Raw genomic sequence first — 103,406 nt, forward strand, 5'->3', positions numbered from 1 at the left:
CGGAAATCCGGTAGTACTTCCGGTACTCCACGTTGAAGATCTTGTCGGCGTTCTCCCAGACCCTGGGGCTTCTCAGTTGGTAGCGCAGCGCCGTCAACCATGCACAATGCCGCAGCACCAGTTCCCGGCCGGCCGTTGGCGTCGCCGGGAAGTCCCGGCAGATGACGGCCAGGAAACGGCTGCCGTTCAGGATGTCAGTCCAGATCTCTTGCGCCTCCAGTGCCCTGTTGTAGGTCTGCACGTTCTTGAAGCCGACGATGAACGACGTGGCCGTGCCCAGCAGCACGACAACCGGCAGCGGGATCGACAGCCATTTCAGCCCGAGGAACTGATAGAGGAAAATGGGCAGCGCACCGCATACGAGCAAGGCATAGATCTGCCTTCTCGACCAGAACACGAACTCGGACAACGTGTACGACTTTCCCAGGTGCATGGTATGCATCTCGCGGCAGTGTGGCAGCGCGCAGGGCCGGGGTGCGGGCCGCCGGCAAGGAATCCGGAGGCAGCCCGGCGGCCACAGGTGCGCCCGCCGATCTGCTCCCGAGGGACCGGTCAGCTACGCAGGAAGGCCAGCAGATCCTGGTTGAGCTGATCCTTGTGCGTCTCGGTCAGGCCGTGCGGCGCGCCTTTGTAGATCTTCAGGATGGCATGCGGGACCAGCGTCTTCGACGCGCGCCCGCCCACATYGACCGGCACGATCTGGTCGTCGTCGCCGTGCACGATCAGCGTCGGCTTGTCGAACTTCTTCAGGTCCGCGGTAAAGTCCGTTTCCGAGAACGCGCGAACCGAGTCGTAGGTGTTCTTGAAGCCGCCCGTCATGCCCTGCAGCCACCATGATTCGATCATCCCTTGGGATGCCTTTGCGCCGGGACGGTTGAAGCCATAGAAGGGCCCGCTCGCGATGTCCCGGAACAGCTGCGAGCGGTCTGCGATCATCGCCGCGCGGATCCCGTCGAAGGCCTCTATCGGCACGCCGCCCGGGTTGGCGGCGGTCTTGACCATCAGCGGCGGCACCGCCGAGATCAGGCCGATCCTTGCCACGCGAGCGCTGCCGTGGCGGCCGATGTACCGGGCGACCTCGCCGCCCCCCGTCGAGAAGCCGATCGCCGTCACGTTCTTCAGGTTCAAGGTATTGATGACCGTGGCCAGGTCGTCGGCGTAGTGGTCCATGTCGTTGCCGTCCCAGGGCTGGCTGGAACGGCCGTGTCCGCGCCGGTCATGCGCGACCACGCGGAAGCCGTTCGACGCAAGGAAGAATGCCTGGCTTTCCCAGCTGTCCGAGCAAAGCGGCCAGCCATGGCTGAGCGTGACTGCCGGGCCGCTCCTGGGGCCCCATTCTTTATAGTAGATGTCGACGCCGTCTTTGGTGGTGATCCTGTCCGCGGACTGGTTTCCGGCCGCGCCACGAACGGGGGCTGACGTGGGCACGCGGCCGGTGGCGGCCGCTGCGGCGGCCGGAAGGACGGTTGCGATCGTTGCCGCGGCGCCGCCGAGCATCAGGTTTCGCCGGCCTGCGCCGTCGGCAGAGAGGAGAGGTTCACGCTTCATGTTTCATGCTCCGGTGGTGATTGGCATCGCGATCGCTGTCGATTCACCGGGCCCTGGCCGGCCGGCCGGGCGAAGGGAGACTGTGCCGTTGACGGGGTAACGGCGCGAATGGAACGATGTACAGCGAGGTGGCCCGTCGCAAAATGCGTTGCGCGGCAAGGAACGCATCGTACGAGTGCCGCCGTCCCGGCGGTAGATACGCACAGGGGCTCATGCTGTTGTCCGGACGGCACCAATCCGTGAGCGCCGCGCACGGCTGCGTGCTTGCGCCGCCGCTTGTCTTTACGCGAAAGGGATGGCCGCGGAAGACGGCTGGTGCGGGCGGGAGCGCCCCCGACGCCCGCCAGCCGCGGCCGCCCGGACCCGGTCAGCGCGCTAGCCGAGCAGGCGCGGCAGCTCGGCCGCGATGTTTGTGCGGGCCGCCGCGAGCGCCTCGGCCACGGCCGTGTCGCCGAAGACGAGTCCCTGCAGCAGCACGAACTTCACGTCGTGGATGCCGATCGCGGCGAGCGCGTGGCGCAGGTATGGCGTCAGGAAATCCGGCTGCCGTGCGCGCTCGCCGGCAATGTGGCCGCCGGAGCCGACCAGCACGAATGTCGGCCGGTCCCGCAGCAGCCCGACCTTGCCGGCCGGCGTCGCGGCGAATGTGCGGTGGATGCGCAGCACGTAGTCGATCCACAGCTTGAGCGAGGCCGGCACGGTGAAGTTGTGCATCGGCGTGCTGATGACCAGCAGGCTGGTTTCCTCGAGCTCGCGGATCAGCCGCTCGGACCACGCCAACGCCGCGGCGTCCGGCTTGCTGCCCGGTGGCATCGTGATGGCGCTTGCGTAGGCCTTGTCGATCGCCGGCGGCGGCTCTTGCGCGAGGTCGCGCACGATCAGCGGGAAGTCCGTCGCGCGCGGGCCGTGCGACTCGCGCAGGCTGGCAATCAGTTCGCCGGCCAGGCGGTGGGCATGGCTCGCGGCGCCATGCGGGCTGGCATTCACGTGCAGTGCGCGCATCATGCCTCGCTCCCTTGCGACAGCGCTTCGACGAAGTGCATGCCGCGTGCCAGCAGGCCCTGGCGGAAATAGAAGCGCTGCGCGAGTGCCATGTGCAGCCCGGTATCGAGCACGAAATGCGTGCAGTCCCGTGCCACGGCCTGTTGCCGCGCCGCGTCCAGCAGCCGCGCGCCGAGGCCGGAGCGCTGCAGCGATGCGGCCACCACGAGGTCGTCGACGTAGACGAAGYGGCCGTAGATCAGGTTTTCCTGCAGGCGGTAGCCGGCCAGGCCGAGAATCTCGCCGTGCTGGCGCGCGGCCAGCAAGCGGTAGCCCTGGGCGTGCTGCCGCTCGAGCTGGCTGGCGAAGGCTTGCGCGTCCCGCAGGTGCGGCCGCAGCGCCTTCATGACGGGGAAGGCGGCCAGCCAGTCTGGCCGGGATTCGAGATGCTGGATGTCGATGGGTGCGTTCATGCTGGTTCCTTTAAGCGCGTACGGCCAATGTAGCGGGGCCGCGGTACACCTTCCAGAGCCAAGAAACGGCAAAACGACTAGGCCATCCGACTAGGCCATCCGACTAGGCGATCTGCCTGCCGCCGCGGGCGCCGCGGGTGGCGCCGGCATGTCCCAGCAGCCCGGACAGGTCGCGCGCCGCGCGCCTGACCTCGCGCTCGGTGCGCTCGCGCAGCGCGGGATCGCGCTCGAAGCGGATATCGGGGCCGGCCACGCTGATCGCGGCGACGGTGGCGCCGCTGGCATCGAACACCGGCGCCGCGCAGGAATCGATGCCGGGCTCGAACCCGGAGAAGCTCCACGCGCAGCCGCGCTCGCGGTCCGCCGCGAGCACGTCGCCCAGGCGCGCGTAGGTGGCCGGGCTCTGCGGCGTCGCCGTGGCGAGCGGCTCGTCGCCGAGGCAGGCGCGCAGGGCGCCGTCGGACAATCCCGCCACCAGCATGCGGCCCGGCGTGGTGAGGTGCGCGGGCACGCGGCTGCCCACCTGGATATTGCTGACCAGCGACGTCTGCGGCATGTCGCGCAGCAGGTAAAGCACATTGCCGTCGTCCAGCACGCACAGGTAGGCGGACAACTGCAGCGACTCGCTCAGGCTGGCCAGCACGCGCCGCGCGAAGACGGTGAGGTCCTTGCCGGCCAGCACGCGGGCGCCGAGCTTGAGGAAATCGAAGCCGGGCTGGTGGCCGCCCTGCGGCAGCCGCTCCAGCATGCCCTCGTGCTCGAGCGTGTCGAGCAGACGCATGACGGTGACGCGGTTGACGTCGATGCGCCGGCCGACTTCGCTGAGGTTCGCGGTGGAGCCGCCCTCGGCCACGAAGCGCAGCAGCCGCAATGCGCGGATCACGGGGCCGACGAGTTGCGGCTTGTCGTCGTCACCGGTGATCTCGGGGGCCGCCGGCGCGGCGGTCTCGGTCTCGGCCGCGGATGGCGCGGCGCTCTGGGCTGGCTTGGATGTCTTGCGCATGGATCCTGGTGGGCGGGTCGCGGTGCGGCCCCGCCGAATCGCTTCAGCCGAGCGCAACCTGCCACGCATTGTAGTCGTACACCCAGTCGGCGTTGCCGCCTTCCTTGAGCCACGCATTGCTGCGCGAGCCGATCTGCACGCGGCTGGTCCGTGCGTGGCGCGCGGCCTGGTAGCGCGCCAGCGCGGCCGGGACGTCACCGTCCTGCGCATCGGCCAGGCAGCGCGCGAGTACCACGCCATCCTCGATGGCCATGCCCGCGCCCTGTGCCATGAACGGCATCATCGGGTGGCACGCATCGCCCAGCAGCGCGATGTGGCCCGCCGACCATCGCGGCAGCGGGTCGCGCACGTACAGCGCGGAGATCAGCACGTCGTCGCAGGCGTCGAGCAGGGCGCGCGCCTCGGGGTGGAAGCCGGCATACGCCGCGCGCACATCTTCCACGCGGCCCGGCGTGGTCCACGATTCATGGCGCCAGGCGTCCTGCGCCACCGTGGCGAAGATGAAGATCTCGCGTCCGCGGTTGAGCGGGAACGTGACGATCTGCGAGGTCGCTTCCGGGCCCCACCACTTGGTGAAGGCCTGCAGGTTGGGCACCGACAGGCGCTCGGCCGGCACCACCGCGCGGTAGGCCACCACGCCGGTGAACACCGGGTGCTCGGGCCCCAGGATGGCGGCGCGCACGGCCGAGTGGATGCCGTCGGCGCCGATCAGCACGTCCACGTCTTCCTGCGTGCCGTCGGCAAAGCGCAGGGTGGCGCCGGCTTCGCGCGGGATGATCTCGGTGGCCTTCTTGCCCAGCTTCACGCACGCGGACGGCAGCGCGCCTTCGAGCGCGGTCATCAGGTCGCCGCGGTGCATGGTGAGCTGCGGCGCGCCGTAGCGGATCTCGGCCTCGTCGCTCATGGCCAGGCGCGAGGTCTCTTCGCCGGTATCCCACTGGCGGCTGATGCGGTGGGTGGGGCGCGCGGCGGTCTCGCGCAGCGCGTCGCCCACGCCTAGCCCGTCCAGCGCCAGCACGGCGTTCGGCGTGAGGTTGATGTCGGCCCCGACGCGCGCGAAGCGCGCCGCCTGCTCGAACACCACCACGTCCTGGCCAAGCTTGCGCAGCGCAATCGCCGCGGCCAGTCCGCCGATGCCGGCGCCGTTGATGCCAATCTTTCGTGAAGCCATGATGCTCTTTCCTTTTCCGGGGCGTCGCGGGATGCGGTCAGTTGCGCGTGGCGCGCTGTCGCCGTGCGATGTCCTGACCTTGTTTATGTTCAAAAATGAACGTAGCGTTCATAAAAGAATATTAAGGTGCGACGGCGAAGTCAATCCGGGGGTTTACGCGTAGATCGTGGGACAGGCGCGAGCGCGTGCAGCGGCGGGCGCACGTGTGCGCCGCCGCAAGACGAGGCCTGCAGGGAGGGATGCTGCCGCTCAGGAGGCCTGGGCCGACGCCACGGGTGCCGCTTTGAGCGCGCGCCGGCGCGCGCGGGCGGCCAGGCCGTTGCCGAGCGCCCAGCGCAGCGTCGGTGCCAGCATGCGCATGCCCGCCAGCGAGACCGGCAGGCGCAGGGCCGCGGCGCCGTGCAGGCCGAGCTCGCGCTGGGCCCAGCGCGGCAGCAGGGCAATGCCCGCGTCGGCCATGATGCGCACCGCCGGCTTGAGCAGCGGGCTGGCCACGGGCATCGCCATGACCAGCCGCACCACTTCATGTGTGCGCTCGCTTACCACCAGTTCGGGGCGCATGCGCTCCAGGTAGGCCGCGATGGCGGCCGCGCTGCGCGGCACGCCGGTGGCGCCGAGCATCTCGGCAATGCGCGCGGTCTCGTCGTAGTAGCGGTCCTGCTCCGCCAGCGGGAGCGGGCCGACATAGCGCAGGTAGGCCCCGAGGAAGCTCGAGACCTCGGCCACGTGGACCCAGGTGAGCAGCGCGGGGTCGTCGGCGGCGTAGGGGCGGCCGTCCGGCGCCGTGCCCTTGACCTGGGTGTGGATGCGCCTGACGCGGTCGATCAGCGCCAGCGCGTCGGCGCGGTTGCCATACGTGGTGCCCGCGATGAACTGCGCGGTGCGGCCCAGCCGGCCCTGCATGTCGGTGCGGAACGTGGAGTGGTCCCACACGCCGGCCAGCGCCAGCGGGTGCAGCGTCTGCAGCAGCAGGGCGCTGACGCCGCCGGCCAGCATCGCGGGAAAGTCCGCGTGCACGCGCCAGCAGACCGCGTCCGGGCCGAACAGGCCGGGGTCGCCGGGCGGGTTGTCGTAGTCCAGGCTGAGACCGGAGTTGCTGCGCGTGAGGCCGCGCACCTGCGCGCCCGCGCGGGCCCGCAGGCGGTTGAGCAGGCGGCGGGGCAGGGGGCCGGCCTCGGGGATGGTGGGGGGCGTGCCGGGTTGTTGGCCTTGCGAGCCGCTCATGAGTTGCTGTCTGTCCTTGTCGATATGGCCGCCTGCCGGGCCGGGCGCCCGGTCCGCATGCTTCAGTAGTAGTGCAGGTCGGTCGCCTTGCCCCAGAATACACGGTACGCGTACAGCGTGTAACCCAGGATGGTCGGCAGCACCACGGCCGCGCCCGCCAGGATCACGCCCAGCGATTCGGGCGCGCTGGCCGCCTGCCAGACGTCGATCTTGTCCACCACGAGGTAGGGGAAGATGCTGTAGGCCAGGCCGTTGAACGCCATCAGGAAGATCACGGCGGTGCCGGCGAAGGGCACGCAGCACCAGCGATCGTTGCCGCGTTCGAGCCAGGCCGGCATGCGCCGCAGCAGCCGGTCGAGGATCACGAACAGCGCCACCGTCACCAGCGGGATCGGCGCCAGCAGGATGATGTTGGGCAGCGAGAACCATTTGTCGAAGATGCGCTGGCTCACCAGCGGCGTCACCACCGAGATCAGGGTCACGCCGGTGCCGGTCAGCCACAGGCTGCGCCGTGCCCAGTACATGGCGCGCCGCTGCAGGCTGCCGCTGGTCTTCATGATCAGCCAGCCCGCGCCCAGCAAGCAATAGCCCGCCACCAGGCACAGCCCCACCACCACCGCGAAGGCGATATCCAGCCAGCCATGCCGGAAGCCGGTGATGTACAGGCCCAGCATCAGCCCCTGCGAGAAGCTGGCCAGCAGCGAGCCCGCGTAGAACGCGCGGTTCCACCACGGCTTGTGGTGCGCGCGCGCCTTCACGCGAAAATCGAACGCCACGCCGCGGATGATCAGCCCGGCCAGCATCAGCGCCACCGGCAGGTAGAGCTGGGTGAGGATCATGCCGTGCGCGATCGGGAAGGCCGTGAGCAGCAAGCCCACGCCCAGCACCAGCCAGGTCTCGTTGGCATCCCAGAACGGGCCGATCGAGGCGATCATGGTGTCCTTGTCGGCATCGTCGGCACGGCGCAGCAGCACGCCCACGCCAAGGTCGTAGCCGTCCAGGATCACGTAGATCAGCATGGAGACGCCCATCAGGGCCAGGAACACCAGCGGCATCCAGCCGGCGGGTTGGGTCAGGTCGTTCATTCTGCGCTCCGCAGTTCGCCGGGCAGCACGGCGCGAGGGGTTTCGAGCCCGGACGCGTCCAGGTCGGGGCTGCCCGCCTTGCGCGCCAGGTAGAACACCACCGAGATGTACGCCGCGATCAGCGCCGCGTAGAGCGCCAGGTACATCGCCAGCGTGGCGCCGATCATCATGGCCGGCACCTTGGAGGCGGCCTGCGCCGTGGTCAGCACGCCGTACACCAGGTAGGGCTGGCGGCCGATCTCGGTGACGTACCAGCCCGCCACCAGCGCCACCCAGCCCGAGAATGTCATCGCCAGCAGCGCGCGCGCCATCCAGCGCGAGGGCTGCCCGTGGCGGCGCAACTGCCAGGCCGCCGTCCACGACACCGCCAGCATCAGCAGGCCCACGCCCACCATGATGCGGAACGCGAAGAACAAGGGCGCCACCGGCGGGTGCGCGCCCTCGAACGCGTCGATGCCCTTGATCTCGCCGTCGGCGCTGTGGGTCAGGTAGACCGAGGCCAGCTTGGGGATGGCGATCTCGAAATCGTTGCGCTGCGTGGTGGCGTTGGGCAGGCCGAACAGCACCGCGGGCGCGCCCTTCTCCGTCTTCCAGATGCCTTCCATGGCGGCGATCTTGGCCGGCTGGTGGTGCAGCGTATTGAGGCCGTGCAGGTCGCCAGCGACGATCTGCAGCGGGATCAGCACCGCCGCGATGACCACGCCCGTGCGCAGCGACGACAGCACCTCAGGCGCGCGGTCGCCGCGCAGCCAGCGGTAGGCCGAAATGCCTGCCAGCAGGAACGCCACGGTCAGGCCAGAGGCCAGCAGCATGTGCACGAGGCGGTAGGGGAACGACGGGTTGAAGATCACCGCCAGCCAGCTCGTCACGTGCGCGCGGCCGTCGATCATCTCGAAGCCGGCCGGGGTTTGCATCCACGAATTCAGCGCCAGGATCCAGAACGCCGACAGCGTGGTGCCGCCGGCAACCAGCAGCGTGGCGACGGTATGCGTGCGGTTGCTCACGCGGCGCATGCCGAACAGCATGATGCCGAGGAAGGTGGCCTCCAGGAAAAACGCGGTCAGCACCTCGTAGGCCAGCAGGGGGCCGGCCACGTTGCCCACGGTCTCCATATAGCCCGGCCAGTTGGTGCCGAACTGGAAGCTCATGGTGATGCCGCTCACCACGCCCAGCGCGAAGGTCAGCGCGAAGATCTTCACCCAGAAACGGTAGGCCGCCATCCAGCGGTCGTCGCCGGTCTTGTTGAAGCGCAGCTTGAAGAACAGCAGCACCCAGGTCAGCGCGATGCTGATGGTGGGAAACAGGATGTGGAAGGTGATGTTGGCGGCAAACTGTACGCGCGCCAGCACCACCGGGTCGAGCGACGAGAACATGCAATTACTCCTTGCGGGTACGGGCCGGCCTGGCCTTGGGCTTTGCCTCGGGGGCCGGAGTGGCCGTGGTAGCCGGGGTGGCACCGGCGCGCGCCTTGCCGCCGATGGCGCTGCTGAGCTTGTCCTTGACCTCCAGCAGCTTGTTGACCCTGGAGCCCAGCTTCATCAGCTTCTCCAGCGTGGCCACGTCGAGCTTCTGGATATCGCCGAACCAGCTCGTCACCAGCACGATCAGCCCGTACATCTCCTTCATGCGCGCCTGCGCATGGCGGTCGTCGGCCGTGGTCGGCGACTCGAGCTGTACCTCGCGCAGCATCGACAGCGTCGGGTCGATCTCGCGGCGGCGGCGCTCCTCGGCCAGCGTGCGGAAGATGGCCCAGACATCGTCCGGCGCCGAGAAATACTCGCGGCGGTCGCCCGGCTGGTGCGACAGCCGCACCAGGTTCCACGACTCCAGCTCCTTCAGGCCGATGCTGACATTGGAGCGCGAGAACGCCAGCGCCTCGGCGATCTCGTCCGCGTTGAGCGGGCGCGAGGCGGTAAACAGCAGGGCATAGATCTGCCCGACCGTGCGGTTGATGCCCCAGCGGCTGCCCATTTCGCCGAAATGGAGCACGAAGCGCTGGACCAGGGGCGAGAGTTGCATGGCTTGTCTGTTTCGAATTTTTAGAAAGTTGTGAAAGTTTAGTACGAAACAGGGAGGTGGAGACGAGGGATCGGGGAGGGTGCGACAACGGGTCGCTGTTGTCGCTGGCGCTTGTCACGTCCCGAAGCTGGTATTTGCGCCTCCATGAAAGTCGGCAGCGGCCATCCGATGTTGCTGGCAAAGCCTGCAATCAGCGTGATCCCTGCGATGGCACCCGGCGAACGATTGCCGTGCAGCGCGACCAGCGTGGCAGACGCGGCTTCGCAGAGGCTTGCGCCCATGCCGATGCCCGGAGTTACCACCTGCCCGCCATGCTCGCAACGCCAACGGCACTGCTTATTCGACTTCGCCGCTATCGTTGTCGCCCGCCTGGGCTTCGTTCTCGTGGCTCATGGCAGCCGCCGCGAGCGCCGTGGCGGCTGACGGGGCCGCTTCCTTGCGCTCGCTGTACCGGTCGGTCAGGTAGTCGCTGCGATCGCGTATGAGTAGCGTGAACTTGTAGAGTTCCTCCATGACGTCGACCACCCGGTCATAGTAGGAAGATGGCTTCATCCGGCCGTTGTCGTCGAATTCCTGGTATGCCTTGGCGACAGACGACTGATTCGGGATGGTCACCATGCGCATCCAGCGCCCCAGCACGCGCAGCGCGTTGACGGCGTTGAACGACTGCGAGCCGCCGCAGACCTGCATCACGGCCAGCGTACGCCCCTGTGTCGGCCGCAGCCCGCCCAGCTCCAGCGGCAGCCAGTCGATCTGATTCTTGAAGACGGCAGTCAGCGTGCCGTGGCGCTCGGGACTGCACCACACCTGACCCTCCGACCACTCCGAAAGCTCGCGCAGCTCGGCCACCTTGGGGTGATCCGCTGGCACGCTGTCGGCCATCGGCAGGCCGTCCGGGTCGAACACGCGGGTCTGCGCGCCGAAGTGCCGCAGGATCCGTTCGGCTTCCTGCACGAGCATGCGGCTGTACGACGTCTCGCGCAGCGAACCGTAGAGCAAAAGGATGCGCGGCGGGTGGTCGCTGATGCGCGCCGGCTCCAGCTTGCGCAGATCCGGTGTATCGAGCACGGCCGGTACGACATTGGGCAGATCCGGGTTCACTTGACTCTCCGTCCTTGCCCGTCGATCACGACTTCGCCGTCTTCCTTGGTAAAAGGGCCTTGCTGGGGCGAAGGCAGGATGTCGAGCACCGCCTCTGACGGCCGGCACAGGCGCACACCAAGCTCGGTGACGACAAACGGCCGGTTGATCAGGATCGGATGGGCCAGCATGGCATCGAGCAACTGCTCATTGGTCAGCGCCGGATCCGAGAGGCCCAGTTGGGCGTAAGGGGTGCCCTTCTCGCGGATCGCGTCACGCACGGTAAGCCCGGCGTCGCGGATCATCGCCTGCAATGTCTGTCGGTCCGGCGGCGAGCTCAGGTATTCCAGGACGGTTGGTTCAATGCCCGCATTGCGGATCATGGCCAGCGTGTTGCGCGACGTGGCGCAGGCAGGGTTGTGATAGATGGTGACGGACATATTGGTTCCTCAAGGCGATTCGTACCAGCGTTGCGAGCGGTTGACCATGCCCACGACGAACAGCATCACGGGCACCTCGACCAGTACGCCCACGACGGTGGCGAGCGCCGCACCGGACCGGAATCCGAAGAGGCTGATGGCGGTAGCCACGGCCAGCTCGAAGAAGTTGCTCGCGCCGATCAGCGCCGAAGGGCCGGCCACGCAGTGGGCAACACCGAGCTTGCGGTTCAACAGGTAGGTCAGGCCGGAGTTCAGCAGTACCTGGATCAGGATCGGGACGGCCAGCAACAAGATGACCAGCGGCTGGTCCACGATGGCATCGCCCTGGAAGCCGAACAGCATCACGAGCGTCGCGAGCAGTGCGGCAATCGAGTAGGGGCCGAAGGCGCCGGTGACACGCTGGTAGGTGGCTTCGCCGCGCGCCAGCAGCGCCTTGCGGATGACCTGCGCGATCAGCACCGGAATCACGATATAGAGCCCGACCGAAGCGATCAGCGTGTCCCATGGGACGCTGATCGACGACAGGCCCAGCAGCAGGCCAACGACGGGCGCGAACGCCACGACCATGATGGCGTCGTTGAGCGCCACCTGCGAGAGCGTGAAATACGGATCACCCTTGCACAGCTGCGACCAGACGAACACCATGGCCGTGCAGGGCGCGGCGGCCAGCAGGATCAGGCCGGCGATGTAGCTGTCGAGCTGGTCGACCGGTAGCCAGCCCGCAAACAGATGGCGCACGAAGATCCAGCCGAGCAGTGCCATCGAGAACGGCTTGACGAGCCAGTTCACGAAGAGCGTCACGCCGATGCCGCGCCAGTGGCCCGCGACTTGGCCCATGGCGCCAAAATCGATCTTGATCAGCATCGGAATGATCATGACCCAGATCAGCACGCCCACGGGCAGGTTCACCTGGGCGACTTCCATGGCACCGATGGCCTGAAAGACCGCCGGCAGCCATTGGCCGAGCAGGATGCCAGCGACGATACAGAGCGCAACCCAGACGGTCAGGTAGCGCTCGAAGAAGCCGATGGCACTGGCCTGCGTTGCCGCGGCAGTCCGTTGCACTGTGCTCATTGCCCGACTCCGCGGTCTGCTCGCCAATTCAGGACCCCGCGGCAACGGAACAGGAGGGCACCGGCGAACACGGCGCGCCGCCGCAGCAATTCTCGGTGAGGTAGCCAAGCAAGGCATTCATGGTCTCGAAGCGAGCCATGTAGATGATCGACCGGCCTTCCTGCCGGCTTGCCAGCAGGCCCGCCCGGTGCAATTCCTTGAGGTGGAACGACAGCGACGAGGCCGGCGTCTCCATCAATTCAGCAATGCGGCCCGCTGGCAGACCTTCGGGCCCCGCCTGCACGAGCAGGCGGAACACGGCCAGGCGGACGGCGTGAGCGAGCGCGGCTAGCGCTTCCAGGGCGTTATTTGTTTCCATTTTTCGAATATAGTCGAACAATGGAAACCATGCAACCCGCTTAAGCAGCTCGCAGCTCACGGCCCCCCATGCTTCTGCATCTCCAGAGGTCAGGCTGGCTGCATGACTGGCGGCACTGCCAGACCTCTGGATTGCATCGGGTTACTTCTTCAGCTCGATAACCGTTGCCTTGCCGTCCAAGGTGTCGAAGGTTGCCGACACCCTGTCACCTTCCTTCAGGTTCTTCAATGTTCCGGGGTCCTTGACGGGAAATGCCATGGTCATCGCGGACATGCCCAGGTTGGCAATCGGCCCATGCTTGAGCGTGACCTTGCCCGTTGCCGCGTCGATCTTGCGAATCTCGGCCGGGACGGGTTGAGGCGCCTTCGCGGCGCCGGTCGCGGGCTTCATGTCCATGCCATCCATATTCGCGGCAAATGCCGCAGGCACCAGACCGAAAGCGAGCGCGAGCGCAATCGCAACGGCATCGAGGGGCGTCTTCATGTTTCCTCCTTGAGAGTCGGGTGGGTAAGGGCGGGGTATGTGGTCGCCTGGCGACGGCGCATCAGCAGGTACACGGCGGGTACCACGAATAGCGACAGCAGCGGCGCCGTGATCATGCCACCGACCATCGGTGCCGCAATGCGTTGCATGACTTCCGAACCGGTGCCATGCGACCACATGATCGGGATGAGCCCGGCAAGGATGACGGCCACCGTCATGGCCTTGGGGCGCACGCGCTGCACCGCGCCCTCCTGGATGGCGGCAAGCAGTGCAGCGACGTCCGTCTCTCCTCGCTGCTGTCGGTCGTGCCAGGCGTTCTTGAGGTATAGCAGCATGATCACGCCGAACTCGGCCGCCACGCCGGCCAGTGCGATGAAGCCGATCACGCCCGCCACGGACAGGTTGTAGCCGAGCACGTAAAGCAGCCAGAAGCCACCGATCAACGCCAGCGGCAGCGTCCCCATGATCAGCAGCGCCTCGTCGAGGCGGCCGAATACCAGGTAGAGCAGTACGAAGATGATCAGCAGCGTGAATGGCACCACCACCTTGAGCTTCGCACTTGCGCGTTCCAGATACTCGAACTGCCCGGACCAGCTCAGCGAATAGCCGGCCGGCATCGGCACCGCCCTGGCCACTGCGGCTTGCATGTCACGCACGGCCGAGCGCAGGTCGCGCCCGCGGATATCGACGTAGATCCATCCCGACAGCCGGGCATTTTCACTGCGCAGCATCGGCGGCCCCTGCACCACCTGGATGCGCGCCACATCGGACAGGACGATCTGCTGTCCACGATCCGTCACGACCGGAAGGCTGCGCAGTTGCTCGACGGAATCGCGATAGTCGCGTGGATACCGCAGATTGATCGGGAAACGCGCCAACCCGTCCACCACTTCGCCGACGTTGTCGCCACCGATTGCCGAGGACACGATGCTTTGTATGTCGCCGATATTAAGACCATAGCGACCCGAGGCCGCGCGGTCGATATCGATGTCGATGTAGCGTCCCCCGGTCAGCCGCTCCGCCAGTGCGGACGTGACACCGGGGACGGACTTCACGGCTTCCTCGATGCGGGTGGCAAGCCGGTCCATTTCCTTCAGGTCGGTGCCCGCCACCTTGATGCCAACCGGGCTCTTGATACCGGTGGCCAGCATGTCGATGCGGTTGCGGATCGGCGGCACCCAGAGGTTCGACAAGCCCGGCACCTTCACCACGCGATCGAGTTCTTCCACCAGCTTGTCCGGGGTCATGCCGGCACGCCACTGATTGCGCGGCTTGAACTGGATCGTGGTTTCGAACATCTCCAGCGGCGCCGGATCGGTAGCCGAGTCGGCGCGACCAGCCTTGCCATGGACGGTGGCGACTTCCGGAACCGACTTGATCAGGCGGTCTGTCTGCTGCAGCAACTGCGCGGCCTTGCCAGCCGAAAGGCCGGGTAGCGCCGAGGGCATGTAGAGCAGGTCGCCTTCGTCCAGCGGTGGCATGAATTCGCCACCGATCCGCGCGATTGGCCAGGCCGTTGCCGCCAGGGCGATGGCTGCCAGGACGACGGTGGTTCGCGGATAGCGGAGTACCTTCGCCAGGACGGGCTGGTAGGCGCGGATCAGCCAGCGGTTCAGCGGATTGGCGTGCTCGCCGGGGATGCGGCCGCGAATGAGGTAACCCATGAGCACCGGCACCAGCGTGATCGACAGGCCAGCCGCTGCCGCCATCGAGTACGTCTTGGTGAACGCCAGGGGCGAGAACAGCCGACCCTCCTGGGCTTCGAGCGTGAACACCGGCACAAATGACAGCGTGATGATCAGCAGCGAGAAGAACAATGCCGGACCCACCTCCGCAGCGGATTCGCCAATCACGCGCCAGCGCTCTGCCCCGGACATCGGCTGGCCAGGATGGCTGGCATGCCAGTGCTCCAGATGCTTGTGGGCGTTCTCGATCATCACGACGGCCGCATCCACCATCGCGCCAATCGCAATTGCGATGCCGCCCAGCGACATGATGTTGGCATTGACGCCCTGGTACCGCATGACGACGAACGCGGCCAGAATGCCAAGGGGCAGCGACACGATGGCCACCAGGGCGGAGCGCAGGTGAAACAGAAACACCAGGCACACCAGCGCAACGACGATGAATTCTTCGATGAGCTTGTGGGTGAGATTGTCCACTGCACGGTGGATCAGCCCGGAGCGATCGTAGGTGGTGACGATCTCGACGCCGGCAGGCAGGCTTTTCTTGAGCACTTCCAGTCTGGCCTTGACCGCATCGATAGTTTCCAGCGCGTTCTTGCCCGAGCGCATCACAATGACGCCGCCCGTCACCTCGCCCTGGCCGTCGAGCTCGGAGATGCCGCGTCGCGTCTCCGGCCCGAGCTGGATCGTGGCGATATCCCCCAGGCGGACAGGGATGCCCGCGCTGCTGGCCTCGATCGGTACCTGCCTGAAATCGTCGAGCGTCTTCAGGTAGCCCGAGGCCCTGACCATGTACTCGGCCTCCCCAAGCTCCAGTACCGATCCGCCTGCCTCCTGGTTGGCCCCGCGGATCGCGGCGAGCACCTTGGCCTGCGAGAGGTTATAGGCGCGCAGGCGGTCAGGCATCAGCACGATCTGGTACTGCCGGACCATGCCGCCCAGCGACGCTACCTCGGCGACGTTCGGCAAGGATTTCAGCTCGAAGCGCAGGAACCAGTCCTGTAAGGCGCGCAACTGACTCAGGTCGTGGCGGCCAGTCCGGTCGACCAGCGCATACTCATAGATCCAGCCCACGCCGGTTGCGTCGGGCCCCAATGCTGGCTTGGCCGCTGCCGGGAGGCGGGACTGCACCTGGTTCAGGTACTCCAGTACGCGCGAGCGAGCCCAGTACGGGTCGGTCCCGTCCTCGAACAGGACGTAGACAAACGAGTCCCCGAAGAAGGAGTAGCCCCGTACCGTCCTGGCCCCCGGCACCGACAGCATCGTGGTGGTGAGCGGATAGGTAACCTGGTTTTCGACAAGCTGCGGCGCTTGCCCCGGGAACGGTGTGCGGATGATGACTTGTGTGTCGGACAGGTCCGGCAATGCATCGAGCGGCGTGCCGTGGATCGCCCACAGACCCCACGCGGCCAGCATGACTGTGGCCAGCAGCACCAGGAAGCGATTGCGTATCGATGCCAGGATGATGCGCGCAATCATGGCTTGGCTCCTTCGGCGCCAGCCGGCTTTACCGACGATAGCGTGGCCGCGCCGTCCTGTTCCAGGCGGAAACGGAACCGGATACGATCGCCCGGCTTCAATCCCTTGAGCAATGCAGCGTCGCGTGCGGCGAAATCCATGGTCATGGCGCCCCACTGCGCGGCGGGAATCGGGCCATGCGAGATCGTCAGCCCGTCGGCATTGACCGCCTCGATGCGACCGGTGCCTTCGTATTCCTGCACCGCCGCGGCGGGCGGGGATGCACCGGCGGGCGATACCAGCCGCTCCGACGTGCCGCGCAGGCTCGCTTCGGAATCGATCAGGAACTGGCCGGAGGTCACGACCTTCTGACCGGCGCTTAATCCGGAGAGGACTTCGGTCATGCCGTCGGATTCATGACCTGTGCGGATTTCGGTGGCCACATAACCTTGCGGACCTGCATCGACCATGACGATGGTGCGCCGACCCGTACGAATCGCGGCCTCGGATGGAATCTGCAACACGTCCTGCCGGTCGCCGCTGTCGAAACGCACGTTGGCAAACATGCCGGGCGCCAGCCTGTGCTGCCTGTTTGGCAAGACGATGCGGACCTTGATGGTGCGCGTGGCCGGATTGACGTCGGGCAGAATCGCATCGACCTTGCCGGTCACGGGCTCCGGGGCGGCGGCGGCCGACACCGTGACGGCCTGTCCTGGTGCGATGCCACGCGCCTGGGCCTCGGGCACTTCCGCAATCACCCATACCTGGCCGAGATCCGCCAGCCGGAACAGTGTCATGCCCGGGGTCACCGTCATGCCCTCGCGTACCGCGATTTCGGTCACCACGCCATCGAGCGGGCTGGCGATGCCCTGGCCCGTCTGCAGCGTTCCCGACCGGGCGACCGCATCGGCTTGGCCAGGTGTCATGCCGGCTTGCAGCATGCGCGCTTTTGCCGCACCCGCCAGGTCGCCCTGTAGCCCTTGGGGCAGCCGCGCCACGGCCAGGTATTCTTCCTGTGCCGCCACCCAGTCGGGTGCGTAGAGGGTGATCAATGCCTGGCCCTTTCGCACCGGATCGAGTGTGGCCCGCACGCCCACATGCTGCACGAAGCCGGTGGTGCGCGCCTGGATGACCTGGACGCTGCGCTCGTCGATCGCCACATTGCCGGGTGCCTCTAGCACGGAGGCGATACGCGCGGACTTCACCTCTGCCGTGCGGATGCCCAGGTTCTGCGTGACGCGGCCGTCGATGGTGACACCGCTATTGCCGGCACCGTCGCCATCGGCATAGACCGGCACCAGTTGCATATCCATGAAAGGCGATTTGCCCGGCTTGTCGAAGCGCTGCCCCGGCACCATCGGGTCGTGCCAGTAGAGAACCTTCCTTCCAGCTTGTGGTTCGATATCGCCGGCTTTCGCTGTCGCGCCGGTCTCCGGTTTGCCGGGCATGGCAGGCATTCCCTGCGAAACGCCGAAGCGATAGCCCGCATATCCGGCCGCACCGGTCAGAACCAGGCACGCCATGGCGATCTTTAGTCGTGGGCTCATTTGAGATCCTTGGTAGCCGGTTCGGTTTGTGCGGTGGGCAGGGGCGTCAGGAAGGTGAGTTCGGCCCAGAGCCTTGTTGTGCGTCGCTCCAGGGCCAGGCGTTCCAGCGCGGTATCGATGGCGCGGTGATTGGCTTCAGCCACCGCCAGCAGCGAACCCGTGTTGGCGCGGTAGGCCGTCAGCGCGGCATCCGCCTGTGCGTTGGCAAGCGGCAGCGTGGCGTCGTCATAGCGCTTGAGGCGTTCCAGGTTGCGACGCAACTCCGCGAGGCGCGCACCGACTACCGCGTCGGTATCGCGCTGGATGATTTCCGCCTTGGCGCGCGCCTCCGTGGCCTGTGCGAGCCGTGCGGACACTTCACGGTCCTGCCGGTTGGCGCGATCCCACGGCAGCGGGAAGCTCACGTTGATCGACGCCAGGTTGGAGTACGCCGAGCCGCGCTGGCTATACATCAGCTCGACCGCGACGTCGGGCTTGCGCGCTTCGTCCGCCACGCGCACTTCGCTCTCTGCAAGGGTAACGGCGCGCTGGGCCGCGGCAATTTCCGGTACGCCGTCGTAGCGCGTACGGATGAGTTGCCCGATGCGATCCGGTACGGCCAGCGCAGGGCTTTCGCCGAGCGGACGCGCGGCGTCCGCGCCTATCCAGCGCGACAGATTGACGCGGGCGGTGTCGAGCGCCGCCTGGTTCTCGCCTTCACGGTCGAGCAGTTTTTGCACTTCCAGTTGCGCGGACAGCACGTCGGCACGCGTGCCGCGGCCGCTGCGATAGGCCACATTGGCGGCTTCCAGCGCGAGATTCAATGGATGCGCGTGGTGGCCAAGCAGTGCGGCCGCCTGCTCGGCGTACCGGCGGTCGATCCACGCGGCCACGGCGCTGCGCTGGACATTGGTCACGCCGACCATGCGTCGCGCATCGGCGGAAGCGGCTTCTGCCTCGAAGCGCGCGGCGCGCGCCCGTCGCTTGTCAGCGCGCGTGAATTCCTGCAGCACGCTGACCGAACGCGTGGTCATGGAGTCACGACTCAGCGAGAACTTGTCGTGGCCATCGGCAGGCACATCGTTCAGTCCAACCTTGAAGACGGGATCGGGCAACTGGCCTGCAGCAACAGCCTGTTGCACGGCCGCTTCGATGGCACCGTGCGAATCCTCGGCATCGTGCGCATGCGCCGTTGCAAGTGCGGCGGCCTCTTCGATGGATAGAACAGGGGCGGCATGCGGTGGCGCAGCAAGCGACACCGACATGCCGAGGGCGGACGCGCAAAGCAGCGCCCGCCGCAGATAACGCGGGAATGACATAAAGCCTCCGGAAACAACGACCACCACTCCCGAGAGGTCGGGAGCGACAAAGATGTGGCGTAGCTTCGGAGGCTAGGTGCGGAAACAGCAGTGGAGAATGGCGTGCGGCGGTGGCGGCGCACGCGGCTGGGTCTGCGCGCGCACGGCGATCAGCGGCGCGGCATCCAGTACGGGGGGCTCGACGAGGATGCTGACGAGGAGCGGGATATGCGCCGGAATCTGTGGCGCGGAGAGATCGGCGTGCTTTGCATCAGCCTGGCAATGGCTCATGCAAAGCGCTTTCTGGCCATCGTTCTGCGCGGCATCCTGGTCGGCCATGTCCGCGCAAGACACCATGTTCTCCATCGGCGCCTGTCCTGCCGGCTCGCTCAGGCCCATCGTACAGGCGTAAGCGGCCGTTGCCAGCTGGACTGACAGGAACACAAGCAGAAGGAGTCCGGCAATCCACGAATGCCGGCGGACGATATGACGCACGATCTAGGGGTATCTCAAACCAGTGCAAAGCATAACCAGTTTCCAGGCGATTGCAATAGCGGACTCTCAGGCGAACCAGCGGCACTATCGGCCGCCGGCGCCCCCCGCACTTGCGAGATGCGGGTGTGATCAGGCCTGCGATGACACGTCGCTGGCGCGTGCGCCATCGGTGTGCGGATCGCGGTTGAATCCGCAGGCCATTGCCGCCGGCCGGGTCACGCGACTGCGCATTCCCTCTCCCGTGACAGAAACGGAGAAAGCAGCGTTTCCCTGAATTCGACGCAGAACGGCGAAAGATAGGCGTCACCGCGCCAGAACAGCGCGATCCCGGGTTGCCGGAGCAGGCTGGGATCGCCGACCACGCAGAGGTCGCGTCCATCCGCCTGCTGCAACGCGCGCTGCGCCACGACGCCGAGCAGGTCGCTGTTGCGAATCAGCTCGCCAACCGAGCCGCCCGACCCGTTCCACTCCACGGCGACGCGTGGCGGCGGCAGTTTCTGGCGGGCGAGGGCCTCCTGCACGATCTGGTACACGCTGGATGACGGTTGCGGAAGCGCCCAGCGCTCGTCAGCCAGATCAGCCAGCGTCTTCCATGCGCGCAGCCGCGGATGATCGGCACGCGCGACGATCTGCATGGCCAGCGGCTGCAGAGGGGCGTGGAGCAGGCCGTCAGGCACGCCGGGAGGCAATCCTCCGCACGCGAAGTCGACTTCGCCAGACAGCAGCGCCTGCAGTGCGCCTTGCGTCAGGCTCGTGTCGATCGAGAAGCGGGCGAGCGGACGGCTCGCCAGGAACTGCGCGATCACCGGCATCAGGAACGCCGAGACAAGGTGGGGCGTGCCCGCGAGGCGGATATTCCCCGCGCGCGCCGAACGCTGGGCTTCCAGCTCGCCCATGAGATCGTGGCTCGCAAGCACGACCTGTTCGGCACGTGCGAGCAACGACTGCCCTGGCTGCGTGAGCGCCACGCCGCGGGCGGTGCGGTCAAACAGCCGTATCCCGGCTTCCGACTCCAGGCGGGCCAGTGCCTTCGACAGCGCGGATTGCGTCACGCCGGCCTGTGCCGTTGCGCGGTGCAGGCTGCCGTGTCGTGCCACGAGTACGAACGCTCGGAGATCATCTATCCGCATCCAGCTTCCTCCGGACTATGTTGGTTCGGGTTGACCCGGAAGTATTCCGTTTTGGAATCGCCTGGCATATCGGGGGAATCACTGGCACCGGCTGGCTTTCGTAGAGTTGTGTCACCCCGCCGGGCGAGCGAGGGCGGCAGGACGGTGCCGGAATGGCAAAGGGAAGACGAAATGAACGAAAGTCGGATCGCGGTGGCTTCGGAACTGGTCGAGGCATTGGGAAATGGGGTGCGGTGCCATGAGCGCGCGGCGGGGCAGCCGCCGCTCTTCATCGAGCCGTACGGCGACGCATTGCGGGAGAGAACGCGCTTTCGCGCATGGACGCGCAACGCCATGCCCGTGCTCGAGGCGCTCGTCAGCCGCCACGGCGGCATCGTATTGCGGGGCTTTCCGACACCGGATACCGCCGACTTCGCCGACATCATCGACCAGCTTCCCCCGTTCCAGGACGGATACCTCGGCGGACGTGCGCCACGCATGCAGATCGCGGGACGTGTGATGGAAGCGACCCGCCTGGATGCCAGCGTCGGGCTGGGCGTGCATTCGGAGATGGCGTACCGGCGACAGTTTCCAAAGCGGATCGCCTTCTTTTCGCACAGGACGGCGCCGGTGGGCGGCGAGACCGTCGTTGCCGATGCGCGCAATTTCGTGACACAGATGGGCGAGGAGCTGGTCGCGAAGATCGAGTCGCTGGGCGTGCGCTCGGCCCTGACCTACGGACCGAAGACGGATACGGTCGAAGCCTCGTATGTCGACCAGGATCAATACGGCTGGAACCATGCGTTCGGCACCGACAGTGCGGCGGAAGTCGAAGCCCTGTGCGCGGCGCGCAGCCTCGAGCCGCTCTGGCACGACGATGGCTCCCTGACGGTGTTTGCCACGCTTGCCCCTTTTCTTGACCATCCGCAGACCGGGCAGCGTCTGTACCGCTCGGGGCTGCACCGGTCCCACACGGCCACGGAAGTGCTCGATACGGTGATCCGGAAGAACCAGCGCTACCCGACCGGCATGTTTCTCGGTCGCGCGCAACGCCTGGAGACCGCAGAGGTCGACCACATCAATGCCGTATGCGACCGGAACACCCATAGCTGGGCATGGCGCGACGGCGACGTGATGGTCCTGGACAACCTGCAGGTATGGCACGGCCGCAATCCCTACCAGGGCGCGCGGGATGTTCAGGTCGCGCTGCTCGACTGAGCGCGCCGGACCAGCGGCAAACCATTCACGTCCATCCCGCAGGAGACAGGAAACATGCGAGCAGCTTTCGGATTCAGGTGCCTTGCCGGCACGCTTGCGGCACTCGGCCTGATAGGTTGCGCCATCACGGCATCTCAGGCCGCGGAGCCGGCCTATCCCTCGAAGCCGGTCAGGCTCCTGGTGCCCTCGGTGCCCGGCGGGCCCATCGACGCGGTCTCGCGGCTCATTGGCAGCCGTCTGTCGGCGCGGCTTGGCACGAGCTTCTACGTCGAGAACAAGCCGGGCGCCAACGTGCAGGTCGGCGCGAACTACGTCGCCAGGTCCGATCCGGACGGCTACACGTTGCTGGCCACCTCGCCCGCGCACATCTCCAACCCGTTGCTCTACAGCAAGCTTCCCTACGACACGGGCCGCGACCTGACGGGCGTGGCCATGATGGCGCGCGTGCCGCTCCTGCTCGTGGTGAATGCCGACTTGCCGATCCACTCTGTCGCGGATCTGGTGGCCTGGGGCAGGGCTCATCCGGACCGGATTCGCTATGGCAGCTCGGGCTCCGGTTCGACGGCGAACCTCGCCGGCGAGTTGATCTCGATGAATACGGGAATCCGGCTCGAGCACATCCCGTACAAGGGCTCCGCGGCCGCGCTGCCGGACCTGATGGCGGGGAGGTTCGAAGTCATGATCGACACCCTCCAGCTCTTCGCCCCGCACATACGCGCCGGCAAGGTGCGCGCCATCGCCTTCACCGGCACGAAGCGTGTCCCGGCACTGCCTGACGTACCGACCTTCGCGGAGAGCGGCTATCCAGACGTGGTGGCGAATTCCTGGCTCGCCATCGTCGCCCCCGGCAAGACGCCGCCCGGCGTGGTGGAGAAGCTGGGCCATACCGTCACCGATATCCTCGCCGAGCCCGAGGTGCGCAGGCAGATCGCCGAGTTCGGCATGGAGTCCGACGTCATGACCCCGGCGCAACTCAATCGCTACTTCGTCTCGGAGAGCGAGCGCTGGGGCAGGGTCATCAAGGCAGGCAACGTCCGCGTCGAATAGACCTTACAGAGAACATGAACCCTCCTTTCACCATTGCGCGCGAAGCCGTACGAGCCACCGTCAGCGACGCCGAATGGCGGGCCCGCCAGGAACTGGCCGCCTGCTACCGTCTCGTCGACCGCTACGGGATGACTGACCTGATCTACAACCACATCACGCTGCGGATTCCCGGCACCGAGCACCTTCTCATCAATGCCTATGGGTATCTCTACAGCGAGGTCTGCGCGTCGAACCTCGTCAAGATCGACCTCGACGGCAATGTCCTGCTGAACCCGCTGAACGAGCATGACTACCAGGTCAACCGCGCCGGCATGGTGATCCACACCGCCATCCACCGCGCGAGGCCTGACGTGCACTGCGTCATTCATACCCATACCCGCGCCGGCATGGCGCTGTCCGCGCTGCCGTGCGGATTGCTGCCGATGACCCAGACGGCGCTGCGCTTCCACGGCAGGACTGCCTACCACGACTTCGACAGCCCCGTCGTCGAACTCGCGCAGCAGGCGCCGCTGGTCAGCTCGCTCGGCGATCACGACGTAGTGGTGTTGCGCAACCACGGCCTGCTGGCGGTCGGCCCGAGCGCGGCCGAGGCGTTCAGCCGCATCTACTGGCTCGAGATGGCCTGCCGCACGCAGGTCGACGCCATGGCCGCCAGCGCGGAGGTCGTCCTGCCGTCGCAGCAGGCGATCGACGACACCGTCCGGGCGATGGATGCCCGCGCCGGCACCTTCGGCAAGCGCGAATGGCCGGCGTTGCTGCGACTGCTCGACCGGATCGATGCCGGCTACAGGCATTGAGTCGATATCCCGAGGACCTCGAGGAACAGGAAGGAGAGACCCGATGATCGTATATGGCAGCAGGGCTGCGGCAGCGTACAAATGAACCGCTTGAACGGACAAGGAGAAGATATGCCGACGCAGCAAAAGAATGTGGTCGATATGGCCAACGAAGGTGGTGTGTTGTGGTTGACCATGAACAGGCCGGAAGCCCTGAATGCACTCTCGGGCTCGCTGGTCAGCGCGTTGCAGGAGAGATTCGCCGCCGCGGCGCGTGATCCCGAGGTAGGCGTGATTGTCCTGACGGGGGCCGGGCGAGCGTTCTGCGCGGGCGCCGACCTCAAGGAGGCGGAAAGCCGCGGCGCCGGTACCGAGGCAAGCGCTGCCTTCCTGCGCACCATTTCCGGCCTGACGGATGCCATGGAACTCTGTCCCAAGCCGATCATCGCCGCCGTGAACGGTGTGACGGTGGCGGGCGGCCTGGAACTGATGCTCGCCTGCGACTTTGTCGTGGCCGCGGCATCGGCAAGGCTCGGCGACGGCCATTCGAACTACGGCCTGTTTCCCGGCGCGGGTGCCACCGTCCGGCTGCCGAGGATGGTCGGTGTTGCCATGGCGAAGTACCTGATGTTCTCGGGAGAGCTTATCCCTGCCCGCGACGCGCAGGCCATCGGCCTGGTGCAGGCCGTGGCCGAGGATGAGGCGTTCCGCTCCACGGTGGCCGCCCTGGCGCAGCGCCTGGCGGCGAAGAGCCCGCTGCTGCTGGGGCGGATGAAAGAGGCGATCAGCGATGCGCCGACGCAGCCCCACGGTGCGGCCATGCGTCGGGAACGGGACCTGAGCCAGTTGTATTCCGCCTCCTTCGACCGCGCCGAAGGCCTTGCCGCATTCCGCGAAAAGCGCGCACCGCGCTTCCAGGGGCGTTGATTCCCGGCGCTTCCAATCTCACCGGAGCCATAGATGAAACAGGCATGTGCAATTGTCGGGGTCGGCATGACGCCGTTCGGCAAGTTTCCCGATCTCACGGTCCGGCACCTTGCCGAGCAGGCCGCGAGGGCGGCCCTCGGCGATGCCGGAATGCAGCCGGATGACGTGGACGAGGTGTATTTCTCGAATGCGGTCGGGGGCATGATCACCGGGCAGGAAATGATTCGCGGGCAGGCGGCGCTTCGCTTTCTCGGACTGCGGGGGCAGGCGATCTTCAATGTCGAGAATGCCTGCGCATCGGGAAGCACGGCATTCCATCTGGCCTGGAGGGCGGTGTGCAGCGGCAGGGTACAGGCCGCGCTGGTGGTGGGCGCCGAACGCATGACGCATCCGGACAAGCGGGTTTCGCTGGCGGCGCTGGCCACGGCTGTCGATCTCGACGAGAAGCAGCCGGAACACGTCGGCGCGGGAAGCGGGTCCATCTTCATGGATATCTACGCCGCCCGAACCCGCAAGTACATGGCGCAGACCGGCGCCACGCGCGCGGACCTGGCGGGGATCGTGGTCAAGAGCCGCAGGGCCGCCTCGTTGAATCCGAATGCCCAGTTTCGGGCGGAGACGACAGTCCCGGACGTGCTGGCGAGCCGGGTCATCAGCGATCCGCTGACGCTGCAGATGTGCTCGTCGATCGGCGACGGCGCAGCCGCCATCGTCGTCTGCTCTCCCGAACGCGCCGCGCGCCTTTCCGCGCGGCGCCCGGTGTGGGTGGGTGGATCGGTCATCGTCTCCGGAACGCCTGAGGGCAGCGGGAAGCCTGCCGCCGTCCGCGCCACATTCCAGGCGTACGAGGAAGCCGGCGTCGATCCGCGCGACATTCACGTAGCCGAGCTGCACGATGCCTCGGCACCCGCGGAACTGATGTACTACGAGTCGCTAGGACTCTGTGGCCCGGGCGAGGGCCCCGCGCTATTGCGAAGCGGCCAGACGGGAATCAATGGCCGGATATCCGTCAATCCAAGCGGCGGCCTGCTGAGCAAGGGGCATCCCATCGGCGCGACGGGCGTGGCCCAGCTCGTCGAACTGACACAACAGTTGCGGGGCCAGGCGGGGCCACGGCAACGCGACGACGCCAAGGTCGCGCTGGCCGAAAACAACGGCGGCCAGGTTGGTCATGACGCGGCGGTCGCGGCGGCAACGATCCTGCATGTTTGACGGTTCTGCGGAGACTGGAGGCGAGCATGGAAATATTCGGCAATGAGCATTCGGCGGGACGGCGCGCATTCGGCAAGCACGTGCTCGGGCTGGCGGCGATGGGTCTGTGTGCAGGGATCCGTCCGGCGCTTGCCGCGCTCGACCCCGGGCGGCCGGTGTCCATCATCGTGCCGACCGCGCCCGGCGCCACCACCGACATCATGGCTCGCGCTTTCGCGCGGCACCTGACCCGGGCGCGAGGACAGGCCGCCGTGGTGGAGAACAAGACGGGCGCGACCGGCGCGATCGGTGCGCAGTTCGTCGCGCGGGCAGCGCCGGACGGGCATACGCTGCTGATCGGACCGAGCAGCACCATGGTGGTCAACCCGCTCGTCCAGAGCGTGCAGTACAGCACGTTGAACGACTTCCGCATCGTCGGACTGCTGGCGAAGGCCGAGACCCTGATCGTCGCCAACCCCGCAAAGGGATTCCGCAATCTTCAGGACGTGATCCGGTACGCGAAGCAGAATCCCGGAAAGCTGACCTACGGCTCGAGCGGCACCGGCAGCGTCCTCCACATGGCCATGGAGTATCTCCAGCTCTCGGCGGGGATCGAGATGATGCACGTTCCCTACAAGGGGACGGTCCAGGCCGAGGTGGCATTGCTCTCGAACGAGATCGACGTGCTGCTGACCAACACGTCGTCGGTGGAAGTGCATATCCGGGCGGGCAAGCTCGTGCCGCTGGCCATCACCAGTTCCACGGCCGGGAGCGAGCTGCGCGGCGTACCGAGGGCATCCGGGGCGGTGCCGGGCTACTCGGTCGATACCTGGCTGGGAGTCTATGTCCCCGCCCGCGCCGGTGATGACACGGTAGCCACGCTCAACGCCGCCCTGAACGGCTTCCTGGCCGATCCGGCAAGCGCGGGCAGCATGAAGAACTACGGGTTGACAGGGGCGCCGGGAACGCCGGCCGAGGCGCTCCAGTACCAGCGCGCGGAGCTGGGGAAATGGTCGCAGGTCGTGGCCGCCGCCAGGGCTGCCGGCCGCGTGTAGCGCTTGCTCGCGCCGGCGCTGCGCATCCTCCACGGAAAAGCCGGCTACCAGGTGGAGGTGGCGGCCTGCGAGGCTGCACGGATGCCCGGACGCCGGGTCTTCAGGAAATTGACAAGGAGTACATCAGATGAGTGAGCCGGGAATGCGCGACGAAGCCAGCGGCCAGCGACGGGGACCGCTTGCCAGCCTCAAGGTGCTGGACCTGGGGACGATGATTGCCGGACCCGTGGCCGGGACCCTGCTGGCCGACTTCGGTGCGGAAGTCGTGAAAGTCGAACAACCGGGTACCGGCGATCCATTGCGGAAGATCGGTCCCTTTGTCGATAACGAAAGCCTGTACTGGAATGTCGAGGGACGGAACAAGAAGTCGGTCACGCTCGATCTGCGCAAGCCGGAAGGCCAGGCACTGGCCCGCCAGCTGGCGACAAAGGTCGACGTGGTGGTAGAGAATTTCCGTCCCGGAACGCTTGCCGCGTGGGGACTTGACTACGAGGCCTTGTCCGCGCTCAATCCAGGGCTCGTCATGCTGAGCGTGTCCGGCTTCGGGCAGACCGGTCCCTACGCGAAGCGCGCTGCCTTCGATCGCATCGCGCTGGCGTTCAGCGGCGTCCTGCATATTTCCGGGTTCCCGGATCGTCCTCCCGTGAGACCGGGGGTGACGATGGCGGACTACCAGGCCGCGCTATTCGGTGCGTACGCAGTGATGATGGCGCTCTATCATCGCGACGCAAACGGCGGGGCGGGGCAGCACATCGACCTCGGGCTCTATGAATCCGTCTTCCGCTTTACCGATACCCTGGCCCCGGCCTATGACCGGCTCGGCGAGGTCCGGCAACGGCAGGGCAATCTTGCGGCGGCAGCGGCGCCGGGGGACATCTTCGAGACCTGCGATGGCCGTTATCTCGTGCTCACCATGTCCAACGACGCCATGTTCCGGCGCCTGTGCGGCGCGATGGGTACGCCGGCGCTGGCCGACGATCCCCGGTACGCCACCCATCGCCAGCGATGGGAGCATGTCGTCGAGTTGAATGCCATCGTCGGCCGATGGATCAAGGGGCTTGCGGTACCTGAGGTCGAGACCGCCTTGCACGACGCCGGGCTTGCGTACACGCTGACATACTCCATCGAGGACATTTTCTCGGATCGCCACTATCTGGAGCGAGGCAGCATTGAAAGCGTCGAGAATCCCCGCATCGGGACCGTCCGGATGCCTGGCGTGGGCCCACGGCTGTCAGCCACGCCCGCGGGGCCGATCCGTTCAGCGCCAACCCTGGCAGAGCACAACGAAGAAGTCTTCGGGGGATGGCTTGGCTTGAGCGACGCCGTGCAGCGGCAACTTCGGGAGGCGGCCGTCATATGAGGTTCCGCCGATCCCAATACAGGAGACACCCATGACACAGCGATCCCGCATTCGCCTGCTGGCCCTCGCGCTGGCCGCAACGTTGCCCGGCGTTCCAGGCCCGATTTCCGGCATCGGCGCAGCCCATGCCGAGACATGGCCTGCACGCCCGATACGTTTCCTGGTGCCGCTCGGCCCGGGCAGCAGCGCCGACTCCAGCGCGCGGCTGCTCGCCAGGCTTGCGGCGGAGGAACTGGGACAGCCCGTCGTGGTGGAAAACAAGCCGGGCGCGGATTCGCTGGTAGCGGTGCAGGCACTCCTGTCCGCACCGGCGGACGGGTACAGCATGCTGATGATCTCGCCGAGCTCGATGATCATCAACCCGCTGATCAACGCCTCCACGTCCTATGATCCGCAACTCGATCTCCGCCCGGTGGCCGGCATGATGCGACTCGGGGCCCTGCTGGTGACCGGCGGTGCGTCCCGCTTTCATACCCTCGCCGATGTGCTGGCCGAGGCAAGGCGGGCGCCAGGCTCGGTCAGCCTGGGCAGCTACACCGCCTACTATCGGCTCGGGGCGCTGCGCATGCAGCAGATGGCAAGCGTGACGTTCAACCAGGTCTCCTACAAGACCGCCACGCCGCTGCAGACCGACCTGGCCGGCGGCACGGTGGATGTCGCGCTGATCGATGTCGGCGGAGCGATGCCGCTGATCGCCTCCGGCAAGCTGCGCCCCCTGGCGGTGGCCGGCAAGGAACGGCACCGGTTGCTGCCATCCGTGCCGACGATCGCAGAGAGCGGACCGAAGCAGTACGAGATGGCGGGCTGGATCGGCATCGGCATTGCCGGGAAGACCCCCGAGCCTGTCGCGCAGTCAATCGAGACCGCCTTGATCAAGGCGATGAAGCGGCCGGAGTTCGTCAGGTACCTGACGGAAAACGTGGGCGCCGAGACGTTTGCGGTGTCGGGCAAGGAAATCCGGGCACTGGTTGAGTCCGAGACCGCCCACTATCGGCCGCTTGCCGGGCAGTTGCAGGCGGCGCAGCGTTGAGCGGACGGCCCGGCCTCCAGCGTATCCGGGGGCCGGAAGCGGCCGCCGATGGTCTGGCGTTTTTCGCTCAGGGCCAGTCTGGAAATTCCGTGGCCCCGTTGTTCGTCCTGCAACACCGGCGACTGGATCTTCCCGTGCGACAATCCGGGTAGCTGCTGCGCATCGCACCGCGCCCGGGGGCTTGTACCGCAGCGCGACACCCCGGGCCGCCAAAATTCATACATCATGAACCGACCAGCAGCGCTCTCATGCCCCGACTGGGTGAGGTGCGCCGAGCCGATGGAAGGCGTCGAGCGCATCGAAGCGTGGTTTCACGGCAAGGCGTATGCCATGCACCGTCACGACACCTATGCCATTGGCCGCACGCTCGCCGGCGTCCAGAGTTTCAACTATCGGCGCAGCCAGCGAAACAGCCTGCCGGGCAACACGATGGTGCTGCACCCCGACGAGATTCACGATGGCCAGGCGGGCACCGACGAAGGGTTCCGGTACAGGATGATCTACGTTGAACCCGCGCTCTTTCAGGATGTGCTCGGTGGACGCGCGCTGCCGTTCCTCGAAGGCGGCGTGACGACCGATCCGCGTCTTGCAGCGGCAACCGCGACGTTGCTGCAGCACGTCGGCCATACGCTCGAATCGCTCGAACAGAGCGATGCGCTCGCCGAACTGGCGTATGCCCTTGCCGCCGTTACTGGCACGTCCACGCGACGCCCGAAAGGCGACTTCCTCTCGGCGCGGCGCGCACGCGACTATTTGCACGCGAACTGCGCCCGCGTCGTCACGCTCGTCGAACTGGAAGCTGCGACGGGCCGCGATCGCTGGAGCCTGTCGCACGACTTTCGCACGTTCTACGGCACGAGCCCGTACCGCTATCTGACGATGCGGCGCCTCGATGCGGTGCGCCGCATGCTGCTCGCCGGCACCTCGCTCGCCCACGCCGCCGCGGCCGCGGGTTTTGCTGACCAGAGCCACATGACGCGCCACTTCTCGAAAGCATTCGGGCTGACGCCGGGGCGCTGGCTCCAGGCCGCGGGCAGCGTCCACCGCACCTGAAAACAGCCACGATCGTTCAATACGGACGCAAGGAGCATGCGTATCCTCGGCGCATTGACCTTTGAACGGAGAGAACGATGGACCAATCCTCGAACCACACCACCGCGCCGGCCGAACGCGGCCAGTGCCAGGCCATCGACCTGGCCGGCAAGATCGCGCAGATCAACGGTCACTGGCAACCGCGCGTCGTCGCTGAAATGAACGACTATCAGTTCAAGGTCGTGAAGGTCGAAGGCGAGTTCCAGTGGCATCGGCACAACGATACGGATGAAGCGTTCATCGTGCTCGAGGGCGAGCTGCGCATCGATGTCCGCGCGGGCCCTTTGGGCGACAGTTCTATCGTGCTGCGCGCCGGCCAGATGGCGGTGGTGCCCAAGGGCGTCGAGCACAAGCCCTGTGCAGACGCAGAAGTGAAGCTGCTGCTGATCGAGCCGCGAGGTGTGGTGAACACAGGCGACGGTGCGACGGGCGAGCGTACTGTCGAGAACGACCAGTGGATCTGATGCGGCCCCGGCATATAACGTTTGCGGATGCTTCTATAAGCCGGTCGGCAATAGCTTCCCCAGCGCGTCCTGGATCGTCTTGATGATGTAGGTCTGGCGCTGACGCTGCATGCGTGCCAGCGGCGCGGCTACGCTGATGGCGGCCAACGGCACGCCGCCCGTGGCGGGAATGGCAATGCCCACCCCGAGGGTGTCAGTGGCTACATGGTTACCGACGACAGACCAGCCTCGCTCGCGCGTGGCTTTCAGCAATAGCTGCATGCGTTCGGGCGTCATCCCGCCGTAGCTGCCCAAGGTCGCGGCGTTGGCGGCAATCATTGCGGCGGCTTCGTGTTCAGGTAACGAAGCCAGCAGCGCAAGTCCGGCGGCGCCGACCCCCAAAGGCTGGCGGCGGCCAACCTGCACGATCAGCACCTGGACGGGGAACGTGCCGATCTGGCGGGCGATGCAGTGTGACTGAGCGCCATCGCGCACCACCGCGAATGCAGAGTCTTCGGTAATTTCGCTGATGTGCCGCAGCACGGGTTGTAGCCGCGTCGCGAGTTCGTTGACGGGCGCGCCGCCGGAGACGTCCTGGATGCGCGGCCCGGGCACATACCAGTACCTGTCCCGCTTGGCCACGTAGCCCGCGGCGATCAGCGTGCTCAAGAGCCGATAGACCGTAGCCCGTTCCAGCATGCAAAGCCGCATGATCTCCATTACCCGTACGCCGCCCCGGGCGTGTTGCCGCACGCAGTCAAGCACGTCCAGGCCACGCTGCAACGAGCGGTTGCCATCGTCGATGTGCGTTGTCGTCACATTTTAGCCATTTGTTGGTTTGTCCGGCAGGCGGACATTGTAGCCTTCCCAGCGATCGTGATAAGCGGAAAACTTCATCCCAGCCGAGCCCGCACCGGTCACCTGGCGTAGCGGAGACAGACGGCACATAACCAGACTGGAGACAAGCATGACCTTGGCAATGTTGCGCCTGCGGTGGACACAGACCTCATGTGCCCTGATGCTGGCGTTGGCGCTTGGCCCGACGCTGGCCACCGCGCAGGACACCGCGGCAGGTACCTATCCAAGCCGCCCCGTCACCATCATCGTGCCGTTTGCTGCCGGCGGCGGCACGGACATCGTGGCCCGCATGCTTGGCAATGAACTGGGCAAGCGCTGGAAGACCAGCGTCGTGGTGGAAAACAAGCCAGGCGCCAGCGGCCAGATCGGCAATGCACTGGCGGCCCGTGCCAAGCCTGACGGCTACACGCTCCTGCTCTCCACCACCGCGCTGATCCAGGAGCCCGGCCTCTACAAGAAGCTGCCGTACACGGCGGTAAAGGACTTCACTCCGGTAGCCCAGGTGGCCACCTCCACCAACTTCCTCGTGGTTCCCGCATCGTCACCGGCCAACACGCTCAAGGAATTCATCGCCTATGCCAGGGGCCATCAGGGGCGCCTCAGCTACGGCTCGAACGGCAATGGCGGCTCCTCGCACCTGCACGGCTCGCTGTTCAATTCTGCCAACAGGCTCGAGATGGTCCACGTGCCGTTCGCGGGCTCCGCGCCGCTGCTGACGGCGTTGCTGGGCCAGCAGGTCGACGCCGCCTTCGTCGATATCTCGCCGCTACGCGCGCAGCTGGGCGGCGGCAAGCTGAAGGTGCTGGCCGGCACGGGACCGAAGCGCTCGGTGCTGCTGCCGAATGTGCCGACGATGAGCGAGGAAGGCATCGCGGGTTTCGAGCCCGTGGGCTGGTTTGGCATGTTCGTGCCATCCGGCGTTCCCGCGCCGATCCGCAAGACGATCTCCTACGCCGTGGTCGATGCACTGAAGTCCCCGGAGATCGTCAAGCGAATCGAGGAACTGGGGCTGGCGCCCGCGCAGGTGGCCCCGGACGCGTTTGCGGAACGCATGCGCGAAGACACCCCCAAGTGGGAACAGATGATCAAGGCTGGTAACGTAACGGTGGAATGACATGCAACTCTCTCCTGAACTGACGCACGGCGGCACGATTGCGGACCTCGTGATCGGCGCGATCGAGCGCTTTCCCGAGCGCACGGCGTTTGCCAGCGACGATGCCACGATCAGCTACGCGGCACTGGGCCAGCGCATCAGCCAGATCGCGCAGCACTTCGACAGCCTGGGCCTGAAGCCCGGCGACACCGTGGCGCAACTGGCCGTGAACCGCTTCGAGGTGTTTGCGATCGTCGCCGCGGTCTATCTGCGCGGTTTGCGCTCCGTCATGCTGCACGCCATGGGCAGCGAGGCCGACCACGAGTTCGTCCTTGATGACTGCGGTGCCAGCGTGGTGATCGTCGACGCCTATCACCAGGCGCGCGGCCAGGCGCTGCGCAAGCGCTGCGGCAAGGTGCGGGCATGGATGTCGCTGGGTGCAATTCCGGGTTTCGACGCGCTGGACGACGCGATGCAGGCCTACCAGCCGGCGCCGCTCGTGGCCTTTGGCGACGCGGAACTGGTGGTCCGCGTGGCCTATACCGGAGGAACGACCGGTCGCCCCAAGGGCGTGATGCTGTCCAACCGCGCGCTGGCGACCAATGTGGTGCTGGACCTGTCTGCCAAGGAATGGCCGGCCGACGTCAAGTATCTCTGCGTAGCGCCGATCTCGCATGGCGCCGGATCGCTGGTGGTTCCCACGCTGATGCGCGGTGGCTGCATTACGCTGATGCGGGGCTTCTCGGCCGACGGCCTGATCGACACGATCAACAAATACGGCTGCAACGTGACGTGGCTGGTGCCCACCATGCTGTACGCGCTGCTGGATTGCGCGCGCGTGAAAGAGGTCGACTGGTCGAAGTTCCATTCGCTGATCTACAGCGCGGCGCCCACCTCGCCCTCGCGCATCCGCCAGGCGCTGGATCTTCTGGGTCCCATCCTGATCCAGAGCTACGGGCAGACGGAGTCGCCGAACTCGATCCTGATCCTGGGCAAGCACGATCATCCGCGCCTGAGCGATGCGCAACTGGCTTCGGCCGGACGCCCCTATCCGCTGATGCGCGTCTGCCTGCTCGATGCCGACGGTGCCGAGGTGGCGGCCGGCGAGCGTGGCGAGGTCTGCGTGCGCGGGCCGTTGCTGATGTCGGGCTATCTCAACAATCCGGCGGAAACGGCATCGACGCTCAAGGACGGCTGGCTCCACACTGGCGATATTGCGTACAAGGATGCCGATGGCCTGTACTACATCGTCGACCGCAAGAAGGACATGATCATTTCGGGCGGATTCAACGTGTATCCCAAGGAGATCGAGGACACCATCTGCGCGCATCCGTCGGTGGCCTCGGCGGCCGTGATCGGCATTCCCGACGAAAAATGGGGCGAGATGGTCATGGCCTATGTGCAACTGAAGGACGGCTGCCAGGTGTCGGAGGACGAGATTGCCGCAGCGGTGCGCCAGGCCAAGGGCACCGTGGCGACGCCCAAGCGGGTGGAGATCATCGCTGCGTTGCCGCTCACGCCGCTCGGCAAGATCGACAAGAAGGCGCTGCGGTCCCGCCACTGGACCGCGGGTGCGCGGTCCGTCCATTGATGAGGCCGACCATGAACCAGACCCACGCCTATATCTGCGGCGCCTACGAGCACCCGACGCGGCACGCGCCGGACAAGTCGGTCGCCCAGCTCCACGCCGAATGCGCCAGGGGGGCGCTGGCCGATGCGGGGCTCACGCTGGCCGATGTCGACGGCTACTTCTGCGCGGGCGATGTGCCGGGCGGCACGCCGCTGCTGATGGCCGACTACCTGAACCTGCGGCTGCGCTGGCTCGACGGCACGGAGCTTGGCGGATGCTCCTACATTTCGCTGGTGTCGCACGCGGCGGCGGCCATCGCGGCAGGCAAGTGCTCGGTGGCACTGATCACCATGGCGGGGCGCCCGCGCAGCACCGGACAGTCGGTAGGCGTCAAGCCACGCGCGTTGAGCCCGGACCGCCCCGAAGCCGTCTGGGACAGCCCGAGCCAGTGGACCATCGCCACCATCTACGGCATGGCGGCGCAGCGCCACATGCACGAATTCGGCACCACCGCGGAGCAGATGGCGTGGGTCAAGGTGGCCGCTTCGACCCATGCGCAACACAATCCGCATGCGTTCCTGCCCAAGCTTGTCACGGTCGAAGATGTATTGGCGTCGGGCGTCATTGCCGATCCGCTGCACAAGATGGACTGCTGCGTGGTCACCGACGGTGGCGGGGCGCTGGTGGTAACCAGCGCGGCCGTGGCGCGTTCGCTCAAGCGGCCCTTGGTCAAGGTACTGGGCACCGGCGAAACCGTGCACACCAATCAGGGGGGGATGGTGGACCTGACCGTCACGGGCGCCACGAAGGCGGGCACGGAAGCCTTCGCGCAGGCCGGGCTTGGGCCGAAGGACATCCAGTACGCGTCCATTTATGACAATTTCACCATCATGGTCATCATGCAACTGGAAGACCTCAGCTTTTGCAAGAAGGGGCAGGGTGGCGCGTTCGTGGCCGACGGCAACCTGATTTCCGGCAAGGGCCAACTGCCGTGGAACACCGACGGTGGCGGGCTGTGCAACAACCATCCGCAGAATCGCGGCGGCATGACCAAAGTCGTCGAGGCCGTCAGGCAATTGCGAGGCGAAGCCCATCCGCAGGTGCAGGTGCCGGACTGTTCCATCGCGATGGCATCTGGGCCCGGCCTCGTGCTCGGCGGTGGCCATGCGTACTCCGCGCTGGTTCTGGAAAGGGAGTGAAAAAATGACCCCGACATCGTTTCTGGAAGATCCGTACGTGGCGGCCAACCCCGAGAGCCTGCCATTCTGGCGCGCGGCCGAGGAAGGCGTGCTGCTTGGCAAGTCCTGTAGTGACTGCGGCAAGGTGCACTGGTACCCGCGCGAGATCTGCCCGTTCTGCGGCAGCGACCAGACAGAATGGAAGCCGCTCAGCGGGCGCGGCACGGTCTACGCGTTCTCCACGTTGCGGCGCGCCGCGCAACCCTATACGGTGGCCTACGTGCGATTGGCGGAAGGCCCCACGATGCTGACCAACCTGGTCGAGATCGATGATGCCGACGTGCGGGTCGGCATGCCGGTCCGGGTGGTCTTCCGGCGCACCGAGGAAGGCCGTATTGCGCCGAAGTTCGCCGCGGAGGTGGTTTGATGAATCATCCGCGCTAAGTGAGGATAAGAGACATGGAAACAGCTTTCCCGATGCCGCTGCGCCTTGACGGCCGGCATGTGTTCGTTGCGGGTGGTGGTTCGGCCGGACCGGGCTGGAGCATCGGACGCGCCGCGTCGGTACTGTACGCCCGGCTCGGCGCCAGCGTATCGGTGGCCGACTGCGACGAAGCGTCTGCCCGCGAGACCTTGCGGCTGATCGAGCAAGAGGGCGGCCGCGCGGTTGCCCTTTTTGGTGACGTGACGCTCGAGCAGGAGGTCGGGCGGCTCTTTGCCGAGGCGCGCGATGCATTCGGGCCGGTGGACGTGCTGCACTACAACGTCGGCATCGGCAAGGTAGGTGGCGCCATGGAAACGAGCGCGGCCGACATGGCGCGCATACACGGCGCCAATGTCGGCGGCCTGCTGTTGTGCGCGCAAGCGGTGCTTCCAGGCATGAAGGAGCAGCGGCGCGGTGCCATCGTCGCCATCTCGTCCATCGCGGGCCATCGCTATCTCGGCTATCCCCACCTCGCGTATGGCGTGACGAAAGCCGCCACCGAGCAATACATCCGGCTGGTGGCACATGAATACGCGGCCGACGGCATCCGCGCCAACACGGTGGTGCCCGGGTTGATCGATACCCCGCGGATCGCCAGCACGGTGGCAAAGATGTACGACGCGGAAGACTTCGATCGAGCCAGGCAGGAGCGTGCGCGTCAGGTGCCCGTGGGCCGCATGGGCACCGCGTGGGACGTGGCGCATGCTTGCGCCTTTCTCGTATCGGACGCCGCGGCGTACATCACGGGGACCGAGTTGATGGTCGATGGTGGTATCACCGGAAAATTCATCTGATACATGGCTTCGGCGCGGTGCCTGGCGAGCTTGGGTAGCGTATGCAGTGCACCACGCAAGCGCCCATCACCGCCACGCGAGGCATCTTCCCGGCATGCGTGGGCTTCTACCTCTTTCACTTTCGATCACCTAGAATCGATTGGATCATTCGGCAGGGCGGGCGTCACGCGGAGCATGTACGCGGAACCGGCGCGCACCGCATGAGTGAGTGAAGTAGCGTCCGGGCACTGTAGGCCGGGAGTTGCATGAGCGCCACCTGCCTGAGCTCATGCCAGCAGCGTTGCATCGGCCGGGCTCCATCGCCCCCGCCACAGTGACGCGCTATGGAATTGCGTCGCGCAAGCCGTCGGACGACGGCTACCTTTGTCGCGCACGTCGTAATCACGGTGCTTTGCATGTCATGGAGAGCCGAGATGCCCGATCCTGTTTATCGCGCCGACCGTACCGGCCTGCTGCTGGTCGATCCGTACAACGACTTTCTGTCCGAGGGCGGAAAGGTATTTCCGATGATCAAGGAAATCGCCGCCGAAGTCGGACTGCTGGACAATCTGCGCACGACGGTCGCCGCCGTGCGCAAAGCCAATATCCAGGTGTTCTACGTGCCGCACCGTCGCTGGCAACCCGGCGACTATGACAACTGGGATCATCCCAATCCGACGCAACGCCTTGTCCAGGAGCGCCACACATTCGAGCTGGGAACGTGGGGTGGCGAATGGCATCCCGATTTCATACCTCAGGCGAACGACATCATCATCAAGGAGCACTGGGCCCAAAGTGGATTCGCCAACACCGATCTCGACTTCCAGTTGAAACAGCAGGGTGTCACGCATGTCGTGATCGTCGGCCTGCTGGCGAATACCTGCATTGAATCCACAAGCCGCTTTGCCATGGAACTGGGCTATCACGTCACGCTTGTGCGCGATGCCACCGCGGCATTCAGCAAGGAAATGATGCGCGCGGCGCATGAACTCAATGGCCCCACCTTCGCCCATGCGATTCTGACGACGGCCGAGCTGACCGCTGCCCTGTCTGACGTCGAGCGGAGGCAGTCATGACGCTCACGGGTGGTCTTCTCATTGGTGCAGAGGAAGTCGCCCCAGGTGCGGGCACGATGAAGGCGCTGAATCCGGCAACGAATCTCGAAATCGAGCCGCCGTTCGCATTTGGCGGCATCGCGGAAGTCGACCGGGCGGCAAAGCTGGCCGATGACGCCTTCGACAGCTATAACAACACCAGTCTTGCAGAGCGGGCCGCGTTCCTCGAGCGCATCGCGGATGGCGTCGACGCCATCGCCCAGGCGCTTGCCCAACGGACTTCGCTCGAGACGGGCTTGCCGGTCGCCCAGCTCGAAGGAGAAGCCGCAAAGGCGGCGGCCCAATTCCGCCAGTTCGCGAATGTCGTGCGCCAGGGACGTTTCCGCCAGGCCACGATCGATCCCGCCCAGCCTGAGCGTCAGCCGCGTGCGCGAATGGACCATCGCATGCAGAAGATCGCCCTCGGTCCGGTCGCCATCTTTGGCGCGAGCAACTTTCCGATCTCCTACTCTGTCGCCGGCGGCGATACGGCCTCGGCGCTGGCCGCTGGTTGTCCGGTCATTCTGAAGGCACACAATGCGCACCCGGGCGCGTCCGAAATGCAGGCGCGCGTGATCCGGCAGGCGGTGAAGGATTCCGGGCTGCATGAAGGTGTCTTTTCTCTCGTGCGTGGCGGCGGCAATGAAATCGGCGAGGCGCTCGTCGATCATCCGCTTGTCAAGGGCGTCACCTTCACGGGCTCCGAAGGCGGCGGCATGGCGCTGTTCCGACGCGCGCAGCAGCGCCCTGATCCGATTCCCGTCTTCACCGAAATGACGAGCGTCAATCCGACCTTTGTCTTGCCGGCCGCGCTGGCCTCGCGAGGCGGCGAGATTGGCGATGGATTCGCCGAGCGCATGCTTGTCACTGTCGGACAGGCCTGCCTCAAGCCGGCCATCCTGCTTGCCATTAACGGCCGGGGTTACGAAGAGATGAAGCAGGCAATGCGCGCACGTGTGCAAGCCATGCACGCGCGCACCATGCTTACGCCGGGCATCAACACCGCGTATCGCAGGAACCTCGAGCGGCTGTCCAGCGCCGGGGCCGAACGAATCGCCGCTGGCGGCGATCCGCAAGGCATGTGGGAAGGCCAGTCGATGCTCTTCGAAGTCGACGGCGCGCGTGCCCTTGAAGAACCATCGCTGTCGGCGGAGGTTTTTGGACCTGCCGCGCTGATCATCCGGGTGAAGGACGAAGCGCAGCTCTTCGCAATGGCAAGGCAGTTCGGCGGACAGCTTTCCACCACGATGCAGATCGACCCGGATGACTACGCGATGGCCGGCCGGCTGCTGCCGATTCTGGAGCGCCGGACAGGGCGAATCGTCATCAACGCGTTCTCGCATCCGCAGGAGGTGTCGTACGCGTCGATCCATGGCGGGCCATTTCCCGCAACTTCCGACAGCCGCTTCACCTCTGTCGGCATGAGCGCAATCGAGCGATTCTTGCGCCCGGTCTGTTACCAGGGCTTTCCCGACAAGCTGTTGCCTGAAGCGCTGAAGCACCGGAATCCTTCTGGTATCTGGCGTCTCACCGACGGGGAACCGTCAACGGCCTGATCCGCGCCGGCCATCGCCCCGGACGATGCGCGACCCGCTTGATCGTGCGGGTTGCGCGCTTGCGCATTGCTTCGCGCGCTTGATGCACGCCGACAGGAGCTTGCATGGAACCCGATATCCTTCCCGAACACCCGCCACGCCGCCGCTTCTTCGGCGTGTCGGCGGCCGCGATTGCGGCGACATCGTTCAGCCAGTACGCCCTGGCCGATGCCACCATCGTTGACGTTTCCCGGGCGGCGAGCGGAGACAAGAGCGCTATTCGTCCACTTCGCGTCCGTGTTCCGGAGTCGCAGCTTGTCGAGCTGCGCAGGCGGGTCAAGGCGACCCGGTGGCCGGAGCGTGAGACGGTAACGGACGCATCGCAGGGGGTGCAGCTCGCAACGATGCAGAACCTGGCGCGCTATTGGGCAAGCAGCTACGACTGGCGCCGGATCGAGGCAAAGCTGAATGCGGTTCCGAACTTCGTTACCGAGATCGACGGGCTCGACATTCACTTCATTCACGTTCGATCGAAACAGAAGGACGCTCTCCCGATCATCGTCACGCACGGATGGCCTGGCTCGATCATCGAACAGCTGAAGATCATCGAGCCGCTCACCAATCCGACCGCACATGGCGGCGCGGCGTCCGATGCTTTCGATATCGTGATTCCGTCGCTGCCGGGTTATGGATTCTCGGGCAAGCCGACAACGACCGGCTGGGATCCTGTGCGCACCGCGCGCGCATGGGTGGCGCTGATGAAAAAGCTTGGCTACACACGCTACGTGGCCCAGGGCGGCGATTGGGGAAATGCCGTGACCGAGCAGATGGCGCTGCTAAAGCCGCCCGAACTGCTTGGCATTCACACCAACATGCCTGCCACGGTGCCTGATGACGTCGCCAAGGCGCTCAAGTTCGGTGAGCCCGCCCCGGCCGGCCTTTCGGCCGATGAGAAGCATGCGTATGATCAGCTCGACTACTTCTACAAGCACGGTCTGGGCTACGCCCTCGAGATGGCGAACCGTCCGCAGACCCTCTACGCGATCGAGGATTCACCAGTCGGCCTGGCGGCCTGGATGATCGACCACGACGCAAGCAGCCAGGCGCTGATCTCACGTGTGTTCGATGGCGCGTCGGAAGGCCTGACCCGTGACGATATTCTCGACAACGTGACGTTGTACTGGCTGACAAACACAGGCGTTTCATCGGCGCGTCTGTATTGGGAAAACAAGCTCAACTTCTTCGAGCCGAAGCACCTTGCCATCCCCGTCGCGGTCAGCGTGTTTCCCGACGAGATATATGCGGCCCCGAAGAGCTGGGTGGAAAAGGCTTATCCCAAGCTAATGCATTTCAATCGCTTGCCCAAAGGAGGCCATTTCGCTGCCTGGGAGCAGCCAATGGTGTTCACGGAAGAGATGCGCAGCAGCTTCCGGTCATTGCGCTGAGCACGACGCTCGCACCGGTGCGGACAGCAACGCCGATCTCGTTCAGGGAATCAGCAGCAGCTTGCCTGTCGTGGCGCGACTTTCCATGTCCGCATGGGCTCTTGCAGCATCCTCCAGCCGATATTCACCGCCGATGGGCATCTGCAACTTGCCCTCGATGATCCACTGGAAGAGCCGGGCCGTCCGGGAGCGGAGCAGTTCGGGCGTATGGACGTGATCAAGAAATACGGCGTAGCCGATCTTGATGCTCTTCGGCAGCTTCATGAGGTCGAGGGGCCCCGGCCCGCCAAGGACTGGCCCATACCAGCAGAATGTGCCTGAACTACGGAGCGCATCGAGCGAGCCCTGGAAGGTCGCCGGGCCGGACCCGTCATAGACGACGTCCACGCCTTTGCCACCCGACAGGCGAACCGCTTCTTCGGCGAACTGGCCGGCTGTGTCGACGATGACGTGATCGGCACCTGCCTGCTTGGCGACTGCTGCCTTGCTCTGTGAAGACACGCGACCGATGACGTGGCCCCCCCTGAGCTTGATGATCTGCGTCAACAGAAGGCCGACTCCGCCGGCTGCCGCGTGGACCAGCGCAATGTCGCCAGGTTGCACAGGATAGAAGTCGGTCGCGAAGTGACTCGCGGTAAGGCCCGCCATCATGATCGACGCGGCGGTCCGATCATCGATTGCATCGGGCACCGCCACTACGGAGGTTGCCGGGACGACGGCCATGTCGGTGTAACTRCCCGGGGAATAGACCCAGGCCACACGCTGGCCGACCTGGATATCCTCTACGCCTTCGCCAACCGCCACGACCCGGCCTGCGCCTTCGACACCCAGCGTTTTCGGGTACGGCATCTCAGCCCAGATGTTCCCCTGGCGGACACCAATATCCATGAAATTCACGCCGGCGGCGGCTACCTCGACCAGCACCTGGCCCGCCGCGGCCACGGGATCCGGCATTTCGACACACTTGAGTACCTCGGGACCGCCAGCGCGGTCTATCACTACAGCCTTCATTTGTTGTCCTCTGTCTTGAATGTTCATTTGCAGTCCGGCCTGCCAAGCCTTGGGCTGTCGACCGCTTGAAAAGGGGGGAGCGCTCGCCTGGACCTATCTTCCGGTTAAACTATCTTCCGTTCCAGCTATAAACGTCCATTTTTTTTGTCGAATCGTACAAATTTTCTGCCGGGAGTGGTCGATTGGATCCTTTATCGGAAATCTGCGCGTCGATGCGTGTTCAGAAAGCGCTGTTCACCCGCGTCGAGGCGTCGGCGCCGTGGGGCGTGAGATCGCCGGCCGATGATGGCTTCAAGTTCGCGCTGCTCGTGCGCGGCTCCTGCGTGCTGACGACGCCCGCAAGCGAAGCCCCGGTCACCCTGCGCAGCGGCGATGTGTTCATCGCGCTCGACGGCGGCGCGTATGAGACCTATGACGCCCCCGGCTCGGCGCTGCTTGACTGCGCGGAAGTCCTGGCGAGGCAGATCGACGACAAGATCGTGATCGGCGGTGGCGGCGCCGCGTCGACCTTTATCAGCGGCTGCTTCGAAATTGACGCGCGCGACGCAGCGCCGCTCATGTCCGTACTGCCGTCGCTGCTGTTGCTGAGGGCCGGCGAAGAATCGAACCGCGCAATCGAGGACCTCCTCGGGATGCTTGCGCGCGAAACCGCGCGTCGCGACATGGGATCGGACGCGATGATCGCGCGGATCTTCGAGCTTCTGTTCATCCATGCGGTCCGCGCGTATTGCGAGCAGCAGGCATTGCCCAGGACGGGTTGGCTCGCCGTGACGTCCGATCCTCATCTGAGGCACGCGGCGCGTGCGATCCACAGCGACCTCGCGAATGAGTGGACGCTGGAATCGCTGGCGAAGATCGCCGGGATGTCCCGTTCGGCGTTCGCGGCACGCTTCAAGGAGAAAGCCGGCCAGACTGCGCTCGATTACCTGATCCGATGGCGCATGCACAAGGCCGCGCAACTGATCCGGCGCGGCGAGCTCTCGCTGCATGAGATTGCCAATTGCATCGGCTACCGATCCGAGGCTGCGTTCAACCGCATGTTCAAACGCGAAGTTGGCACGACCCCGGGCCAATTCAAGCGGGAGAGCCGAATCGCCCCCCGCTCGCCGCAACCGTCGTCCACACTGAATCGCCCTGATACGCCCGCCGTCTCCACGAGCGCTTCGAGCGGTTCGAGCGGTTCGAGGCGATTAGACAATCGGCATCACGATTCATAAGATAGGCTAATAGGTCCATCCGGCTTTGCTGGTCTAATCAGCACACCGTCTGGCAGGTACAGTTCGGATCCGCGTGGCAGCCGTGTGGACTGCCGTCTGCGAAGTACCTTTGCCTTGGAGATGGATGATGCAAACACGACAACTTGGGAAGGGCGGACTGGAAGTCTCCGCCATCGGATTCGGCTGCATGGGGCTGAGCTTTGCCTACGGGCCGCCGACGGAACGCGCCGACGCGATCAAGCTGATTCAGTCAGCGTTCGAGCAAGGTGTCACCTATCTTCGATAGCGCGGAAGCATACGGCCCGTTCGTCAACGAAGAGGTGCTCGGTGAAGCCGTGGCGCCGTTTCGCGATGGGGTCGTCATCGCCACAAAGTTCGGCTTCCGTGATGGAAATCCGAGGGCTGGACTCGACAGCCGCCCGGAACGCATTCGCGAGGTCGCAGACGCGGCGCTCAAGCGTCTGAACACCGATCGGATCGATCTGTTCTATCAACACCGGGTGGACCCGCAGGTGCCCATCGAGGACGTCGCCGGCACGGTGAGCCAATTGATCCGCGAAGGAAAGGTCAAGCATTTCGGACTGTCCGAAGCCGGCGCGCAAGCCATCCGCCGCGCTCACGCCGTCCAGCCGGTCGCGGCGCTGCAGAGCGAGTATTCGCTGTGGTGGCGCGAGCCGGAATCGGAAATCCTGCCGACTCTGGAAGAGCTCGGAATCGGCTTTGTCCCCTTCAGTCCACTCGGTAAGGGCTTTCTGACGGGGGCCATCAACGAGCACACGCAGTTCGATGCGAGCGATTTCCGCAATACCGTGCCGCGCTTTGCTCCTGAAGCCCGCAAAGCCAACCGGGCATTCGTCGAAATGCTCGCACCCATTGCATCGCGCAAAGGCGTGACGCCGGCACAAATCGCATTGTCCTGGCTACTGGCGCAACGGCCGTGGATCGTGCCCATCCCGGGCACCACGAAATTGCATCGCATCGAGGAAAACAACGCTGCCGCGAATATTGTGTTGAGCGTCGATGATCTGCGCGATATCGAGGACGCTGTCTCTCGCGTGACGGTCCATGGTGACCGATACTCGGCTCAAGGTCAGAAGATGGTCAACCGATAGGCCACGGCGATGAGCTTGTCGAATGTCACAAGGGACGTGCCATGCGGGAAAACTTCAATGACATTTTCGCCTTTCTCATCGTTGCGCGTGAAGGCAGCTTCACCAAGGCCGCCGCACAACTAGGCGTGTCCCAGTCCGCGCTCAGCCAGACGGTGCGAGCACTGGAGACGCGTCTGGGTGTGCGCCTTCTGACCCGCACCACGCGAAGCGTTACCCCGACTGTGGCCGGCGAGCGATTGCTCAGTCGGATCGGTCCAAGCTTTCAGGACATTGAATCGGAGATTGCAGCGTTGTCCGTCCTGCGGGATAAGCCCGCGGGAACGATCCGGATCTCGGCGCCGTTTCACGCCGCCGAAGCGGTCATCTGGCCCAAGCTCGAGTGCTTTCTGCGTGATCACCCGGATATTCACGTCGAAGTAAACGTTGAGCACCGCCTGATCGATATCGTCGCGGAGCGCTATGACGCGGGGGTTCGTCTGGGCGAGCGTGTGGCGAAAGACATGGTCGCCGTGCGTATCAGCCGGGACAGCCGAATGGCGGTAGTCGGCTCGCCCGGATACTTCGGTGCGCGTCAGCGACCGCTCACGCCAAAGGACCTCGCGCAACACAACTGCATCAATCTGCGCTTTCCCACATACGGCGGCTTGATGCCGTGGGAATTCGAGAAAGATGGGCACGCGCTGTCGGTACAAGTGCAAGGGCAGTGCGTATTCAACTTGAGCCCTATGGTCTTGCGTGCCGCGCTCGCGGGAAATGGACTGGCCTACCTCCCGGAACTGGTCACAGACGAGTACGTCGCCACAGGTCATCTGATTCGTGTTCTGGAGGACTGGAGCCAGGCAATCTCCGGCTATCACCTTTATTACGCGAGCCACCGGTTGACGTCACCGGCCTTCGCCTTGTTCGTGGAGGCGATGCGGGAGACACGAGACGGCGCGACGGCGCCGAGCCCGGAGCGCGACACATAGCGTCCGCTCGAGATCGCCTCGATAGATGTCGCGCGACCCGGCGGTGCCGGTCGACGGCCACGATCGATGCGCGACGGGCAGTACCTGACCCTTCGCAGCCGCCCACGCTTGCTGTCCCTGCGACGGCCTTTTCAGCAAAGCGGACATGGAGCCCGTTCACTGGAGCGGCACAACCCTTCCCCAATCCCCTGGAAGCCCTTCCCGTTGGGTGACGCCTCATTCACGAAACGGGCTGCGGCAGCGGAAACGTCCAGCGACCGTCGAGGATTTCCGCATGAGGGAGATAGAACCGCACCATGTAGTTCCATCCCGGCGTGACGGGAATGCAGTTCGGGGTATCCGGCCTGCAATCGCCCAGGCGCAGCGAAACCGTACCGTCGGCCGCGTGCTTCGCGGTCAGGCTGTTGATGGTGTACGCACCCTCCGCATTGGGCTCGAAGTAGCCCGCCGCGTTGTACACGCTGATCGACCAGAAGCCGTCCACCGGTACGTGAGGCACGTCTATCCTGTACGCCGTCTGGCCGTCATTGTGTTCAGGCTTCACGATAAGATAGAACGCCTCGCGCTCGGGGATGCCACCCCACGCGATCGCGCTGCCCACCAGATGGCGTACCGGATCCACCTTGCCGGGCGGCCCGAACATGCCTCGGGAATCGGGCACCGTCGCCCCGAGTGTGATGAGCGCATGGCGCAGCGTGTCCTGGCTGGCCTGGTCCCATGCAGGGACGTCGAACCGCCCGGGACCGTCGGGCTGGCTGGCGACGATCGCGTCCTGCATGGCGTGCGCGATCCGGCCGTCCTCCGGATCGCGGGGATCTACCATCGTACGCACGCCGACCAGCGCGTAGCGGGTGCCGACGTTTTCCTTCGTCAGCGTGTAGCGGCCCGCGCCAAGGTGCACGGCTGCGACATGGTGGTCCTCGTTGTACACCGACATGGACATGTAGCGCGGTCCGGCGTCCGGCATGGATATGGTGACGGGGCCTGCGTCGAGATCGAACACGGCGCTCGAGTACAGCGTGTCGCGGTTGCCCCGCACGACGGTCTGCGCCTCGACCGGCATGACCTTGCGCGCATGCACGAACTGGCCGAGGGCGCCGCGTTTCACCACCCGCTCGAAGTACCGATCCGATTCGGCGCGCGCGAAGTTGTCGACGGTAACCGGCACCGGCGCCGCCGACTGCGCACAGGCGGGTAGCGCCGCGGCCGCCAAAAGCGTGGAAGCGGCTGCACGGCAAAACATGGTTTTCGTCTTTTCTCCGGATGGGTTTCCGTTGCCTCGGCGGGGCCGCAACGGCTCATTGCCGCCTGACCAGCGGCGCAGGGAAGGTCGCCCCATTCGCTATGTCGGCGTCCGCGCCGTAGTAGCGCAAGGTCAGGTTGTAGCGGCTGCCGGGAGGCGTGGGCAGCCAGTTCGAGCGGGGCGTTCCGGCCGGCAGCTCGGGTGCATAGACGATCGTCAGCGAGCCGTCGGGGTTGTACTGCAGCGCGGACTCCTTGTTGAGCAGATACCTGTCGAGCGGATTGGGAATGACCTTGTAGTCGTGTGCATCGACGGCGGTCACCGACCAGAAGTACCGGGCGTGCTGCGCCGGCAGTTGCCCGGCGGTGAAGGTCTGCGAATAGGTCGCCCCGCCTTCCAGGTCGCGATGGCCGAAGTAGGTCACCTCATCGCTGTTGTTGGCCCAGATGCCTGCCAGGCTGACCGCGGTACGCATCTTGTAGTCGTTGCCGTAGTTACCGGTGACCGCCGCCCGGACCCAGCCATTCCGGGTCGTCCCCAGGTTCCGGACCTGCGACTGAAGCGCCGGCCATGCCTGCCCACGGATCACCCGGTCGAGCCTTGCCCGCGCGTCCGGGCCGGACCTTGCGAGCACTGAGACCGACGCCACTTCGCTACGGATCGTCGACATGCCCGGGTTGATGTCCGGCTCACCATCCAGGATGGCGTCGGCCCAGTCGAACGCTTCCGCGCCCGGCATCGCCTTGTTGGTAAAGACCGGCACCTGGATGGGGGGCCCGATGCGCGGCTCGACCAGGGGAGTCAGCTTGAATCCGCGCTGGAGACGCGCCGCTTCGGCGGCGTCCGCGCCCAGCTCGACTCTCGCCAGGACCCTGAAGGTCTTGCCCGGCAGATCGATGCGCCTGATGCCCGCCGGCAGGCTGACCTTAGCGCCTTTGAGGCAGAGCGCATAGGTGCCGTCGGGCTGGGCCGGATAGGTGCGCTCGTTGATATTGAGAACCGTCTCCCCCCAGCCATTGAGCATCTGCCATGTGTAATAGCGCCCGGCGATCTTCGGAATGTCGAGTTGCACGCAGGATGTCTCGTCGACGGCAACCCACGCTTCGGAATACGCCACGTCCAGGTTCGGATTCGCCCAGGCGACCGCGCCCGGCGCGCGATGGACCACCTGGTTCCAGCGCAGTCCCTCGCGCTCGAAGTCCTGGCGCTCCTGCCGCAATATCAGCAGCCGGCCCAGCAGGTAGAGATAGGCATCGCTGATCTGCTGGTCCGTCGGCACCGTGGCCGGGATCACCAGTGACTGGCCGTGACTGCCATCCTGGACGGGCGGCGCCGTGCAGGCGGCGAGGAGGACAACAGCGGCGCCAACGGCGGCGGCAACGCGCAATTCAGGCATCCGGCGTCTCCATCATTGTGCGCAATAGCCGCCGTCCACCAGCAGGCTCGTTCCCACCACGAACGAGGCATCGTCGCTGGCCAGAAACAACACTGCCTTCGCGACTTCCCCGGCCTGTCCCAGCCGGCCGATCGGATGCGCCGCCACGAGCCGCGCGCGGAGCTCTCCAGTCGCGCGGTCGATGAGCGGCGTCTCCACGAAACCCGGACATACGGCATTGACGCGTATCCCGTGCTTCGCATACGCGACGCCGAGCGAGCGCGTCAGGTTGACCACGCCGCCCTTCGCCGCGTTGTATGACGCGGCGCCGGCCATGCCGACATGCCCAAGCACGGAAGCCATGTTGACGATCGCGCCGCCCGACCCCTGTTTCCTCATCTGCGCAATGGCCAGCTTGTTGCTGAGGAAGACGCTGGTCAGGTTGATGTCCATCATCTGCTGCCATTGCTCGATGCCGACGTCCTCGATCGGCGACGAAGGATGCGCGATGCCCGCATTGGCGACCATGATGTCGAGGCGCCCGAAGCGGGACACCACCTGGTCGATCACCTTGCGCACGTCGTCCTCCCGCGAGACGTCGATCTCGCAATCATGCGCGTCGTACCCGTTCTCGACCAGTTCACGTGCGAGCGTCTTCCCGAGCGCCGAGCGGTCCGCGATGAGCACGCGGGCGCCCTCCGCGGCGAAGAGCCGTACCGTCGCCTCGCCAATGCCGCTGGCGCCGCCCGTGACGATGGCGACCTTGTCCTTGAGTTTCATGCCGATTCTCCGCTATCCGGTAAATGCAGGCGGCTACGCCGCCGTGAAGCCGCCGTCGAGTACCAGCTCGGCGCCGTTCATATACGACGACTCATCCGAGGCGAGGAACAGGACGAGGCTGCTGACGTCGCCGACGGTGCCAAGCCGGCCCATCGGCGACGCGGCGTGGCCGAGCGCCTGCTTGCCGTGTCCCGTGGCGCCCGATGCGTAGTCTGCCATGGCGGTATCCACCAATCCCGGATGGATCGAATTGACCCTTACGCCCCGGGCGGCATACTCCATGGCGGCACCCTTGGTCATGGCGCGCACGGCGCCCTTGCTGGCGCTGTACATCGTTGACCGCGCCGAGCCGACCAGCCCGGCGACGGAAGACGCGTTGATGACCGAGCCCCTGCCGGCGCGGGCCATCAGCGGCATGACGTGCTTCATGCCGAGGAACACGCCAGTGACGTTGATTGACATCAGCCGCTCCCACTCGCCGAGCGTGGTGTCGGCCAGGGGCTTGAGGACGAAGATGCCCGCATTGTTGAAGAGCACGTCCACGGTGCCGAATGCCTCGACAGCGGCGCCCGCCACGTCCGTCCATTGCGACTCACTGCTGACATCGTGACACAGCGCGACGGCGCGGCCGCCGGCTGCCGTGATCGCGGCGGCAACTTCGCCCGCCCCGTCGCGGTCGATGTCGGTGACCACGACGCTCGCGCCTTCCTGTGCGAAGCGAAGCGCCGTCGCGCGTCCGATGCCTGCCGCGGCGCCCGTGATAATCGCTACCTTTCCGTCCAGTCGCATATCAAGCGTTCTCGTCCGTTGTTGTGGGGTTCGCCATGCCATGCAGGCGAACGCCGTTCAGGAACGCGGCACCGAGTGCCGCTGCCGCGTCGTCCAGCGCCTGCCGGCCCTTGTCGAGCGCGCCGGGCATCCAGCAGAAGCCGTGGATGGTCCCGTCATACCGCCTGCATTCGACCGGGGTGCCGGCTGCCGCCAGGCGGTGTGCATAGGCCTCGCCCTCGTCACGCAGCGGATCGAATTCCGCCGTGACCACGAAGGCGGGTGGCAAGCCGCGATGGTCGGCCGCCCGCATGGGCGAGGCATAGGGATGCATCCGGTCCGCGTCGCCCATGTAGTGGTTCCAGAACCAGGTCATGCTCTCGCGCGTGAGCAGGTAGCCGTCCGCGTTGTCCCGGTATGACGCGGTATCCAGCGCGCCATCGGTCACCGGATAGAGCAGCAACTGGAAACAGGGCTGCGGCCCGCCGCGGTCACGCGCCATCAGGGCCACGACTGCCGCGAGGTTGCCCCCCGCGCTGTCGCCACCAACCGCGATGCGCGAGGGATCGGCGTGCTGCTCGCGCGCATTTCCTGCGAGCCAGCGGAACGCGGCATAGGCGTCCTCGGTGGCGGCCGGAAACCGGTGCTCCGGCGCGAGCCGGTAGTCGACCGACACCACCACGCACCCCGCGCGGCTGGCAAAGCGACGGCACGGCACGTCGACCGTGTCGAGATCGCCCACGACCCAGCCGCCACCGTGGAAGTACACCAGCGCCGGAAAAGGACCGTCCCCATGCGGCGTGTAGATGCGAACCCGGATGTCGCCCGCGGGACCGGCGATCATGGCGTCCTCCACGCGCGCGACCGCTTCCGCCTGGCCGGCCAGCGGGCGAAAGTCGAAGGACTGCCGGGCCTGCTCCGGGGTGCACGTGTGCAACGGCGGCCTGCCTGCCGCCGCGATCATGTCAAGGATGTAGCGGGCCTGCTCGTCGAGTGCCATGTTTGTCTGTCTCCGGATGACTTGTCTTGCCGGCTGTCTGGTCCACCGGCTTCTATGGGAAGCGCTCAGGCTTGCTGGAAGTCGTCGTAGCCGTTCGCCGCGACGCGGTCGCAGATCTCCCGATAGACGCTGATGCCTGCCAGGTAGATGGGAAAGCTCATCTTCTTGCCTTCGACGTTCGAGCCGTTGTACCAGGAGTCGCCCTTCGGGAAGAGCGTTGCATCCGCGACTTCATGGCAATGCCGGCTCCAGGCTTCTTCGGCTTGCGGCTTCGCCTCGATGACGGCGATCCGGTTCACTTCCATATGGCGGATGCAGGCATCGATCCACTCGACGTGCTGTTCGATCGACCAGACCATGTTGGACAGCACCGACGGACTTTCCGGCCCGGTGATCATGAACATGTTGGGAAAGCCGGCGGTGGCCAGGCCCAGGTAGGTCCGGATGCGTTCGCCGTTGCTCCACTTGTCGCGCAGGCTGACGCCGTCCTTGCCGCGGATGTCGATCCGGAACAGCGCCCCGGTCATGGCGTCGTAGCCGGTGGCGAAGATGATCGCATCGAGCGGATAGTCTGCGTCGCGGGTGCGCAGGCCGGTGGGGGTGATCTTCACAATGGGGTCGGCCTTGACGTCGACCAGCGTCACGTTGTCGCGATTGTAGGTCTCGAAGTACCCGGTATCCATGACGGGGCGTTTCACGCCATACAGGTACGTCGGCGCGAGCTTTGCGGCGATCTCAGGGTCCTTCACGATCTCGCGGATCTTGCCACGGATGAACTCGCCCACGGTTTCGTTGGCGCGCGGATCGGTGACGAGGTCCTTGTACAGGCCATGCATCCATCCGCCTTCGTTCCACGCCTGCTCGTAGCGATTCCTCCGCTGCGCTTCGGTATCCTCGAATGCGCGGCGATCGCCGCGCGGGCGCGTCGTTGTGCCTCCCCAGGACTTCAGGACCTGTTCCCTGATGGCCGGATAGTTCGCCTTGATCTCCTCGACATACTGACGGTCGTAAGGGCGATTGGCGGCGGGCGTGCTGTATTGCGCCGTGCGCTGGAACACGTAAAGATGCGCCGCCTGGCGGGCGACCTGCGGAATCGCCTGCACGCCGCTCGATCCGGTGCCGATCACGCCGACCCGCCTGCCTTCGAAGCTTACCGGCTCGTGCGGCCATGTTCCCGTGTGATACTGCTCGCCGCCAAAGTTGTCGAGTCCCTCGAAGCGGGGCGTGCTCGACGTCGACAGGCAGCCCACGCCGGAAATGAAGTACTTGGCCATGGCCACGCGGCCATCGTTGGTCTCCACGCGCCATTTGCCGGCCGCTTCGACGTAATGCGCCGAGACGACGCGCGTGTCGAACCGGATGTCGCGGCGCAGGTCGAACCGGTCCGCCACGTGATTCAGGTAGGCGAGGATCTCGGGTTGCTCCGCATAGCGGCTCGTCCAGGTCCACTCCTGGAGCAGTTCCTTCGAGAAGGTGAAGTTGTAATAGACGCTTTCGACATCGCACCGCGCGCCTGGATAGCGGTTCCAGTACCAGACGCCGCCCACGTTGTCGCCGACCTCGTACACGCGGGCCGACAAGCCTGCCTCGCGCAGGCGGTGCAGCATGTACAGGCCGGAAAATCCGGCGCCCACCACGATGGCATCGTAGTTGTCCATTCCTCTGTCTCCTTCATTCTTTTCGACCGGATCCCAACGCGGGTCCTGGCACGCCGTTCAGTTTTTCTATGCTCGCATCCGCGTGTCGGGCCTGTCCAATTCAACTTTTTCCGTCGCATTCCCGCCAGGCATACCTGACAGATCCCGGCCCCGGAGACGCACCGCCACCGTCCGTGGCAGAATCACCCCCCACCGATAGCCGCGCAACACGTGGGAGTGACAGGAATGGATGCTCGTCTGAAACAGGCCGTCGCCGTGGGCAGGTTCGGCTCCTTCTCGAAGGCGGCGGAAGCAGCAAATGTGACCCAGTCGGCGGTCACCAAGAGCGTTGCCGACCTGGAACGGCGTATCGGTTTCCCGATTTTCCTGCGCACCTCGCGGGGCGTGGTGCCGACCAGCGAAGGACGCGCCTTTCTCGAGCAGGCTTCGCGCCTCCTGGCTGATGCCGACGAGTTGTTGAGCGGAACGAGTCGCACCGATCCGTTCAGCGGCAGCCTGCGCATCGGGATTTTCCCGACAACGTTCGAGTGGATGCTTGCCAGGCCGCTCGAAGTCCTGGTGCAGCGTCATCCGCGGCTCCTGCTGGACATCACGTCAGGAACGAAGGAACGTGGCGTGCAACTGCTCGACCAGGGCGATATCGATGTCGCCATCGGTCTCGAATCCACGTTCTCGGACAAGGCGCGCTTCCGGCTCGAGTACATCGCCACCCTTTCCGCCGCGATTTTCGTCAGGCGCGGTCACCCGCTGCTCGGCATCAGCGCGCCAGTCGCGGGGGATGTCGCTCGTTACGACATGGTGCTGCCCAGCCCGATATGGGACTTGTCGCTCTATCCCACGGTCAGCAAGATCTACGGACACGCGGAGCCAAGCCGCGTCCACAGGATCGAGAATTTCTCGCTGCAATGCAAAGTCATCGAGAACACCGACGCCTTCGGCTTTGTCGATCTCGAACTCACGGCGACGGATTACTTCCTGTCACGCTTCGCCGTCGTGGAGGCCATCGAAGCCCCCACCACCGCGCGCATCGTCTGTGCGGTGCGCCAGCAATGGACCCCCAAGGCCGGCGTGAATGCCCTGATTGCGATCCTGCAGCAGGTGCATGCCGACGGCATGCTGAATAGCGATATCCAAAGCCGGCTGTTCGGACATGAATGTGCGGCACTGCCATCGGAAGGAACGACGCGTCGATTGTGATCGGGACGTCGTGTTCTCGTCCCGCGCCTCTGCATAAGGCTTCTACATAAGTCCTCTGCATAAGAATCGGATAAGTTCCGGCCCACCCATGGTTTGTCCTAGCCACCCGCGCTGCCTGTTGCCTGCGCGGCGGCGAATCACGCAGAATGGCCGTCGCTACGAGTTCAGGACGCAGACACATGCAACAGCAATACGACTTCATCGTCATCGGGGCCGGCTCGGCCGGTTGTGCAGTGGCCGCACGCCTGGCTGACAGCAATGCCGGTACCGTGGCCCTGCTGGAAGCTGGCGGGCACGACTTCAGCCCGGCCATCACGATTCCCATCGGCATCGCGTCGACGGTGCCGAAGGCAGGGCCGTACAACTACGGCTATGCCACCGAGCCGCAGCCGGCGCTCGACGGCCGCATCGGCTACCAGCCACGCGGCCGGGGGCTGGGCGGCAGTTCGTCGATCAACGGCATGATCTACATCCGCGGCACGCCGTCGGACTATGAGCGCTGGGCCGCGGCCGGATGCGACGGCTGGGGCTGGAACGACGTGCTGCCGTATTTCAAGCGGTCGGAACGCAACGAACGTCTGGGCGGAAAGGCCGAGGACGCGTGGCACGGCGGACAGGGGCCGCTCGACGTGGTGGATACGCGCTCGACCAACCCGTTCGACCGCCGGTTCCTGCAAGCGGCCCAATGTGCCGGACTGCGCCACAACCACGATTTCAATGGCGCCGACCAGGAAGGGGTGGGCTTCTACCAGCGCACCCAGCGCGATGGCGAGCGATGGAATGCCGCGCGGGCGTACCTGCACCAGGGCAAGCGCGAGTCGATCAATGGCGGCCGTCACAACCTCGACGTGCTGACCGGCTCGCAGGCGCTGCGCATCGTCTTCGAGGGCAAGCGCGCGGTCGGGGTGGTGATCGAGCGCGATGGCCAGCAGCTCACGCTGCATGCGCGGCGCGAAATCATCCTCAGTGGCGGGACGTTCGGCTCGCCCCAGTTGCTGATGGCTTCGGGCGTGGGACCGGCCGCGCACCTGAAGGCGCACGGCATTCCCGTCGTGCACGACGCCCCGGACGTGGGCCGGAACCTGCAGGAACACCCGAACCTGAAATTGCAGCAGCGCGTGGCCAGCACCGACCTGTACGCCTTCAGCGTGCGCGGCGCGATCCGCTTATACGGCGAATGGCGGCGCTACAGGCGCGACCGCTTCGGCATGTTCGCTTCGAACATTGCCGAGACCGGCGGCTTCGTGAAGACTGACCCCTCGCTGGCGGAGCCCGACGTGCAACTGCATTTCTCCACCGCGCTCGGCGACCCCGCGGCTCGCAGCGCGCACGGCTATAGCCTGCACGTCTGCGTGCTGCGGCCGTACAGCCGGGGGCAGGTACTGCTGGCATCCGCCGACGCGCGCTTGGCGCCCCGCATCGACCAGAACCTGCTGGCCGATCCGCGTGACATGGACACCATGCTCGCTGGGCTGGGCATCGTCCGGCGCATCCTTGACCAGCCGCCGCTGGCGCGCCTCGAACCGCAGCCGCACAACTACGGCGGACTACGGTTCGACGGCAGCGATGACGAGGCGGCGCGCGCCTTCATCCGCGCGAAGACCGACGTCATCTTCCATCCGGTCGGCACATGCCGCATGGGCGGCGACAGCGCCTCCGTGGTCGACCCGCAACTGCGCGTGCGCGGGGTGGAAGGCCTTCGCGTGGCGGATGCCTCGATCATGCCGACGCTGATCGGCGGCAACACCAATGCGACCGCCATCATGATCGGGGAGAAGGCGGCGGACCTCGTGTGCGGCATCGAGCGGGCGGGAGCAGGGAGCGTGGAGGCGCCCCGTGCCGCGGCCATCCAGCCGTCCGTCGCCGTGGCGCAAGTCTAGGCGCCAGGCAAGGCGCGTTCGCCGTGTGCTTTCAGCATGGCGCGGAGAGGGGTTCCCCCTCATGTCGGGTGACAGCTTGCGGGGCAGTTCGGTCATATCGCGTCTCGGATCGAAAGACTCAACTGGCCGGGAAACGTTCGATGAGGACCCCTGCGAGCCATGTCGCCGGACAAAAAAAAGCGCCAACCCGTTTTGGGTTGGCGCTTTGTTTGAGGCGTACTACTGGTATCAGAACTGGTTCATCGTGTTGTCTTTACCTGCCGCCTTCAGGGCTGCATCGCCGCTGAAATACTCCTTGTGGTCGTCGCCGATGTCCGAGCCGGACATGTTCTGGTGCTTGACGCAGGCGATGCCCTGACGGATTTCCTTGCGCTGCACGCCGGCCACATAACCCAGCATGCCCTGGTCGCCGAAGTATTCCTTGGCCAGGTTGTCGGTCGACAGTGCGGCGGTGTGGTAGGTCGGCAGCGTGATCAGATGGTGGAAGATACCTGCTTCGCGCGACGCGTCGGCCTGGAAGGTCCGGATCTTTTCGTCGGCGAGCTTCGCCAGTTCGGTCTGGTCGTATTCCACGCTCATCAGCTGGGTGCGCTCGTATGCCGACACATCCTTGCCCGCGGCCTTCATCGCGTCATACACCTGCTGGCGGAAATTCAGGGTCCAGTTGAACGACGGGCTGTTGTTGTACACCAGCTTGGCGTTCGGGATGACCTTGCGAATCTCGCTGACCATGCCGCCGATCTGGGCGATATGCGGCTTTTCGGTCTCGATCCACAGCAGGTCAGCGCCGTTTTGCAGTGCGGTGACGCTATCCAGTACGCAGCGCGCTTCGCCCGTGCCGGCGCGGAACTGGAACAGGTTGCTGGGCAGGCGCTTGGGGCGCAGCAGCTTGCCGTCGCGCTTGATGATGACGTCACCATTGCCCAGTGCGTCGGCCGACAATTCCTCGCAATCGAGGAAGGAATTGTATTGGTCGCCCAGGTCGCCCGGCGTGTTGGTCACGGCGATCTGCTTGGTCAGGCCGGCACCCAGCGAGTCGGTACGGGCCACGATGATGCCGTCGTCCACGCCCAGTTCCAGGAAGGCATAGCGGATGGCGCGGATCTTGGCCAGGAAGTCCTCGTGCGGCACGGTGACCTTGCCATCCTGGTGGCCGCACTGCTTCTCGTCGGACACCTGGTTTTCGATCTGAATGCAGCATGCGCCCGCTTCGATGAACTGCTTGGCCAGCAGGTACGTTGCTTCGGCGTTGCCGAAACCCGCGTCGATGTCCGCGATGATGGGCACGACGTGGGTAACGTGGTTGTCGATCTTTTCCTGGATGGCGGCCTTGGCAGGGCCTTGGGCAGCATCCAGTTCGCGGAACAGGCCGCCCAGTTCACGGGCGTCGGCCTGGCGCAGGAAGGTGTACAGCTCGCGGATCAGCGCGCTGACGGAGGTTTTTTCGTGCATCGACTGGTCCGGCAGCGGGCCGAACTCGGAGCGCAGCGCGGCCACCATCCAGCCGGACAGGTAAAGGTAGCGGCGCTCGGTGCTGTTGAAGTGCTTCTTGATGGAGATCATCTTCTGCTGGCCGATGAAGCCGTGCCAGCAACCCAGCGACTGGGTGTACTTGGCCGGGTCTGCATCGTAGGCGGCCATGTCGGCACGCATGATCTTGGCGGTGTACTTGGCGATGTCCAGGCCCGTCTTGAACTTGTTCTGGGCACGCATGCGGGCGGCATACTCAGGGTTGATGGCATTCCATGCGCTGCCGTTGTTCTCTTTCAAACCGGCGACTGCCTTGATGTCGTCTTGATACTGGGCCATGGGAAATTCCTAAGAAGAAAGCGCGTTTGAAGAAAGGGTTGCGTGTGTTGCTACGGGTGTCGAAGCAATCAGCGTGGAATCATTGTATGGCGCTTCTGGTGCATCGCGGCGAAGTCTTATATAAGACATAAGAGTTGGTTTGTCCTTATTTTTCAATGACTTAGGCTTTGAATTTCGCAATGTGGAACGCGTTTTCGGGGAACGGAACGATGGCGTTGGGGAAGTTCGGAGCAAATTCCGCAATGTGAAACCCGCTTTCAGTTGTCGGAGGTGACGGCAGGCACGGATGTTCGGGCAACGATAGCTGGGGGATTTGTAGACGTCTGTCGAACGAACAGTGTCATGAGCCGGCGCAGGAACGCGTGGCTGTCTTCGTGTCCGCTGCGGTCGTTCGATCACGAGCGAGGATCGTCGCAAACTGGCCGGCCTCGGCCGCCGGATCACCGGCCTTCCCTGAAATCGGCGATAAACCAAGAAAATCGGGCAGCGCATGCTGCCCGTGTCTCCATCGCCCTTCCTGTTATCTGGCGCTCACCGCCACCGCATGTTCAACGGTTTGCTGCTGACGCAGTTCCTCTGTCGTCGTGCCCCTGCCATCCGGTGCCCAGCCCGGGGGCATGGCCAGGTAGCCAATCGCGTTCAGCACGTTGCCCGATTTCATCATGTCCTGGCCCAGGCTGACCCAGTGCTCGAACTGGTTGACGAGCGGATTGTGCGTGGTGGTCGGATGGACCAGGCCGAAGCGGCACGGTTCGTCTTCACGTTCTTCCACATAGGTGCCAAACAGCCGGTCGAAGATGATCAGCACGCCGCCGTAGTTGGCATCGAGGTAGTCCACGTTCGAGGCATGGTGCACGCGGTGTGCCGACGGGGTGTTGAACACGTATTCGAGCCAGCCAAGTTTGGGGATCCAGGTGGTGTGCAGCCAGAATTGGTACAGCAGGTTCAGGCTCAGCGTGGCCAGCACCACTTCCGGACGCACACCCAGGAACACCAGCGGTGCGAAGAAGATGGCGGTGCCCGTGATCTTGCCGGTCCAGCCCAGGCGGTAGGCGGTGCCCAGCGTCAGCTCATTGGGCGAGTGATGCACGGCGTGGGTGGCCCAGAAGAAGCGGATACGGTGCGAGGCGCGGTGGTACCAGTAGTAGCAGAACTCCTGGGCGATGAAGAGCAGCAGCACCGCGAGCACGCCGTTGATCTGGATCGTGAAGATGCGGTGGTCCCAGGCAAACGCGAAGATCGGCGTGGCCAGCGAGAGCGGCAGCAGTGCCGTCAGCTTGCGGCCGGCCATGTCGGCCAGCGACAGGCCCATTTCGTGCCAGGGGTAGTCCTTGCCTCCCTGACGCGCCTTGCGTGCCAGGAAGAAGGCTTCTACCAGTGAGGCGGCCACGACGATGACCGTGGCGAAGAGCGCTATCTTGTGGAGGTTTTCCATGATCGTCCTGTGTGTTGAGCGGTGACGTTGCTGCGTCGGTGAGCCAACTGTAGGAGTCGGTCGGGGAGGGCGCCATGCGGCAATTATGTCGGCCCATGTCATGGGTCGTGGAACCATGGCGGGTGCAGGACAGACGCCAATGTCCATCGCATCCGGCCGTGAATCCGCGCGGCTGTTCGACGCCGCGATCGTGTAACGCCGTGACATGTTTTCCACCGCGAGATTCACAAGTCCCCGACCTATAGTTCGGTCCGTCGCCGCGCCGCACCGGCTGGCTGAAACCGAAACTGAAACTGAAGGACTTGTGATGACCTCGCGCTTCTCTCGAATCTCCCGCTTCCTTGGCACCGTTGCCGGCACCGTGATGCTGTTGGCCAGCGGCCAGGCGTCTGCCTCGACCGTGGTGGTCGCTCCGGCTCCCGTTCATGTCGCCCGGGCGACGGTTGCGGTGACGACCGCGCCGACAGTGGTCGTGAAGCCAGTAGTGGTTATCAAGCCTGCACCGAAGGTGGTGTACGTGGCCGTAGCGCCGCTGCCGGCGGTGGTCGTGAAGGCCAGCCGGCGTACCGTCTACGTCGCTTCTCGTCCCATCTACGTTGTGCGCTGAGACCGCGAGGTCACAGCATTGGCGCCGTGTGAGCGTTCATGTCCGACCTCGCAACCCGCGCCGAAGGCCGTGACATCGGACGAAATAATTCCTGCCTGGCTTACGACGCCGCCGTTTTCCATACTCTGTTCACCGCGCCGCAGCGCATCGACAAACTGAAGGATTCAAGATGCCCACCACTCTCCAAACCACTGCCACCAAGATCAAGCGCCTGGCCATTGCCGCTCTCGCGACGGGCGCAATGCTGACGGCCGGCTACGCCAATGCCGGTGTCACCGACATCAGCCGTCCTGGCCTGCTGCAGACGGTGCAGGCCGATGTCATCTACGTGCATGCGTTTAGCGCCGATGCCGGTCAGGTACGACTTGACGGTGGCTTCATGCAGAAGGTGAAGACGATGGCCACAGGAAGCTCGGCTGCCGGCGAGCAATCGCAGGAGGCTTCCGAGGCACGCGAACAGGTGGCCAACGAGATTGTGCGCACGCTGCGTGGGCAGGGCCTGAACGCTGTGCGCTCGGACGCCCCTGCACCGGCCAATGCCAACGCGCTGATCGTGGAAGGCGACTTCCGCAAGATCGATGAAGGCACTAGCCGTCGTCGACTGCTGGTCGGCCTTGGCGCCGGCAAGAGCGAGGTCGGCGTGCAGGTGCGCATCTCTTACAAGCCGGCCAACGGCGCGCCGGTGCCGCTGCAGAGCTTTGTCGCCAATGCCGACAGTGGTCATATCCCGGGCATTGCCGAGACCGCTGGCGTGGGCGCCATAGCCGGACACGTGGCGGTCGCCGCTGCCGCAGGGACGGGCGTGCATGGCGTGTCCGAAATGAAGCATGACACCATCTACGCCGATGCCACGCGCCTGGGCGATTCAATTGGCAAACAAGTGGCGGCGGCAAGCAATGAGGAGAGGTGGATGGCGGTGCAACCGGCTATCTGATCGCAGACGGGCAGACGGGCCGGCGGCGGATGAATCGGTAGCTCGCCCCGGCCTTGTCCGGGGCGAGCTACTTCTTGGGCCTGATAGCCGGCAAGCGAGACAACCTCGTGCGTCGTGAAAGCAGCTTTGCGGCTCGATCAAGGACTCCGGTCGTCTCTCAAGACGGCTTCTCCCGTGCGCGGATTCGTCAGGGTGACATTCTCGAGCGCCTTGATTCGCCACTTGCCAACCTGTCGCGTCAGCACGGCAAGGATCAGCGTGTCGACAGCGTGCGGGCCCGCCGGATGAGCCGCACCGGCCGTGAGGCGGCTCCAGAAGTGAATGACCGCCGCATCGTCGCCGATGGGGATCACGTCGATCAGTTCGTTATCCAGCGTGGAATCGCTGTAGATAGTTGCGTGGATGGGCGCATGCAGCTTGATAATCGCCTCGACGCCGCGCACGTAGTGCCCGAACCGGTTCACAAATGTCGCATTCTCATGGAACAACGCGCCGAGGGACTGCATGTCGTGGCTGTTCCAAGCAGTCTGAAACGCGTGGGGCACGTCTTCGGGTTGACTCATTTGAATCATGTGGATTCTCGCAAGTGTCTAGGTCGGGACGCCCGACGTCCGCATCGGACGGTTGTTGTCGAGCGGTTGAATCCTCAGCCGAAAGATGCCCGCCATTGGTGAACGGCCGTGCCCGAGCCCATCTCGGACATCATCCAGCGCTTGCGAAACGGTCGCGCAGCCTGGCCCCGGAGCTACCCGCATCTTCCCCGCCGGACAGAAGGGGTGTCCGGATGGCTAGAGATTGACGAGGGGTTCATACTTGATCTGTCGCTTCAGCGCCAAGGGGGAAGAAATGGACCGCCGAGAATTCATCAGAGCCACTTTGGTACTGCTGCCATCGACGGCAAAGGGCGCCGACCAGATCGGCGAGACCCTCGATGGTACTTGGTTGGTTGTGGTCGAAGGAGAGAAAAGAGAGCGACTGCTTCGAATTGTGGACGCCTCTGCAGAGTCAGGGAAGATCCGGGTGGGTGATATCCGGTATGGCTGGATCGATGCTAAGACGCTGTCGCAGGTAACGGACTTTGACGCGCGATTCACCGGCGACAGATTGCAGATTTCATTTGTCACAAATGCCGGCTCTCGAATCGTAGTATCTCTGCGGTCAGGCGAAGAGAGCCTCGAAGGAACATTTGATGGCGCAAACGGAAAGCACGCCGCCATTCGGATGACTCGGCTCTCCACAGAAGAAGTCTCTGCGATAGCGTCCAACGTCGCGCCTAGTGTAGGTGGAGTAGGGCGCTATCCGTCGTCTGGTCCGCTGCATGTGGTGGCAGGGTCACGCATTAGTCTGGTCTACCTTGGAGCAAACAACTGCGTGGCATGCCGTGGCTACAAAGCCGAGTACTTTGGCTCTATGGACATAATGCGGAAGTCGCTGCCGGAATTCCACCAGATCGAGTACGTCGAGATCAGCCTCGGCGGGTTTAACTCTAACGTCCGGAGCAAGGATCTTCCTGAACATCTCGCTTGGGCCGCTGGAGACCGGCCTAACGGGAAACCCATTCTTCGCGCTCGCGGTACTCCGGCATTCTTTGCTGCGGTCGATAAGGAAATCTGGGCGCAAGGCCATGGTGTCGCGGGCCTCGAGAGCATCGTGATCCCACAAATCAGATTGGCGGTCGCGGAAAGATCTCGGCTGGCCCACTAGATTCGGCGCTTTGCATTTCGGCCGACGCGTCCACTGACTGCGCGTAGGGCGGTAGGCAGAAACTGTTTGGTAGCCGATGGCTTTGATGACTGGGCGCGCCGGCCCTTGAAAAGGCATCCGAAATCAGCGCTGTGATGTCGGCTGCCGGACACGCTTCCGCCAGTCCCTGAAGGACGCGTGAGCGGCCGCAACAGGCAGCCGAACTCGTTCAAGTAAGTCCTCGTTGTCTTCACCGAGTAACCGTTCAAACAGAAAATCGGTCACCTTGTGGCCGGATCGGGCCTGTCGGCCCAGCCCAGCCGAGGTCACCCATCACCTCAGCCGAGTGCCCGCTCCTTGAGCCGCTTCCGGTGAGCCGCAACCTTGGCCCGGTTGCCGCAGATCGCCATGCTGCACCATCTGCGGCCATGGCCCCGCGTGTGATCGGCAAACATCAGCGTGCACTGAGGACCCTCGCACGCTTTCACATGCAAGAAGTCTTCTTCACACACGAGTTTCGCGAGTATCTCGGCGATCGGCATCAGCAACGACTCCGGCGAGCGCCACCGTCGAGTCGCACGTAGTCCGAAGGCCGTTGGCGCACCTGGCGCGTTGGCGACGATCTCGGCATACCCTTCGTCCCGCTCAAGCAGGCGGTTTAGAGGTTCGAGTTCACGCAAATCCTCGGCGACCAGCGGTCGTCCCTTCGTACGCTGGACAAATCCCCTGAACCATTCCCGCAGACTTCGCGCCTGTGCCGCGACGCCATCGAGTTCGCCGGGCATCGACTCCGACCGTAGCGCGTCGAGCGTGCTGCGAGGCACCAAACCTGCCTGTTCTAGCCACGCAAGAAGGCCTTCCCCATCACCGATCCAGTCGACTTGCTCACTCGTCGGCGTGGCAACCGAGTTCAGGAAATCGAGGCCCTGCGCATCGGCCACGAATATTGCGGGAAGTCGTCGGTAGTCCATCTCAAGTGACCTGATGTGCAGTGTTGATGGAGGCCATGGTAACCCCTTAAAATCGTCTTGACAAGTTACACAACAAGAAACTAACCTACATGAACACAGCAGAACGGTTACTCGGGTTCGGAGCGTGTGCATTGCAAACGGCTGGAAGATTGAAAGGAGCGAGAAATGCCTCGTGGAGACGTGAAAGCGGCGCTAGGGGATGGCGCCTGGGCGGACGGAGCGAGTTGCAGGAAGGTGATTAGCGGTCTGGCGGAGCGAGGCGTCAATGCAAGGGCGGCATCCGTGCCGGTGATGTCGTCCGGCGAAGACATCGCCGTACTGGACAGAGCGCTGCAACGAATCGAACAACCGGTTGTGCTTGTCGGCGACGCCCAGCCTGGAAAGCGGCGGTCACTTCGCATGTTGGTTGCTGTTTCCAACGCGTGTTAACCACCGGTCACGTCATCAACTCACGAGAGAGAACCTCATGTCCGCTATTGCCTATCGCCACGCCGACGTCGACGGCTTCAATGTGTTTTATCGAGAAGCCGGTCGTGCCGGTGCCCAGAAAGTACTGCTCCTCCACGGCTTTCCAAGCTCGAGCCACATGTTTCGGGATTTGATTCCTCAACTGTCCGACCGCTTCCATCTGGTTGCGCCGGATCTACCTGGGTTTGGTCGTTCGGATATGCCGGCCCATGACACCTTCGCCTACACGTTCGACAACATCGCCGACGTGATCAGCCGCTTTACCGAAGTGATCGGGTTCGATCGCTTTGCCGTCTACGTATTCGACTACGGCGCGCCGACGGGCTTTCGGCTTGCGCTGAACCATCCGGAGCGGATCACCGCGATCATTTCCCAGAACGGCAATGCTTACGAAGAAGGACTCAGCGAAGGCTGGAATCCTATCCGGGCTTATTGGCGAGATCCTTCGCAGGGAAACCGTGAGGCACTGCGGGCCCTGTTGACTCCGGAAACGACACGCTGGCAGTACACACACGGGGTATCTGACACGGCTTCGGTATCGCCGGACGGGTATTCGCTGGATAACTTTTACTTGGGCCGTGCCGGCGCGGACGAGATTCAACTGGACCTGTTTGGCGACTACCAAAGCAATGTCGCGTTGTATCCCGCGTTTCAGCAGTATTTCAGAACGCACAAGCCTCCGTTCCTCGCCGTCTGGGGGAAAAATGATCCATTCTTCCTGCCTGCTGGCGCTACGGCATTCAAGCGTGACATCCCTGGCGCGGTGGTGCGCTTTCTCGATACGGGCCACTTCGCGCTCGAGACGCATGCGACAGAAATCGCCGCGGCCATGCGTGATTTTCTTGTTACCTGAAGTGTGGGTGTGTGTGGTCGATATGTAGCGACCAGACACGCCAATCAAATTGATTGTTCAACCAAAGGAGCAGCAATATGCGTGCAATCGTGATCGAGAAATTCGGCGGTCTGGATGGCCTTGTCTACACAGAGTTGCCTGAACCCGAACCGCTGGCGGGCCACGTGGTAATCGAAATCAAGGCATTTGGCATCAACCACGCAGAGATGCATATGCGGCGTGGCGAATGGGCCGAAGCCGCAAAGGTAAGCGGCATCGAATGCGTCGGGGTGGTGAAGTCGTGCCCTGGCGGCGAGTTCCCGGTTGGGGCGAAGGTTGCCGCGTTGATGGGAGGTCTAGGTCGAACCATCAACGGGAGCTATGCGGAATACACGCGCGCACCGGTGTCCAACGTCGCATTGATTGAGTCAGACCTGTCGTGGGCCGAACTGGCGGCCATCCCCGAAACCTATGCGACCGCATGGACCTGCCTGTTTCGCAATCTCGAGATCACGGAGGGACAGACGTTGGTCATCCGCGGTGCGACATCATCGTTTGGACAGGCGGCGGTGAAACTGGCGGTCAATGCCGGTGCGCGGGTCATCGCAACAACACGCAATCGCGAGCGCTTCGAGATGCTGGAGGGCCTGGGCGTGGCACGTGTCGAGCTCGAGGGACCGGACCTTTCGCAGCGAATTGCCGAGGCAAAGCAGGTTGACGCGGTACTCGACCTCGTCGGCAACAGCACCATTCTCGATTCGCTGGCGATGCTGCGACGGGGTGGCCGTGCCTGTCTTGCGGGCTGGTTGGGCGGCCTGGCTCCGATCGCGGACTTCAACCCACTCCTGCAAATGGCGAGCGGCGTGTATCTGACCTTTTTCGGTAGTTTCGTGTTCGGCACCCCGGGTTTTCCGCTGTCCGACGTACCGCTTCAGAAAATCGCAGAAGACGTGGCGGCTGGCCGTCTCAAGGTGACTCCGTCCCGGGTGTTCGGCTTTGATCAGATCCATGAGGCGCATCGGGTGATGGAAGCCAATGAAGCCGGCGGAAAGATGGTAGTCGTTCACTGAAGCAACATTGGCTTACCCAGACCGGGAGACATGAGATGTCCACGAAAGTAGCGATCGTCACGGGCGCCAGTCAGGGCGTCGGGCATTCGGGCGGATCGTGTCGATATCCGGCCATTGAACGACCGATCTAGCCCCTCATTTCAGCCAGAATCTGCTCGGCGAGAAAATCACACGGCGGTCGGCCGGACTGTGCGCTGCGGGCAAGCACGACCTCGAGTTCGTCCAGGGGCGGCAACCCTTCGTTCTGGGATAGCTGGACAAGGTGCCCCGGCACGCTGCATCTTGCGAGGGGCGCTATCGCGAGCCCCGCTTCTACCATGCTGACAAGGCCCAGCAGACTCGGGCTTTCGTAGGACATCCGGTACTTGATATTTTCCCGCTGCAGCGCGCTGATGGCATGGGCACGCGCGGTGCTGCCATGTGCGAAGACGGCGATGGGCAGCGGGCGTTCTTTCCATACTTTCCTTGCGGCCGACCCGGCCCACACCATCGGCTCGAACCGGATGAATTCGCCCGCGATGCCCCTTGTTTTCGTGATGCAGGCCAGGTCCAGCGTATTGTCTTTGAGCAAGGGAGCGAGCGCACTGCTGGGCAGGCCGATGACCCGGATTTCGACACGCGGGTGAGCAACCGCGAACTTTCCCAGAACCTGTGGCAGCAACGATGAAGCGTAGTCGTCAGGAACGCCGATGGTGACCCGGCCCTTTATCTCCGGGCGAACGATCGACGCCCATGCTTCCTCCCGCATGGCAAGCATTCGGCGGGCATAGTCCAGAAGCGTCCTGCCCTCTGCCGTAATCGCCACGTTGCGGGTGCTTCGCACGAAGAGCGGTTTTCCCAGCGCTTGTTCAAGCGCCTTGATCTGCATGCTCACCGCCGATGGCGATCGATGCACGGACTCCGCACCCCGAACAAATGAACCTGTATCGGCGACCGCCACAACCATTTCAAGAACGTCCAGATCGAGCTTCTTCATTTTGGTCAGAAAAGCTGAGCAATGGATTCAGTTTAATGCGTTTTACTTGAGTATGCATCGGACCGATACTGCTTGGGATGACCACTTGAACGAGCCCACAAAAATGCACGGTACGGTATCGATTTACGGATTTCTGGCGGTCGGCGGAATGCTTGCCGTGACACCGGGTCCGAACATGATCTACGTGATGTCGCGCTCGATTGCGCAAGGACCTGCGGCCGGCCTGATATCGCTTGCAGGCGTCATGCTCGGATACCTCGTCTATATGTTCGGGGCAGCATTCGGCATCACGGCGCTTTTCCTGAGGGTGCCTTATGCAGGCAGCGCGTTGGGTGCGGTGGGCGCCGTGTATCTGTTCTATCTGGCGTGGCAGGCCGTGAGGCCTGGGGGCCGTTCGCCTCTGGAGGTTCGCGATCTGCCTCGCGAACAGCCTCGCCGGCTCTTCGCGATGGGCGCAACGACTAGTTTGCTGAATCCCAAGCTCGCGATGGTCTTTCTGTCGCTCCTGCCGCAATTCATCAACCATCAGGACGGCAGCGTGCTGAGGCAATCGCTCGTGCTCGGTTCGTCGCTGATTGTGGCATTCGCATCGGTCAATGGCTTTGTGGCGGTCTGCTCCGGCAGCATGGCGAGGTTCCTCTCCAGCCGCCCGGGACTTCTGCTTGCTCAACGCTGGACTATGGGCGTTGTTCTGCTTGCCCTCGGCGCAAACATGGCCATCGATGCATTGAAGTCGGGAGGCTTCTATTGAGCTACGTCGCAAACCAGGTCGAGAGCGGCCGCCTGGTCGGAGACGATCAGTGGCCGAAACTGGCTGCGGATTCAAGCGGTCGATACAACGAGTTGATGGAATCGTTGGTGGGCCGGTGTATCGAAGTTCAGGGTTTTCCGCGGGCGTTCATTGTGCCGCCTGGCTATCCGGGGCGGTGACGGGGAGCGTCCGCGCGGAGCCGTGCGCCGAATGCCAGGCCGAGAACGGGAAGGGCCACGGCGGCGGCGGCGAACAACCATCGCGCTTCCAGCGTTCCGGCGACGGCCGCGGCGCCGCTCATGCCGATCGCCTGTCCCAGGAACAGGCTCGCGGCAAACAGCCCGACCGCCGTGCCGCGCGATGGCGGGAACACCTCGGTCGCCTGCGTTTGCAAGGTGTTGTGAAGCATGTAGAAGCCGAGTCCGCCGAGGAAGCATCCGGGGACGCTCCATTCCCACCGTGGTCCGAGCGCCACGATGGCAAAGGCTGCGCCCAGGAGCATGCCGCCGAGGGCGGCCAGCGCATCAGGCCCCAGGCGCCTGAACAGCACGCCTGAGACCGCCACATAGGCCAGGCCACCAGCACCATACATCGCCATCACGGCGCCGGCCGCGCCCAGGCCGAGCCCGAAGCGGCCGTGCAGGTAGGTCGGCACGAAGGCAAATCCCGCCAGGGTGAACAGGCCTTCGATTGCCGTCACTGCGAACAGCAGCCTTGCGCGCGGCTGACCCAGCACGCTGCGGAACTGCTCCCCGAATGAACGCCTGGCAGCCAGGTGGGAGACCAGGCCCGAGCCCCGCGTCCGCACGGCGAGCGCGGCAACGCCAGACCCCGTCGCCAGCACCCAGAAGACAACGCGCCAGTGCAGCCAGTCGGCAAGCAGGCCGGACATCCACTGGCCACCGATCGTCCCGCCGATGGTCGCGAGGAAGAAGCGGGCAAGCACCTGCTGCCGGTCCCTCGCCGGAACCGTATCGCCGATCATCGCCATGCTCATGGGGATGACCCCCGCCGCTGCGGCGCCCGAGAGTCCCCGGGCCAGCGCGAGGGCGGGCATGGTCGGGGCCACGGCGGCCATGACATGCGCAACGGCGCAGCCGGTCAGCGCCAGCGTGATGACGCGAAGCTTGCCGAAGCGGTCGCCGAGCGGGCCAAATACGAGTTGCATCAGCCCATAGGCCAAAGCGAACGCGGAGATGGACCACGCTGCCATGCCAACGGGTACGCCGAAGTCCGACGATAGCGCCGGAAGCAAGGCGTCACACGCGCGCATGGACGCCATGCTCATGGCCGCCGCAATGGCGAGAGGCCCGAATCGCCTCACTCCGCCACCCTTGCCATCGGATAGGCGTGCCGGGGCTTGGCGATCATGAATACCGTCCCCGCCGCGAGCAGCGCCGGCACCGCGAGCAGGCCGAATACATCGCCGAAGCCCCAGCCAAGGCCGAGGAGGCCCGCACCGATAAAGGAGCCCGCCATGCCACCGATGCGCCCGATGCCCTGCATCCACGCCACCCCGGTGGTGCGTGCCTCGGTCGGATAGAGGCTTGCGGCGTAGGTGGACATCGAAGTTGCCGCGCTCGTGACCAGGGTGCCACAAAGGAAAAGCGAGATACCCAGGAACTCCGGATGATCGACACCGCGTCCCACCACGATGACGAGCACGGCGGCCAGCAGGTACGCCACGACGATGGTACGGTTGGCATTGAAGCGGTCCATGAGCCAGCCAGCAGCAAGGTTGCCCAGCAGGCCACCAAGGGGAAACAGGGAGGCCAGCAGCGCGCCACGTTCCACGCTGTATCCGGCTTCACGGAACAGCGTCGGCATCCAGTTCGTCATCAGGTAATAGATCACCAGACCCATGAAGCACGACAGCCAGAGCATGACGGTGCGCCGCCGGTATCCTGCCGACAGGATGAGTGCAAGAGCCGAAGCCTTTCCCGCCTTGCCTGCCGCAGCCATCGGCGCGACGAACACGCAGTGTTCGAGCGTTTGCCGAGGCGCAATGCGCTTCAGGATGCGCGCGATCCGCTCGGGCGCCCCGTTGCGCACCGCCAGGAACTGGGCCGACTCCGGAAGCAGCGCAAGCAGCAGTACGGCGAGTACCAGCGGCGCGATGCCGCCAGCCGTCAACACGCCGCGCCAGCCGAAATGGGGAATCAGCCAGGCCGATGCCGCGCCGCCCGCCACCAGTCCACCGGAGAAGCCGCAATACATGGCATTCACCGCAAGGGAGCGCAGACGCGACGGCGCGTATTCCGACATCATCGTGATGGTCGTCGGCATGGCTGCGCCGAGTCCGAGGCCGGTCAGGAAGCGCAGGACGGTCAACGTGCCAACGGTTTGCGCCTGGGCGGCAACGAGCGTCCATCCTCCGAAGCATGTGACAGCCGCCACCAGTACCGCCTTGCGGCCAACGCGATCCGCCACCGGTCCCGCGAAGATCGCGCCCAGGCTCAGCCCAGCCAGTGCGGCGCTCATGACGACACCGAGTTCACCGCGGGCGATGCCCCATTCGTGCGCCAGCGACGGAGCGATAAAGCCGATGGCCGCCGTGTCGTAGCCGTCAGCCGCCACGACGAGGAAGCAGAAGGCGAGGACCAGCCACTGGCAGGGGGAAAAGCGTTCGGCGTCGATGAAGGACTGCACGTCGATCGTGCGGGATGCCTGTTTCATCGTTTGTCTCCTGGATGGGCGGGCAAACGCGATGTCCGCGCCTGCCTCGTTTGTGAGGGTCAGGCGGCGAGGTATCCGCCGTCCACGGGCAGGGTCACGCCGGTCACATAGGTGGACATCGACGAAGCGAGGAACAGCACCGCGCCCACCAGCTCTTCGGGTTGCCCCACCCGGTTCATCGGGATACGGGACATGAAGCGTTCGAGCTTCGCCGGGTCCGTGCGCGTGGACGCGGTCATGGGCGTGTCGATGACGCCCGGCGCAATGGCATTGACGCGCACACCGTCGCGCGCGAGGTCGGCTGCCAGCGACTGGGTCAGCATCTTCACCGCGCCCTTCGAGGGCGAGTAGCCGAGCGTGTTCGGCTGGCCCGAGAACGACGCGATGGAGGCGACGTTGACAATGGCGCCACGGGTCTGTCGCAGGGCCGGCAGCCACGCGTGGCAGACGTTGAACGTCCCTTCGAGGTTGACCTTCATCACCCGCTGCAGGTTGTCCAGCGCATGCTCGCTGTCGATGCCCTGGCGAATCAGGATGCCGGCGTTGTTCACCAGCACGTCGACGGGGCCGACGCTGGCGGTGATCTCTTCGGCGACGGCACGGCACTGCGCGGCATCGGTCACGTCCAGCGCGCAGGCACGCGCCGCGTGGTTCCGGGCATCGATCATCGCCGCCGTCTCATTGGCATTGGCTTCGTTCATGTCGGTGACGACGACCGTCGCGCCGGCCTCGGCGAGGCCGATGGCGATGGCCCGGCCGTTGCCCTGGCCCGCGCCGGTTATAAAAGCGACCTTCCCGGTCAGGAGTTGAGGAATCAGCATGATTGCAATCCAGGGAAATTCAGGGTGAACGCCGCCACGCGGCCGCCGCAATGCGGCCGCGTGGGTGACAACAATCGGGCAGGGAGTTCAGTGCATGGCCAGAGGCTCGCGCGCGGAAGCCGCGCTCGCATTCGGGGGCGTGGCCTGAGAGTGATCGGCGATGTGGTTGCCCGCGACATAGCCGAAGGTCAGGCCCGGGCCGAGCGTGATGCCCGCACCGCTGTACTCGCCGCCCATGATGCTTGCCGCGTCGTTGCCCGCTGCGTAGAGGCCGGGGACTGGATCGCCGTCCAGGGAGACGACCTGGGCGTGCTCGTTCGTACGGATGCCCATGAAGGAGCCAAGGTCGCCCGGTACGAGCTTGAGCGCATAGAACGGACCGTTGGCCAGCGGCGCGACGCAGGGATTTGGCGTGTGCAGCGCATCGCCCTGGTAGCGGTTGTAGGCTTTGCTGCCACGCCCGAACTCGGGGTCGCGCCCGTACTGCGCCGTTTCGTTGTACTGGCGAACGGTGGCGGCGAGCGTCGCCGGTTCGATACCGACCTGCTTCGCAAGGTCCTCGATGGTCTTGCCGCGCTTGAGGTAGCCGTTGCGCAGATGCGGCCCGAGCGGCATCGGGAACGGCTTCACGAAGCCGAGGCCGTAGTGCCGGATCGCCGCATGGTCGGCGATCAGCCAGCACGCCGTCTCCGGCTTGCCCTTCGAGGCGGCGATCATCGCCTGCACGAGATCGTGGTACGAGTTCGCCTCGTTGGCAAAGCGCTTGCCATCCAGGCTGACGGCAATCACGCCTGGTTTCGCCCGGTCAATGAAGTGGGGCATGATGCCGGTCGTGCCGTCCTTGCGCGGCACGAGCGACATGGGCGTCCACGCGGCGGCATTCGACAGGTTCTTGTCGAACACGCCGCCCACCGCTTCGGCCATGCGCACGCCGTCGCCCACATTGGTCTGCGGCGTTGGCGAGAAGTGGCCGTGGCCTGCCTGCACGTGCGGGTAGGTCTCCTTGCGCCGCTCGAGGTCGTGCGGAAACCCGCCGCTGGCCAGCACCACACCGTGACGCGCCTTTACGCTGATCCGCTGGCCGTCGCGCTGAAGCACTGCGCCCGTGACGCGCCCTCCGTCCTGCAACAACGCCACGGCAGGCGACGACAGCCATACCGGGACCGACAGGTCGGCCGCCGACTTCGCGAGTCGCGCGGCCAGCGCATTGCCGTTGGTCAGCGTCATGCCCCGCCCGTACTTCATTACCTCCAGGAAATGCCTGGTCAGGCGTTTGGTGACATACCAGGCGGACGCCAGCGATCGCGTCACCCGCATGAAATGAACGATCTCCTTGCCGGAGCCGATCGTCACACCGAAGACGGTCAGTTCCGGCAGCACGGGGCCGAGGGTCTTGAGCAATGGGCCGAGTTCGCGGGCGTCGTACGGGCGCGTCACCATCGAGCGGCCGCCTTGCGCGGCGCCGGGCGCCTCGGCGTGGTAGTCCGGGAACGTTAGCGGCATGTCGAACTGGACGGCGGTCTTCGACATGAAGAACTCGATCGCTTTGGGGCCGTTCGCCAGGAAGGCGCGTACACGCGCCTCGTCGAACCCGGCGCCGGCCTGGTTCCGGATATAGGTCAGCGCCTGGTCCGGTTGTTCGTGATGGCCGTATGCCTTGGCCAGATGGGTGTTCGGCACCCATAGCCAGCCGCCCGAGCGGGCCGTCGTGCCGCCGTAGTAGCTCGCCTTCTCGGCCACGATGACCTTCAAGCCCCGGCTGGCGGCGGTAATGGCCGCGGACATGCCGGCGACGCCTGATCCGATGATCAGAACATCACATTTTTCCTGTTGCAGTGCAGACATCGACTTCTCCATTCAAGTGCGGGCGGTATGGCCGCCAAGAGCGGCGCCGCCATGATTGCTAGATTAGTACTAGCGCGCTTGAAATGATCTACTAGTTAACCCTACGCTTACGCATTAGATAATGTCTAGTGTTATACTGCGCGCACTAACCATCTCATGGCAGGGACATACCGTGGACCAGACCGACCAGGCACCCGAGCCACCCGAGCGAGAACGCCGCGGCATCCAGTCGATTGAAGTGGGGGGGGAAATCCTGAAGGTGCTGGCCTCCGAGGCCAGGCCGATGGCGCTACGCGATCTCGTGAAGGCGGCAAACATGCCGTCCGGCAAGATCCATCCGTATCTGGTGAGTTTCGGGAAGATCGGACTCGTCGCCCAGGACCCGGTCACGGGTCGCTATCTGCTCGGCCCGATGGCCATCCAGCTCGGGCTGACCAGCCTGCAGACGCTCAACCCCATCCGCGAGGCCACGCCGTTCGCCGAAGCGCTGTCGGAAGAAACGTCGCACGCGGTCGCGCTCGCGGTATGGGGAAACCTCGGGCCGGTCATCGTGCGGCTCATCGATGCGTCCTATCCCATCCACACGAATATCCGAACCGGCACGGTCATGTCGCTCGCCAATACGGCAACCGGCAGGATTTTCTCGGCGTTCCAGCCGCGCCAGCTCACCGAGAAGCTGTTGCTGGACGATCGCGTACGGCTCGGCCCCGATATCGCGCATCCGCTGGACGCTGCCATTGTGGAGGAGATGATCAAGGAAGCGCGGGCGCGCCACATGTCCCGCAGCATCAACCATCCCACGCCAGGGATCGTTGCCTTTTCCGCGCCCGTGTTCGACTACTCGGGAAACATTGCGCTGACGATTACCATCATGGGGCCGACCGGCACGGTCGATACCGATTGGGACGGCCCGGTTGCCAAAGCGCTGGATGCCTGTGCGCAGGCAGTTTCGAAGCGCCTTGGCTACCGGGCCAAGTAGCGGTGCTTGCGAGGGGAATCGTGCACGCTGCCGAGCGAACAGGCGTTCAGCTTCGTGTGGCTGACCGTCGGCATGGCATGACCGCTGCCGATTCCAACGTAGCCGGCTATCTGTCCCCAAGCGGTATCCGCATTACGTCGCATACGCGAGCCTGGCGCCGACGTGAGTGATGCTCTGGAAGGTAATACCAGTACTACCAGTGACCGTCCGAGCCGCCGGAAGCTGGACCACGGTGATCGGCGAAGCGGTCCAGCAGGAAGTCCACGAGAACCCGAACCTTGTCGGGGCGATTGCTCTGGGCCGGAAATACGAGATTGATATCCGCCGGTGTGAGCTGCCATTGCGGCAGCACCCGGCACAACGCGCCGCTTCGCAGGTGCTCCGCGACGTCCCACTCCGAGCGTACGATCAAGCCTTGACCATCGAGCGCCCAGGCCAACGCGGACTCTCCGTCGTTTGTGCTCATGGTCCCGCGGATCTTGACGGTTTCCTGCTGCGCGCCGTTGCGCAAATGCCAGGTACCAAACGTCTCATCGCTCTCACGGATGAAAATGCAGTTGTGCCGGGACAGGTCGCGCGGACTTGAAGGCTCGCCGCTTGCTTCGATGTAAGACGGTGCGGCACAGACCATGCGGCGGTTGTTGGCCAGTAGCCGACCGGTCAGTCGCACATCCGGCAGTTCTCCAAAGTGGACCAGCACGTCCAGACCCTGCTCGACCAGGTTCAGCGAACGATGGCTCAGATAAAGCTGCACCTCGACTTTCGGAAACTTCCGCGTGAATTCGGAGAGGGCCGGCGCGATATGCCTTCGTCCGAATCCCAGTGTTGCCCCGATTTTTAGCAAGCCGTGCGGCGTACTGCTGCTTCCCGCAATGGTGCGCTCAAGGGCTTCCATCTCCGCATGAATTCTGGCGCCTTCGACCAGGTAGCGCTCCCCCTCGGGCGTCAGGCTGATGCGTCGCGTGGTCCTGTGCAACAGGCGGACACCCAGACGGGCCTCAAGGCCAGAAAGCCGCTTGCTGACGGCCGGTGGCGTGACGCCCAGTTCCTGCGCGGCCCCTGCAAGGCTTCCGTGCCGGTTGATCAGCATGAAAAACGCAAGGTCGGAGAAATGGTCCATTGGTGAACTACAGGAACGAAAGAAGTGAATAACTATGAATTATGCGTCATGTGGTAACTGATAGGATGGTTTCCATAACGATTCATACTCACAGGAGACGCCCATGAAGTTTGCCCATCTCACCGCAGCGCTGATTTGTGCCACGTTCGCTGGCACTGCGGCTGCRCAATCCTATCCTCAGCGACCGGTCCGGCTCATTGTGCCGTACGCGCCGGGTGGAAGCGCCGACATCGCCGCGCGTCTGGTATCTGACACTTGGGCGAAAAGTCTGGGCGGCACCATCGTGGTTGAGAACCGGGCCGGCGCCGGCGGCAATATCGGTGTCGATGCGGTCGCGAAAGCCGCCCCCGATGGCTACACGATCGGACTGCAAACGGTCTCGCTCGCCATCAACCCGGGCCTGTTCCCGCGCATGCCGTACGACACGCTGAAGGACCTTGCGCCGATCGGCATGGTCGCCAGTTCGCAGCATGTCCTGGTGGTCAACAACAATGTGCCCGCCAGGAACCTTCAGGAACTGATATCCGTTGCGAAGGCAAAGCCCGACAAGCTGACCTATGGTTCGGCAGGCAACGGGAGCACGTTTCATATGTCCGCAGAACTGTTCAAGTCTGTGGCAAGCGTCTCTATCGTCCACGTCCCTTATCGCGGCGGTGGCCCGGCCCTGGTTGACACGATCGCCGGTCAGGTCGACATGAGCTTCCCGGTGGTTTCCGCCGCCCAGCAACATGTCCAGAGCGGCAAGCTCCGGGCGCTGGCTGTCACCGGATCAAAGCGCTCCCCACTGCTTCCCAATGTCCCGACCGCAGCCGAGGCGGGCCTGTCCGATTACACGTTTGAAACCTGGTTCATGGTGTTTGCGCCGGCGGGCACGCCGAAGCCTGTCGTAGACAAGTTGAACGCCGCACTGAATGCCGCGCTGGCATCGCAGGCGGCCAGGGACCGGATGCTCAAGGAAGGCTTCGAGGCGACGCCGAGCACGCCCGAGGCGGCGCGGCAACGCCTGGAAAAGGAGATGCCCATGTGGGCCAGATTGATCAAGCAGCGCGGCATCACCGCGGAATGATCCTGAAAGAGGTATAGCAATGACCCCGACAACCCTGTACCAGAAGCTGGTCGACTCCCATACGGTCGCCAGAATTGATGAAGACAACGTTCTGTTGTATTGCGACCTGCACCTGATGAATGAGTACACCAGTCCTCAGGCATTCCATGGGCTGCATGAGCAAGATCGCGGTGTGCTGATCCCCGGGCAAAACGTCTCCGTCGTCAGCCATATCATTCCGACGCACCCAACGGCGATCCGGGTGATCGCGGATCCCGCCTCCGCCCTGCAGGCCACGAACCTCCGGGACAACTGCAACCGGCATGCGATTCCGCTGTTCGACACCAACGACACGCTGCAAGGGATCGAGCACGTGATTGCACCGGAGCACGGGATGATCCGGCCGGGCATGGTGGTGATCTGCGGCGACAGCCATACCACGACGTATGGCGCGCTCGGCGCCCTGGGCTTCGGTATCGGGACCTCCGAGGTCGAACATGTGCTGGCGACCCAGACGCTGGTCTATCGGATGGCAAAGACCATGCGCATCCGCGTAGACGGGAAGCTCCCGGTCGGCACGACCGCCAAGGATCTCATTCTCAGGATCATCGGTGCGATCGGCGCGCAAGGCGCACGCGGGTATGTCGTCGAATACTGCGGATCGGCCATTCTGGATCTGAGCGTCGAGGCACGCTTCACGCTCTGCAACATGACGGTGGAAGCTGCGGCGCGAGGCGCGTTGATCGCGCCAGATGCGGTCGCCACCGATTACGTGCTGCGCCGTGCGGTGGACATCGAAGGCCCGCAACGTGAAGATGCGCTCCGATACTGGGCAAGCCTGCAAAGCGATGCGGGCGCCCTGTTTGATATGGAGTATGTGTTTGACGCGAGCGATGTCGAGCCCTATGTGACCTGGGGAACCAGCCCCGACCAGGTACTACCTGTTTCCGGACACATTCCATTCCCCGAGGATCAGATCGACGAAGTCGAGCAGCGGTCGGTTGAACGGGCGCTTGCGTACACACACCTGACGCCCGGGGCGGCGTTGGAAGGCACGCCGATCCAGCATGTCTTTATCGGATCCTGTACCAACGGACGCATCGAGGATCTCAGGGCCGTGGCGAACGTAGTCCGCGGCAAGAAGGTGGCCGAAGGGGTCAGGGCCATGGTGGTACCCGGCTCAGGCGCGGTCAAGGCTCAGGCCGAACGGGAAGGCATTGCCGACATCGTTACCGCCGCGGGATTCGAATGGCGCCAGCCGGGTTGTTCGATGTGCCTGGCAATGAACGATGACGTGCTCGCCGACGGCGTTCGCTGCGCTTCCACCACCAATCGCAATTTCGAGGGCAGGCAAGGACGCGGGGCCATCACCCACCTGATGAGCCCGCCCATGGCCGCCGCCGCGGCGATCACCGGAACGATCACCGACGTCCGAAAGCTGGAGACTTCCCATGTCTGAGTACACGCACATCACTGGCAAGGGTGCGGCGATCCGCATCGAAAACCTCGATACCGACCAGATCATCCCGAAGCAGTTCCTGCGGGGCATCGACAAGACTGGCCTGGACAAAGGCATTCTCTATGACCACCGCTTCGACGCCACCGGCGCACGCCGTCCGGACTTTGTGCTGAATCGCCCGGAGTACGCCGGCACCGGCATCCTCATCGGCGGAGCGAACTTCGGCTGCGGATCGAGCCGCGAGCACGCGGTATGGGGACTGCAGCAATTTGGCATTCGCGCCGTCATTGCACCCAGCTTCGGCGAGATCTTCTATTCGAACGCCATGAATAACCAGCTTCTGCTGGTAATGTTGCCGCGGGAAGCCATTGAGCAGTTGATGAACGACGTGGACGCGAATAGCGGCAACGTGATCACGATTGATCTCGATGCGATGCGGGTGCGGACACCTTCAGGGGAGTATCCCTTTGAGCTGTCCGCGAGGCACCGCCGCATGTTCCTCGAGGGGCTGGACATCATCGGCCTCTCCCTGAAGCACCGTGGCGAGATTGAGGAGTTTGTCGGGAAGTACTGGTCCAGCTTCCCCTGGACAAAAAACGTAGCCAGACAAACTCGAGACCGGCTTGGGTCTACCTGAAAAGGACGACTTCGCTTGTCGCGAGTCGGGTGGGTGCCTCGCACAACTCGCACAACTCGCACAACAGCCGGTCGGCGTGTGGCCAACGGCGCTACCCCGCCCGTAGCGCCCACAGGGCCTCCAGCACGTATTCCGTGGCACGTTCTACCCGTTCCGCGCTGTGCGCCAACCCCAGTCGCCGCCACAATGCCGGCCGCAGCGGCCGCATCACCACGCGCGCATCCGGCGCCGGCGTGGTGACCTCGTGTGGCAGCAGGGCCGCGCCATAGCCGGCCGCCACCAGGCTCTTGATGGCGTCGTTGTAGTTGAGCTGGATACGCGGCGCCGGCCTCTGGCCACCGCTGGCGAACCACTCGGCGGTCAGGCGCGACAGGCGCGTGGTGCCGTCATTCAGGATCAGCGGGCGCGTTGCCAGCCAGGCCGGCGTGATGCGCGCAGGGCAGGGCCAGCTCGCTGGCAGGAAAGCCCGCACAGGATCCCGCCGCCAAGGGCGGATGGTCAGCCCCGCCACGCGCGCCTGTGGCAGGGCCACCAGACCGATCTCCAGCGTGCCGGCGGCCAGCCGCGCCAGYGTCTCCTCCGAGGTGAGCACGGCCACCTGCACGTCGATGTCGGGGTGCTGCTCCGCCAGCATGGCCAGCGCCTGCGGCAGCAGGTGGGCGATGGCCCCGGTCGAGGCGCCGAGGCGCACGCGGCCGGTCAACCCCTGCACCTGACGCTGCACGTCGTCCAGCGCAAGGTCGGCATCGGCCAGCAGGCGGCGGGCGCGATCGACCAGTGTCTCGCCAATCGACGACGGACGCACCTCGCCGCGCTTGCGCGTCAGCAGTGGCGCGCCGACGCGGGCTTCCAGCTCGGCAATGTGCAGGCTGACGGTGGGTGGAGCCAGGTGCAACGCGCGCGCAGCTTCGGCGAAGGAACCCAGATCGGCGATGGCGACGAGGGTACGCAGGCGGTCCAGGCTGATCTCGCGCATGGGGCGGAACTCCGGTCAAGGGCGTAAATGCTGACGAGGATATCGTTCAGGATTCGTGAATTTCATCGTCATGAAATTCAACTTTTCCGATTCTATCCGGTGGCGCAAGATGGCGCTTCCATGATCGCGCCACACCCGCGGCCGCACCAACGCAAAGCTGATGCCGAACCGGCCGGGGCCGCCACTTTCACGTCACTTCCGAGGATCCATCCCATGCGCTACCGCTTGTTTTCATCGACGGCGACCAGGGCACCACCGGCCTGCAGATCCATGAACGCCTGCGCGGACGCGACGATCTGCGCGTCCTTACGCTGCCCGCCGGCCAGCGCAAGGATGCGCGCGCCCGCGCCGACGCCATCAACGGCTGCGACATCGCCATCCTGTGCCTGCCGGACTCCGCCGCACGCGAGGCGGTGACGTCCATCGTCAATCCTGCGGTGCGCGTGATCGACGCCAGTTCGGCACACCGCACGCAGGCCGGCTGGACCTATGGCTTTCCGGAGATGGCCGCCGGCCAGGCGCAGCGCATCGCGGGCGCGCTGCGCGTCAGCAACCCGGGCTGCTATCCCACCGGGGCGATCGGCCTGCTGCGCCCCTTGGTGGAGGCCGGCCTGCTGCCGCACGACTACCCCATCGCCATCCACGCGGTGTCGGGCTATTCGGGGGGCGGCCGCGCCGCCGTCGATGCCTACGAGGGACCGGAGGCCACCCGGGCCCTGCCGTTCCAGGTCTATGGCCTGGGCCTGGCGCACAAGCACACGCCTGAAATCCAGCAGCACGCGGGCCTGGCACGGCGCCCCGCCTTCGTGCCGGCCTACGGCGCCTTCCGGCAAGGTATCGTGCTGACGGTGGCGCTGGAGCTGGACCTGCTGGCATCCGGCACGGACGTCGACAGGCTGCACGCCTGCCTGCTCGACCACTACGCCGACGCCCGCCATGTCGAGGTGATGCCGCTCGCCGAATCGGCCGCCGCCACGCACCTCGACCCGCAGGCGCTGAACGGCACCAACGACCTGCGCCTGGGCGTGTTCGCCAACCGCGAGCACGGGCAGGTGCTGTTGGCAGCGGTGTTCGACAACCTCGGCAAGGGTGCCGCGGGGGCGGCAGTGCAGAACCTCGACCTGATGCTGGCCGGGGTGGCGGCGGAGGTTCGCCGGGCCGCCTGACCTCTACCCAGGGTAACGGCGGTCGCCGCAGCCGGGCGAGTTCACCGTATCGCCGTCCAGGCGCGTCACTTAAGGCGGCGCAAGCCTCGGCGTCGAGATAAGAAGCGGGCCGGCAGCTTGTCGGCTTCCGGCCCGATGATGTCCCATGCAGATCAGATGTCCTCGATCGTCGCCTGGATGCGTCCCTCCCGAATCGCGGCGAGAAACGCCCGGAAATCGCTCCGGTTCTGTGATGCGTATTCGGTGGCGAACTCGCCGATCGCGTCATCGAAGGTCTGGCCGGAGCCCATGTAGCCCGCCATGACCGCGGCGTCGCCCGTCCGCGCGTGCGCACGGGCCAGGGCATGGGCGCACATCCGGCCGTACTGCCTGAGCATGCCGCTATCCCAGTCCTCGATGACGGCCGACATCTTCATATCGCGCAACTGCCGGATGTAGAAGTCCCGACCATTCTTGCCCCGGGTCCAGCCCAGGAACACGTCGCTGGCGGCCTGCATCAGCCGCTGGCCCACAATCACGCGCTGGCCGTGATTGTCGTACACGCTCTTGCCAGCATAGGGCTCCAGCACCGACGCCCGCGCCTCCTTCACCTGCAGGAACAGCGGGTCGTTATCGGCCGCCATGAACAGGCACACGGCGCACATCGTGCCGACACTGCCGACGCCGACAACCTTGATGGCCATGTCGAAGAAGTGAAAGCGGTCGAACAGCACCCGCGTATGGTCGGGCAGGCTCTCGCGGTACCGCGCGATGGCCTCCTCGTAGCCCGATGACAGGCCGGGCGCCTGTTCTTCAGACGGATGAAAGATCAGCGGCGGCTCGTCCTTGATCCTCGGATGCAGACCTTCCTCCACGACAAACTTCGGATACAGGTGGTCGGGTACCGACTTGCGCCGTTCCGCGGCGATGCGTTCGGCCAGCCGCTTGCGCGTCATCTCGACGATCTTGGGATCGCCGCTACGGTCCTCGTACTTCTGCAGGTCGATGCGGTCGTACCAGACATCGAGCGCGCGCATCCCCGCGTAGTTTTGCATTCGCTCCCGGTACTCGCGCACGGAGTCAGTCGCCACGCGTGCCGCGTCGCTCCTGGGTAGTGCCAGATGGTCGGCCGCGATCACGATGCTGGCCGTGAGTCGCTTCAGGTCCCACTCGAAGGGAGCCGGAAGGGTCTCGTCGAGGTCGTTGATATCGAAGATGACATTGCGCTCCGGCGTGGCAAATCCGCCGAAGTTCATCAGGTGCGCGTCACCGCAACTCTGTACGCGAATGCCGCTGGAGGGGGCGGTTGCCAGGTCGGCTGCCATGATCGCGGCCGCGCCCCGGTAGAAGGCAAAGGGCGAGGCTGACATGCGGCCGAAGCGGATCGGCACCAGCTCCAGTATCCGGCCCGTGTTCGATGCGTCCAGCAGTGCCACCGGATCCTTGCGATTGCGCGCGGCCTTCCAGCCGGATTGGGAAGAGCGCGGCACATCATCGCGCAGGGCCCGGCCTTTGGCGGCGCGCTCGTCTGCGGTGAGATAGATCGATGCGGAAGTCGGTTGGCCACCCTTCTGGGTGCGTTTCTTGTTGTCCGCCCTGGCCATGGATCGTCTCCTTGTTGTTGGGCATACGTGGGCACATCCCGAATGGGCGGCACTTGCACGCAAGCCCATACGGGACGCAAACGCGGCGAAGCAGAGCCCCACGCATGCGCCGGCGACTGGCCGGCGCTGATGGCGGTGAGCATCATCGCTTACTCAAGGTTAGGTGCAATTCAATCGCATCGCGGGCAAATTACCGCGCTGGGCCAGGAAAGGTGTCCTATTGTGTCTTGGCATTGGCAAGGCTCGATTGTGTCGATTGCGGCACCTTGGGTGGGCCGGGCCGGTGCATTCACTTCAGGAGACTGCGATGGGTAAGCTGGCTGCCACACTCAAGCATGAATTCATGGAAATGCTGCCGCCGACGATCTTCTTCTTTATCGCGCTCCACGTCGTGGCGATCATCCGTGCCCTGATGCTCCGCGGCACAGGGGTCTCGCTGCCTGCGTCGGCCTCCGTCCTCCTTGCTGCACTGATCCTCGGCAAGTCGGTGCTCGTTGCCAACATGCTTCCGTTCATCAACCGCTTTCCCGAGAAGCCGCTGATCTGGAATGTCCTCTGGAAGACGGCGATCTACATGGTGGTGGCGTTGTTCGTGCACTACCTGGAACGCCTCTACGACTACTGGAAGGACGCTCCTGGCCTGGCCGCCGCCAACCACCAGTTGCTCGTTGGAATCAACTGGCCGCAGTTCTGGGCGATCCAGATACTGCTCGTGACGCTAATCCTCAACTATTGCGTGATCGCCGAGCTGGGTCGCGTCTTGGGCCGGGAGAGGCTCAAGGCGATCTTCCTTGGTCCTCTGCCGCGGAGCGTCGTGGAGAGGAGTGCCAGGCCATAAAGCCACGGCTCGGCGATACGCATTTCACCCGCCGGTTTGCCGGGTGCACATGTGCGGCATGCGGCATGGGCCATGCGATTCAATTCAGAACGCGTAGCGAAAAAATTCACTTCTGTTTTCACTTGCCTTGGCAGAGTATTTTTCAGCACTCGGCAACGCCAGCGCGTGCCCGTTCGAGGTGCCCTCAAACACATTGGAACAGGGGTAAGGAATGACCACGGATCGCAACGTACTGGCCAGAGGCGTTGCGCTGGCCGCGGCCGCCGCCTTGTTGCACGCCGGCCCGGGCATGGCGCAGGACGCGCGCAAGGACGCCACCAGTGCTACCAGGGCCGCCAACCAGAAGCTGCTTGGCGAGCTGCCTTTCGCCGACCGCTCGGATTTCGATGACGCGCACCGCGGCTTTATCGCGGCGCTGCCGGACGCCATCATCAAGGGTACGTCGGGGAACCCGATCTGGAATCCGCAGCAGTACGCCTTCATCAAGGAGGGATCGGCCGCGCCTGGCACCGTCAACCCGAGCCTCTGGCGGCAGGCGCAGCTCATCAATATCAGCGGGCTGTTCCAGGTCACCGATGGCATCTATCAGGTCCGTAACCAGGATCTGTCGAACATGACCATCATCGAGGGCAAGGAAGGGATCACGGTGGTAGACCCGCTGGTCTCGCAAGAGACGGCAAAGGTCGCCATCGAGCTCTACTACGCCAACCGGGGCCGCAAGGCGGTCAAGGCGGTTATCTATACGCACAGCCACGTCGACCACTACGGCGGCGTCCGCGGCGTGGTGGACGCGGCGGATGTGGCATCTGGCAAGGTCAAGATCTACGCGCCGGAAGGCTTCCTCGAAGCGGCCGTCGCCGAGAATGTCATGGCGGGTAATGCCATGAGCCGCCGCGCCAGCTATATGTACGGAAACCTGCTGCCGCCCGACCCGAAGGGCCAGGTGGGCGCAGGGCTGGGCACCACGACATCTGCCGGCACCGTGACGCTGTTGCTTCCCACCGAAACCATCACCAAGACGGGCGAGAAGCGCACGATCGACGGGCTGACCTATGAGTTCCTGATGGCGCCGGGGTCGGAAGCGCCATCGGAGATGCTCTGGTATATCGAAGAGAAGCGCGCAATATCCGCCGCCGAGGACTGCACTCACACACTGCATAACACCTACTCGCTGCGTGGCGCCAAGATCCGCGAACCGTTGCCGTGGTCCAAGTACCTGAACCAGGCGCTGACCATGTGGGGCGCCAAGGCAGACGTCATGTTCGCCCAGCACCACTGGCCGACCTTCGGGCGCGAGAACGTCGTCAAGCTACTGCGCCAGCAGCGCGACCTGTACCGCTACATCAACGACGAAACGCTGCATCTCGCCAACCAGGGCGAGACGATGGTCGAGATCGCAGACAAGTTCAAGCTGCCGCCGGGCCTTGCGCTGATGTGGGCCAACCGGGGCTACTATGGCTCGGTCAGCCATGACGTCAAGGCGACCTACGTGCTCTACCTCGGCTGGTTCAACGGAAACCCGGCCACACTGGACGAGCTGACGCCGGCGGAAGCCGGCAAGCGCTACGTCGAGTTCATGGGCGGCGCCAACGCTGTGCTGGCCAAGGCAAGGCAGTCTTACGCCCGCGGCGAGTACCGCTGGGTCGCGCAGGTGGTCAACCACGTTGTGTTCGCCGATCCGTCGAACCAGGCCGCCAAGGCCCTGCAGGCCGATGCGCTCGAGCAACTCGGCTACCAGGCCGAGTCCGGCCCGTGGCGCAACTTCTACCTCAGCGGCGCCAAGGAACTGCGCGAGGGCGTGAAGAAGCTGCCGACGCCGAACACGGCCAGTGGCGATACAGTGAAGGCGATGACGCCGGAGATGTTCTTCGACTACCTCAGCGTGCGCGTCAACCGCGCCAAGGCAGCCAACGCTCATGTCGTGCTCAATGTCGACCTCGGCAAACCGGAGGGGACCTACCTGCTGGAACTTGAGAACGGCGTGCTCAATCACACTGCGGGCGTGCAGGCGCAGCAGGCCGATGCCAACATCACGATGTCACGCGATACGCTGAACGGCGTCATCCTGGGCCAGACCAAGATGGCGGATGCAGTAAAGAACGGTAGCGCGAAGGTCACCGGCAACCAGATGAAACTGGACGAGCTGGTGAGTTACCTCGATACGTTCGAGTTCTGGTTCAACATCGTGACACCGTAATCAGGAATTGGCGCGGCTGGCGGACCGGGCGATCCGGCGCCGGTGCTGACGCGCCGTGAGCTGGAAGTCCTTGCGCTGCTGGAGCAATCCATGTCCAACAAGCGGATCGCACTGACGCTCAATATCAGCGTACAGACCGTGAAGTGGAACCTCAAGAAGATCTTCGTCAGGCTGCAGGTGTCAAGCCGCTACGAGGCCATCATCGCGGCCCGCAAGCTGGCGCTCTGTGAGCGTTGACGCGCACGCGTGGCATCAGCCCACGAAGCGCCGGTCAACGCTCCAAATTGACGCGCCGAAAGATCAGGTGCAACCTTCCATCATCTTCCTCCCCCGCACCGGAGCCCGCCATGACCTCCCAAGAATTCCGAGCGTTCAAGGCAAACCTGGCGATGTTGCTACGCGACATGCCGATCGGAACCACGGCCGATTTCTCCGACGTGGCCGTTGCCTACTGGGATGGCACCCAGGTGATCGGCGCTTATTTGCGCGACGGCGGGCGGCTGGATGAGGACTTCGAGTTCGACCGGAACGCGTGTGAGAGCTGGCACGACGAACTAGTCGGCTGGCAGGCCAACCCGACCTTCACCGAACGCGAGGAACTGAAGGGCAGCCTGCAGCACCCCGGGCAACGCGCCGCCTGACCGCAGCACCTCGCCAGCATGTCTGGTGGTGCTGGCACTGGTCCAGGATGCCGATGCGATGTGCTTCAGGAGCGGCTCACCATCGACGGTGGCATGGAATGCAAAGTCGTTGGCATCCGTTGCATGGCGGGCACCGGGTCCCGTGTCGCATGCTTGCTAACCGGGAACTTGCAGAGTGTGTCCGCCAGCGCTTCCCGGTTTGCCAAAGTTAGCGGGCCTGATACCGAGATGGGTGGCGAACGTCGTCGACCCGTCGGAGAGACATCCATGTCCGTGAAATTTCTGAATCCGAGCTTGTTAAGTACGTTCCGGGGCAATCTGCCCGGCATGGTCATCAGCGCGGTGGTAACAGTCGCAGCCATGTCGCTCGCCTCGCATTACCAGGCGCCGGTGATGCTGTTCGCCTTGCTATTGGGTATGGCGCTGAACTTCCTGTCCCGAGAATCCTCCACTGCTTCCGGTATTGACTTCAGTGCCAAGCAGGTGCTTCGGCTGGGGGTGGCCTTGCTGGGATTACGCATCACTGCCTCGCAGGTAGCGGCGCTGGGCTGGCACTCCGTTGCCATGGTCGTATTGGCGGTGGCGCTGACCATATTGTGCGGCATCGTGCTGGCCCGAATGATGGGGTTCCAGACGTTCTTCGGCTTGCTCACCGGGGGTGCCGTGGCGATCTGCGGTGCTTCCGCGGCGCTGGCCCTGTCGGCAGCCATGCCACAGCATCCGCTAAAGGAGCGCGCGACGCTGTTCACGGTAATTTCCGTGAGCACGCTATCGACGGTCGCGATGGTGCTATATCCGATGCTCGCGCAACTGTTGGCCCTGCCTTCTTTGCAGGCCGGAGCCTTTATTGGCGGAACCATCCATGACGTGGCCCAGGTCGTGGGGGCCGGCTACAGCATCTCGCATGAAGCTGGTGATGCGGCTACGCTGATCAAGCTGATGCGCGTGGCCATGCTGCTGCCGGTGATCGCGCTGGCAGCCTGGTTGTCGCAGCGGCATCAGCGGGCACAAGGGGAAGCCGGAAAGGGGCCGCGCCCGCCGCTGCTGCCATGGTTTGCCGTGGCCTTCGCGGTGCTGGTGGCGATCAACAGCACAGGCTGGTTGCCTCCGGGGTTGGTAAAGGCGGGGCAGTTTGCTTCGCAGTGGTGCCTGGTCATGTCCATGGTGTCGATCGGCATGAAGACCCACCTCAAGGATATCCTGTCCGTAGGCTGGAAGCCGGTGGCGCTGATGGTTCTCGAGACGCTGTTCCTGGCCGTGCTGTTCTACGGCATGCTGGTGGTGGTGCGATTCTAGTTTGGCAACCACGGGGCCTGGCGTCGCGGACCGCATTGTCCGGCAAGGCCGCCCATGCGTGCGCGCCAGGGCGATAGAGAGGAAGGGATAACCCAGGCGAGTCACGCTAGAAGCTGACACCCAGTGAAAGGATCGCGACCTGATCGGATGAGCCGGGATTGAACCAGTAAAAGCCTGCGGTGAACTTGCGCACCGTGACCTGTAAAAAGCCGCCTCGCTGGAGATCGCGGCTCCCCCCGTAGATCCGGGTACGCTGGGCGACGACACCGAGTCTCAGCCATTCGATCGGGCGGAATCCGAGTTCACTCCAGGCATAGAGATAGCCCGATTCGTCTCCATGTGGATTCAAGTATTCGGCTTCGATGTAGTAGTCGAACTTGCGTATGGCCACGCTGGCCTCGAGTCCGCCGATCACACCATGCGTGGAGCCTCCCACGAATCCGACGATAGGCGTCGCCTTGAACTGGACGGATTCGCCTCCCGAGAATGTCCAGCCGATGAATGCCGACTGCGAGTGCTTCGCCTCGTAGTTGGTTCTTGCCTCGAGGTGGAGCTGCGATTTTTCCGCAATGAAGATACCGCTGAGGTAGTCGCCGCTCTCACGCGGCATGTTCCAGTAGCCTGTCGCCGAGAAAGTCCACGGTGCGCCGGCAGGCTGTGCTGCGCCGTCCGGCGCGGGCTGGGGCGGTTCCTGTGCGCGGACACCGCCCACGGCCAGCGTGGTGGCCAGCAACATGGAGGCGGCTCGCATCCGAGCCACCCAGCGAGTTCCTGACGGCAATTGCGAGGGAGAGGCGCCGGCCGTGTCCCGCCGGCGTGCGAACCAGGAACATGACCGCGTCAACCAGCTCCCGGGCCAGCCCATCTCGGAGACCCGGTCCACCACGTCCGGCACCGGCTCGCGCATCGGCGCATCCTCCGGCGGCGCGGTCGCGCCCGCGCCGATAGTTGTCTTGGGTGCATCTGCCACGGAGAACTCCCGGACGCTGCATCGATGATCGGACAAAGTGACAGGGGCCAGTTCTGGCTATTTCCCCCGGCTCCGACAAAGTGTCCCGCGTGCCAACAGGCTCCCCGAAACGGTGTCTTCCTGAAAGGGCGAGGGGCTCAGAAGCGAAACACGGCACTCAGCATGGGCCCCTTGAGTGTCAGCCTCTGCACCAGGTCGTCGCCACCCAGATAAAAGGTCAGGTAGCGGTAAGTCAGTTGCACATCGCCCCATTTTGCTGCGTACGCCGCCCCTCCGGATGCCTGCACCGTATATCTGGCGGAGCCGGCACCGACGTCCAGGTAATAGGGCATGTACCATCTGCCCGAGTCGCCAAGTCGGATACGCCCGCGAACACCGATGATGCCGTCGATGATATTGGCCGTCTGCGACAGGCTCCCGTCTTTCGCAAGCGTCGCGCCTTGTTCCGTGAACGTGGCAGACAGTGTCCAGTTCGCGTTCGCGCTCAGGTTCAGGTACCGAAGCCCGCCGAGTGGTTCGATCGTGCCCCAGGACACGCGCTGCCCGGTATAAGCGACAGCAAGTCCGAACAGGCCACCGCTCAGGCTGCTGCCTGTTCCGGTTGTCACATCGCGCGGTATGACAACCCTGGCACCGTTCCCCGCGCCGACGGCATTGACGGTGGTCTGTTGGTGACCGAAATCCAGATAGGCAGCATCGGCCAGGATCGTCCAGTTTCCCTTGCTGGCCTCGGCCTGCAACATGAGCAGGAACTGCAGATTCTGGAGATAGCTGTCCGGCCCCGTTCCCACGTCGAGTCTGCCACCTCCGGTCGAAGACGATCCGGAGAAGCCGAAGGCTCCGCTCACATTGGGTAACCAGAGGTATGGCCCGATCGCAAAACGCCATCCATTCGCATCCGGCGATTCCGCATGAGCCAGGCCGGCCGCGATTGCAAGGACGAGAGTGACACCCAGACGGTTCCTGCCGGGCTTCGCAAGCCGCTTCTTGCCATAATCCGCGTCGGGCAGAACGCCTTGTGGTGCGTTTTCCATGCTTTACGCCTCCGCTCTTGGATCCGAACCCCAAGCCGATCAACACGCAGACACAGACGCCCGCGTCAGTCGCCTGCCCCATGGATGCTTGCCAGCGCCGCCAGACAATGCCTTGTGCAGTTGATGGCAATGCATCTGGTCTGCCGCAGATCGAACGGTGACCTGTGCCGTTCCGTGACGACTGCCGGTCCCGCTGGCCAGATCCAATGGAGCCTTGCGCGCCTATGCCGCCAGAGGCGCCTCGTATTCCTCCCGGAATTGCTGAAGCGAACTCTCCACTACCGTCACGGCACCGTCGATCAGGCCACAGCGTCCGCTGCCGGGCAGGATATTGCACAGGTTCTCCAGCGCCTCCAGGTCGGCACGCACGCCCCGGCCGGTGTCGATCCGGTTGAGCAGCCGCATCAACTGGAAGGTTCCACCCTTGCATGGAGGACACTGGCCGCACGAGCCCTGAGCGAAGAAGCTCACGTACTCGGCAACCTTGCGCACGATGCTGGTGCCTTCCGATACGACGATCATTGCGCCGGTACCCAGCCGTGAGCGCCGCAGCCTCACCGAATCGAAATCCAGCGCGACATCGAGATCGCGTTTCGTCAGCAGGGTATTGGAGGGGCCACCGGTAAAGACCGCCTTGAACTCCTTGCCCTGCAACATGCCGCCGCCATGCTCGAATACCAGCGACTCGAGACGCGTGCCCATTGGCAACTCGTACAGGCCGGGGCGCAGCACGTCCCCGGAAAGCGAATGGAGCTTTGTTCCCGTGGCATTCCCGATGCCGAGGTCCCGATACCATTGCGCGCCGTGGCGCAGAATCCCGGGGACGTGGGCCAGGGTCTCCGTGTTGTTGACGATGGTTGGCGCGCCACGCACGCCGTGCTCGGCCGGGAATGGCGGCTTGCGGCGCGGGAAGGGGAACCCGCCCTCGACGCTGGCTATCACCGCGGTCTCCTCGCCCCCGATGTACAGCCCCGAACTGGGCACGATCCCCAGGGTGACTTGCTTGCCCACCAGCCGCTCGAGCTCGGCGAACAGCGGATGCTCCAGCCATTGCCCGACCGCTGTGCGTGTCGCCGCGAGGGATTCTGGCTGGTGCGGATTGACGTACAGGACGACGTGGTTGGCACGGGTGGCCGCGGCGGCAATGAGCGCGCCCTCGATGACCTGGTGTGGCGTGTGCTGCAGAAGAAAGCGGTCCTTGAACGTGCCCGGCTCGTCTTCGTTACCGTTGCAGATGATGTACTTGTCGCCGTCAGGCGCAGCGGCGACTGGCGCCCATTTGCGATGCGTCGCGAAGCCGGCGCCGCCCATGCCGCGCAGATCGGCCCGCTCGATCTCGGCGATGATTGTCGCCGGCTCGCGCAGGGCTTTCGCGAGCCCCTCTCCGCCGCCCGTGGCAAGCCATGCGAGCAGGTCGGCGCCAAGCTGGATGTCTTCCTTTAGGAGAACCTGGTTCAGGTGTGTCATCGCTCGCTCCGAGTAACGCTCACCGGACACCGCTGACCACCCGGCCCCGGGCGCCGGAATGTAGTCCGGCATCGACGCGCAAGTCGAAATGCGCGTAGCCAGGGAACAGCATCGGCGCCTTGACATGAAGGGGTAGCCCGGCGAGCGTCAGTTCCCGCTGCCAAGCATGTACGTGGCCGATTCCTGCACGACTGGCCATGACCCCGCGCCGCGGTCCGGCGGCACTGGCGCCTGCGCGCCGCCCCATGCTCAGGATGTCGAGCAGCGCGTTTCCCATCAGCCGGTTGCGGCCGTGAATGCCGCCCGTCACCTCGCCAACGCAATACAGCCCGCCGACGCCCGTGGCGCCATCCTTGTCGATCGCAACGCCGCCGTTCTGGTAGTGGAGCGTCGGATAGACGAGGAAGGGGTCCCGCGCCGGGTCCTGGCCGCACTTGCGCGCAAGATGGCTCAGCGTGACCAGGCGCTTGGCCAGGATGCCGGGATTCTCCATTTCGAGCGTCGGCGTATCGAGAAAGACCCCCACCTGCCCACCACGCGTGATGCCGCGTCCCTCCGCGCACTCGCGCAGGATCGCCGACGCGACGACGTCGCGCGGCTTGAGTTCGTCCACGAAGCGCTCGCCTTCCCCATTGATCAGCTTCGCCCCGGCGGAACGTGCTGCCTCCGAGATGAGTCCGCCAGCGAGATGCGGCGGGTATGCGATGCCGGTGGGATGGTACTGGAACGAATCGAGTTCGCGCAGCCGGGCGCCGATCCGGTACGCGAGCACGAGGCCGTCGGCGGTGGCGCCGTAGTGATTCGAGGTCGGGAAGGCATTCAGGTGCAGGCGTCCCGCGCCCCCGGTGGCGAGGATCACGGCATGGGCACGCACCAGGACGAAGGTGCGCCATTCGAGGTTGTAGATCACCGCGCCGGCGCAGTTTCCCCGCTCGTCGGTCAGCAGTTCGACCACCGGGCATCGGTTCCACACGTCGATGGCGGCGTCCAGGTCCACCGCCTCGCGCAGTACCCGCATCATCTCGAGCCCGGTATAGTCCCGGTAGGAAAGAATGCGGGCGGCCGAAGCTCCCCCCGGCCTCTTCCGCATGAGGTTGCCGCCGGGGAGCCGATCCTCCTCCTGGTCGAACATCATGCCGAGCCGGATCAGCCAGCGAATCACATCGGGCCCATCCATTACCATCTGCGCGACTAGCTCGGGATCGCCCTGGAAATGGCCGGCGCGCAGGGTGTCCTCGAAGTGCAACTGCGGGCTGTCGTCCTCGCCGATGGCAGCCTGGATGCCGCCTTCGGCCATCACGGTATTGCTGTCGCCGAGACGCAGCTTGGTGGCCAGGATGACCCGCGCGCCCTGCTTCGCAGCGGTGAGCGCGGCCGCACATCCGCCACCGCCACCACCGATCACCAGCACGTCGGTGGTCGTGAGCTGGGCACCTGCAATATCCACGTCGTCGATCAGCGCGTTGGCTTGCAACTGACGCGCGAGATCGGGCTGGCACGGATCACCTCGGTTCACCCCGACGACCAAGGACACGCGCGCATTCGGGCCATGGTCCGGGTGAAAGCCTTTCAGGAGTGCATCGACGGACGAGTCATCGCTGCGTACCGCCGGCGTCATGCCTGGCCGGTAGCGCTGGCGGGCGTCGTCATAAGGGATGCCGGCAGGCATGATCTGTTGTCCCGTCAGCCTGGCGGGCGCGCGCCCGGCGCATCGAAATCGATCTTCATCTCGCCGTTCTCGATCTGTTGCAGCCGGCGCATCAGATTCGCCGGCCGTAGCGACAGCGACGCGGTCATCCGCCGCACGAACAGGCCGAGGTGGTTGGGCCGGATCAGCTCGGGACAGGCCAGCGTGCAGAGATTGCACATGACGCATTCGTCGAAGACGCGGCCAGACTCCGCCAGCTTTCCCTCCACGGCGAGGTTTACCCCGCGCTGCACGTCGAGTCCCTTCGGGCATGCGCGATCGCAACCGCTGCAGTGACGGCAATGGGAGGCTTCCGGGAATGTTTGCTCGATGACGTGCAGGACCTGCCAGCTATCGTCCAGATCCTCCATGCGATAGACGTGGCGTGCCGGGGCAGTGAAATAGTCGAGCGAGGCCACCTGCATGCCTTCCTCGATCAGGGTCTCGCAGGCGAGCGCCGTGTTCACCTCCGGCTCGCCGCTGCGCCGCACCAGCACACGGCAGGACCCGCACACGCCCTGACCCATGCAGCCGACGCCTTCCACGAGGGTCTCCCCGGCGTGGAGAAACGCTTGCAGGATAGAGCAGTCGGGTGGGGCGTCGATCTGATGGCCTTCGATGGTGAGGCGTACCATCTTCTTGCACCCTGTCGTCTGGCGGCGCTCGCGCCACACTGGCGCACTTGCCGAAAAGGTCATATAAACCATAGCACACAGGCGGTTATGCTAGCGGGGGAATCGCTATGGGTCCGTTCCGTCCGATGCGACGCACGCGTATTTCCTTCGCACCAGCCTGCGTACCGGACTGCCACCTCTTCGCAGGAGGGCAATCCCCGGCGTTGCAATTGGCTCACCAGCAAATCCGCCTTGTGCTTTCATGCGTGAACCGGCCCTTGCCCGGCTCACCAGAATCCCAGAATCTTCCACCAGGTACCCCCTACCACGGCGAAGATGGTCAGTTCCAGCACGCACATCACCGCGCCGACCCGCCACCACTGTCCCATCGTCACATAGCCGCTGCCGAAGATGATTGGCGATGTGCCGGTGGCGTAGTGGGTCAGCGTCATCATGATCGCGGAGCCGGCCGCCATCATCAGCATGAAAGGCGGGACATAGGGTGGCGGGATCAGGTGAGCGCCCACGGTGAGAAAGGCCAGCATCATCGCGCTGATATGCGCCGTGGTACTCGCGAACAGGTAGTGGGAAAAGACGAACGCCAGCACCAGCACGGCGGCAATCGAGAGCCAGCCCATTCCACTGGCGGCGATGGCATCGCGCATATCGGCCGAGAACCATGCGATCACGCCAAGCTTGTTGAGCTGTTCCGCGAGCATTACCAGGGCGCCGAACCAGATCAAGGTGTCCCAGGCGCTCTTCTCCGATAACACATCATCCCAGTCGATCGTGCCGGTGATGATCAAGGCGAAGAGGCCGAGAAATGCGACCACGGTCGGATCGAGGGTGAAAGCCGGGCCCATGATCATCGCCGGCACGTTGGCCCACAGGACCAGCATCATGGCGAACACGCCCATCATGACCCGCTCCTTTCCACTTAACGGGCCCATGCGGGCAAGCTCGCCCCTGGCGTAATCGATGGCGTTGGGCGTCGCCTTCAGTTCGGGCGGGCAGAGCACGAAAACGACAAGCGGCATCAGCAACAGGCAGAGCAGGCCGGGCAGCAGCATGCACAGCGCCCAGGTGGTCCAGGTCAGGTGCAGCGACTGGCCACTGGCCTTGGCCACGTAGTCGACGACCAAGGGGTTCGGCGCGGTGGCGGTCACGAACATGGCCGACGTGATCGGGTTGGCATGGTAGTTGACCAGCGCCAGGTAGGTGCCGACCTTGCCCTCAGTCCCCTTGGTCGGATCAGAGTCGAAAGCGCCGGCGATCGACCGCATGATCGGATGGACAATGCCGCCACCGCGCGCGGTGTTGCTGGGCGTAAATGGCGCCAGGACCAGCTCGCAGATCGCAAGCCCGTAGCCGATGCCGACGGTGCGCTTGCCCAATAGCGCGATGAACATCAGGCCGACGCGATTGCCCAACCCCGTTTTCTTCAGCCCGCGCGAGATCAGGATGGCCACGACGATCAGCCAGATCAGCGGATTCGAGAAACTGCTCAGCGCATCGGCGATGGCGCCTTTGGACGAGTTCGAGGTCACTTGCGCCAGTGACACGATCACGATTGCCATCATTGCCATCACACCGATCGGCATCACCTTGAGAATGATTGCGACGATCGTGGTCAGGAAAATGGCCACCAGATCCCAGGCGTCCGCGTTCAAGCCAGCCGGCGCGGGCATCAGCAGCAACGTGACAAGTACGGCCGTGGTGATGATGGCCGGCGTCAGCCGGAAGGGCACCACGGACATGAAGTAGCGATACATCGCGACGATCTTGGCGAGCATCTCCGAACCTCCCCGAAAAGGACACGGTGAATAAAGACAGCCAAGGTCCTCGCATCTGTCGACGCGAACTGTGCCTTCCGGCGGCGTAGCATTTCTCAAGAGATCCTGAACGATGGGCCTCGCGAGCAGAAGTGAATCTTTTCGAAGGGAGGATGAAGAACTTACAAGGATGGAGCTCGCCGGAGACGAGTTGACAGGGGCGAGTTGGACGCGGAGGGGCTAACCACACGATCCGCGCTGCTGAGCTGACCGGTATGCACCATTTCGGTGCCAAATTTGCCTGGCACCTGCGCCCTGTCCATGCGAGAAGTGTCGCTACTGTGACACTCCGGGCGTCGCAGCGCCTGTCAGATCCGCGGGTGTTCTTCGCGCGTGTCCGACACGGCCGCGAGATAGTGTTCCGCGCGCATGAAGCGCCCCGGCGACATCGCTCGCGCCCACCGCGGTCGGGGGACGACCAAGCGTTCGCGACGTAAAGTCGTAGAACGCTTCATCGCAATGGAAGCCAAAGGGGGCCTTCCCACGCTTTCAGCGCATCGAGAAACGCTTTCAGCTTTGACGGCGTGAAGCGGCGAGTCGGATAGACGGCATGAACGAATATTTCCGGTGACGACCATTCCGGCAAGATGCGAACGAGCTCCCCGCGGGCGATATGCGCATCGGAATAGCCGGAAGGAAGGAGTGCGATGCCGTGACCGCGGAGCGCAAAGGCGCTGACGATGTGAAAGTCGCGCGCGGCGACGGGGCCCGTTACGCGAACGTTGACTGACTTTCGTCCGCTGACCAAATGCCATTCCGTCTCGTTGTTCCGGGCGTTGATCAGCACGCAGGGATGTTGGCTGATGTCTGCGGGCCGGGCCGGGAGATGGTGATTCCGTGCGTATTCGGGGGAGGCGACCAGGTGCCTGATACTTCTTCCCACGCGTTGCGCGACAAGGCTCGAGTCCCGCAAGTCACCGAAGCGGATCGCGACGTCGACGTTTTCGGCGATCAGGTCCACGAAAACGTTGGTGAAGTAAAGATCCACCTGGATGCGCGGATAGTTCCTTAGAAACGACGACAGAAATGCGTAGAACGGCTCCTGTTCCAGCATCACGGGACCGGAGATGCGCAGCAGGCCCTCCGGCTTTTTTTGCGTCTCGGTGATCACGCGCTCCGCGTCGTACAGATGGCTCAGCGGCTCGCTGCACTGATCGAAATAGGCTCGTCCCTGCGCGGTCAGGCTGAGCTTGCGGGTCGTGCGTTGCAGCAGCGTCACGCCAAGGCGTTCCTCGAGCGCCGTCACCTTGCGGCTGACGGTGGAAACGGGCATGCCAAGGGCTAGTGCAGCGCGACTGAAGCTCTCGAATTGCGCCACTCGGACGAAGACGGCGATGTCATTCAGGTCGGCCAGTTCGGTCATGTGGACATGTGGGACTTTTGCATGGATGGAAAAGAGATTCCACATATTCCAGTCTAATCAAAAATAGATTCCTCGGCCAGACTTCTCTCCACGCAATCCAGCGCCTTTCGGAGAGATACCATGGCTAACAACGTCGTCATCATTACCGGTGCTTCCAGCGGAATCGGAGAAGCCACCGCCAAGCTCCTTGCCACGAAAGGCGCCACGGTCGCCTTGGCCGCTCGCCGGCTCGGCAGTCTTCAGCGCATCGCCGCCGAAATCCGGGCAAAGGGCGGCAAGGCATCCGTTCACCAGGTCGACGTCACTGACCAGGCGCAGGTCAATCGCTTGATTGGCGACGTCGTATCGCAACACGGCCGCCTGGATGTGATGGTCAACAACGCCGGCCTGATGGCCATCGCGCCCCTGTCGCTGCGCAAGACAGACGAATGGGATCGCATGATCGACATCAACATCAAGGGTCTTCTCTACGGTATCGCAGCGGCGTTGCCAGTCTTCGAAAGGCAGCAATCGGGTCACTTCGTCAACATCGCGTCGGTCGTGGGCCTGAAAGTCTTCAGTCCCGGAGGGACGGTGTACTCGGGCACGAAGTTCGCGGTGCGCGCCATTTCCGAAGGCTTGCGCCACGAGGTCGGCGGCCACATCCGCACCACGGTGATCTCGCCGGGGGCGGTCGACACCGAACTGAAGTTCGGCTCCGGGCATGAGGACAGCCGCAACTTCGTCGTCGATTTCTACAAGATGGCCATCCCGGCCGATGCCATCGCACAGGCCATCGCCTATGCGGTCGAGCAGCCAGATTCGGTCGACGTCAACGAGATCGTGATCCGCCCCACCGTGCAGGATTTCTGAGGGTCGCGGCGGGCAGGGAAGTGCTTAAGCCGATGAGGAAGTTCAGCGAGTTACGTCAGATGCCAATCCGATAAGCCCGCAGTGCTGGATCTCGACCGAATACCGACCCACCAATTTCATCCGGGTTTGACCCACCGTCAGGCAGCGTCATTCCGCTATCTCGATGCGGATAACGCTTGGCCATCGACGCTTTCACCACCAATGCAGGAGCAAGATCATGAGCAACCTCACCAAGCAACAGTTCAAGCGCGTCTGGTTTATCACGGGCGCTTCACGCGGCCTGGGCGCGCTGATGGCCAAGGCAGCCCTTGCCGATGGCAACGCCGTCGTCGCCACGGGCCGCAACGCCGCCGCAATTGCCGAGCGTCTCGGCGAGTCGTCCGCATTGTTCCCTGTCGCACTGGACGTGACGGACGGCGCGCAGGTCAAGGCGGCTGTCGAGGCCGCCGTCGAGAGGTTCGGCCGCATCGATGTGCTGATCAACAACGCTGGTTTCGGGCTGCTCGCCGCCGTCGAAGAATCGAGCGACGCCGACGTGCGCCGGATCTATGAAACCAACGTCTTCGGTCTGCTAAGCGTGACGCGCGCCGTGCTACCAGTGATGCGCAAGCAGCGCTCGGGTCACGTTATCAATATTTCGTCCATTGTCGGCTATCAAGCGGCGGCCGGGGTCGGCGTGTACAGCTCGACGAAGTTTGCCGTCGAAGGCATCACGGAAGCATTGCACGCAGAACTGAAGCCGCTTGGCATCCATGCGACCCTCGTCGAGCCGGGCTTCTTCCGCACCGACTTTCTGGATACGTCGTCTCTCCTCGTCGGCAAGGAAATCATCGACGACTACGCTGAGACCTCGGGCAAGCTGCGCGACCTCGCAGTCGTCATAAATCACAAGCAGCCGGGCGATCCGGAGAAGCTGGCAACGGCGCTCGTCACGCTGGTCGATGCGCAAACGCCGCCGTTGCGCCTGCCGCTTGGCACCGACACGCTAAAGGCGATCGCCGAGAAGAACGCGTACGTGACGACGGAAACGCAGGCGTGGAAGTCGCTGTCGGAATCCACAGACTTTCCGGCGTGAAGACGATGAGAGCAGGCTGAGGCCGTTGCGAGCCGCGTGCTGTCGTTCTTGACGCAGCAAACCGTCCAGACCTGAACCAGTCGGCGTATGACTGCCAGGAGAAGCGGTCGATGTGGCCGACGAAACCCGGCAGCCGCATGGCGGCAACCGTGACTTCGGTGTGCTGCCATGTCATGGATGCCGCATCTTCCTGCGCGGCACGCTTCGCTACGACTGCCCTCAGGGCGCCGGGGTTTCAGGGCAGCAGGTGGGTATCGCCGGCGGCCTGCGGTGGCAACTTGACTACCAGTGCCTTGAAATCGCCGCTGGTTGCGACCGAACCCGCGTGCGCGACGCTCTTCGGAATGACGATCAGGTCGCCGGGGCCGACTTCGCGCTGTTCATTGCCCAGCCAGAATGTTCCCTTTCCTGCGATGACATACTGGATCTCGTCGGCGCTGGTGTGGTAGTGCTTTGGAACGTTGCCCGATTGCACAGCAACGGTCCCTTGCGGCGTCGTCACCAGCCCTCTCGTGCGCAGCGTGCCCATATTGGGAACCTGTGGCCCGAGGTCTTCATTGGTCAAGGCCGCCAGGTTGATGATCTGCGGCGCCAACGCGGCGGGCGGGGTCTGCGCGTGGGCGGGCGGCAGCCCCATGTGGGCCGCAAGGTAGCCGCAAGCAAAGGCGACCGGGACTGCGGAAAGAGCGGCAAGGCGATGCATATTTATCTCCCTTTGGTTGGCCTGCGATCATTGCGCCGTCACGACGCTTGATTCGTGCGATCCGGCTGGATTGTCTCACCGCGATCCGCGCCCAGAATTAAGGGGAAACCCGAAAGCACTGAATCGATCGCATCTCGGAGAGGGTGCTGCCGAAGCCGGAAGGGAATTTACCTTGGGCCGCCTCTGGTATTGAAAAGGAAGCCGGTTCTCTTTCCACTCACTTCCGGAATGAAACCGCTGTCGACCGCGAAGCTGGTGAATGCATCCGCGACAGAAAGCCGTTCATTCGAGGTTCCGCATTTCGGTATCCATCCAGCTGCAGAATTGCCGGACCACGCGCGATTCCGAGCGGCGCTGGTAACGATATGTTCCGATCTCAACCGGCTCGTATCCGGGCAGGACCACCAACGCGCCGGCTTGTGTTTCCCTGGCCGTGAGGATCGGCGGCGCGAGCACCATCCCAAGACCGGCAACACAAGCATGAAGAGCCGCATCGTCGGTGTCGAATTCATGGGCGAAGGAAAGCTCTGCCAGCGAAATATCGAAGGTTTCGCACCAGAGCTTCCAGTCCCAATTGCCGGCTGCGCGCTGAAGAGCCGGCACGTCCGAAACGGTGATCTCCCGGCGATTGGTGTCTCTTGCCAGCAGGCTCGGCGAAACAACCGGGCGGCTCAGGTCGCGAGCAAGGAGTTCCCATCCTTCGGCTGCTTCCCCTGCCCGGAAATAACGGATGCTGACATCAGAGACCGGGACGGCGAGCAAACCTCGCGCGGAACCAGTTTCCACCCGAACGCGGGCCTCGGGGCAGAGCGCGTGAAAGCGATCCAGTGACGGGATGAGCCAACGCACTGCAAGCGACGTTGACGCCTGAACGCTGATTTCGGTTTCGTCGCGATACAGGGCATCGGCCGAATGCTCGATGAGCCCGATCGCCGGCGCGACCTCCTGATAGAACCGCTGTCCCACGTCGGTAAGGGAAACGGTGTTATTTCCCCGGTGGAAGAAGGTCACGCCAAGCTCGTCTTCAAGCTTCTTGAGCTGGTGGCTTACCGCGCCGGCGGTAACGCCGAGTTCAGCGCCGGCGGCCGTCAGGCTCCCGGTGCGTGCCACGATCGCAAACACCCGAACGGCGTTGAGAGAGACGCGATGCCTGTTCTGCATGAGGTTTCCTCAAGCTCCCCTAAAATTACTCGTTTGAGTGTCGCAAAAAAATATAGCACAATCGAAAGTGAAAATCCGCTCGGTAAGTACGATGCGCTCAAGAAAATATTGAATCGACACCAAAGTCACGGCGTGGGTGATGGCGGGGACGGCATTATTTTATTAATTTTCTTTTCACAATAAACTACTCGCACCCAGAGATCTGTGATGATTTCCATCCCACGTCACTACCGCGACATGATCATGCTTTCCGCGCCGATTGCGGGAATTCAGTTTGCGCAGATCGTATTGACGAGCACCGATCTGATGATGATGGGCTTGATCGGCATGGAGGCGCTGGCGGCCGGTGGTCTTGCCACGCTACTTTACAATCAGTTCCGCACCATGTGCGTCGGCATGGTGACAGGCTTGGGAAATCTCATTGCCGCTTCTATCGGACGGGCCGAAAAACGCACGGAAAGCATAATGGTCGATGCTGCTGCCCGGGAGGAGATCCGCGGCCTTGTCCGCTCTGCGTTGTTTCTCGCCACGGTCGTCGCTCTTATCGGTGGCGGCTTGCTTGCCGGTCTGGGTTATTGCCTCACCTTTCTCGGCCAGGATGACACCGTCGTCGCCCTGGCAAGGCCGGTGATGATCACGCTTGCGCCGGGGCTCTTACCCATGGTCTGGCTCAATGTCTTGCGGCAATTCGCCGTCGGTATGCGCCGCCCCGGCTCGCTTTTGTGGGTCACCGTGGTCTCCATCGCCGTCAACGTGCTATTGAACGCGATGTTCATCTATGGGTGGCTAGGCCTGCCCAGACTCGGACTGACGGGCGTCGGGCTTTCGACGACGTTTGTGCAGGTATGGACTTTCCTTGTCTATCTTCGCGCCGTTCAACGGGACGAGAAGCTGAAGGATTTTCTGTCGCTCGCCTTCTGGAAAGCACGACCTGCGACCGTTCTCAAGATGGCGAAGATGGGAACGCCGATCTCCCTGACCTATGGTCTCGAGGCGTCAATTACTTCCGTGGCGTCGATCTTGATAGGAAATTTCGGGCCTGTTGTGCTTGCTGCCTCCAATGTCATCAACCAGCTTGCCAAGATCGTCTATCAAATCAATGTCGGCCTCTCTCACGGGTCGTCCATTATGGTCAGCCGTGCCATCGGGAAACAGGAATATGGGGAGATCGGAGTCATTGCACGAGGCGCCATGACAATCTGCTTTATTCCGATGACGGCGATCGGGCTCGTTTACCTGTTCTTTCCCCATATTGTATTGTGGCCATTTCTCGGCGCTCACGCAGATCCTGCCATATTATCCACAGCAACCACGCTGCTCTGGTTCGCCGTTTTCAATCAGTTCTTTACGGCTTCGCAGAATATCAGCATTGGCCTCTTGCGTGGCCTTGGAAATACGAAAGCCGGACTGAGCAATAGCCTGATTTCCTATTGGTTGATCGGCATTCCAGCGATACTATTTTGCAGCGATTGGCTCGGATGGGGCGGCGCGGGCGTTTGGTTCGGCTTGTGCATCGCTTTCGGCGCGAGCAGCGTGCTGCTCTGGCGACGTTTCATGGCCGATCTGAAGCGGATATCGCAGCCTGGATAGATGGAGCGGTGGCCAATCCACCGCATGCCGTACCGCCGCGCGCCAAGTCAAAACCCGTCAGAACTTGTGACGAAGCCCGATCGCGACGCCGAGCATATTGCTCTGGCCGTTGCCCAGCGTGTAGCTGTTGCCGAGCGAGAGGCTGTTGGCATACACCGTGGCCAGCGATTCCATCATCAGGCCGGCGTTCTTCGCATAGGCCGTGGTCAGGTAGGCGTCGGTGCGCTTGGAGAATGCGTAGTTGGCCACCAGCGCGATCTGCCAGGGGTTCGGCACGCCCGTGTTGCCGAACAGGCTTTTTACGTTGTCGTAGTCGTATTCGAGCGTGAGACCCACGGCGGGCGTGACCTGGTAGGTGCCGCCGATCCAGTAGAAATCGTCCCGCTGGATCACCACATCCGCGGCATTCTTGTTCTGGCCCCAGCGGTATCCCCCCATGATCTTGGCCGTTCCGAACGCGTAGCTCGCACCCACCGCGGCTTTTTTCAGCGTGCCGCTGCCGGTGCCGATGGTCGGATTCCACTGGTCGTAGGCCGCCATCAGCCCGATCGGGCCCGCGGAATAGGAGACGCCCGCGCCGTAAGCCGTATCGCGCCGGAACTGGCCGGGAACCTCGCCGTTGCCGCCGATTGCGGTGGCCACGCCTACCGTCTGCGGCAGGGCCAGGCCAACGCCGAACGACCAGTGGGCGATAGCCGTGACCGGACCGAACTGGCCGTTGTACTTGAGCGTGTTGTCCTCGCGGAAGTTGGCGCCGGTCTGCAGTACGACGGGCTCGTACTGCGTGGCGAACGCGGTGGGCTCATAGTTGGCGACCGTCTCGAACATCGACGTGTACTGGCGCCCGAAGCTGAACTGGCCGATGGGACTCTGCACGCCGACGTACGCCTGGCGCCCGAAGATCCGGCCGCTCTGCTGGGAAGCGCCGGTGTCGAGGCCGAAGCCACTCTCGAGCACGAACACCGACTTGAGGCCGCCGCCGAGGTCCTCGGTGCCGCGCATGCCCCAGCGCGAGCCGGACAGGCCACCCGAGTTCAGGCGGTAGACGTCGTTGGCCGGGCCGCGGTTGAAGCCGTTGGTGGCAACGGGCACTGCGCCGGCGTGGTTCACATACTCCACGTTTGCGTCCACCACGCCATAGAGCGTGACGGACTGCGCAAAGGTCGTTCCTGAACAGGCAAGCAGTGAGAAGAGGGCGGTCGTCTTGATGTTCATGTCGTGGCTCTTTTGATTTTCCCTGGGGTCTTGTTTGTTACTTCTTGCTTGCCGTCATGCTGCATTCGCGTATTGCATCGCGTATTTCCAGCCAAGTTCGGCCAGCGGGATCGCTTTGCGACTTGTTTCCACGGCGTCGGCGCTGGTCGCATTGCCACTCCTCGCGCGCCGGGCGATGCCGTTCATGATCGCGGAGAGGCGGAACAGGTTGTAGGCGAGATAAAAGTCCCAGTGCTCGATCGACTGCGTGCCGTTGGTGCTCCCGTACCAACGGAGATAGCTTGCCTCGTCGGGGATGCCGAGCGCCTGCAGGTCGAGGCCGCCGATGCCACGCCACAGGTCGGCCGGGATATGCCAGCTCATGCAGTGGTAGGCGAGGTCGGCCAGCGGGTCGCCCAAGGTCGCCAGCTCCCAGTCGAGCACGCCGATCACGCGCGCTTCGGTGGGGTGGAACACGAGGTTGTCCATGCGGTAGTCGCCGTGGACAAGGCAGGTACGGTCGCTGTCCGGCAGGTGCTGCGGCAGCCAGTCCGCAAGCGCGGCGAGAGCGGGGTTGTCGTCCATGCCGGCCTCCCGGCACTGGCTCGCCCAGCGCCGGACCTGCCGGGCGATATAGCCGCCGTGCTTGCCAAAGTCGGTCAGGCCTGCGGCGTCGAGGTCCACGCGGTGCAACGCGGCGATGACGCGGCCCATCTCGCGATACATTGCCGAGCGCTGCTGCCGCGAGAGTCCCGGCAGCGACTGGTCGAACAGGATCCTGCCCTGCAGGAACTCCATGACGTAGAACGGGCTGCCAACAATGGCGGTGTCCTCGCTGTAGAGGAATGTGCGCGGCACGGGGACCTCGCTGTCCCGAAGCGCCTGCATTACCCGGTACTCGCGGTCGATTGCGTGGGCCGACGATAGCAACTGGCCCGGCGGCTTGGTGCGCAGGACGTACTGCCGCGGGCCGCAGGCGATCCTGTAGCTAGGGTTGGATTGTCCGCCCGTCAGACGCTCGACGGACAGCACGGGATAGTYGATCAGCCCGTGGGCGAGCAGGAGCCGGGCCAGGGCACGACTGTCGAACGGGGACGGGCCGGCTGCCTTCGCCGGCGGGGTGGCGGTGACTTCCATAGGCATTCTCCTGTGGCGCGGTGGCGGTCAGAGCGAACTGACGGCGTGGCCGCCGTCGACGGGCAGGACCGTGCCGGTCATGTAGTCCGAAGCGCTGGAGGCGAGCAGCAGCAGGGCGCCGTCCAGCTGGGTGGCGCGGCCGAGCCGGCGCTGCGGAATGCGCCGGATGAGCGCCTGGCCGTTCTCCGTCTCGAAGAAGTCCCGGTTGATATCCGTCTCGAAGTAGCCGGGGGCGAGTGCGTTGACCCGGATCCCGTGGCGTGCCCATTCCAGGGCCAGCGAGCGCGTCAGGTGGATCAGCCCCGCCTTGGCGGCGGTGTAGGCCGGCACCTGTTGCGCCACGCGCAGGCCGAGGATCGAGGCGATGTTGACGATGCTGCCGCCGTTGCCCGCGTCGCGCATCGTCCGGGCGGCGCACTGTGCCACGCGCCACGCGCCGTTCAGGTTGGTGTCGATCACGCTCTGCCAGGCGTCCTCCGTCACGTCCATGGCAGGGGAAGTCGTGGCGATGCCAGCGCTGTTGACCACGATCTGGGCCGGACCGAGCTCGCGCTTCACCGCATCGAATGCCGACTCGACGGAAGCGGGGTCCCGCACGTCGAGTGGCACCACGCATCCGGTGGCGCCTTGCTTGCGCAGCGCCGCCAGTATGGTCTCGCCTTCGCCGACGCGCCGGCCCGCCAGCGCGACGCGGCAGCCCGCGCGGGCGAGCGTCTCGGCGAAGTGCCGGCCGAGGCCGCCGAACGCGCCCGTGACGAGCGCGACCTTGCCGTGCAGGTCGCCAAACGGGTTCGGCGGTGGTTCCGGCTGCCATTGAGGTTGAGTCATCAGCTTGTCTCCGTTGTTTTGTAGTGGGCTCAGGCTCTTCAGACCGACTTGCCCATGTCCTCGACCACCTTCTTGGCGTCGCCGAACACCATCATGGTCTTGTCCATGTAGAACAACTCGTTGTCGAGACCGGCATAGCCGGCCGCCATCGAGCGCTTGTTCACGATGATGGTCTTGGCCTTGTAGGCTTCCAGGA

The 103,406-nt window shown here is 64.4% G+C and carries 94 protein-coding genes and 3 pseudogenes (1 of these 97 only partly in view); 42 read left to right on the plus strand and 55 right to left on the minus strand.

The window, feature by feature from the left end:
* The 21 genes and pseudogenes from AB4Z48_RS11080 to AB4Z48_RS11180 all read right to left on the minus strand — a co-directional run.
* A protein-coding gene (locus tag AB4Z48_RS11080; RefSeq protein ID WP_441613976.1) for a bestrophin family protein crosses the window boundary here: on the minus strand, window positions 1–433 show its start. Its footprint begins 575 nt before the window's first position; 433 of the gene's 1,008 nt are visible here — the first part of the coding sequence; it begins with the start codon at window positions 431–433; the stop codon falls past the left edge of the window.
* Window positions 434–552: 119 nt separating this feature from the next.
* Window positions 553–1,548, minus strand: a complete 996-nt coding sequence (locus AB4Z48_RS11085; protein ID WP_441613977.1) for an alpha/beta fold hydrolase — start codon at window positions 1,546–1,548, stop codon at window positions 553–555.
* A 375-nt stretch (window positions 1,549–1,923) separates the two neighbouring features.
* Entirely contained in the window at window positions 1,924–2,550 is a 627-nt protein-coding gene (locus AB4Z48_RS11090; RefSeq protein ID WP_441614072.1) for an FMN-dependent NADH-azoreductase, read from the minus strand.
* The gene (locus tag AB4Z48_RS11095) at window positions 2,550–3,002 is read right to left on the minus strand and encodes a GNAT family N-acetyltransferase (protein ID WP_441613978.1); all 453 of its coding nucleotides are present in this window, start codon (window positions 3,000–3,002) and stop codon (window positions 2,550–2,552) included. The genes AB4Z48_RS11090 and AB4Z48_RS11095 overlap by 1 nt, the downstream gene beginning before the upstream one ends.
* A 103-nt stretch (window positions 3,003–3,105) precedes the next feature.
* Window positions 3,106–4,005, minus strand: coding sequence for an IclR family transcriptional regulator (locus tag AB4Z48_RS11100; RefSeq protein WP_441613979.1), 900 nt, complete (start codon window positions 4,003–4,005; stop codon window positions 3,106–3,108).
* Window positions 4,006–4,048: 43 nt separating this feature from the next.
* Entirely contained in the window at window positions 4,049–5,176 is a 1,128-nt protein-coding gene (locus AB4Z48_RS11105; protein ID WP_441613980.1) for an FAD-dependent monooxygenase, read from the minus strand.
* A 249-nt stretch (window positions 5,177–5,425) separates the two neighbouring features.
* Entirely contained in the window at window positions 5,426–6,400 is a 975-nt protein-coding gene (locus AB4Z48_RS11110) for an oxygenase MpaB family protein (RefSeq protein WP_441613981.1), read from the minus strand.
* Between the two features lie 62 nt (window positions 6,401–6,462).
* Window positions 6,463–7,485 carry a cytochrome d ubiquinol oxidase subunit II gene (locus AB4Z48_RS11115; protein WP_441613982.1) on the minus strand — a complete coding sequence of 341 codons (1,023 nt, stop codon included), beginning with the start codon at window positions 7,483–7,485 and terminating at the stop codon, window positions 6,463–6,465.
* Window positions 7,482–8,858 (minus strand): cytochrome ubiquinol oxidase subunit I, encoded by a 1,377-nt coding sequence (locus tag AB4Z48_RS11120; protein ID WP_441613983.1) that lies wholly within the window; start codon window positions 8,856–8,858, stop codon window positions 7,482–7,484. Before AB4Z48_RS11120 ends, AB4Z48_RS11115 begins: the two co-directional genes overlap by 4 nt.
* A 4-nt stretch (window positions 8,859–8,862) precedes the next feature.
* Entirely contained in the window at window positions 8,863–9,504 is a 642-nt protein-coding gene (locus tag AB4Z48_RS11125) for a GbsR/MarR family transcriptional regulator (RefSeq protein ID WP_441613984.1), read from the minus strand.
* 131 nt (window positions 9,505–9,635) lie between these two features.
* Window positions 9,636–9,794 (minus strand): annotated as a pseudogene (locus tag AB4Z48_RS11130) (MFS transporter); the annotation flags it as partial.
* Window positions 9,795–9,840: 46 nt separating this feature from the next.
* The gene (arsH, locus tag AB4Z48_RS11135) at window positions 9,841–10,605 is read right to left on the minus strand and encodes an arsenical resistance protein ArsH (protein ID WP_441613985.1); all 765 of its coding nucleotides are present in this window, start codon (window positions 10,603–10,605) and stop codon (window positions 9,841–9,843) included.
* A complete protein-coding gene (gene arsC, locus AB4Z48_RS11140) occupies window positions 10,602–11,024 on the minus strand; it encodes an arsenate reductase (glutaredoxin) (protein ID WP_441613986.1) in 423 nt (140 codons plus the stop codon). Before arsC ends, arsH begins: the two co-directional genes overlap by 4 nt.
* 9 nt (window positions 11,025–11,033) lie before the next feature.
* Window positions 11,034–12,098: an ACR3 family arsenite efflux transporter gene (arsB, locus tag AB4Z48_RS11145; RefSeq protein ID WP_441613987.1), complete on the minus strand. Its 1,065-nt coding sequence runs from the start codon at window positions 12,096–12,098 to the stop codon at window positions 11,034–11,036.
* A gap of 28 nt (window positions 12,099–12,126) precedes the next feature.
* Window positions 12,127–12,456, minus strand: a complete 330-nt coding sequence (locus AB4Z48_RS11150; protein ID WP_441614073.1) for an ArsR/SmtB family transcription factor — start codon at window positions 12,454–12,456, stop codon at window positions 12,127–12,129.
* A 141-nt stretch (window positions 12,457–12,597) separates the two neighbouring features.
* Window positions 12,598–12,939 carry a copper-binding protein gene (locus AB4Z48_RS11155; RefSeq protein ID WP_441613988.1) on the minus strand — a complete coding sequence of 114 codons (342 nt, stop codon included), beginning with the start codon at window positions 12,937–12,939 and terminating at the stop codon, window positions 12,598–12,600.
* On the minus strand, window positions 12,936–16,103 hold the full coding sequence (locus tag AB4Z48_RS11160) for an efflux RND transporter permease subunit (protein WP_441613989.1): 3,168 nt from the start codon (window positions 16,101–16,103) through the stop codon (window positions 12,936–12,938). Before AB4Z48_RS11160 ends, AB4Z48_RS11155 begins: the two co-directional genes overlap by 4 nt.
* Window positions 16,100–17,629 (minus strand): efflux RND transporter periplasmic adaptor subunit, encoded by a 1,530-nt coding sequence (locus AB4Z48_RS11165; RefSeq protein WP_441613990.1) that lies wholly within the window; start codon window positions 17,627–17,629, stop codon window positions 16,100–16,102. The genes AB4Z48_RS11160 and AB4Z48_RS11165 overlap by 4 nt, the downstream gene beginning before the upstream one ends.
* Complete coding sequence (locus tag AB4Z48_RS11170; protein ID WP_441613991.1) at window positions 17,626–18,927, minus strand: TolC family protein; 1,302 nt, start codon at window positions 18,925–18,927, stop codon at window positions 17,626–17,628. Before AB4Z48_RS11170 ends, AB4Z48_RS11165 begins: the two co-directional genes overlap by 4 nt.
* Window positions 18,928–18,999: 72 nt before the next feature.
* Window positions 19,000–19,272, minus strand: coding sequence for a hypothetical protein (locus AB4Z48_RS11175; protein WP_441613992.1), 273 nt, complete (start codon window positions 19,270–19,272; stop codon window positions 19,000–19,002).
* Between the two features lie 344 nt (window positions 19,273–19,616).
* Window positions 19,617–20,531: a LysR family transcriptional regulator gene (locus AB4Z48_RS11180; protein WP_441613993.1), complete on the minus strand. Its 915-nt coding sequence runs from the start codon at window positions 20,529–20,531 to the stop codon at window positions 19,617–19,619.
* Between the two features lie 144 nt (window positions 20,532–20,675).
* Between AB4Z48_RS11180 and AB4Z48_RS11185 the strand changes: the two genes are divergently transcribed.
* The 10 genes from AB4Z48_RS11185 to AB4Z48_RS11230 all read left to right on the plus strand — a co-directional run bounded on the left by AB4Z48_RS11185 (window position 20,676) and on the right by AB4Z48_RS11230 (window position 30,670).
* A complete protein-coding gene (locus AB4Z48_RS11185) occupies window positions 20,676–21,728 on the plus strand; it encodes a TauD/TfdA family dioxygenase (protein ID WP_441613994.1) in 1,053 nt (350 codons plus the stop codon).
* 54 nt (window positions 21,729–21,782) lie between these two features.
* On the plus strand, window positions 21,783–22,775 hold the full coding sequence (locus tag AB4Z48_RS11190) for a Bug family tripartite tricarboxylate transporter substrate binding protein (RefSeq protein ID WP_441613995.1): 993 nt from the start codon (window positions 21,783–21,785) through the stop codon (window positions 22,773–22,775).
* Window positions 22,776–22,789: 14 nt separating this feature from the next.
* On the plus strand, window positions 22,790–23,572 hold the full coding sequence (locus tag AB4Z48_RS11195) for a class II aldolase/adducin family protein (RefSeq protein ID WP_441613996.1): 783 nt from the start codon (window positions 22,790–22,792) through the stop codon (window positions 23,570–23,572).
* 81 nt (window positions 23,573–23,653) lie between these two features.
* Entirely contained in the window at window positions 23,654–24,478 is an 825-nt protein-coding gene (locus tag AB4Z48_RS11200) for an enoyl-CoA hydratase/isomerase family protein (protein WP_441613997.1), read from the plus strand.
* Between the two features lie 33 nt (window positions 24,479–24,511).
* On the plus strand, window positions 24,512–25,690 hold the full coding sequence (locus AB4Z48_RS11205) for a thiolase family protein (protein ID WP_441613998.1): 1,179 nt from the start codon (window positions 24,512–24,514) through the stop codon (window positions 25,688–25,690).
* Window positions 25,691–25,716: 26 nt separating this feature from the next.
* Entirely contained in the window at window positions 25,717–26,724 is a 1,008-nt protein-coding gene (locus AB4Z48_RS11210; protein ID WP_441613999.1) for a Bug family tripartite tricarboxylate transporter substrate binding protein, read from the plus strand.
* Between the two features lie 127 nt (window positions 26,725–26,851).
* Window positions 26,852–28,084, plus strand: a complete 1,233-nt coding sequence (locus AB4Z48_RS11215) for a CaiB/BaiF CoA transferase family protein (RefSeq protein WP_441614000.1) — start codon at window positions 26,852–26,854, stop codon at window positions 28,082–28,084.
* Window positions 28,085–28,115: 31 nt separating this feature from the next.
* Window positions 28,116–29,114 (plus strand): tripartite tricarboxylate transporter substrate binding protein, encoded by a 999-nt coding sequence (locus AB4Z48_RS11220; RefSeq protein WP_441614001.1) that lies wholly within the window; start codon window positions 28,116–28,118, stop codon window positions 29,112–29,114.
* A 225-nt stretch (window positions 29,115–29,339) separates the two neighbouring features.
* Window positions 29,340–30,167, plus strand: a complete 828-nt coding sequence (locus tag AB4Z48_RS11225; protein ID WP_441614002.1) for an AraC family transcriptional regulator — start codon at window positions 29,340–29,342, stop codon at window positions 30,165–30,167.
* 77 nt (window positions 30,168–30,244) lie between these two features.
* Complete coding sequence (locus tag AB4Z48_RS11230) at window positions 30,245–30,670, plus strand: cupin domain-containing protein (protein WP_441614003.1); 426 nt, start codon at window positions 30,245–30,247, stop codon at window positions 30,668–30,670.
* 33 nt (window positions 30,671–30,703) lie between these two features.
* On the opposite strand, the gene AB4Z48_RS11235 is transcribed toward AB4Z48_RS11230, so the two are convergent.
* Complete coding sequence (locus AB4Z48_RS11235; protein WP_441614004.1) at window positions 30,704–31,468, minus strand: IclR family transcriptional regulator; 765 nt, start codon at window positions 31,466–31,468, stop codon at window positions 30,704–30,706.
* 148 nt (window positions 31,469–31,616) lie between these two features.
* Here AB4Z48_RS11235 and AB4Z48_RS11240 point away from each other — a divergent pair, with 148 nt between their 5' ends.
* The 8 genes from AB4Z48_RS11240 (at window position 31,617) to AB4Z48_RS11275 (ending at window position 40,679) form a co-directional block, all read left to right on the plus strand.
* Window positions 31,617–32,621, plus strand: coding sequence for a Bug family tripartite tricarboxylate transporter substrate binding protein (locus tag AB4Z48_RS11240; protein WP_441614005.1), 1,005 nt, complete (start codon window positions 31,617–31,619; stop codon window positions 32,619–32,621).
* 1 nt (window position 32,622) lies between these two features.
* Window positions 32,623–34,191 carry an AMP-binding protein gene (locus AB4Z48_RS11245; protein WP_441614006.1) on the plus strand — a complete coding sequence of 523 codons (1,569 nt, stop codon included), beginning with the start codon at window positions 32,623–32,625 and terminating at the stop codon, window positions 34,189–34,191.
* 11 nt (window positions 34,192–34,202) lie between these two features.
* Window positions 34,203–35,369, plus strand: coding sequence for a thiolase domain-containing protein (locus AB4Z48_RS11250; RefSeq protein WP_441614007.1), 1,167 nt, complete (start codon window positions 34,203–34,205; stop codon window positions 35,367–35,369).
* Window positions 35,370–35,373: 4 nt separating this feature from the next.
* Complete coding sequence (locus tag AB4Z48_RS11255) at window positions 35,374–35,775, plus strand: Zn-ribbon domain-containing OB-fold protein (protein ID WP_441614008.1); 402 nt, start codon at window positions 35,374–35,376, stop codon at window positions 35,773–35,775.
* 32 nt (window positions 35,776–35,807) lie between these two features.
* Complete coding sequence (locus AB4Z48_RS11260) at window positions 35,808–36,626, plus strand: SDR family NAD(P)-dependent oxidoreductase (RefSeq protein WP_441614009.1); 819 nt, start codon at window positions 35,808–35,810, stop codon at window positions 36,624–36,626.
* A gap of 413 nt (window positions 36,627–37,039) precedes the next feature.
* Window positions 37,040–37,681, plus strand: a complete 642-nt coding sequence (locus AB4Z48_RS11265; protein WP_441614010.1) for an isochorismatase family cysteine hydrolase — start codon at window positions 37,040–37,042, stop codon at window positions 37,679–37,681.
* Window positions 37,678–39,255, plus strand: a complete 1,578-nt coding sequence (locus tag AB4Z48_RS11270; protein ID WP_441614011.1) for an aldehyde dehydrogenase (NADP(+)) — start codon at window positions 37,678–37,680, stop codon at window positions 39,253–39,255. Before AB4Z48_RS11265 ends, AB4Z48_RS11270 begins: the two co-directional genes overlap by 4 nt.
* 104 nt (window positions 39,256–39,359) lie before the next feature.
* A complete protein-coding gene (locus AB4Z48_RS11275; RefSeq protein ID WP_441614012.1) occupies window positions 39,360–40,679 on the plus strand; it encodes an epoxide hydrolase family protein in 1,320 nt (439 codons plus the stop codon).
* A gap of 42 nt (window positions 40,680–40,721) precedes the next feature.
* Here AB4Z48_RS11275 and AB4Z48_RS11280 read toward each other — a convergent pair whose 3' ends face one another.
* Window positions 40,722–41,717, minus strand: coding sequence for a quinone oxidoreductase family protein (locus AB4Z48_RS11280; protein WP_441614013.1), 996 nt, complete (start codon window positions 41,715–41,717; stop codon window positions 40,722–40,724).
* A gap of 155 nt (window positions 41,718–41,872) precedes the next feature.
* Here AB4Z48_RS11280 and AB4Z48_RS11285 point away from each other — a divergent pair, with 155 nt between their 5' ends.
* The 3 genes and pseudogenes from AB4Z48_RS11285 to AB4Z48_RS11295 all read left to right on the plus strand — a co-directional run bounded on the left by AB4Z48_RS11285 (window position 41,873) and on the right by AB4Z48_RS11295 (window position 44,987).
* Window positions 41,873–42,907, plus strand: coding sequence for an AraC family transcriptional regulator (locus AB4Z48_RS11285; RefSeq protein ID WP_441614014.1), 1,035 nt, complete (start codon window positions 41,873–41,875; stop codon window positions 42,905–42,907).
* 127 nt (window positions 42,908–43,034) lie between these two features.
* Window positions 43,035–44,019 (plus strand): annotated as a pseudogene (locus AB4Z48_RS11290) (aldo/keto reductase).
* A gap of 41 nt (window positions 44,020–44,060) precedes the next feature.
* Complete coding sequence (locus tag AB4Z48_RS11295) at window positions 44,061–44,987, plus strand: LysR family transcriptional regulator (protein WP_441614015.1); 927 nt, start codon at window positions 44,061–44,063, stop codon at window positions 44,985–44,987.
* 220 nt (window positions 44,988–45,207) lie between these two features.
* Here AB4Z48_RS11295 and AB4Z48_RS11300 read toward each other — a convergent pair whose 3' ends face one another.
* From AB4Z48_RS11300 to AB4Z48_RS11325, 6 genes are all read right to left on the minus strand, one after another.
* Window positions 45,208–46,230: a DUF1254 domain-containing protein gene (locus tag AB4Z48_RS11300; RefSeq protein ID WP_441614016.1), complete on the minus strand. Its 1,023-nt coding sequence runs from the start codon at window positions 46,228–46,230 to the stop codon at window positions 45,208–45,210.
* A gap of 55 nt (window positions 46,231–46,285) precedes the next feature.
* Entirely contained in the window at window positions 46,286–47,626 is a 1,341-nt protein-coding gene (locus tag AB4Z48_RS11305) for a DUF1214 domain-containing protein (RefSeq protein WP_441614017.1), read from the minus strand.
* Window positions 47,627–47,638: 12 nt separating this feature from the next.
* A complete protein-coding gene (locus tag AB4Z48_RS11310; protein ID WP_441614018.1) occupies window positions 47,639–48,385 on the minus strand; it encodes an SDR family NAD(P)-dependent oxidoreductase in 747 nt (248 codons plus the stop codon).
* Window positions 48,386–48,418: 33 nt separating this feature from the next.
* Window positions 48,419–49,174 (minus strand): SDR family NAD(P)-dependent oxidoreductase, encoded by a 756-nt coding sequence (locus AB4Z48_RS11315; RefSeq protein ID WP_441614019.1) that lies wholly within the window; start codon window positions 49,172–49,174, stop codon window positions 48,419–48,421.
* Between the two features lies 1 nt (window position 49,175).
* Window positions 49,176–50,153 carry an alpha/beta hydrolase gene (locus AB4Z48_RS11320; protein WP_441614020.1) on the minus strand — a complete coding sequence of 326 codons (978 nt, stop codon included), beginning with the start codon at window positions 50,151–50,153 and terminating at the stop codon, window positions 49,176–49,178.
* Between the two features lie 65 nt (window positions 50,154–50,218).
* A complete protein-coding gene (locus tag AB4Z48_RS11325) occupies window positions 50,219–51,811 on the minus strand; it encodes a flavin-containing monooxygenase (RefSeq protein ID WP_441614021.1) in 1,593 nt (530 codons plus the stop codon).
* Between the two features lie 225 nt (window positions 51,812–52,036).
* On the opposite strand from AB4Z48_RS11325, the gene AB4Z48_RS11330 reads away from it, so the two are divergent.
* Window positions 52,037–53,008 carry a LysR family transcriptional regulator gene (locus AB4Z48_RS11330; protein ID WP_441614022.1) on the plus strand — a complete coding sequence of 324 codons (972 nt, stop codon included), beginning with the start codon at window positions 52,037–52,039 and terminating at the stop codon, window positions 53,006–53,008.
* Window positions 53,009–53,187: 179 nt separating this feature from the next.
* Window positions 53,188–54,888, plus strand: coding sequence for a GMC family oxidoreductase (locus AB4Z48_RS11335; protein WP_441614023.1), 1,701 nt, complete (start codon window positions 53,188–53,190; stop codon window positions 54,886–54,888).
* A 228-nt stretch (window positions 54,889–55,116) separates the two neighbouring features.
* On the opposite strand, the gene AB4Z48_RS11340 is transcribed toward AB4Z48_RS11335, so the two are convergent.
* Window positions 55,117–56,697 (minus strand): isocitrate lyase, encoded by a 1,581-nt coding sequence (locus AB4Z48_RS11340; RefSeq protein WP_441614024.1) that lies wholly within the window; start codon window positions 56,695–56,697, stop codon window positions 55,117–55,119.
* A 520-nt stretch (window positions 56,698–57,217) separates the two neighbouring features.
* Window positions 57,218–58,132, minus strand: a complete 915-nt coding sequence (locus AB4Z48_RS11345; RefSeq protein ID WP_441614025.1) for a sterol desaturase family protein — start codon at window positions 58,130–58,132, stop codon at window positions 57,218–57,220.
* A gap of 307 nt (window positions 58,133–58,439) precedes the next feature.
* Between AB4Z48_RS11345 and AB4Z48_RS11350 the strand changes: the two genes are divergently transcribed.
* Together AB4Z48_RS11350 and AB4Z48_RS11355 are read left to right on the plus strand one after the other, a co-directional pair.
* Entirely contained in the window at window positions 58,440–58,739 is a 300-nt protein-coding gene (locus AB4Z48_RS11350; RefSeq protein ID WP_441614026.1) for a hypothetical protein, read from the plus strand.
* A gap of 169 nt (window positions 58,740–58,908) precedes the next feature.
* Window positions 58,909–59,673 (plus strand): DUF4410 domain-containing protein, encoded by a 765-nt coding sequence (locus AB4Z48_RS11355; protein ID WP_441614027.1) that lies wholly within the window; start codon window positions 58,909–58,911, stop codon window positions 59,671–59,673.
* A gap of 137 nt (window positions 59,674–59,810) precedes the next feature.
* Here the strand turns inward: AB4Z48_RS11355 and AB4Z48_RS11360 are convergent, their stop codons facing one another.
* A complete protein-coding gene (locus AB4Z48_RS11360) occupies window positions 59,811–60,245 on the minus strand; it encodes an SgcJ/EcaC family oxidoreductase (RefSeq protein WP_441614028.1) in 435 nt (144 codons plus the stop codon).
* Window positions 60,246–60,519: 274 nt separating this feature from the next.
* On the opposite strand from AB4Z48_RS11360, the gene AB4Z48_RS11365 reads away from it, so the two are divergent.
* Entirely contained in the window at window positions 60,520–61,377 is an 858-nt protein-coding gene (locus AB4Z48_RS11365; RefSeq protein ID WP_441614029.1) for a hypothetical protein, read from the plus strand.
* A 317-nt stretch (window positions 61,378–61,694) separates the two neighbouring features.
* On the opposite strand, the gene AB4Z48_RS11370 is transcribed toward AB4Z48_RS11365, so the two are convergent.
* Complete coding sequence (locus tag AB4Z48_RS11370) at window positions 61,695–62,327, minus strand: CGNR zinc finger domain-containing protein (RefSeq protein WP_441614030.1); 633 nt, start codon at window positions 62,325–62,327, stop codon at window positions 61,695–61,697.
* A gap of 466 nt (window positions 62,328–62,793) precedes the next feature.
* Between AB4Z48_RS11370 and AB4Z48_RS11375 the strand changes: the two genes are divergently transcribed.
* Both AB4Z48_RS11375 and AB4Z48_RS11380 read left to right on the plus strand, forming a co-directional pair.
* Complete coding sequence (locus AB4Z48_RS11375) at window positions 62,794–63,648, plus strand: alpha/beta fold hydrolase (RefSeq protein WP_441614031.1); 855 nt, start codon at window positions 62,794–62,796, stop codon at window positions 63,646–63,648.
* A gap of 77 nt (window positions 63,649–63,725) precedes the next feature.
* Window positions 63,726–64,697, plus strand: coding sequence for a zinc-binding alcohol dehydrogenase family protein (locus tag AB4Z48_RS11380; protein WP_441614032.1), 972 nt, complete (start codon window positions 63,726–63,728; stop codon window positions 64,695–64,697).
* A 127-nt stretch (window positions 64,698–64,824) separates the two neighbouring features.
* Here AB4Z48_RS11380 and AB4Z48_RS11385 read toward each other — a convergent pair whose 3' ends face one another.
* A complete protein-coding gene (locus AB4Z48_RS11385; RefSeq protein WP_441614033.1) occupies window positions 64,825–65,673 on the minus strand; it encodes a LysR substrate-binding domain-containing protein in 849 nt (282 codons plus the stop codon).
* Window positions 65,674–65,776: 103 nt separating this feature from the next.
* On the opposite strand from AB4Z48_RS11385, the gene AB4Z48_RS11390 reads away from it, so the two are divergent.
* A complete protein-coding gene (locus AB4Z48_RS11390; RefSeq protein ID WP_441614074.1) occupies window positions 65,777–66,424 on the plus strand; it encodes a LysE family translocator in 648 nt (215 codons plus the stop codon).
* Between the two features lie 163 nt (window positions 66,425–66,587).
* Here AB4Z48_RS11390 and AB4Z48_RS11395 read toward each other — a convergent pair whose 3' ends face one another.
* The 4 genes from AB4Z48_RS11395 to AB4Z48_RS11410 all read right to left on the minus strand — a co-directional run bounded on the left by AB4Z48_RS11395 (window position 66,588) and on the right by AB4Z48_RS11410 (window position 71,766).
* Window positions 66,588–67,748 (minus strand): MFS transporter, encoded by a 1,161-nt coding sequence (locus AB4Z48_RS11395; RefSeq protein WP_441614034.1) that lies wholly within the window; start codon window positions 67,746–67,748, stop codon window positions 66,588–66,590.
* Complete coding sequence (locus tag AB4Z48_RS11400) at window positions 67,745–69,100, minus strand: MFS transporter (RefSeq protein ID WP_441614035.1); 1,356 nt, start codon at window positions 69,098–69,100, stop codon at window positions 67,745–67,747. Before AB4Z48_RS11400 ends, AB4Z48_RS11395 begins: the two co-directional genes overlap by 4 nt.
* Window positions 69,101–69,159: 59 nt before the next feature.
* Complete coding sequence (locus tag AB4Z48_RS11405) at window positions 69,160–69,921, minus strand: SDR family NAD(P)-dependent oxidoreductase (protein ID WP_441614036.1); 762 nt, start codon at window positions 69,919–69,921, stop codon at window positions 69,160–69,162.
* Between the two features lie 87 nt (window positions 69,922–70,008).
* Window positions 70,009–71,766 (minus strand): FAD-dependent oxidoreductase, encoded by a 1,758-nt coding sequence (locus AB4Z48_RS11410; protein WP_441614037.1) that lies wholly within the window; start codon window positions 71,764–71,766, stop codon window positions 70,009–70,011.
* Window positions 71,767–71,938: 172 nt separating this feature from the next.
* On the opposite strand from AB4Z48_RS11410, the gene AB4Z48_RS11415 reads away from it, so the two are divergent.
* Complete coding sequence (locus tag AB4Z48_RS11415) at window positions 71,939–72,745, plus strand: IclR family transcriptional regulator (protein ID WP_441614038.1); 807 nt, start codon at window positions 71,939–71,941, stop codon at window positions 72,743–72,745.
* Between the two features lie 193 nt (window positions 72,746–72,938).
* Here AB4Z48_RS11415 and AB4Z48_RS11420 read toward each other — a convergent pair whose 3' ends face one another.
* Entirely contained in the window at window positions 72,939–73,865 is a 927-nt protein-coding gene (locus AB4Z48_RS11420; protein ID WP_441614039.1) for a LysR family transcriptional regulator, read from the minus strand.
* Between the two features lie 103 nt (window positions 73,866–73,968).
* Between AB4Z48_RS11420 and AB4Z48_RS11425 the strand changes: the two genes are divergently transcribed.
* From AB4Z48_RS11425 to leuD, 3 genes are read left to right on the plus strand one after another with little or no spacing between them, the layout of a single operon-like run.
* Window positions 73,969–74,931 carry a tripartite tricarboxylate transporter substrate binding protein gene (locus tag AB4Z48_RS11425; protein WP_441614040.1) on the plus strand — a complete coding sequence of 321 codons (963 nt, stop codon included), beginning with the start codon at window positions 73,969–73,971 and terminating at the stop codon, window positions 74,929–74,931.
* Between the two features lie 19 nt (window positions 74,932–74,950).
* The gene (gene leuC / locus AB4Z48_RS11430) at window positions 74,951–76,369 is read left to right on the plus strand and encodes a 3-isopropylmalate dehydratase large subunit (protein ID WP_441614041.1); all 1,419 of its coding nucleotides are present in this window, start codon (window positions 74,951–74,953) and stop codon (window positions 76,367–76,369) included.
* Window positions 76,362–77,006 (plus strand): 3-isopropylmalate dehydratase small subunit, encoded by a 645-nt coding sequence (gene leuD, locus AB4Z48_RS11435; protein ID WP_441614042.1) that lies wholly within the window; start codon window positions 76,362–76,364, stop codon window positions 77,004–77,006. The genes leuC and leuD overlap by 8 nt, the downstream gene beginning before the upstream one ends.
* A 91-nt stretch (window positions 77,007–77,097) precedes the next feature.
* On the opposite strand, the gene AB4Z48_RS11440 is transcribed toward leuD, so the two are convergent.
* The gene (locus AB4Z48_RS11440; protein WP_441614043.1) at window positions 77,098–77,982 is read right to left on the minus strand and encodes a LysR family transcriptional regulator; all 885 of its coding nucleotides are present in this window, start codon (window positions 77,980–77,982) and stop codon (window positions 77,098–77,100) included.
* A gap of 233 nt (window positions 77,983–78,215) precedes the next feature.
* On the opposite strand from AB4Z48_RS11440, the gene argC reads away from it, so the two are divergent.
* Entirely contained in the window at window positions 78,216–79,148 is a 933-nt protein-coding gene (gene argC, locus AB4Z48_RS11445; RefSeq protein ID WP_441614075.1) for an N-acetyl-gamma-glutamyl-phosphate reductase, read from the plus strand.
* Window positions 79,149–79,300: 152 nt separating this feature from the next.
* On the opposite strand, the gene AB4Z48_RS11450 is transcribed toward argC, so the two are convergent.
* Window positions 79,301–80,731, minus strand: coding sequence for a DUF2252 domain-containing protein (locus AB4Z48_RS11450; RefSeq protein ID WP_441614044.1), 1,431 nt, complete (start codon window positions 80,729–80,731; stop codon window positions 79,301–79,303).
* A gap of 307 nt (window positions 80,732–81,038) precedes the next feature.
* On the opposite strand from AB4Z48_RS11450, the gene AB4Z48_RS11455 reads away from it, so the two are divergent.
* The 5 genes from AB4Z48_RS11455 to AB4Z48_RS11475 all read left to right on the plus strand — a co-directional run bounded on the left by AB4Z48_RS11455 (window position 81,039) and on the right by AB4Z48_RS11475 (window position 85,703).
* On the plus strand, window positions 81,039–81,569 hold the full coding sequence (locus tag AB4Z48_RS11455) for a hypothetical protein (RefSeq protein ID WP_441614045.1): 531 nt from the start codon (window positions 81,039–81,041) through the stop codon (window positions 81,567–81,569).
* Between the two features lie 211 nt (window positions 81,570–81,780).
* A complete protein-coding gene (locus AB4Z48_RS11460; protein WP_441614046.1) occupies window positions 81,781–83,766 on the plus strand; it encodes an alkyl/aryl-sulfatase in 1,986 nt (661 codons plus the stop codon).
* Between the two features lie 42 nt (window positions 83,767–83,808).
* Window positions 83,809–84,003, plus strand: a complete 195-nt coding sequence (locus AB4Z48_RS11465; RefSeq protein WP_441614047.1) for a response regulator transcription factor — start codon at window positions 83,809–83,811, stop codon at window positions 84,001–84,003.
* Window positions 84,004–84,113: 110 nt separating this feature from the next.
* Window positions 84,114–84,407: a hypothetical protein gene (locus tag AB4Z48_RS11470; RefSeq protein WP_441614048.1), complete on the plus strand. Its 294-nt coding sequence runs from the start codon at window positions 84,114–84,116 to the stop codon at window positions 84,405–84,407.
* A gap of 267 nt (window positions 84,408–84,674) precedes the next feature.
* Entirely contained in the window at window positions 84,675–85,703 is a 1,029-nt protein-coding gene (locus AB4Z48_RS11475; RefSeq protein WP_441614049.1) for a YeiH family protein, read from the plus strand.
* 106 nt (window positions 85,704–85,809) lie between these two features.
* On the opposite strand, the gene AB4Z48_RS11480 is transcribed toward AB4Z48_RS11475, so the two are convergent.
* The 8 genes and pseudogenes from AB4Z48_RS11480 to AB4Z48_RS11515 form a co-directional block, all read right to left on the minus strand.
* Window positions 85,810–86,673 carry a hypothetical protein gene (locus AB4Z48_RS11480; RefSeq protein ID WP_441614050.1) on the minus strand — a complete coding sequence of 288 codons (864 nt, stop codon included), beginning with the start codon at window positions 86,671–86,673 and terminating at the stop codon, window positions 85,810–85,812.
* A gap of 137 nt (window positions 86,674–86,810) precedes the next feature.
* Window positions 86,811–87,707 carry a hypothetical protein gene (locus tag AB4Z48_RS11485; protein WP_441614051.1) on the minus strand — a complete coding sequence of 299 codons (897 nt, stop codon included), beginning with the start codon at window positions 87,705–87,707 and terminating at the stop codon, window positions 86,811–86,813.
* A 222-nt stretch (window positions 87,708–87,929) separates the two neighbouring features.
* Window positions 87,930–89,174, minus strand: a complete 1,245-nt coding sequence (locus AB4Z48_RS11490) for a complex I 51 kDa subunit family protein (protein WP_441614052.1) — start codon at window positions 89,172–89,174, stop codon at window positions 87,930–87,932.
* A 19-nt stretch (window positions 89,175–89,193) separates the two neighbouring features.
* Entirely contained in the window at window positions 89,194–90,843 is a 1,650-nt protein-coding gene (locus AB4Z48_RS11495) for an FAD-binding protein (RefSeq protein WP_441614053.1), read from the minus strand.
* Between the two features lie 14 nt (window positions 90,844–90,857).
* A complete protein-coding gene (locus AB4Z48_RS11500; RefSeq protein WP_441614054.1) occupies window positions 90,858–91,496 on the minus strand; it encodes a 2Fe-2S iron-sulfur cluster-binding protein in 639 nt (212 codons plus the stop codon).
* Between the two features lie 85 nt (window positions 91,497–91,581).
* Window positions 91,582–91,668, minus strand: a pseudogene (locus tag AB4Z48_RS11505) (hypothetical protein); the annotation flags it as partial.
* Between the two features lie 94 nt (window positions 91,669–91,762).
* Complete coding sequence (locus AB4Z48_RS11510) at window positions 91,763–93,268, minus strand: DASS family sodium-coupled anion symporter (RefSeq protein ID WP_441614055.1); 1,506 nt, start codon at window positions 93,266–93,268, stop codon at window positions 91,763–91,765.
* A 490-nt stretch (window positions 93,269–93,758) separates the two neighbouring features.
* Entirely contained in the window at window positions 93,759–94,670 is a 912-nt protein-coding gene (locus AB4Z48_RS11515; protein WP_441614056.1) for a LysR substrate-binding domain-containing protein, read from the minus strand.
* Window positions 94,671–94,790: 120 nt separating this feature from the next.
* On the opposite strand from AB4Z48_RS11515, the gene AB4Z48_RS11520 reads away from it, so the two are divergent.
* Both AB4Z48_RS11520 and AB4Z48_RS11525 read left to right on the plus strand, forming a co-directional pair.
* Window positions 94,791–95,522 (plus strand): SDR family oxidoreductase, encoded by a 732-nt coding sequence (locus AB4Z48_RS11520; RefSeq protein ID WP_441614057.1) that lies wholly within the window; start codon window positions 94,791–94,793, stop codon window positions 95,520–95,522.
* A 217-nt stretch (window positions 95,523–95,739) separates the two neighbouring features.
* On the plus strand, window positions 95,740–96,597 hold the full coding sequence (locus AB4Z48_RS11525; RefSeq protein WP_441614058.1) for an oxidoreductase: 858 nt from the start codon (window positions 95,740–95,742) through the stop codon (window positions 96,595–96,597).
* Between the two features lie 235 nt (window positions 96,598–96,832).
* On the opposite strand, the gene AB4Z48_RS11530 is transcribed toward AB4Z48_RS11525, so the two are convergent.
* Together AB4Z48_RS11530 and AB4Z48_RS11535 are read right to left on the minus strand one after the other, a co-directional pair.
* The gene (locus AB4Z48_RS11530) at window positions 96,833–97,300 is read right to left on the minus strand and encodes a cupin domain-containing protein (RefSeq protein WP_441614059.1); all 468 of its coding nucleotides are present in this window, start codon (window positions 97,298–97,300) and stop codon (window positions 96,833–96,835) included.
* 282 nt (window positions 97,301–97,582) lie between these two features.
* Window positions 97,583–98,461, minus strand: a complete 879-nt coding sequence (locus AB4Z48_RS11535) for a LysR family transcriptional regulator (protein WP_441614060.1) — start codon at window positions 98,459–98,461, stop codon at window positions 97,583–97,585.
* A 207-nt stretch (window positions 98,462–98,668) separates the two neighbouring features.
* Between AB4Z48_RS11535 and AB4Z48_RS11540 the strand changes: the two genes are divergently transcribed.
* Complete coding sequence (locus AB4Z48_RS11540; protein ID WP_441614061.1) at window positions 98,669–100,051, plus strand: MATE family efflux transporter; 1,383 nt, start codon at window positions 98,669–98,671, stop codon at window positions 100,049–100,051.
* Between the two features lie 57 nt (window positions 100,052–100,108).
* Here the strand turns inward: AB4Z48_RS11540 and AB4Z48_RS11545 are convergent, their stop codons facing one another.
* The 4 genes from AB4Z48_RS11545 to AB4Z48_RS11560 form a co-directional block, all read right to left on the minus strand.
* Entirely contained in the window at window positions 100,109–101,266 is a 1,158-nt protein-coding gene (locus AB4Z48_RS11545; protein ID WP_441614062.1) for a porin, read from the minus strand.
* A 54-nt stretch (window positions 101,267–101,320) separates the two neighbouring features.
* A complete protein-coding gene (locus AB4Z48_RS11550) occupies window positions 101,321–102,382 on the minus strand; it encodes a phosphotransferase family protein (protein ID WP_441614063.1) in 1,062 nt (353 codons plus the stop codon).
* Window positions 102,383–102,409: 27 nt separating this feature from the next.
* Window positions 102,410–103,210: an SDR family NAD(P)-dependent oxidoreductase gene (locus tag AB4Z48_RS11555; RefSeq protein ID WP_441614064.1), complete on the minus strand. Its 801-nt coding sequence runs from the start codon at window positions 103,208–103,210 to the stop codon at window positions 102,410–102,412.
* 38 nt (window positions 103,211–103,248) lie between these two features.
* The coding region (locus AB4Z48_RS11560; protein WP_441614076.1) for an NAD(P)(+) transhydrogenase (Re/Si-specific) subunit beta at window positions 103,249–103,406 on the minus strand (158 nt) is incomplete at its 5' end.

It is taken from the genome of Cupriavidus sp. 2TAF22 (assembly GCF_052115045.1).
In the GTDB taxonomy this organism is placed as follows: domain Bacteria; phylum Pseudomonadota; class Gammaproteobacteria; order Burkholderiales; family Burkholderiaceae; genus Cupriavidus.

Bases quoted from the DNA above. Each gene is read 5' to 3' on its own strand.
- AB4Z48_RS11495 (WP_441614053.1), bottom strand. From the start codon at position 90,843: ATGCCTGCCGGCATCCCTTATGACGACGCCCGCCAGCGCTACCGGCCA.
- AB4Z48_RS11510 (WP_441614055.1), bottom strand. From the start codon at position 93,268: ATGCTCGCCAAGATCGTCGCGATGTATCGCTACTTCATGTCCGTGGTG.
- AB4Z48_RS11350 (WP_441614026.1), top strand. From the start codon at position 58,440: ATGACCTCGCGCTTCTCTCGAATCTCCCGCTTCCTTGGCACCGTTGCC.
- AB4Z48_RS11340 (WP_441614024.1), bottom strand. From the start codon at position 56,697: ATGGCCCAGTATCAAGACGACATCAAGGCAGTCGCCGGTTTGAAAGAG.
- AB4Z48_RS11400 (WP_441614035.1), bottom strand. From the start codon at position 69,100: ATGAAACAGGCATCCCGCACGATCGACGTGCAGTCCTTCATCGACGCC.
- AB4Z48_RS11110 (WP_441613981.1), bottom strand. From the start codon at position 6,400: ATGAGCGGCTCGCAAGGCCAACAACCCGGCACGCCCCCCACCATCCCC.
- AB4Z48_RS11385 (WP_441614033.1), bottom strand. From the start codon at position 65,673: ATGAAGAAGCTCGATCTGGACGTTCTTGAAATGGTTGTGGCGGTCGCC.
- AB4Z48_RS11250 (WP_441614007.1), top strand. From the start codon at position 34,203: ATGAACCAGACCCACGCCTATATCTGCGGCGCCTACGAGCACCCGACG.
- AB4Z48_RS11195 (WP_441613996.1), top strand. From the start codon at position 22,790: ATGAACCCTCCTTTCACCATTGCGCGCGAAGCCGTACGAGCCACCGTC.
- AB4Z48_RS11555 (WP_441614064.1), bottom strand. From the start codon at position 103,210: ATGACTCAACCTCAATGGCAGCCGGAACCACCGCCGAACCCGTTTGGC.
- AB4Z48_RS11305 (WP_441614017.1), bottom strand. From the start codon at position 47,626: ATGCCTGAATTGCGCGTTGCCGCCGCCGTTGGCGCCGCTGTTGTCCTC.
- arsC (WP_441613986.1), bottom strand. From the start codon at position 11,024: ATGTCCGTCACCATCTATCACAACCCTGCCTGCGCCACGTCGCGCAAC.
- AB4Z48_RS11360 (WP_441614028.1), bottom strand. From the start codon at position 60,245: ATGATTCAAATGAGTCAACCCGAAGACGTGCCCCACGCGTTTCAGACT.
- AB4Z48_RS11150 (WP_441614073.1), bottom strand. From the start codon at position 12,456: ATGGAAACAAATAACGCCCTGGAAGCGCTAGCCGCGCTCGCTCACGCC.
- AB4Z48_RS11270 (WP_441614011.1), top strand. From the start codon at position 37,678: ATGACGCTCACGGGTGGTCTTCTCATTGGTGCAGAGGAAGTCGCCCCA.
- AB4Z48_RS11345 (WP_441614025.1), bottom strand. From the start codon at position 58,132: ATGGAAAACCTCCACAAGATAGCGCTCTTCGCCACGGTCATCGTCGTG.
- AB4Z48_RS11355 (WP_441614027.1), top strand. From the start codon at position 58,909: ATGCCCACCACTCTCCAAACCACTGCCACCAAGATCAAGCGCCTGGCC.
- AB4Z48_RS11215 (WP_441614000.1), top strand. From the start codon at position 26,852: ATGAGTGAGCCGGGAATGCGCGACGAAGCCAGCGGCCAGCGACGGGGA.
- AB4Z48_RS11205 (WP_441613998.1), top strand. From the start codon at position 24,512: ATGAAACAGGCATGTGCAATTGTCGGGGTCGGCATGACGCCGTTCGGC.
- AB4Z48_RS11255 (WP_441614008.1), top strand. From the start codon at position 35,374: ATGACCCCGACATCGTTTCTGGAAGATCCGTACGTGGCGGCCAACCCC.
- AB4Z48_RS11240 (WP_441614005.1), top strand. From the start codon at position 31,617: ATGACCTTGGCAATGTTGCGCCTGCGGTGGACACAGACCTCATGTGCC.
- AB4Z48_RS11275 (WP_441614012.1), top strand. From the start codon at position 39,360: ATGGAACCCGATATCCTTCCCGAACACCCGCCACGCCGCCGCTTCTTC.
- AB4Z48_RS11310 (WP_441614018.1), bottom strand. From the start codon at position 48,385: ATGAAACTCAAGGACAAGGTCGCCATCGTCACGGGCGGCGCCAGCGGC.
- AB4Z48_RS11475 (WP_441614049.1), top strand. From the start codon at position 84,675: ATGTCCGTGAAATTTCTGAATCCGAGCTTGTTAAGTACGTTCCGGGGC.
- AB4Z48_RS11200 (WP_441613997.1), top strand. From the start codon at position 23,654: ATGAACCGCTTGAACGGACAAGGAGAAGATATGCCGACGCAGCAAAAG.
- AB4Z48_RS11170 (WP_441613991.1), bottom strand. From the start codon at position 18,927: ATGTCATTCCCGCGTTATCTGCGGCGGGCGCTGCTTTGCGCGTCCGCC.
- leuC (WP_441614041.1), top strand. From the start codon at position 74,951: ATGACCCCGACAACCCTGTACCAGAAGCTGGTCGACTCCCATACGGTC.
- AB4Z48_RS11220 (WP_441614001.1), top strand. From the start codon at position 28,116: ATGACACAGCGATCCCGCATTCGCCTGCTGGCCCTCGCGCTGGCCGCA.
- AB4Z48_RS11410 (WP_441614037.1), bottom strand. From the start codon at position 71,766: ATGTCTGCACTGCAACAGGAAAAATGTGATGTTCTGATCATCGGATCA.
- AB4Z48_RS11405 (WP_441614036.1), bottom strand. From the start codon at position 69,921: ATGCTGATTCCTCAACTCCTGACCGGGAAGGTCGCTTTTATAACCGGC.
- AB4Z48_RS11490 (WP_441614052.1), bottom strand. From the start codon at position 89,174: ATGACACACCTGAACCAGGTTCTCCTAAAGGAAGACATCCAGCTTGGC.
- AB4Z48_RS11105 (WP_441613980.1), bottom strand. From the start codon at position 5,176: ATGGCTTCACGAAAGATTGGCATCAACGGCGCCGGCATCGGCGGACTG.
- AB4Z48_RS11485 (WP_441614051.1), bottom strand. From the start codon at position 87,707: ATGGAAAACGCACCACAAGGCGTTCTGCCCGACGCGGATTATGGCAAG.
- AB4Z48_RS11180 (WP_441613993.1), bottom strand. From the start codon at position 20,531: ATGCGGATAGATGATCTCCGAGCGTTCGTACTCGTGGCACGACACGGC.
- AB4Z48_RS11370 (WP_441614030.1), bottom strand. From the start codon at position 62,327: ATGGACTACCGACGACTTCCCGCAATATTCGTGGCCGATGCGCAGGGC.
- AB4Z48_RS11520 (WP_441614057.1), top strand. From the start codon at position 94,791: ATGGCTAACAACGTCGTCATCATTACCGGTGCTTCCAGCGGAATCGGA.
- AB4Z48_RS11125 (WP_441613984.1), bottom strand. From the start codon at position 9,504: ATGCAACTCTCGCCCCTGGTCCAGCGCTTCGTGCTCCATTTCGGCGAA.
- AB4Z48_RS11535 (WP_441614060.1), bottom strand. From the start codon at position 98,461: ATGCAGAACAGGCATCGCGTCTCTCTCAACGCCGTTCGGGTGTTTGCG.
- AB4Z48_RS11160 (WP_441613989.1), bottom strand. From the start codon at position 16,103: ATGATTGCGCGCATCATCCTGGCATCGATACGCAATCGCTTCCTGGTG.
- AB4Z48_RS11500 (WP_441614054.1), bottom strand. From the start codon at position 91,496: ATGGTACGCCTCACCATCGAAGGCCATCAGATCGACGCCCCACCCGAC.
- AB4Z48_RS11210 (WP_441613999.1), top strand. From the start codon at position 25,717: ATGGAAATATTCGGCAATGAGCATTCGGCGGGACGGCGCGCATTCGGC.
- AB4Z48_RS11525 (WP_441614058.1), top strand. From the start codon at position 95,740: ATGAGCAACCTCACCAAGCAACAGTTCAAGCGCGTCTGGTTTATCACG.
- AB4Z48_RS11230 (WP_441614003.1), top strand. From the start codon at position 30,245: ATGGACCAATCCTCGAACCACACCACCGCGCCGGCCGAACGCGGCCAG.
- leuD (WP_441614042.1), top strand. From the start codon at position 76,362: ATGTCTGAGTACACGCACATCACTGGCAAGGGTGCGGCGATCCGCATC.
- AB4Z48_RS11315 (WP_441614019.1), bottom strand. From the start codon at position 49,174: ATGCGACTGGACGGAAAGGTAGCGATTATCACGGGCGCCGCGGCAGGC.
- AB4Z48_RS11530 (WP_441614059.1), bottom strand. From the start codon at position 97,300: ATGCATCGCCTTGCCGCTCTTTCCGCAGTCCCGGTCGCCTTTGCTTGC.
- AB4Z48_RS11320 (WP_441614020.1), bottom strand. From the start codon at position 50,153: ATGGCACTCGACGAGCAGGCCCGCTACATCCTTGACATGATCGCGGCG.
- AB4Z48_RS11470 (WP_441614048.1), top strand. From the start codon at position 84,114: ATGACCTCCCAAGAATTCCGAGCGTTCAAGGCAAACCTGGCGATGTTG.
- AB4Z48_RS11375 (WP_441614031.1), top strand. From the start codon at position 62,794: ATGTCCGCTATTGCCTATCGCCACGCCGACGTCGACGGCTTCAATGTG.
- AB4Z48_RS11460 (WP_441614046.1), top strand. From the start codon at position 81,781: ATGACCACGGATCGCAACGTACTGGCCAGAGGCGTTGCGCTGGCCGCG.
- AB4Z48_RS11225 (WP_441614002.1), top strand. From the start codon at position 29,340: ATGAACCGACCAGCAGCGCTCTCATGCCCCGACTGGGTGAGGTGCGCC.
- AB4Z48_RS11335 (WP_441614023.1), top strand. From the start codon at position 53,188: ATGCAACAGCAATACGACTTCATCGTCATCGGGGCCGGCTCGGCCGGT.
- AB4Z48_RS11380 (WP_441614032.1), top strand. From the start codon at position 63,726: ATGCGTGCAATCGTGATCGAGAAATTCGGCGGTCTGGATGGCCTTGTC.
- arsB (WP_441613987.1), bottom strand. From the start codon at position 12,098: ATGAGCACAGTGCAACGGACTGCCGCGGCAACGCAGGCCAGTGCCATC.
- AB4Z48_RS11300 (WP_441614016.1), bottom strand. From the start codon at position 46,230: ATGTTTTGCCGTGCAGCCGCTTCCACGCTTTTGGCGGCCGCGGCGCTA.
- AB4Z48_RS11390 (WP_441614074.1), top strand. From the start codon at position 65,777: ATGCACGGTACGGTATCGATTTACGGATTTCTGGCGGTCGGCGGAATG.
- AB4Z48_RS11115 (WP_441613982.1), bottom strand. From the start codon at position 7,485: ATGAACGACCTGACCCAACCCGCCGGCTGGATGCCGCTGGTGTTCCTG.
- AB4Z48_RS11325 (WP_441614021.1), bottom strand. From the start codon at position 51,811: ATGGACAACTACGATGCCATCGTGGTGGGCGCCGGATTTTCCGGCCTG.
- AB4Z48_RS11265 (WP_441614010.1), top strand. From the start codon at position 37,040: ATGCCCGATCCTGTTTATCGCGCCGACCGTACCGGCCTGCTGCTGGTC.
- AB4Z48_RS11120 (WP_441613983.1), bottom strand. From the start codon at position 8,858: ATGTTCTCGTCGCTCGACCCGGTGGTGCTGGCGCGCGTACAGTTTGCC.
- AB4Z48_RS11540 (WP_441614061.1), top strand. From the start codon at position 98,669: ATGATTTCCATCCCACGTCACTACCGCGACATGATCATGCTTTCCGCG.
- AB4Z48_RS11190 (WP_441613995.1), top strand. From the start codon at position 21,783: ATGCGAGCAGCTTTCGGATTCAGGTGCCTTGCCGGCACGCTTGCGGCA.
- AB4Z48_RS11100 (WP_441613979.1), bottom strand. From the start codon at position 4,005: ATGCGCAAGACATCCAAGCCAGCCCAGAGCGCCGCGCCATCCGCGGCC.
- AB4Z48_RS11260 (WP_441614009.1), top strand. From the start codon at position 35,808: ATGGAAACAGCTTTCCCGATGCCGCTGCGCCTTGACGGCCGGCATGTG.
- AB4Z48_RS11545 (WP_441614062.1), bottom strand. From the start codon at position 101,266: ATGAACATCAAGACGACCGCCCTCTTCTCACTGCTTGCCTGTTCAGGA.
- AB4Z48_RS11420 (WP_441614039.1), bottom strand. From the start codon at position 73,865: ATGGACCATTTCTCCGACCTTGCGTTTTTCATGCTGATCAACCGGCAC.
- AB4Z48_RS11330 (WP_441614022.1), top strand. From the start codon at position 52,037: ATGGATGCTCGTCTGAAACAGGCCGTCGCCGTGGGCAGGTTCGGCTCC.
- AB4Z48_RS11090 (WP_441614072.1), bottom strand. From the start codon at position 2,550: ATGCGCGCACTGCACGTGAATGCCAGCCCGCATGGCGCCGCGAGCCAT.
- AB4Z48_RS11245 (WP_441614006.1), top strand. From the start codon at position 32,623: ATGCAACTCTCTCCTGAACTGACGCACGGCGGCACGATTGCGGACCTC.
- AB4Z48_RS11450 (WP_441614044.1), bottom strand. From the start codon at position 80,731: ATGGCCAGGGCGGACAACAAGAAACGCACCCAGAAGGGTGGCCAACCG.
- AB4Z48_RS11155 (WP_441613988.1), bottom strand. From the start codon at position 12,939: ATGAAGACGCCCCTCGATGCCGTTGCGATTGCGCTCGCGCTCGCTTTC.
- AB4Z48_RS11515 (WP_441614056.1), bottom strand. From the start codon at position 94,670: ATGACCGAACTGGCCGACCTGAATGACATCGCCGTCTTCGTCCGAGTG.
- AB4Z48_RS11175 (WP_441613992.1), bottom strand. From the start codon at position 19,272: ATGGAGAACATGGTGTCTTGCGCGGACATGGCCGACCAGGATGCCGCG.
- AB4Z48_RS11165 (WP_441613990.1), bottom strand. From the start codon at position 17,629: ATGAGCCCACGACTAAAGATCGCCATGGCGTGCCTGGTTCTGACCGGT.
- AB4Z48_RS11295 (WP_441614015.1), top strand. From the start codon at position 44,061: ATGCGGGAAAACTTCAATGACATTTTCGCCTTTCTCATCGTTGCGCGT.
- AB4Z48_RS11455 (WP_441614045.1), top strand. From the start codon at position 81,039: ATGGGTAAGCTGGCTGCCACACTCAAGCATGAATTCATGGAAATGCTG.
- AB4Z48_RS11365 (WP_441614029.1), top strand. From the start codon at position 60,520: ATGGACCGCCGAGAATTCATCAGAGCCACTTTGGTACTGCTGCCATCG.